The sequence below is a fragment of the Mesorhizobium sp. WSM4823 genome (assembly GCF_055811195.1).
In genome coordinates, this window is sequence record NZ_JBVVQL010000011.1 from 1 (window position 1) to 114,405 (window position 114,405).

General features: G+C 62.6%; 108 protein-coding genes, 1 tRNA gene, 1 other RNA gene and 1 pseudogene (1 of these 111 only partly in view). 46 read left to right on the forward strand and 65 right to left on the reverse strand.

Features of this window, described 5'->3' with window-relative positions:
• Positions 1–147: 147 nt before the first annotated feature.
• From rpsO to lnt, 14 genes are all read right to left on the reverse strand, one after another.
• Entirely contained in the window at positions 148–459 is a 312-nt protein-coding gene (gene rpsO / locus AC0L26_RS23335) for a 30S ribosomal protein S15 (RefSeq protein WP_280953385.1), read from the reverse strand.
• Positions 460–599: 140 nt separating this feature from the next.
• Positions 600–1,583 (reverse strand): magnesium/cobalt transporter CorA, encoded by a 984-nt coding sequence (gene corA / locus AC0L26_RS23340; RefSeq protein ID WP_473634858.1) that lies wholly within the window; start codon positions 1,581–1,583, stop codon positions 600–602.
• Positions 1,584–1,721, reverse strand: a complete 138-nt coding sequence (locus AC0L26_RS23345) for a hypothetical protein (protein ID WP_473634702.1) — start codon at positions 1,719–1,721, stop codon at positions 1,584–1,586.
• A 19-nt stretch (positions 1,722–1,740) separates the two neighbouring features.
• Complete coding sequence (gene truB / locus AC0L26_RS23350; RefSeq protein ID WP_473634703.1) at positions 1,741–2,721, reverse strand: tRNA pseudouridine(55) synthase TruB; 981 nt, start codon at positions 2,719–2,721, stop codon at positions 1,741–1,743.
• On the reverse strand, positions 2,721–3,158 hold the full coding sequence (gene rbfA / locus AC0L26_RS23355; protein ID WP_473634704.1) for a 30S ribosome-binding factor RbfA: 438 nt from the start codon (positions 3,156–3,158) through the stop codon (positions 2,721–2,723). Before rbfA ends, truB begins: the two co-directional genes overlap by 1 nt.
• A gap of 124 nt (positions 3,159–3,282) precedes the next feature.
• Positions 3,283–5,850 (reverse strand): translation initiation factor IF-2, encoded by a 2,568-nt coding sequence (infB, locus tag AC0L26_RS23360; protein ID WP_473634705.1) that lies wholly within the window; start codon positions 5,848–5,850, stop codon positions 3,283–3,285.
• Positions 5,847–6,497, reverse strand: a complete 651-nt coding sequence (locus AC0L26_RS23365) for an RNA-binding protein (RefSeq protein WP_473634706.1) — start codon at positions 6,495–6,497, stop codon at positions 5,847–5,849. The genes infB and AC0L26_RS23365 overlap by 4 nt, the downstream gene beginning before the upstream one ends.
• 38 nt (positions 6,498–6,535) lie before the next feature.
• Positions 6,536–8,131, reverse strand: coding sequence for a transcription termination factor NusA (gene nusA / locus AC0L26_RS23370; protein WP_128243336.1), 1,596 nt, complete (start codon positions 8,129–8,131; stop codon positions 6,536–6,538).
• 50 nt (positions 8,132–8,181) lie between these two features.
• Complete coding sequence (rimP, locus tag AC0L26_RS23375) at positions 8,182–8,826, reverse strand: ribosome maturation factor RimP (protein WP_473634707.1); 645 nt, start codon at positions 8,824–8,826, stop codon at positions 8,182–8,184.
• 15 nt (positions 8,827–8,841) lie between these two features.
• Positions 8,842–9,300, reverse strand: coding sequence for a hypothetical protein (locus AC0L26_RS23380; protein ID WP_473634708.1), 459 nt, complete (start codon positions 9,298–9,300; stop codon positions 8,842–8,844).
• A 55-nt stretch (positions 9,301–9,355) separates the two neighbouring features.
• The gene (gene trmB / locus AC0L26_RS23385) at positions 9,356–10,057 is read right to left on the reverse strand and encodes a tRNA (guanine(46)-N(7))-methyltransferase TrmB (RefSeq protein WP_473634709.1); all 702 of its coding nucleotides are present in this window, start codon (positions 10,055–10,057) and stop codon (positions 9,356–9,358) included.
• 23 nt (positions 10,058–10,080) lie between these two features.
• Positions 10,081–11,370, reverse strand: coding sequence for a methionine adenosyltransferase (gene metK, locus AC0L26_RS23390; protein WP_473634710.1), 1,290 nt, complete (start codon positions 11,368–11,370; stop codon positions 10,081–10,083).
• Between the two features lie 356 nt (positions 11,371–11,726).
• Positions 11,727–12,146, reverse strand: coding sequence for a helix-turn-helix domain-containing protein (locus tag AC0L26_RS23395; RefSeq protein WP_352934465.1), 420 nt, complete (start codon positions 12,144–12,146; stop codon positions 11,727–11,729).
• 134 nt (positions 12,147–12,280) lie between these two features.
• The gene (gene lnt, locus AC0L26_RS23400) at positions 12,281–13,873 is read right to left on the reverse strand and encodes an apolipoprotein N-acyltransferase (protein WP_352934050.1); all 1,593 of its coding nucleotides are present in this window, start codon (positions 13,871–13,873) and stop codon (positions 12,281–12,283) included.
• Positions 13,874–14,081: 208 nt separating this feature from the next.
• Between lnt and AC0L26_RS23405 the strand changes: the two genes are divergently transcribed.
• From AC0L26_RS23405 to AC0L26_RS23420, 4 genes are all read left to right on the forward strand, one after another.
• Positions 14,082–15,212, forward strand: a complete 1,131-nt coding sequence (locus AC0L26_RS23405; RefSeq protein WP_352934051.1) for a TRAP transporter substrate-binding protein — start codon at positions 14,082–14,084, stop codon at positions 15,210–15,212.
• A gap of 70 nt (positions 15,213–15,282) precedes the next feature.
• Entirely contained in the window at positions 15,283–15,930 is a 648-nt protein-coding gene (locus tag AC0L26_RS23410; protein WP_473634711.1) for a TRAP transporter small permease subunit, read from the forward strand.
• Positions 15,927–17,348, forward strand: a complete 1,422-nt coding sequence (locus tag AC0L26_RS23415) for a TRAP transporter large permease (protein WP_473634712.1) — start codon at positions 15,927–15,929, stop codon at positions 17,346–17,348. Before AC0L26_RS23410 ends, AC0L26_RS23415 begins: the two co-directional genes overlap by 4 nt.
• Positions 17,349–17,381: 33 nt before the next feature.
• Positions 17,382–17,549 (forward strand): hypothetical protein, encoded by a 168-nt coding sequence (locus AC0L26_RS23420; RefSeq protein ID WP_473634713.1) that lies wholly within the window; start codon positions 17,382–17,384, stop codon positions 17,547–17,549.
• A 168-nt stretch (positions 17,550–17,717) separates the two neighbouring features.
• Here AC0L26_RS23420 and AC0L26_RS23425 read toward each other — a convergent pair whose 3' ends face one another.
• From AC0L26_RS23425 to AC0L26_RS23500, 16 genes and pseudogenes are all read right to left on the reverse strand, one after another.
• Positions 17,718–18,260 carry an ATP-binding protein gene (locus AC0L26_RS23425; RefSeq protein ID WP_473634714.1) on the reverse strand — a complete coding sequence of 181 codons (543 nt, stop codon included), beginning with the start codon at positions 18,258–18,260 and terminating at the stop codon, positions 17,718–17,720.
• Positions 18,261–18,451: 191 nt separating this feature from the next.
• Positions 18,452–19,282 (reverse strand): alpha/beta fold hydrolase, encoded by an 831-nt coding sequence (locus AC0L26_RS23430; RefSeq protein WP_473634715.1) that lies wholly within the window; start codon positions 19,280–19,282, stop codon positions 18,452–18,454.
• Positions 19,283–19,385: 103 nt separating this feature from the next.
• Positions 19,386–19,571: pseudogene (locus AC0L26_RS23435) on the reverse strand (VOC family protein); the annotation flags it as partial.
• A gap of 33 nt (positions 19,572–19,604) precedes the next feature.
• Positions 19,605–20,678 carry a hemolysin family protein gene (locus AC0L26_RS23440; RefSeq protein WP_473634716.1) on the reverse strand — a complete coding sequence of 358 codons (1,074 nt, stop codon included), beginning with the start codon at positions 20,676–20,678 and terminating at the stop codon, positions 19,605–19,607.
• Between the two features lie 27 nt (positions 20,679–20,705).
• The gene (ybeY, locus tag AC0L26_RS23445) at positions 20,706–21,212 is read right to left on the reverse strand and encodes an rRNA maturation RNase YbeY (RefSeq protein WP_473634717.1); all 507 of its coding nucleotides are present in this window, start codon (positions 21,210–21,212) and stop codon (positions 20,706–20,708) included.
• A gap of 6 nt (positions 21,213–21,218) precedes the next feature.
• A complete protein-coding gene (locus tag AC0L26_RS23450) occupies positions 21,219–22,211 on the reverse strand; it encodes a PhoH family protein (RefSeq protein WP_473634718.1) in 993 nt (330 codons plus the stop codon).
• Positions 22,212–22,293: 82 nt separating this feature from the next.
• Positions 22,294–23,703: a tRNA (N6-isopentenyl adenosine(37)-C2)-methylthiotransferase MiaB gene (miaB, locus tag AC0L26_RS23455; protein WP_473634719.1), complete on the reverse strand. Its 1,410-nt coding sequence runs from the start codon at positions 23,701–23,703 to the stop codon at positions 22,294–22,296.
• Between the two features lie 120 nt (positions 23,704–23,823).
• Positions 23,824–24,624: a lyso-ornithine lipid O-acyltransferase gene (gene olsA, locus AC0L26_RS23460; RefSeq protein ID WP_354489088.1), complete on the reverse strand. Its 801-nt coding sequence runs from the start codon at positions 24,622–24,624 to the stop codon at positions 23,824–23,826.
• A 117-nt stretch (positions 24,625–24,741) separates the two neighbouring features.
• Entirely contained in the window at positions 24,742–25,236 is a 495-nt protein-coding gene (gene rimI / locus AC0L26_RS23465; protein ID WP_352934077.1) for a ribosomal protein S18-alanine N-acetyltransferase, read from the reverse strand.
• Complete coding sequence (tsaB, locus tag AC0L26_RS23470) at positions 25,236–25,928, reverse strand: tRNA (adenosine(37)-N6)-threonylcarbamoyltransferase complex dimerization subunit type 1 TsaB (RefSeq protein ID WP_473634720.1); 693 nt, start codon at positions 25,926–25,928, stop codon at positions 25,236–25,238. Before tsaB ends, rimI begins: the two co-directional genes overlap by 1 nt.
• 157 nt (positions 25,929–26,085) lie before the next feature.
• On the reverse strand, positions 26,086–27,216 hold the full coding sequence (locus AC0L26_RS23475) for a DUF1513 domain-containing protein (RefSeq protein ID WP_473634721.1): 1,131 nt from the start codon (positions 27,214–27,216) through the stop codon (positions 26,086–26,088).
• A gap of 2 nt (positions 27,217–27,218) precedes the next feature.
• Positions 27,219–28,274 carry an imelysin family protein gene (locus AC0L26_RS23480; protein WP_473634859.1) on the reverse strand — a complete coding sequence of 352 codons (1,056 nt, stop codon included), beginning with the start codon at positions 28,272–28,274 and terminating at the stop codon, positions 27,219–27,221.
• 125 nt (positions 28,275–28,399) lie between these two features.
• Entirely contained in the window at positions 28,400–30,007 is a 1,608-nt protein-coding gene (locus tag AC0L26_RS23485) for a di-heme oxidoreductase family protein (RefSeq protein WP_473634722.1), read from the reverse strand.
• Between the two features lie 12 nt (positions 30,008–30,019).
• On the reverse strand, positions 30,020–30,505 hold the full coding sequence (gene bfr / locus AC0L26_RS23490) for a bacterioferritin (protein WP_126037586.1): 486 nt from the start codon (positions 30,503–30,505) through the stop codon (positions 30,020–30,022).
• Positions 30,471–30,782: a (2Fe-2S)-binding protein gene (locus AC0L26_RS23495; protein WP_065005901.1), complete on the reverse strand. Its 312-nt coding sequence runs from the start codon at positions 30,780–30,782 to the stop codon at positions 30,471–30,473. The genes bfr and AC0L26_RS23495 overlap by 35 nt, the downstream gene beginning before the upstream one ends.
• Before the next feature lie 133 nt (positions 30,783–30,915).
• On the reverse strand, positions 30,916–32,205 hold the full coding sequence (locus AC0L26_RS23500; RefSeq protein WP_473634860.1) for an imelysin family protein: 1,290 nt from the start codon (positions 32,203–32,205) through the stop codon (positions 30,916–30,918).
• A 454-nt stretch (positions 32,206–32,659) separates the two neighbouring features.
• Here AC0L26_RS23500 and AC0L26_RS23505 point away from each other — a divergent pair, with 454 nt between their 5' ends.
• Positions 32,660–33,910 carry an NAD(P)/FAD-dependent oxidoreductase gene (locus AC0L26_RS23505; RefSeq protein ID WP_473634723.1) on the forward strand — a complete coding sequence of 417 codons (1,251 nt, stop codon included), beginning with the start codon at positions 32,660–32,662 and terminating at the stop codon, positions 33,908–33,910.
• A gap of 9 nt (positions 33,911–33,919) precedes the next feature.
• On the opposite strand, the gene AC0L26_RS23510 is transcribed toward AC0L26_RS23505, so the two are convergent.
• From AC0L26_RS23510 to ffs, 13 genes are all read right to left on the reverse strand, one after another.
• The gene (locus AC0L26_RS23510; RefSeq protein ID WP_473634724.1) at positions 33,920–35,197 is read right to left on the reverse strand and encodes a 4-aminobutyrate--2-oxoglutarate transaminase; all 1,278 of its coding nucleotides are present in this window, start codon (positions 35,195–35,197) and stop codon (positions 33,920–33,922) included.
• Positions 35,198–35,524: 327 nt separating this feature from the next.
• Positions 35,525–36,274 carry an ABC transporter ATP-binding protein gene (locus tag AC0L26_RS23515; protein WP_473634725.1) on the reverse strand — a complete coding sequence of 250 codons (750 nt, stop codon included), beginning with the start codon at positions 36,272–36,274 and terminating at the stop codon, positions 35,525–35,527.
• Positions 36,271–37,116: an ABC transporter ATP-binding protein gene (locus tag AC0L26_RS23520; protein ID WP_473634726.1), complete on the reverse strand. Its 846-nt coding sequence runs from the start codon at positions 37,114–37,116 to the stop codon at positions 36,271–36,273. Before AC0L26_RS23520 ends, AC0L26_RS23515 begins: the two co-directional genes overlap by 4 nt.
• Positions 37,113–38,033 (reverse strand): nickel transporter permease, encoded by a 921-nt coding sequence (nikC, locus tag AC0L26_RS23525; RefSeq protein WP_352934111.1) that lies wholly within the window; start codon positions 38,031–38,033, stop codon positions 37,113–37,115. The genes AC0L26_RS23520 and nikC overlap by 4 nt, the downstream gene beginning before the upstream one ends.
• A complete protein-coding gene (locus tag AC0L26_RS23530) occupies positions 38,030–39,097 on the reverse strand; it encodes an ABC transporter permease (protein WP_473634727.1) in 1,068 nt (355 codons plus the stop codon). Before AC0L26_RS23530 ends, nikC begins: the two co-directional genes overlap by 4 nt.
• 18 nt (positions 39,098–39,115) lie before the next feature.
• The gene (locus AC0L26_RS23535) at positions 39,116–40,756 is read right to left on the reverse strand and encodes an ABC transporter substrate-binding protein (RefSeq protein ID WP_473634861.1); all 1,641 of its coding nucleotides are present in this window, start codon (positions 40,754–40,756) and stop codon (positions 39,116–39,118) included.
• Positions 40,757–40,972: 216 nt separating this feature from the next.
• The gene (locus AC0L26_RS23540; RefSeq protein WP_473634728.1) at positions 40,973–42,250 is read right to left on the reverse strand and encodes a lytic murein transglycosylase; all 1,278 of its coding nucleotides are present in this window, start codon (positions 42,248–42,250) and stop codon (positions 40,973–40,975) included.
• A gap of 192 nt (positions 42,251–42,442) precedes the next feature.
• Positions 42,443–43,048 (reverse strand): recombination mediator RecR, encoded by a 606-nt coding sequence (gene recR / locus AC0L26_RS23545; protein WP_473634729.1) that lies wholly within the window; start codon positions 43,046–43,048, stop codon positions 42,443–42,445.
• A gap of 169 nt (positions 43,049–43,217) precedes the next feature.
• Positions 43,218–44,141, reverse strand: coding sequence for a cell wall hydrolase (locus tag AC0L26_RS23550; RefSeq protein WP_473634730.1), 924 nt, complete (start codon positions 44,139–44,141; stop codon positions 43,218–43,220).
• Between the two features lie 156 nt (positions 44,142–44,297).
• On the reverse strand, positions 44,298–44,705 hold the full coding sequence (locus AC0L26_RS23555; RefSeq protein ID WP_473634731.1) for a hypothetical protein: 408 nt from the start codon (positions 44,703–44,705) through the stop codon (positions 44,298–44,300).
• 27 nt (positions 44,706–44,732) lie between these two features.
• Positions 44,733–45,056, reverse strand: a complete 324-nt coding sequence (locus AC0L26_RS23560; RefSeq protein WP_473634732.1) for a YbaB/EbfC family nucleoid-associated protein — start codon at positions 45,054–45,056, stop codon at positions 44,733–44,735.
• Positions 45,057–45,082: 26 nt separating this feature from the next.
• Positions 45,083–46,930, reverse strand: coding sequence for a DNA polymerase III subunit gamma/tau (locus AC0L26_RS23565; protein WP_473634733.1), 1,848 nt, complete (start codon positions 46,928–46,930; stop codon positions 45,083–45,085).
• Positions 46,931–47,089: 159 nt separating this feature from the next.
• Positions 47,090–47,186: signal recognition particle sRNA small type (gene ffs, locus AC0L26_RS23570), an RNA gene on the reverse strand.
• A 279-nt stretch (positions 47,187–47,465) separates the two neighbouring features.
• On the opposite strand from ffs, the gene AC0L26_RS23575 reads away from it, so the two are divergent.
• From AC0L26_RS23575 to AC0L26_RS23585, 3 genes are read left to right on the forward strand one after another with little or no spacing between them, the layout of a single operon-like run.
• Positions 47,466–47,885: an HIT family protein gene (locus AC0L26_RS23575; protein ID WP_473634734.1), complete on the forward strand. Its 420-nt coding sequence runs from the start codon at positions 47,466–47,468 to the stop codon at positions 47,883–47,885.
• 36 nt (positions 47,886–47,921) lie between these two features.
• Positions 47,922–48,869, forward strand: coding sequence for an NAD(+) diphosphatase (gene nudC / locus AC0L26_RS23580; RefSeq protein ID WP_473634735.1), 948 nt, complete (start codon positions 47,922–47,924; stop codon positions 48,867–48,869).
• A 13-nt stretch (positions 48,870–48,882) separates the two neighbouring features.
• A complete protein-coding gene (locus AC0L26_RS23585) occupies positions 48,883–49,179 on the forward strand; it encodes a Dabb family protein (RefSeq protein ID WP_473634736.1) in 297 nt (98 codons plus the stop codon).
• Between the two features lie 54 nt (positions 49,180–49,233).
• On the opposite strand, the gene AC0L26_RS23590 is transcribed toward AC0L26_RS23585, so the two are convergent.
• The 3 genes from AC0L26_RS23590 to AC0L26_RS23600 form a co-directional block, all read right to left on the reverse strand.
• Complete coding sequence (locus AC0L26_RS23590; protein WP_473634737.1) at positions 49,234–49,887, reverse strand: glutathione S-transferase family protein; 654 nt, start codon at positions 49,885–49,887, stop codon at positions 49,234–49,236.
• 145 nt (positions 49,888–50,032) lie between these two features.
• A complete protein-coding gene (locus tag AC0L26_RS23595; protein WP_473634738.1) occupies positions 50,033–50,836 on the reverse strand; it encodes an alpha/beta hydrolase in 804 nt (267 codons plus the stop codon).
• 100 nt (positions 50,837–50,936) lie between these two features.
• Complete coding sequence (locus AC0L26_RS23600) at positions 50,937–51,632, reverse strand: DUF4336 domain-containing protein (RefSeq protein ID WP_473634739.1); 696 nt, start codon at positions 51,630–51,632, stop codon at positions 50,937–50,939.
• Positions 51,633–51,685: 53 nt separating this feature from the next.
• On the opposite strand from AC0L26_RS23600, the gene AC0L26_RS23605 reads away from it, so the two are divergent.
• The gene (locus AC0L26_RS23605) at positions 51,686–52,276 is read left to right on the forward strand and encodes a TetR/AcrR family transcriptional regulator (RefSeq protein WP_473634740.1); all 591 of its coding nucleotides are present in this window, start codon (positions 51,686–51,688) and stop codon (positions 52,274–52,276) included.
• A 129-nt stretch (positions 52,277–52,405) separates the two neighbouring features.
• Here the strand turns inward: AC0L26_RS23605 and AC0L26_RS23610 are convergent, their stop codons facing one another.
• Together AC0L26_RS23610 and AC0L26_RS23615 are read right to left on the reverse strand one after the other, a co-directional pair.
• Positions 52,406–53,269 carry a prephenate dehydratase gene (locus AC0L26_RS23610; protein WP_352934148.1) on the reverse strand — a complete coding sequence of 288 codons (864 nt, stop codon included), beginning with the start codon at positions 53,267–53,269 and terminating at the stop codon, positions 52,406–52,408.
• Positions 53,270–53,304: 35 nt separating this feature from the next.
• On the reverse strand, positions 53,305–54,042 hold the full coding sequence (locus AC0L26_RS23615) for a 3-deoxy-manno-octulosonate cytidylyltransferase (protein ID WP_352934150.1): 738 nt from the start codon (positions 54,040–54,042) through the stop codon (positions 53,305–53,307).
• 193 nt (positions 54,043–54,235) lie between these two features.
• Between AC0L26_RS23615 and AC0L26_RS23620 the strand changes: the two genes are divergently transcribed.
• The 7 genes from AC0L26_RS23620 (at position 54,236) to AC0L26_RS23650 (ending at position 63,697) form a co-directional block, all read left to right on the forward strand.
• On the forward strand, positions 54,236–54,931 hold the full coding sequence (locus AC0L26_RS23620; protein WP_473634741.1) for a c-type cytochrome: 696 nt from the start codon (positions 54,236–54,238) through the stop codon (positions 54,929–54,931).
• 157 nt (positions 54,932–55,088) lie between these two features.
• A complete protein-coding gene (locus tag AC0L26_RS23625) occupies positions 55,089–56,963 on the forward strand; it encodes an extracellular solute-binding protein (RefSeq protein WP_473634742.1) in 1,875 nt (624 codons plus the stop codon).
• Positions 56,963–58,831, forward strand: a complete 1,869-nt coding sequence (locus AC0L26_RS23630) for an extracellular solute-binding protein (RefSeq protein ID WP_473634743.1) — start codon at positions 56,963–56,965, stop codon at positions 58,829–58,831. Before AC0L26_RS23625 ends, AC0L26_RS23630 begins: the two co-directional genes overlap by 1 nt.
• Before the next feature lie 30 nt (positions 58,832–58,861).
• Positions 58,862–59,956 carry a microcin C ABC transporter permease YejB gene (locus AC0L26_RS23635; protein WP_473634744.1) on the forward strand — a complete coding sequence of 365 codons (1,095 nt, stop codon included), beginning with the start codon at positions 58,862–58,864 and terminating at the stop codon, positions 59,954–59,956.
• A complete protein-coding gene (locus tag AC0L26_RS23640; RefSeq protein WP_473634745.1) occupies positions 59,956–61,095 on the forward strand; it encodes an ABC transporter permease in 1,140 nt (379 codons plus the stop codon). The genes AC0L26_RS23635 and AC0L26_RS23640 overlap by 1 nt, the downstream gene beginning before the upstream one ends.
• A complete protein-coding gene (locus tag AC0L26_RS23645) occupies positions 61,092–62,723 on the forward strand; it encodes an ABC transporter ATP-binding protein (protein WP_473634746.1) in 1,632 nt (543 codons plus the stop codon). The genes AC0L26_RS23640 and AC0L26_RS23645 overlap by 4 nt, the downstream gene beginning before the upstream one ends.
• A 32-nt stretch (positions 62,724–62,755) precedes the next feature.
• Positions 62,756–63,697: a 2-hydroxyacid dehydrogenase gene (locus tag AC0L26_RS23650; protein WP_473634747.1), complete on the forward strand. Its 942-nt coding sequence runs from the start codon at positions 62,756–62,758 to the stop codon at positions 63,695–63,697.
• Between the two features lie 48 nt (positions 63,698–63,745).
• Here the strand turns inward: AC0L26_RS23650 and AC0L26_RS23655 are convergent, their stop codons facing one another.
• Positions 63,746–64,105 (reverse strand): hypothetical protein, encoded by a 360-nt coding sequence (locus AC0L26_RS23655; RefSeq protein ID WP_473634748.1) that lies wholly within the window; start codon positions 64,103–64,105, stop codon positions 63,746–63,748.
• A 207-nt stretch (positions 64,106–64,312) separates the two neighbouring features.
• Here AC0L26_RS23655 and AC0L26_RS23660 point away from each other — a divergent pair, with 207 nt between their 5' ends.
• Positions 64,313–65,323, forward strand: coding sequence for a ligase-associated DNA damage response exonuclease (locus AC0L26_RS23660; protein ID WP_473634749.1), 1,011 nt, complete (start codon positions 64,313–64,315; stop codon positions 65,321–65,323).
• A gap of 244 nt (positions 65,324–65,567) precedes the next feature.
• Positions 65,568–67,169 carry a cisplatin damage response ATP-dependent DNA ligase gene (locus tag AC0L26_RS23665; protein WP_473634750.1) on the forward strand — a complete coding sequence of 534 codons (1,602 nt, stop codon included), beginning with the start codon at positions 65,568–65,570 and terminating at the stop codon, positions 67,167–67,169.
• Positions 67,170–67,208: 39 nt separating this feature from the next.
• On the opposite strand, the gene AC0L26_RS23670 is transcribed toward AC0L26_RS23665, so the two are convergent.
• Entirely contained in the window at positions 67,209–68,378 is a 1,170-nt protein-coding gene (locus tag AC0L26_RS23670; protein WP_473634751.1) for a hypothetical protein, read from the reverse strand.
• 342 nt (positions 68,379–68,720) lie between these two features.
• Here AC0L26_RS23670 and AC0L26_RS23675 point away from each other — a divergent pair.
• Positions 68,721–68,796: transfer RNA gene (locus AC0L26_RS23675), tRNA-Thr, on the forward strand.
• A gap of 38 nt (positions 68,797–68,834) precedes the next feature.
• Here the strand turns inward: AC0L26_RS23675 and AC0L26_RS23680 are convergent.
• Positions 68,835–68,993: a transposase gene (locus AC0L26_RS23680; protein WP_473634752.1), complete on the reverse strand. Its 159-nt coding sequence runs from the start codon at positions 68,991–68,993 to the stop codon at positions 68,835–68,837.
• A 411-nt stretch (positions 68,994–69,404) separates the two neighbouring features.
• Positions 69,405–70,553 carry an epoxide hydrolase family protein gene (locus tag AC0L26_RS23685; RefSeq protein WP_473634753.1) on the reverse strand — a complete coding sequence of 383 codons (1,149 nt, stop codon included), beginning with the start codon at positions 70,551–70,553 and terminating at the stop codon, positions 69,405–69,407.
• Between the two features lie 377 nt (positions 70,554–70,930).
• Here AC0L26_RS23685 and AC0L26_RS23690 point away from each other — a divergent pair, with 377 nt between their 5' ends.
• The 4 genes from AC0L26_RS23690 (at position 70,931) to AC0L26_RS23705 (ending at position 74,452) form a co-directional block, all read left to right on the forward strand.
• Positions 70,931–71,833 (forward strand): alpha/beta fold hydrolase, encoded by a 903-nt coding sequence (locus tag AC0L26_RS23690; protein ID WP_473634754.1) that lies wholly within the window; start codon positions 70,931–70,933, stop codon positions 71,831–71,833.
• Positions 71,834–71,882: 49 nt separating this feature from the next.
• Entirely contained in the window at positions 71,883–73,151 is a 1,269-nt protein-coding gene (locus tag AC0L26_RS23695; protein WP_473634755.1) for a type III PLP-dependent enzyme domain-containing protein, read from the forward strand.
• A gap of 261 nt (positions 73,152–73,412) precedes the next feature.
• A complete protein-coding gene (locus AC0L26_RS23700) occupies positions 73,413–73,829 on the forward strand; it encodes an SRPBCC family protein (protein WP_473634756.1) in 417 nt (138 codons plus the stop codon).
• A gap of 71 nt (positions 73,830–73,900) precedes the next feature.
• On the forward strand, positions 73,901–74,452 hold the full coding sequence (locus AC0L26_RS23705; protein ID WP_473634757.1) for a YybH family protein: 552 nt from the start codon (positions 73,901–73,903) through the stop codon (positions 74,450–74,452).
• A 233-nt stretch (positions 74,453–74,685) separates the two neighbouring features.
• Here AC0L26_RS23705 and AC0L26_RS23710 read toward each other — a convergent pair whose 3' ends face one another.
• The 3 genes from AC0L26_RS23710 to AC0L26_RS23720 form a co-directional block, all read right to left on the reverse strand.
• On the reverse strand, positions 74,686–75,123 hold the full coding sequence (locus AC0L26_RS23710; protein ID WP_473634759.1) for a VOC family protein: 438 nt from the start codon (positions 75,121–75,123) through the stop codon (positions 74,686–74,688).
• A 4-nt stretch (positions 75,124–75,127) separates the two neighbouring features.
• Positions 75,128–76,234: an alpha/beta fold hydrolase gene (locus tag AC0L26_RS23715; protein ID WP_473634760.1), complete on the reverse strand. Its 1,107-nt coding sequence runs from the start codon at positions 76,232–76,234 to the stop codon at positions 75,128–75,130.
• Between the two features lie 579 nt (positions 76,235–76,813).
• On the reverse strand, positions 76,814–77,941 hold the full coding sequence (locus AC0L26_RS23720; protein WP_473634761.1) for a PQQ-dependent sugar dehydrogenase: 1,128 nt from the start codon (positions 77,939–77,941) through the stop codon (positions 76,814–76,816).
• A gap of 803 nt (positions 77,942–78,744) precedes the next feature.
• Here AC0L26_RS23720 and AC0L26_RS23725 point away from each other — a divergent pair.
• From AC0L26_RS23725 to AC0L26_RS23735, 3 genes are all read left to right on the forward strand, one after another.
• Entirely contained in the window at positions 78,745–78,924 is a 180-nt protein-coding gene (locus AC0L26_RS23725) for a globin domain-containing protein (RefSeq protein WP_473634762.1), read from the forward strand.
• Positions 78,925–78,990: 66 nt separating this feature from the next.
• On the forward strand, positions 78,991–79,317 hold the full coding sequence (locus AC0L26_RS23730) for a hypothetical protein (protein ID WP_126103790.1): 327 nt from the start codon (positions 78,991–78,993) through the stop codon (positions 79,315–79,317).
• Positions 79,318–79,391: 74 nt separating this feature from the next.
• Entirely contained in the window at positions 79,392–79,973 is a 582-nt protein-coding gene (locus AC0L26_RS23735; RefSeq protein WP_473634763.1) for a DUF2380 domain-containing protein, read from the forward strand.
• An 84-nt stretch (positions 79,974–80,057) separates the two neighbouring features.
• Here AC0L26_RS23735 and AC0L26_RS23740 read toward each other — a convergent pair whose 3' ends face one another.
• From AC0L26_RS23740 to AC0L26_RS23760, 5 genes are all read right to left on the reverse strand, one after another.
• On the reverse strand, positions 80,058–81,644 hold the full coding sequence (locus AC0L26_RS23740) for an indolepyruvate oxidoreductase subunit beta family protein (RefSeq protein WP_473634764.1): 1,587 nt from the start codon (positions 81,642–81,644) through the stop codon (positions 80,058–80,060).
• Entirely contained in the window at positions 81,637–83,790 is a 2,154-nt protein-coding gene (locus AC0L26_RS23745) for a thiamine pyrophosphate-dependent enzyme (protein ID WP_473634765.1), read from the reverse strand. Before AC0L26_RS23745 ends, AC0L26_RS23740 begins: the two co-directional genes overlap by 8 nt.
• Positions 83,791–83,834: 44 nt before the next feature.
• Complete coding sequence (locus AC0L26_RS23750) at positions 83,835–84,314, reverse strand: MarR family winged helix-turn-helix transcriptional regulator (RefSeq protein WP_354489160.1); 480 nt, start codon at positions 84,312–84,314, stop codon at positions 83,835–83,837.
• Complete coding sequence (locus AC0L26_RS23755) at positions 84,314–85,885, reverse strand: phytoene desaturase family protein (protein WP_473634766.1); 1,572 nt, start codon at positions 85,883–85,885, stop codon at positions 84,314–84,316. The genes AC0L26_RS23750 and AC0L26_RS23755 overlap by 1 nt, the downstream gene beginning before the upstream one ends.
• Before the next feature lie 313 nt (positions 85,886–86,198).
• On the reverse strand, positions 86,199–86,990 hold the full coding sequence (locus tag AC0L26_RS23760; RefSeq protein WP_473634767.1) for a cyclase family protein: 792 nt from the start codon (positions 86,988–86,990) through the stop codon (positions 86,199–86,201).
• Between the two features lie 124 nt (positions 86,991–87,114).
• Between AC0L26_RS23760 and AC0L26_RS23765 the strand changes: the two genes are divergently transcribed.
• From AC0L26_RS23765 to AC0L26_RS23850, 18 genes are all read left to right on the forward strand, one after another.
• Entirely contained in the window at positions 87,115–88,689 is a 1,575-nt protein-coding gene (locus AC0L26_RS23765) for a phytoene desaturase family protein (RefSeq protein ID WP_473634768.1), read from the forward strand.
• Between the two features lie 94 nt (positions 88,690–88,783).
• A complete protein-coding gene (locus AC0L26_RS23770) occupies positions 88,784–90,310 on the forward strand; it encodes an ABC transporter substrate-binding protein (RefSeq protein ID WP_473634769.1) in 1,527 nt (508 codons plus the stop codon).
• 70 nt (positions 90,311–90,380) lie between these two features.
• Positions 90,381–91,388 carry an ABC transporter permease gene (locus AC0L26_RS23775; protein WP_473634771.1) on the forward strand — a complete coding sequence of 336 codons (1,008 nt, stop codon included), beginning with the start codon at positions 90,381–90,383 and terminating at the stop codon, positions 91,386–91,388.
• The gene (locus tag AC0L26_RS23780; RefSeq protein WP_473634772.1) at positions 91,381–92,244 is read left to right on the forward strand and encodes an ABC transporter permease; all 864 of its coding nucleotides are present in this window, start codon (positions 91,381–91,383) and stop codon (positions 92,242–92,244) included. The genes AC0L26_RS23775 and AC0L26_RS23780 overlap by 8 nt, the downstream gene beginning before the upstream one ends.
• On the forward strand, positions 92,241–93,128 hold the full coding sequence (locus AC0L26_RS23785; protein WP_473634773.1) for an ABC transporter ATP-binding protein: 888 nt from the start codon (positions 92,241–92,243) through the stop codon (positions 93,126–93,128). Before AC0L26_RS23780 ends, AC0L26_RS23785 begins: the two co-directional genes overlap by 4 nt.
• Positions 93,121–93,951 (forward strand): ATP-binding cassette domain-containing protein, encoded by an 831-nt coding sequence (locus AC0L26_RS23790; protein ID WP_473634774.1) that lies wholly within the window; start codon positions 93,121–93,123, stop codon positions 93,949–93,951. The genes AC0L26_RS23785 and AC0L26_RS23790 overlap by 8 nt, the downstream gene beginning before the upstream one ends.
• A gap of 95 nt (positions 93,952–94,046) precedes the next feature.
• Complete coding sequence (locus tag AC0L26_RS23795) at positions 94,047–94,646, forward strand: VOC family protein (RefSeq protein WP_473634775.1); 600 nt, start codon at positions 94,047–94,049, stop codon at positions 94,644–94,646.
• A gap of 146 nt (positions 94,647–94,792) precedes the next feature.
• Positions 94,793–97,087 carry a bifunctional salicylyl-CoA 5-hydroxylase/oxidoreductase gene (locus AC0L26_RS23800; RefSeq protein WP_473634776.1) on the forward strand — a complete coding sequence of 765 codons (2,295 nt, stop codon included), beginning with the start codon at positions 94,793–94,795 and terminating at the stop codon, positions 97,085–97,087.
• Positions 97,084–97,857 (forward strand): SDR family NAD(P)-dependent oxidoreductase, encoded by a 774-nt coding sequence (locus AC0L26_RS23805; protein WP_473634777.1) that lies wholly within the window; start codon positions 97,084–97,086, stop codon positions 97,855–97,857. The genes AC0L26_RS23800 and AC0L26_RS23805 overlap by 4 nt, the downstream gene beginning before the upstream one ends.
• Positions 97,851–98,321 carry a MarR family winged helix-turn-helix transcriptional regulator gene (locus tag AC0L26_RS23810; RefSeq protein ID WP_473634778.1) on the forward strand — a complete coding sequence of 157 codons (471 nt, stop codon included), beginning with the start codon at positions 97,851–97,853 and terminating at the stop codon, positions 98,319–98,321. The genes AC0L26_RS23805 and AC0L26_RS23810 overlap by 7 nt, the downstream gene beginning before the upstream one ends.
• Positions 98,318–99,130, forward strand: a complete 813-nt coding sequence (locus tag AC0L26_RS23815; RefSeq protein WP_473634779.1) for an enoyl-CoA hydratase family protein — start codon at positions 98,318–98,320, stop codon at positions 99,128–99,130. Before AC0L26_RS23810 ends, AC0L26_RS23815 begins: the two co-directional genes overlap by 4 nt.
• Before the next feature lie 209 nt (positions 99,131–99,339).
• Complete coding sequence (locus AC0L26_RS23820) at positions 99,340–100,488, forward strand: acyl-CoA dehydrogenase family protein (protein WP_473634780.1); 1,149 nt, start codon at positions 99,340–99,342, stop codon at positions 100,486–100,488.
• A gap of 79 nt (positions 100,489–100,567) precedes the next feature.
• Complete coding sequence (locus AC0L26_RS23825) at positions 100,568–100,963, forward strand: RidA family protein (protein WP_473634781.1); 396 nt, start codon at positions 100,568–100,570, stop codon at positions 100,961–100,963.
• Positions 100,964–101,144: 181 nt separating this feature from the next.
• Positions 101,145–101,870: a GntR family transcriptional regulator gene (locus AC0L26_RS23830; RefSeq protein WP_473634782.1), complete on the forward strand. Its 726-nt coding sequence runs from the start codon at positions 101,145–101,147 to the stop codon at positions 101,868–101,870.
• Between the two features lie 172 nt (positions 101,871–102,042).
• Positions 102,043–103,182, forward strand: coding sequence for an aminotransferase class V-fold PLP-dependent enzyme (locus AC0L26_RS23835; RefSeq protein ID WP_473634783.1), 1,140 nt, complete (start codon positions 102,043–102,045; stop codon positions 103,180–103,182).
• 99 nt (positions 103,183–103,281) lie between these two features.
• The gene (locus AC0L26_RS23840; protein WP_473634784.1) at positions 103,282–104,079 is read left to right on the forward strand and encodes an ABC transporter substrate-binding protein; all 798 of its coding nucleotides are present in this window, start codon (positions 103,282–103,284) and stop codon (positions 104,077–104,079) included.
• Positions 104,080–104,272: 193 nt separating this feature from the next.
• A complete protein-coding gene (locus tag AC0L26_RS23845; protein WP_354489194.1) occupies positions 104,273–104,947 on the forward strand; it encodes an amino acid ABC transporter permease in 675 nt (224 codons plus the stop codon).
• 65 nt (positions 104,948–105,012) lie between these two features.
• On the forward strand, positions 105,013–106,293 hold the full coding sequence (locus tag AC0L26_RS23850; RefSeq protein WP_473634785.1) for a cysteine desulfurase-like protein: 1,281 nt from the start codon (positions 105,013–105,015) through the stop codon (positions 106,291–106,293).
• Between the two features lie 39 nt (positions 106,294–106,332).
• On the opposite strand, the gene AC0L26_RS23855 is transcribed toward AC0L26_RS23850, so the two are convergent.
• Genes AC0L26_RS23855 through AC0L26_RS23875 form a run of 5 tightly spaced genes read right to left on the reverse strand, consistent with a single transcriptional unit; the run spans position 106,333 to position 111,617 of the window.
• Entirely contained in the window at positions 106,333–107,163 is an 831-nt protein-coding gene (locus tag AC0L26_RS23855; RefSeq protein WP_354489202.1) for a dipeptide ABC transporter ATP-binding protein, read from the reverse strand.
• Complete coding sequence (locus AC0L26_RS23860; protein ID WP_473634786.1) at positions 107,160–108,035, reverse strand: ABC transporter ATP-binding protein; 876 nt, start codon at positions 108,033–108,035, stop codon at positions 107,160–107,162. The genes AC0L26_RS23855 and AC0L26_RS23860 overlap by 4 nt, the downstream gene beginning before the upstream one ends.
• 2 nt (positions 108,036–108,037) lie before the next feature.
• A complete protein-coding gene (locus tag AC0L26_RS23865; RefSeq protein WP_473634787.1) occupies positions 108,038–108,955 on the reverse strand; it encodes an ABC transporter permease subunit in 918 nt (305 codons plus the stop codon).
• 1 nt (position 108,956) lies between these two features.
• Complete coding sequence (locus AC0L26_RS23870) at positions 108,957–109,964, reverse strand: ABC transporter permease subunit (protein WP_354489206.1); 1,008 nt, start codon at positions 109,962–109,964, stop codon at positions 108,957–108,959.
• 60 nt (positions 109,965–110,024) lie between these two features.
• Positions 110,025–111,617 (reverse strand): ABC transporter substrate-binding protein, encoded by a 1,593-nt coding sequence (locus AC0L26_RS23875; protein ID WP_473634788.1) that lies wholly within the window; start codon positions 111,615–111,617, stop codon positions 110,025–110,027.
• Between the two features lie 432 nt (positions 111,618–112,049).
• On the opposite strand from AC0L26_RS23875, the gene AC0L26_RS23880 reads away from it, so the two are divergent.
• Both AC0L26_RS23880 and AC0L26_RS23885 read left to right on the forward strand, forming a co-directional pair.
• Positions 112,050–113,918: a long-chain-fatty-acid--CoA ligase gene (locus tag AC0L26_RS23880; protein WP_473634789.1), complete on the forward strand. Its 1,869-nt coding sequence runs from the start codon at positions 112,050–112,052 to the stop codon at positions 113,916–113,918.
• Positions 113,919–113,926: 8 nt separating this feature from the next.
• On the forward strand, positions 113,927–114,405 hold the 5' portion of the coding sequence (locus AC0L26_RS23885) for a class I SAM-dependent methyltransferase (protein WP_473634790.1). It continues 277 nt past the right edge of the window; 479 of the gene's 756 nt are visible here — the first part of the coding sequence; it begins with the start codon at positions 113,927–113,929; its stop codon lies beyond the right edge, outside the window.

Here is a 114,405-nt window from a genome sequence, read left to right on the forward strand (position 1 = left end):
CCCCCCGCCCAAATACCACCATTCCCCCCCCCCCGCGGCCGGGCCCGGCCCCCCCCCCCCCCCCACCCCCCGCCCCCCCCCCCCCAAAAACCCCCCCCCCCCCCCCCCCCCCGGGGGCCCCCCCCACCCCCCCCCCCGGTCAATTCGTCAACGGCGCAGACCGAGCTTCTCGATCAGCGTCTGATAGCGCGCGTCATCCTTGCGCTTGAGATAGTCAAGCAGGCTGCGGCGCTGGGAGACGAGAGCGAGCAGACCACGGCGGGAATGGTTATCCTTCTTGTGGTCCTTGAAGTGGTCGGTCAGGTTCTTGATGCGCTCGGAAAGGATGGCCACCTGGACTTCCGGAGACCCGGTGTCGCCCTTGGCGGTTGCGAATTCACCCATCAATTCTTTTTTGCGCTCGGCAGTAATCGACATCGTGTTTTTCCTTATCTGTTTGAGGAAACGGGACGCCCTCAGCCGGGATGTCGTCCAGCAGGGGCCGGTACAAGCAACGTGTCATTGCACGATGCTGCGGCGCATATAGTGCAATTCAGGCAAAAACACCAGCCCAATTCACAAGCCGGCTTTTTGATGCACAAACGGAGATTTCCCTTCGGCTATAACCACTTCCTCCATCTGAAGAAAGCGATGAGCCCGAGCGCGATAAGCGCCATGAACACGAGCGCCGCCGGGTAGCCGTACTGGGCCTTCAATTCGGGCATGTTCCACGGCGAGCTTTCGGGGTCGAAATTCATGCCCCAGACGCCGACGAGAAAGGTGAGCGGGATGAAAATTGCCGAAATGATCGTCAGGACGCTGATGACGTCGCTGGTACGCGCCTGACTCAGCGACAGGTGCATCTCGATTAGGCCGGTCAGCATGTCGCGCTGGGTTTCGACCAGTTCGATGAGCCTGAGCGAGTGATCGAGCGTGTCGTTCAGGAAGACCTTGGTTTCAGCCTTCACATAAGGCACATCGTTGCGGATCAGCGTCGCCAGCGCATCGCGCATCGGCCAAAGCACCCCCTTCAGCACGTTGGCGTCGCGCCGCAACTCGTGAAGCCGCCGCATCTGGTGCTTGTCCGCCGCGCGCAGCATCTGGTCCTCGATGCTGTCGACCAATTCGCCGGCAGTCTCGATCGGCGGGAAATAGCTGTCGACGATGGCGTCGATCAGCGCATAGGCGAGATAGTCTGCGCCGCGTGCGCGCAACCGATTGGGCATCGAGCTTTCGATGCGCTTGCGCACGGGATCGAACGGATCGCCTTCGCGTTCCTGGAAGGTGACGACGAAGTTCTTGCCGAAGAAGACGGCGATCTGCTCGTAACGATGCGCGGTGACGTCGTCGATCATCCTGACGACGACAAAGGCATGGTCCTCGAAGAAGTCCACCTTCGGCCGCTGGCCGGTGTTGACGACGTCTTCAAGCGCCAGCGGATGCAAGCTGAAAATCCGGCCGATCTCCTCGATTAGCGGGATGTTGGCGAGACCGGTACAGTCGAGCCAGATGACCGGCCATGTGTCGCAACTGGCTTTGACGTCGTCGATGCTGGCATCTTCGATTGTCTCGAATTTGTCGGGCGACATCAGGGTCAGTCGCAGTTAGCTACGCCTCGCGGCCGGGTCGGCGATCAGCGTGCCCGGCGACGCGCCGACCGGCGGCCGCCGTGCTGTCACCGGCGCCCGCTTCTTGATCGTCTCGGCCTTTGCCATGTGCCCCCTCGGATGTTCGAGTCTCATCGAGACTAGACGACGGGGCTCACCCGGCAAAGACCCGCTTCGGCTTGAACATGCCTTGCTCGATGGCTCCGATGGCGACCAGTTTGCCGCGTGCCGTGGCGCAGGCTTCCTCGGCTTCCACCGGCGCGTCGCGGCCACGAATGATGACCGGATTGCCGAGGCGGATTTTTGTTGCCGCGTCGTCGCTGATCGCGATCTGCGGCAGGCAGTCGAGCGCGGCTGATGTATCGACCAGAAGCGCGTCGATTGCGTCGAAATCGACCGGCAGATCGGGAGCGTCAGATGCACCATCGGCCGTATCCGGATCCTCGTCGCCCCGTTCGCCAAAGCGGGCGGCTTCCAACTCGGCGATGGTGACGAAGTCTTCCTGCGTGAACGGCTCAACCTCGATCCGACGCAATTCGGCGATGTGACCGAAACAGCCGAGGTCGCGGCCCATGTCGCGGGCCAGCGAGCGCACATAGGTGCCCTTGCCGCATTCGACCTCGAAAATGCTGCGATCGGCATTGTGCTCGATTAGGTCGAGACGGCCAATCTCGACTTCCCGCGCCGGGATGTCGACCGTCGCGCCGTCGCGGGCAAGGTCATACGCACGCTCGCCTGCGATCTTGATGGCCGAGAACTGCGGCGGCGTCTGCATGATGACGCCGGTGTATGTCGGCATCAGCAAAAGCACATCGGCTTCTGCCGGACGCTGGTCGGAGCTTTTCGTCACCGGCCCTTCGAGATCATCGGTCGAACGCTCCTCACCCCAGGCAACGGTGAAGCGGTAGACCTTGGCGCCATCCTGGACATAGGGCACGGTCTTAGTCGCTTCACCGAGCGCGATCGGCAGCATGCCGGAAGCGAGCGGGTCGAGCGTGCCGGCATGACCGGCCTTTTCCGCCTGGAACAGCCATTTGATCTTGGAGACGGCTTCGGTCGAACCCATGCCGACGGGCTTGTCCAGCACCAGCCAGCCGGAGATCGGCCGGCCCTTCTTCTTGCCGCGACGCGCCACTATTTTTCGTCCTTGTCGTTGTCTTTATTCTGGTCGTCAATCTGGGCATCTGCGCCGAGATCACGCGCCACCTCTGGCGAGTGAAGCAATTCGTTGATCTTCTGGAAATTGTCGTAGCTGGTGTCGAGCCGGAAACGGAATTCCGGCATGTACTTCATCTGCCGGAGTGCGCCGGAGACGCGGCCGCGGACGAATTTCGCATGCCTGTTGAGCGCCTCGACCACCGCATCGGGATCACTTGCGCCGAGCGGCGAGACGAAGGCCGTGGCGATCTTCAGATCGGGCGACATGCGCACTTCGGAGACCGAAACCACGGCATTCTCGATCAGCGGATCGATGATCTCGCCGCGCTGCAAGGTTTCCGACAGTGCATGGCGCACCTGTTCGCCGACGCGCAGCATGCGCTGGGATGGGCCTGACGTGGTTGAACGGGGCATTTTTCTCTATCCTGAAATCGTGAAGCGCGGGATGGGACCGCGCCGCATGTCTCATATGGTTTGGGCGGCGGTCTTTCGACCACCGCCCGGTCTCAGTAGATGCTCGAACGCAAGATGCTCGAACTCAGAGCGTCCTGGTCACCATCTCGACGCGGAAGCACTCGATGACGTCACCGACGCGCATGTCTTCATAGTTCTGGAAAGCCATGCCGCATTCCTGGCCGCCCGGGACTTCCGCAACTTCGTCTTTAAAGCGCTTCAGAGTCTTCAGCGTGCCTTCGTGGATGACGACGTTGTCGCGGATCAGGCGAACGCCCGCGCCGCGCTCGACCTTGCCTTCGGTGACACGGCAGCCGGCGATCTTGCCGACCTTGGTGATGTCGAAGATCTCGAGGATCTCGGCATTACCGATGAAGGTCTCGCGACGCTCCGGCGAGAGCAGGCCGGAGAGCGCTGCCTTCACGTCATCCACGAGGTTGTAGATGATCGAGTAGTAGCGGATCTCGATGCCTGCCGCCGCGGCAGCCGCGCGCGCCTGCACATTGGCGCGAACGTTGAAGCCGATGATTGCGGCACCCGAGGTTTCCGCCAGCGACACATCGCTTTCGGTGATGCCGCCAGCACCCGCATGGACGATGCGCGCACGAACCTCGTCGGTGCCGAGCTTGTCCAGCGCCGCGTTGATTGCCTCGATCGAGCCCTGCACGTCGCCCTTGATGACCAGCGGGAATTCCTTCAGCCCGCTCGTCTGCAGTTGCGACATCATCTGTTCGAGCGAGCCACGCTGGCCGGCATGCCTGGCCACCGCCTTCTCGCGCGCCAGACGCTGGCGGTACTCGGTGATCTCGCGGGCGCGGGCCTCATTGTTGACCACGGCGAAACGGTCGCCGGCCTGCGGGGTTCCCTGCAGACCGAGCACTTCTACCGGCATCGCCGGAGGCGCTTCCTTGATCTGACCGCCACGGTCATTGACCAGCGCACGCACCCGGCCCCATTCGTTGCCGGCAACCAGGATGTCGCCAGGCATCAGCGTGCCGGTCTGGACCAGAACGGTGGCGACGGGACCGCGGCCCTTGTCGAGCTGGGCTTCGATGACGACGCCCTCGGCGGTACGGTCCGGATTTGCCTTCAGGTCGAGGATTTCGGCCTGCAGCAGGATCGCTTCGAGCAGCTTGTCGAGATTGGTGCCCTTGGTCGCCGACACTTCGACATCCAGCACCTCGCCGCCCATCGATTCGACGAAGACTTCGTGGCGCAACAGTTCCGAGCGCACCTTCTGCGGGTCGGCGTCATGCTTGTCGATCTTGTTGATCGCCACGATGATCGGAACGCCGGCCGCCTTGGCATGGCTGATCGATTCGATCGTCTGCGGCATCACGCTGTCGTCGGCCGCAACCACGAGGATGGCGATATCCGTCGCCTGAGCCCCGCGGGCGCGCATCGCCGTGAAGGCGGCGTGGCCGGGCGTGTCGATGAAGGTGATCTTGTGACCGTTCTTCTCGACCTGGTAGGCGCCGATATGCTGGGTGATGCCGCCGGCCTCGCCGGACACGACATTGGCATTGCGGATGGCATCGAGCAGCGACGTCTTGCCGTGGTCGACATGGCCCATGATGGTCACCACCGGCGGACGCGGCTCGAGATCTTCGGGACGATCGGCGATGTTGAACAGGCCTTCCTCGATGTCGGACTCGGCGACGCGGCGAACCGTGTGGCCGAATTCGGTGGCGACCAGCTCGGCCGTGTCGGCGTCGATGACGTCGCCCGGCTTGAGGATCTGGCCCTGTTTCATGAAGAACTTGACCACATCGACGGCGCGCTCGGACATGCGCTGCGCCAGTTCCTGGATGGTGATGGTTTCGGGCAGTATCACTTCGCGCATGACTTTCTCGCGCGGTTCGTTATGCAGCGCGCGCTTGAATTTCTCCTGGCGCCGACGCATCGACGACAGCGAACGTGCACGCGCATCCTCATCGGAAAGTGCGGCATTCAGCGTCAGCTTGCCGCGGCGGCGATCTTCTTCGCCCTTGGTCGGCTTGGCCGGGCGCGCCACTTCGGGCGTGACCGGACGGCGCACCGGGGCACCGGCGCCGGTCCGCTTCGGCTTGATGTCCTCGTCGTCGGCTGTCGCCAGTTCGGCGGCCAGCGGCGCGCGGCGGCGCGCCTCTTCTTCGGCCCGCCGGCGGGACTCGGCTTCGGCCTGCAGTCGGGCTTCTTCCTCGGCCTGGCGGCGCGCGGATTCCTCGCGCTCGCGACGGCGGCGCTCTTCATCCTCGGCGCGGCGCTTGGCCTCGTCGATGGCGCGCTGGCGATCCTCGACGTCGCGCACCTTCGAACCCTCCAGGGCCCTGCGGCGCGCCTCCATCTCATTGCGCGACAATTCGTTCAGCACCATGCCGCCGCGTTCAACAGGCGGCGGAGGCGGCGGCGCCTTGGGCGCTTCCTGCACGACAGGCGCTGCCGCAACCGGCGGCTTCGGCGTGAAGACAGACACAGGGGCAGCGGCCGGCTCCGGCTTGTCGCCGGGCAGCGAGAACTTGCGCTTCTTGGTCTCGACCACGACCGCCTTAGTGCGGCCATGCGAGAAGCTCTGGCGCACGATGCCCTGTTCCGTACCGGGGCGCTTCAGCGTCAAGGTCTTCTTCGGCGTCACACTCAACGTCTTGTCGTCGCCCGATTTCGTATCGCTCATTCCATATCCTCTGCGGCATCATCTTCGTCAGCAACGGCCGCAAGCATTGCCAGATCGTCCGGGGAACCGCCCCGATACCGGTCGAGCGCAACCATGCGCTTCTGGACCGCCCTGCCCGCGTCTCCCGCGAGAACGGCAGCATGTATCACATTTGTACCCCCCAATGCCAAGCTCAACTCGGCCTCGGAGAAAAGTTTGTAGGCAACGATGGCGGGGCCACCAAGGTGGACGGTTGCCCGTCGCGCCTGGCTGATCTTGCGGACGCCGTCATCTGACGCCTCGGTCGCATGCAACACGAAAAGCGCCAGCCCACCACGCACCGCGCTCTCGACCTTGGTGGCGCCGAGCGCGATCGCGCCTGCCTTGCGGGCAAGACCGAGCATGCCCAGAGCGGATCTGGAAAGCAGCCCGTCGACCATGCCGCCGAGATCGGTCGGCACGGTCACCTGCGCCTTGAAGGCGCGGGCGAACAGGTTTTTCGCTGCCGCCTTGTCGATATGTAGGCGGTCGGCCGTCACCCAGCAACCGCGGCCGGGCAGGTTTTTCTTGATATCCGGAACGACGGCCGAATCCGGGCCGACGACGAAACGGATCAGTTCATCCGGTTCGGCCTGTCTGCGCGTAACGATGCAAGTGCGATCGTTCATCTCGTCCAAGGGCGGGTTGTGTGCGATGCGGTTTCACCTCACGCACCAACGGCTTCGTCAGCCGGCACGTCTTCGGCTGCTAGCTCGTCTTCGGTGATCCAGCCGGCCTTGAGGCGGGCGGCCAGAACCATCTGCTCGGCATCGGCGCGCGACACGCCGTGGCTGGCGAGCACACCGGGGAACACCTTCGTCTCGCCGTCCTTGCGTTCCTTCCAGCCGGTCAGGTCGTCAGCCGCATAGCCGGCGAAATCCTCGATCGTCTTCACGCCGTCCTCGCCGAGCGTCACCATCATGGCGGTGGTCACGCCGGGAATCTCACGCAGCTCGTCCTCGACGCCCAGCGCCTTGCGCTTCTCGTCATGCTCGGCTTCGATCTTCTCCAGGTACTCGCGGGCGCGGGCCTGGATTTCCGAAGCGGTGTCCTCGTCGAAGCCGTCGATCGACGCGATCTCGTCGGCGTCGACATAGGCAACTTCCTCGACGCTGGTGAAGCCTTCGGAGGCCAGCACCTGGCCGACCATCTCGTCGACGTTGAGCGCATCCATGAACAGCGCCGAGCGTTCGACGAACTCCTTCTGGCGGCGCTCGCTCTCTTCCTGCTCGGTCAGGATGTCGATATCCCAGCCGGTGAGCTGCGAGGCAAGCCGGACGTTCTGGCCGCGACGGCCGATGGCCAGCGACAGCTGGTCGTCCGGCACCACGACCTCGATGCGTTCGGCGTCCTCGTCGAGCACGACCTTGGCGACTTCCGCCGGCTGCAGGGCGTTGACGATGAAGGACGCGGCCGAAGGCGACCACGGAATGATGTCGATCTTCTCGCCTTGCAATTCGCCGACCACCGCCTGAACGCGGCTGCCGCGCATACCGACGCAGGCGCCGACCGGATCGATGGAACTGTCACGCGAGATGACGGCGATCTTGGCGCGCGAACCCGGATCACGAGCGACCGACTTGATTTCGATGATGCCGTCGTAGATTTCGGGCACTTCCATGGTGAACAGCTTCGCCATGAACTGCGGATGGGTGCGCGACAGGAAGATCTGCGGGCCGCGCTGCTCGCGGCGCACGTCATAGACATAGGCGCGGACGCGATCGCCATATTTGTAGTTTTCGCGCGGGATCAGCTCGTCGCGACGGATGATCGCCTCGCCGCGGCCGAGATCAACGATGACGTTGCCATATTCGACGCGCTTGACGGTGCCGTTGACGATCTCGCCGATGCGGTCCTTGTACTCGTCATACTGGCGGTCACGCTCGGCCTCGCGCACCTTCTGCACGATGACCTGCTTGGCCGACTGGGCCGCGATGCGGCCGAAATCCATGGGCGGCAGCTGTTCGGCAATGAAGTCGCCGAGCTGCGCGTCGGGATTGCGCTCGCGCGCCGAGGAAATGGCGATCTGCGTCGCATAGTCGTCGACCTTCTCGACCACTTCCATCAGCCGCTGCAGCTTCATCTCGCCGGTGTTCGGATTGATGTCGGCACGGATATTGGTTTCCTGGCCATAGCGCGAGCGCGCAGCCTTTTGGATCGCATCGGCCATGGCGGCGATGACGATCGACTTGTCGATCGACTTTTCACGCGCGACCGCGTCGGCGATCTGCAGCAGTTCAAGCCTGTTGGCGCTTACAACCATCTTTTTTCTCCCGAGCTTGTTGCCGAGCCTTTAGCGCCCCGGCAGCCCAATCACATTTCCTGTTCGGTTTCATCTTCCGCGCCCGCTTCCCCGCCCTCTGGCGTGTCTTCGGGTTCGCCGCGGCGCTTCTTGGCTTCCTTGCGTGCCCTGTTGTCCTTCGACAGTGCATCGCGAATAAGATCGTCGGTCAGGATCAGCCGCGCTTCAGCAATCGCATCATAGGGCACGCGCACTGTCGGCTCCTCGCCATAGGCCGGCTTGTCGCGCTCGATCAGCACGCCGTCTGCGTCGCTCTCGGCGATCTTGCCCTTGAAGCGTTTGCGGTCGGCGACAAGGACCGAGGTTTCCATCTTCACCAGATGGCCCGTCCAGGTTGCAAAATCCGATTTGCGGACCAGCGGCCGGTCGATACCCGGCGACGACACTTCAAGATGATACGCCTTTTCGATCGGATCATCGACATCGAGCGCCGGCGACACTGCCCGGCTGACCTCTTCGCAATCCTCGACGGTCATGGTGCCGTCCTCGCGTTCGGCCATGATCTGCAGCGTCAGCCCGTTCTGGCCCGTCAGATGTACCCTGACGAGGCGGAAGCCGATGGCACGCAGCACCGGCTGCACGATCAGCGCGATGCGCGCATCGATGCCGCTTTCGCGGATGATGCGGTCGTCGCTGTCGGTTGCCGTTGCAGTCATTCGATTCCTGTCGTGTCATTGGTGGTCGGAGGGTAATAAAAAAGAGCGGGACCGGGTGGACCCACTCTTCGCCATACCGACCAAGAATTTGAAGCTGATATAGACGATCGCCGCCGTCGTTTCAAGTCCGCATGCAGGGCAGGGCGAAAGTGCCGGAGGCGACAGCCTTGCACAGGACGCATGGCGGCCCTGCGGCAACGCCCCTGTGACATCAGGCAATACGCGCTTATCTATGTTGCGCTGCACAAATTCAATCACGCATTGCAGCAGGCGAAAGGGCATATCATGACCAACCGCAAGGTTTTCTCGGCCATCGGCGATTTCTTCGCCGTGTTCGGCAGCGCCGTCTCGGCTTCGCAGGCCGTCGAAGCCGGCCGCAAGCCGCGCGCGCACGATCTGCGCAATCTCGGCGTTGATCCGGCCGCCTTCGATAAGATCGGCCGCTTCTAAGACCGGTGACGCAGGCGAGGACATCCTTGGTCCTGGTTGACGGCGAAGCGCGCAATGCGCGCTGATTAACGCAACATACCTATCTTCGGACGAAGGTGAGATACGCCGGCCGGCGGCCTTCACGAATGGCCTTTGCCTCGTAGCGCGTGCCCGGCCAGCCCTCATAGGGCCGATACCAGTCGGCTGCCTCTTCGGCCTGCCACGCAAAGGCACCATGTACCCGGCAGTGCAGCAGCGTCCAGTTCACATAGCTATCGATATCGGAAGCAAAGCGGAATTTTCCGCCTGACTTCAGGACGCGCGCGAAACGGTCGAGATTGACCGGACTGACGAAGCGGCGCTTCCAGTGTTTCTTCTTCGGCCAGGGATCGGGATAGAGCAGGTCGATGCCGTCGAGTGAGGCTTGCGGGAGCCAGTCGAGCAGGCGCGTGGCGTCGTCGTCATAAACCCGAAGATTGGCAAGCGGCCGTTTCACGACCGCCATCATCATCTTGGCCATGCCATTGACGAAAGGCTCGACGCCGACAAAACCGGTCTCAGGAACCGCCGTCGCCCGATGCAGCAGGTGCTCGCCGCCACCGAAACCAATTTCAAGGTGAATGGCACGGACATCGGCGTCGAACAGGCTGCGCAGTTCGTGCGGCGGTCCGGCCGTCAGATCGAGCCGGTAGGTGCTGAAGCCGCTTTCCAATGCCGCCGCCTGCTGCGGTCGGATGGTCTTGCCGCGCCGGCGACCGAAAAACGCTTCGGTCGCGCGGCTTGGCCGATCTTTCGGATCCATGTCTTCGGATCCCGGCGCTGCGGCTAGGCCGCGACTGCTTCGGCTGTCGATTCTGCGAGTGCGTCCTTGAGCGCCTTGGCGAGGTCGGTCTTCTCCCAGGAGAAAGACCCGTCGCGGCCGGCCTTGCGGCCGAAATGGCCGTAGGATGACGTCTTGGCGTAAATCGGCTTGTTGAGATCGAGATGACGGCGGATGCCAGACGGCGACAGGTCCATCACGGTGCGAAGCGCTTGCTCGAGCTTCGCCTCATCGACCTTGCCGGTGCCGTGCAGGTCGACATAGACCGACAGCGGCTGGGCGACGCCAATGGCATAAGAAAGCTGGATGGTGCAGCGATCGGCGAGCTTCGCCGCCACCACGTTCTTGGCGAGGTAGCGCGCCGCATAGGCCGCGGAACGGTCGACCTTAGTGGTGTCCTTGCCGGAAAAAGCACCGCCGCCGTGAGGCGCCGCACCGCCGTAAGTGTCGACGATGATCTTGCGGCCGGTCAGACCGGCATCGCCGTCGGGCCCGCCAATGACAAACTTACCCGTCGGGTTGATGTACCAATTGCAGCTGTCGGCGATCTTCAGCTCGCCCAGCGCCTCGCGGATATAGGGCTCGACGACGTTGCGGACCTTCTTCGAATCCCAGCTGGCGTCGAGATGCTGGGTGGACAAGACAATCTGCGTCACTTCCGCCGCCTTGCCGTCGACATAACGGACGGTGACCTGGCTCTTGGCATCGGGCCCGAGCCGGCCGGCATCGCCGTTGCCCTCATGGCGCGCGGCGGCCAGCAATTCGAGGATCTTGTGGCTGTAGTAAATCGGCGCCGGCATCAGATCCGGTGTCTCGCGGCAGGCATAACCGAACATGATGCCCTGGTCGCCGGCCCCTTCCTCGCCTTGCCGATCGGAGGCATTGTCGACGCCCTGTCCGATATCCGGCGACTGGCCGTGCAGCAGAACCTCGATCTTTGCCGTCTTCCAGTGGAAACCGGCCTGTTCATAGCCGATTTCACGGATCGCCTTGCGAGCGGCCGACTTGAACTTCGCCGGGTTGACGAGCGGATGACCGGCGGCATCTATCAGGATGTTGCCGGCTTTGTCCTTCTTGAGCAGCGTCTCGGGAACGCGCACCTCGCCGGCGATGACGACGCGATTCGTGGTCGCCAGCGTTTCGCAGGCGACGCGAACCTTCCAGGGATCCATGCCGGTCTTTCTTGCCTCGCGATAGACCAGATCGACGATCTCGTCGGAGATGCGATCGCAGACTTTGTCGGGATGGCCCTCGGCAACGGATTCCGAGGTGAATAGATAGTTTTGCCGCGTCACGGGTGTCCCCTCTTGAAAAAATATCGGCAAGCTGCCGATTGGCGCGCCACGTGTTAACGGTGCCGGACGGCGCTCGTCAAGCGGTGCGGCCATTCTGGCATCAAAATCGCGCTATTATCTTGTGCCACTGTGACCGGCGGCAGGATGCCGCCAGCGGGCTAAGCTCCAACATTTTGATGAAAAGGGACTTTGAGTATGGGTATCGAGCAAAATCGATTCCATCTGCGGCCTGGCTGCCGGATCTAAATTCCTTGACACGCGAGATCGCGAGAATTGCGAGCCTGCTAAGACGGGCTCACCATTTTCCGGCTTTTAAACGGCCCGCCAAATCGATCGGCTCAGATCAACCTGCCCAGTCAATCGACTTCGTCGGCGGAAAGGGCCTTCACAAGCTCAATGATCTTGCGGCGTATCTTCACGTCGGCGATTTTGACGAAGGCCCGGTTGAGTTGGAGACCTTCAGGACTGCCGCAGAATTCGACGGCAAAAGCCATCGACGTATCTTCGGCAAATCCACGGTTGCCCACCGCTTCCTGGCCCGGCGCGTCCTCGAAAAAGAAAGCGACAGGCACGCCGAGTATCGAGGCGATTGCCTGCAAACGGCTGGCGCCTACGCGATTGGTCCCCTTCTCGTATTTCTGTATCTGCTGAAACGTTATGCCGAGGTTCTCGCCCAGCTTCTCCTGACTCATTCCCAACATGTTGCGGCGAAGTCTGATGCGACTCCCGACATGGATGTCGATAGGATTCGGCTTCTTCTTGTTCTCTTCTGTCATTTTTTCCTCGCCGAATTTTTCCGGCCTTGTGTTTTTTGCCCAAACAAAGCCGGCGGCCAGTGCCCCAACACAACGACGTACCGACTTCGAGAAATTTTAGGCCGTTACAGTATGAGTTTCTAATGTGTCGACTGTCAATTCACCCGTAGCCTTTGCCTTACATTCGAGGTGAAGGCAGCCAAGGCAAACAGCAACATGATCAGCAGTCCGTTAATGCGTCTTTGGCTGGAAGAAACGACGGCTTGATTGGAAATCGGCACATCGACATCGATGGCTCCGCGTGCGTCGATCGCCAGCGCATCGAGGATCTGCCCGCGCGGATCAACTACAGCGGAGATGCCGTTATTGGCTGCGCGCAACAAGGGCACCCCGTTCTCCACCGCACGAATCTGCGCCTGCCTGAAATGCTGGTATGGACCCGGCGTGTCACCGAACCACGCGTCGTTCGTGACATTCACAATAAGCTCAGCTGACGTAGCGTCAACCGCTACCAGATCGGGAAAGATGACTTCGTAGCAAATGAATGGAAGCGCGCGGATGCCGCCGGGCAGCGCGATGGGGTGCCGCTCATTGCCCGCCGCGTAGGTCATCGGCCCGGCGACGAGCTGTTTGAGCCCGAGGCGGCCAAGCAGGTCGGCAAAAGGCAGATATTCGCCAAAGGGCACCAGATGGACCTTGTCGACGGCGTCAGTGATTTCTCCCTTGTCGTCGATCGCCACCACCGAATTGTAGTACCGCCTGTCGGCGTTCGCCGCCGAGCCGCCCTCTTCCCGGACAACGCCGGCGATCAGCATTTGGCCGTCGCCAAGCATTTCTCCCAGCGCGGCCAGCGCATCGGGACGTTGGGCGAAAAAAAACGGCACGGAGGTTTCCGGCCACAGGATCAATTGCGGCTTGTCATGGCCAGCCTCAGGCGACTTGGCCGAAAGCCCCATCAGTGTGGCGAAGATCCGGTCGGGCACCGAAGCGTCCCATTTCTCGCTGAGATCGACGGCCGGCTGCACGATGCGGACGTCGATTGCGCGGGTTGCGGGCTCGACCTTGGCGGCAAGCCTGATAAAGCCGAAGCCGACATGGACGGCGACGAGAGCGACAAGCAGCGCTGCCCCCAGGCGGACATGCCGGCGCGCCGCAAGAAGAGCCGGCAATGCAAAGACGAAGACCGCCAGCGCGTTCATGCCGATCATGCCGGTCACCGACACGCTCTGCATGAGCAAAGGCACCGGCATCGCTGCGTAGCCGACGGCATTCCAGGGAAAGCCGGTGAACAGAAAATCGCGCAGCCATTCCGCCAGGCCGAAGCCGAAGGCAAGGGCAGCGATGCGGCCGATGTCGTTGCTCCACAGCAGCCGGGCAACCGCGGTCGCGAAGCCGTAGAAAAAGGCGAGCGCCAGCGGAATTCCGACGACGGCGAAGGGAAGTGCCCAGGCGAAACTGTCGGCCTCGACCAGAAGCGCCGAGCCGATCCACCACAGGCCGGCGAGAAAATAACCGAAGCCGAACCACCAGCCGATGGCGAAGGCCGGCCGCAAACGCCGGAACCAGCCGTCGGAGGCTTCGCCGGTCGCGCCGTCGAGGAGCCAGACCAGCAGCGGAAACGAAACGAAACAGACGGCGAAGAAATCGTAAGGCGCCTGGGCAAGAACCGCCAGCGCCCCAGCAAGAAATGCCACAAGCGCGCGGCGCCAGCCCCACAGCAGAATTATCCGGCCGGCCAGGCGCTTCATCAATGCTTCCGAGTCGTGCGAATCACGGAGCAAGATTTATCAGGCCGCAGTCCGCGCTCCAAACGGCCAGCGATTCAGCCGGCGCGCCGGATTGAATTTCGGCGCACGATCCCGAACGGAAGCCCGTTTGCGGCGAAACTGGTTGCGCAAGGGGCGAGTTCGCATATTCTCCTTGTGGGAGAAGATTTTGCAACTATGGGAGGAATAAATGTCCGACAACAAACTCTCGCGTCGTAGGTTCCTGGAAAAGTCCACCGCCATCACGGCCGGTGCGGCCGCAGCGACGACGCTCTCGGCCCCGGCCGTGCTGGCGCAGGCGCCGGTGACCATCAAGATGCAGACCTCCTGGCCCGCGTCGGACATCTGGATGGATTTCGCCCGGCTATACATAGAGCGCGTCGAAAAAATGTCGGGCGGCCGGTTGAAGTTCGAGCTCCTGCCCGCGGGTGCGGTCGTGGGCGCGTTCCAGGTGCTGGATGGCGTCAATGACGGGGTCATCGACGCCGCGCACACCGTCCCCGTCTACTGGTACGGCAAGCACAAGGCCGCGTCGCTATTCGGAACTGGCCCTGTGTTTGGCGGCAGCGCCACCACCATGCTCGCCTGGTTCCACCAGGGCGGCGGCAAAGACCTCTACCGCGAGCTGACGCAGGACATCATGGGGCTCAACGTGGTCGGCTTCTATGGCTTCCCGATGCCTGCGCAGCCGTTCGGCTGGTTCAAGAATCCTGTCACGACCACCTCGGAATTGCAGGGATTCAAGTACCGGACGGTGGGTCTTGCCGCCGATCTCATGCAAAACCTCGGCCTTAGCGTGGCGCAGCTGCCCGGCGGTGAAATCGTGCCCGCCATGGAGCGCGGAGTTATCGACGCTTTCGAATTCAACAATCCGTCATCCGACCTTCGCTTCGGTTCGCAGGACGTCGCCAAGAACTATATCTTGTCGTCCTATCATCAGGCGAGCGAGTCGTTCGAATTCCTGTTCAACAAGGACGTGTTCGACGACCTCGACGACGATTTGAAGGCCATTCTCGAATATGGCGTGGAGGCGGCCAGCACTGCGACCACCGCAGTCGCCCTCGACAACTATTCGGCCGACCTGCAGAAACTGCAGACCGAGCACGGTGTCGCCGTGCACCGCACCTCCAAGGAGATTCTCGACGCACAACTCCAGGCTTGGGACAAGATCATCCCGACGCTGGAGGCGGATGAGTTCATGAAGCGGGTGCTCGACAGCCAGCGCCAATGGGTCGAACGTGTTGTCTATTACGAGCTCATGAATTCAGCCGACCTGACACTGGCATATGAACATCATTTCCCCGGCAAGCTGAAGCTCTAATTCGCGCCTCCGCTTCGGCAGATCCGGCGGTCTTCCCGACCGCCGGATTGTACCTGACGGAACCCTGCACATGCTCCGTTACATTGCATTCGCCGATGAACTTTCGGCATGGTTTGGAAAGGTGTTCGCCTGGAGCGTCGTCATCATGACGCTCGGCGTGAGCTATGAAGTTGTCGTGCGATACCTGTTCAGCGCGCCGACCGCCTGGGCATTCGACCTCAGCTACATGCTCTATGGCACCATGTTCATGATGGCCGGCGCCTACACCCTGTCGCGAGACGGGCATGTGCGCGGCGACTTCATCTACCGTCTGTGGAAGCCGCGCACCCAGGCGGCGGTCGAACTTGTCCTCTACATCATCTTCTTCTTCCCAGGCGTGACGGCGCTGGTTCTGGCCGGATGGAAGTATGCCGCACGCAGTTTCCGCTATCTCGAGGTGAGCTCAAACAGTCCGGCCGGCATTCCGATCTTCCAGTTCAAGGCCGTAATCGTGGCGGCAGGCATCCTGCTCTTCGTGCAGGGGATTGCCCAGGTGTTCCGCTGCGTCGTCTGTCTACGGACCGGAACATGGCCTCGCGCGGCTGAAGACGTGGAAGAGACCGAGAAGGTGCTGATGGAAGCCAAGACGCTCGATGTTCTGCATCACGGTTCGGAAGCAGTCGACCTTCCATTCCTCCACCCCGACAATCAAACCCGCCGCGACGGAGAAGACAGATGAGCGATCCTCAGGTCGCCGTCGCGATGCTGCTCATTCTGCTTCTGGCGATCTTCCTTGGCTTCCCGGTTGCGTTCACTTTGATGGCGCTCGGGGTCGCCTTTGGCTACTATGCTTATTTCGATCCGGGGCGGATGTGGCGCCCCTACCAACGGGCGGTTGAGGATGGTGCCGACGCCTGGACGCTTACGGAGCATTGGATCGGCGGCTTCTTCAACAACCGCATTTTCGATCTGTTCGTGAATCAGACCTATTCCGTGATCTCGAACGACGTGCTGACCGCTATCCCGCTGTTCCTGTTCATGGGCTACATCGTCGAGCGGTCCAATATCATCGAGCGTCTTTTCGGCACCCTCTATATCGCTACCCGGCGCGTTCCTGGCTCCATGGCGGTCGCTGCCCTTATTACCTGCACCCTTTTTGCAACGGCCACAGGCATTGTCGGCGCGGTCGTGACACTCATGGGCTTGCTGGCGTTTCCCGCCATGCTGAAGGCGCGTTATGACGTCAGATATGCCTCGGGAGTGATCTGCGCGGGTGGGACCCTCGGCATCCTCATTCCGCCGTCCATCCTGCTCATCGTCTATGGCGCGACGGCGGGTGTGTCGGTGGTCCGTATGTATGCGGCAGCCCTGTTTCCAGGACTGCTGCTTGCCGGTCTCTATCTGATCTATGTGGTGGCGAAGGCGGTGCTGCAGCCACAGGTGGCGCCGAAGCCGACCAGAGACGAGGTAGGGCACTATTCGGTCGTGCAAATCAGCTGGATGCTGCTGACTTCCTTCGTACCCTTGGCGGTGCTGATCCTCGCGGTGCTCGGTGCTATTCTCTTCGGCTTCGCCACGCCTTCGGAGGCTGCCGCCATCGGCGCGCTCGGCGGCGTCATGCTGGCCGCCGCCTACCGGGCCCTGACATGGCAACGCCTGAAGGAGGCCGTCTATTTGACGGCGCGCACGACCGCGATGGTGTGCTGGCTGTTCGTCGGCTCCGCGACGTTCGCGTCGGTCTTTGCCTATCTGGGAGGCCAGCAACTGATCAGCGATTTCGTCACCGGCCTCGACATGTCGCCGCTGATGTTTCTGATCGTCGCCCAGATCATCATCTTCATCCTGGGCTGGCCGCTGGAATGGACAGAGATTATCGTGATCTTCGTTCCGATCTTCCTGCCGCTGTTGGCGCATTTCCAGATCGATCCGCTGTTTTTCGGCGTGCTCGTCGCAGTCAACCTTCAGACGGCCTTTCTGTCGCCACCCATGGCTATGTCGGCCTACTACCTCAAGGGCATTTCGCCGCCGCATGTCCAGCTTTCGGACATTTTCCGCGGAATGATGCCCTATATGCTGATCGTCATCCTGTGCATGGTCATCATCTACATCTTCCCGCAGATCGTGTACGGGCTGCCCAACCTGATCTACGGGGGCTGAGACGGGGATGCCGCGGCGAGTGGAGGACGACAGATGACCTTGAGCCGCATCCTGGCCATCCTGGCATTTGTTGTTTTCCTGGCGTTTTTCGGCGTCGTGATCCGGTTCGTCCCGCATCCCGATCTGGGCGTTGCAATCGGCATCGGCATCCTCCTCGCGGGCTACGATCTCTGGAGCCAACTGAGGTCTCGCGCGAAGTAATCGCCAGATTGGGGGCGGGGAAGCTGCGTGCTGCAGCGTCGATCAACTAGTGTGACGACGCCGAGAGTCCTGGCTTCCGAGTCGTGAGAGTCGCGGCAGAAGATTTTTCAGGCCGCGTCCACGCTCCAAACGGCCCACCGCCTCAGCCGGCGACCCATTCCAGTGCCCCTATGCCTTCAGCCAGCCGACTTTCCGCAGAATGGTTTCCGCAAGTTCCTGAGGCGCCTTGTCGTCCGTGGGGACGACCAACGCGCCTCCGGCATCTTCGCTCGCCATGCGCCTGGCTTGTCGAAGCGAGCGCTGCACCTGCTCTTGCGCCCCTGACCCAATCTCACGCTGCGCCAGACGCGCCAATATCGTGGGCTCCCTGGCGACCAAACGAACCACCGTGATCCGTGCATCAGGTATGGCAGCAAGAATCCACCGTCGGTCGAAATCAAGGTGTAACATTACGCCTGGCATAATCAGGCGCGAATGCCCGAGGGCGCGGTATGTCGACCAGATAGCGGCCAGGTTGATGCTGCTTACGTCGGTAGTTCCGGGCCAGATCCTCTCAAGATCCTCGGCACTGGGGCGCGGAAATACCCTATCAAGTTCATCCGTCTCGATGACGGCGTGGGCGACTTTCTCTGCGGCGAGTTGAGCGCCCATTTCCCAGCAGAGCGTCGACTTGCCTACACCCGCTGGCCCGGTAATCAACATGATCTGCACGTCGTCTCCATCATCAAAGCCCCAAGCGAAGACGTTTCCGCGAAAAAGGACGTCTGCCTGCGAAGCGCCGTCAAGTTATCGCGGTTTTTGGTGGGAAGCCACGGATCGACGTGACTTGAGCTAGGCCTGCTCGCGCGTTGCAACATCGAAAATGCGAGGGAAAAAATTCTTCGCCCTCCACGTTGAATCCATCAGTCTTCGCCGTCGCGCGATAGAAATTCGTTCAACCGCTCCAGAACGATATCCGGGGCTTCGAGTTGGGGTAAGTGACCGACGCCAGGCAATGTTTCGAACGATGCCTGCGGGATCAGCGCATGAAGCGCTTTGCCTCGCTCCAGCGGGATCCACGGATCGTCCTTGCCCCAGATTATCTTTACCGGACACCTGATATCCCCGAACGCCGGCTCGACTTCGGCGGTATATTTTTCGTCGGCTTGGGCGAATTGCCGATAGAAGCTTCCTCGTCCCTCCTCGGTAAGCCAGGGCTCGACAAGCTTCTCGAAATCTCCGGAATCGATGTCGTTTACGATCGCCCCTTTGATATAGGCCTCCACGACCGCTCTGTGGATATGCGGCGGCAGTCCCAGAAAGGCATTCACATGGCGACCGACATGATCGAAGAACTCCGATCCCCAAGGGCGCATGGCGACGACATTCATCAGAACGTACCGCTCAAACTCGCAGCCATGCAGCAAATGCGCCCGTAGCGTCGTCGCTCCGCCGAAATCATGGGCAACGACCATAGGCTGCTCAAGGTCCCAATGCGCAAGCATCTCGGCGAATATTTCTCCTTGCACATCGAGTGAGGTGCGCTGCTCCGCGGCTTTGTCGGATCGCCCGTATCCGGGCATATCGTACCAATGGACACGATACCGCCTTGCGAGGTCTGGGATGATCCGATGCCATGAGAATGAAGACCACGGCCAGCCGTGAGCCAGCACAAGCGCGGGCCCCCGACCAAATCGACCCGCTGCCACAGCGCCCGCAGACGTTTCCACGGTCTCATCGAGTTTCCACGACATCAGACATTCTCCTAGCACTCAGGACAGCGTCCAGACGAATTGGTGCGCAAACCATACGGTTCGAGACCGCTCCCCACCCGTTGCTGAAATCCAGACCGAGACGCTAACGGTGCCAGCCTTCGATCTGCAGATTGCCCAGCCGCTCAGCCTCCTCGCATGGAACGGAGCGTCGGGTCTCGGAAAAGGTCCAGACGTGACCTTCAGGATCGCGCGCCCTGTACTGCCGTTCACCATAGAACTGGTCGGCACGCTCCTGGACGATCTCGGCTCCCGCCGCCCGCGCATGCTCGCCGATGGATCGTCATCGGGCGAGCGGCGTCTTTCAAACCTGCTCGGCGCGGGCCGCGCGCCGGCGGCGCTCGCTCTTCTGGGTCTCCACGATGCGCACCCGCTTGACGCGGCGCGGGTCGGCGTCGAGCACAAGGAATTCGAAACCAGGTATGGCCTGCACCACTTCACCGCGGGCCGGAACACGGCCAAGCGTGTTGAAGATCATGCCGCCGATCGTGTCGACATATTCGCCATGCTCGCCGGCGGCGAAATCCTCGCCGATCATCTTGGTTACATCCTCGATCTCGGCCTTGCCGTCGACGACAAACACGCCCTCGCCGGTCTGGGTGATCATCGGCTCGTCCTCGTCATGCTCGTCCTCAATGTCGCCGACGACCATCTCGACGATATCTTCGAGCGAGACCAGACCATCGGTGCCACCATACTCGTCGATGACCAGCGCCATCTGGGTGCGCATCGCCTGCATCCGTCCCATGAGATCGGAGGCAAGCATCGACGGCGGCACGAAAAGCACCGGGCGGATCAGGTTCAGGTCGCCGATGGTGCGCGCGAGATCGACCTTGGCAAGATCGAGAAGCGTGGTGGCGGCGGCTTTCCTGGTCGTCCTGCCCCTTTTGACGCGGGCGATCTTGGTGATGTGGGCGAGCACGTCGCGGATGTGGACCATGCCGCGCGGGTCGTCGAGCGTCTCCGAATAGACCGGCATGCGGGAATGGCCGGACTGCTCGAACAGTCCAAGAAGATCGCCGAGGTTGGTCGTGATCTCGACCGCCTCGATGTCGGCGCGCGGCACCATGACGTCCTCGACGCGCACCTCGCGCAGGCGCAGGATGTTGTTGAGCATGGCCCGTTCGCCGGGCGAAAAGGCGCCGGCATCGCTCGCCGTTTCGGCAAGCGCGTCGGCTATTTCCTCACGCAGGCTGGTGCCGTTGCGTTGCCTGAACAGGCCGAGCACGCGATCGAACAGGGAAGGACCGGCAGGCGATGGCTCGCTGGCGAAGCTGCCGGTCGTGGTACTCGGACTAGAGCCCTCTTCCGTCTGTTCGGATGGCTTGGTCGCACTGCCGACGTCTGGGCGGGCGGCAGTCTCTGGTTTGTCGTTCATCGTCGTCCGGTCATTTGATCTTTTTAGTTACGCGTAGGGATCGGGAATGGCAAGCCTCGCAAGCGCTGCGCGTTCAACGGCTTCCATTTCCTCGGCCTCGGCGTCGGTCTCGTGATCGTGGCCCAGCAAATGCAGCAGGCCGTGAATGACGAGATGGGTGATATGGTTGTCGAGAGGCTTGTCTTCCAGTGCGGCCTCCCGCGCGACGGTCTCGGCGGCCAGCACGATGTCGCCCAGCATGGGCGGTAGCGGTCCGCCCTTCGCGAGCGGAAAAGCCGGGAAAGACAGGACGTTGGTCGGTTTGTCCTTGCCGCGCCAGCCGGCGTTGAGGTTGCGGATATGGGCATCGTCAGAAAAGACGATGCTGAGCTCGGAACGCCCGGCAGCGCCGGTTTCGGCAAACGCAGCGGTAACAGCGCGATCGACCAGCCGCGTCAGCGCGGCCTCATCGGGCCAGCTGCCCGCTTCGACTGCTATATCGATGTCGACGGGAACCGGAAGATCCCCGCCTACAAACGTTTTGTCCTCAGCCATAAGGCCTCAGCCTTCGGTGCCCAAGCCCCGGGCCAGCTTGCCGTCGCGGTCGTAGGCCTTGACGATCTCGGCGACCAGCGGATGCCTGACGACGTCGCCTTCGTTGAAGCGCACCGCCACCATGCCGGTGACGCCGTCGAGGATCCTGAGCGCCTCGACCAGACCGGATTTGGTGTTTTGCGGCAGGTCGATCTGGGTCGGATCGCCGGTGACAATCATGCGCGAGTTCTCACCGAGACGGGTCAGGAACATCTTCATCTGCATCGGTGTGGTGTTCTGCGCCTCATCGAGGATCACGGCGGAGTGCGCCAGCGTGCGGCCGCGCATGAAGGCCAGCGGCGCGATCTCGATCACCTCGGCGGCAATCGCCCGCTCGACCTTGTCGGCCGGCATCATCTCGTAAAGCGCGTCGTAAAGTGGCCTGAGATAAGGATCGACCTTCTCCTTCATGTCGCCGGGCAGGAAGCCGAGCCGCTCGCCGGCCTCGACGGCCGGCCGCGACAGCACGATGCGCTCAACCATGCCGCGTTCGAGCAGCATCGCCGCATGCGCCACCGCCAGGAAGGTTTTTCCCGTACCAGCCGGGCCGATGCCGAAGACGAGTTCGGACCGCTCCAGCGCGCGCATATAGGCGTCCTGGTTGAGTGAACGGGCGTAGATCGTCTTCTTGCGCGTCGATATCTGGGCGGCGGACACCTTGCCCTTGCGCTCCAGCGTTGGCAGCGTCAACTGGTCGTCGGCGGCGATCGCCATGCGTACGGCACCGTCGACGTCCGACTGGCCGATGTCAGCGCCTTTCTGGAGAATACCGTAGAGATTATCCAGGGCGCGGCGCGCCTGCTCGGCGGCCGAGGCGGAGCCCTTGATGGTCAGCTGGTTGCCTCGCGAACGGATATCGACGCCAAGCTTCTGCTCGAGCCTGGCCAGATTCTCGTCGAACTGGCCATAAAGGGCGCTGGCAAGCTTGTTGTTGTCGAAAGTCAGAACGATGTGCGCCATATCCGAAGCCCCCGATGGTAGGTTCTGGGGCAGGTTCTTCACTTCCGCAGCGCTCAACCGTCTCTCCTCATCTGCCGAGACCTCAGGCCAATTCGGCGAACAGGCTGTTGTAACCCGTTTTCGTGATTCGTACCTGGATAATCTCACCGATTTCGCCGGAGTTTTCATCAACAATAACCGGCTGCAGCCACGGCGAGCGGCCGACCTTCTGGCCGGCCTGGCGACCCGGCTTCTCGATCAGCGTGTCGATGGTGCTGCCGACCAGGCTCGCGCCGAAATCCTGCTGCTGCTTCAACAGCAGCGCCTGCAGCCGCTGCAGGCGCTCGTCCTTGATGGCTTCCGGCACGTGATCGGCCATTTCTGCGCCCGGAGTGCCAGGGCGGGGTGAATATTTGAACGAGAAGGCCGAGGCATAGTTCACCTGGCGCACCAGCTCCATCGTCGCCTCGAAATCCGCTTCGGTCTCGCCGGGAAAGCCGACGATGAAATCGCCCGAAAGCGCTATATCGCTCCGCGCGGCGCGGATCCGGTCGAGCAGCGTCAGATAGTCCTTTGCCATATGCCTGCGGTTCATCGCCTTCAGGATGCGGTCGGAGCCCGATTGCACAGGTAAGTGCAGATAGGGCATCAGCGCCGGCAAGTCACGGTGGGCGGCGATCAATTCGTCATCCATGTCGCGCGGGTGGCTTGTGGTGTAGCGCAAGCGCGCCAGCCCGGGAATCTCGGCCAACCGGAACAGCAGGCGGCCAAGACCCCATTCCTCGGCGTTTTCGCCCTCGCCATGCCAGGCATTGACGTTCTGGCCAAGCAGCGTCACCTCACGCACGCCGGCTTGCGCCAGCCGCTCGGCCTCGGCCACTATCTGCGCCACCGGCCGCGACACTTCCGAGCCTCTGGTATAGGGCACGACACAGAAGGTGCAGAACTTGTCGCAGCCTTCCTGCACGGTCAGGAATGCGGTGACGCCGCGCTTGATGATCTCGGCGCGTTTCGGCTGCGGCAGATGCTCGAACTTGTCCTCGATGGCGTAGTCGGTCTCGACGATCTTTTCGCCGCCTCGCACCCGTGCCAGCACGTCAGGCAGCCGGTGATAGGTCTGCGGGCCAATGACGAGATCGACGGCCGGCGAGCGGCGGATGATCTCCGCCCCCTCTGCCTGCGCCACGCAGCCGGCGACACCGACCAGCATCTCGCGGCCGGCCCGCGCCCGTTCGGCCTTCATCTCACGAATGCGGCCGAGTTCGGAATAGACCTTTTCGGCGGCTTTCTCGCGGATATGGCAGGTGTTGAGCAGCACCAGATCGGCCTCGCCGATGGCATCCGTCGCCGTATAGCCATCAGCGGCCAGTGCGTCGGTCATACGCTGCGAATCGTAGACGTTCATCTGGCAACCATAGGTCTTGAGGAAGACCTTTCTGGTCGCGGCAGATGGTGCGGCCTCGGCCGCAGTACCGATGTCGTCCGGCTCTATCGTGATCGTGTTCATGTCCATCCGGCGGCTTCTAACGCCTTTTGGTGACAAAAAACAGACGATTCTGCCCTACAGCGCCGCGCGTCCTCTTGGACGCGCCAAGGCCGCTGTAGCACTCTGATTTGGGTCCACCGTTCCGGCTTACCGGCTCGGGCGTGGATCGGCGAGCGCCGCCCGCATCATGTTACGCACCTGGCTTTCCATCAGCCTTGCCGTCTCCTTGCGATTGGAGCCCTTTGAAAAGGCGACCGGCTCGCCGAAATGCACTTCGACGTCGAGCCCGCCTTCCGCCATCAGCACCTTGAGGTGCGGCATCAGATCCTCGTCACCGATCCAGGCGGCAATCGGCCGATGCCTGCGGCCGAGCGGCACGCCGTGCAGGCGCGTGTAGACGATCGCCACCGGCTGAATGAAGACCTGTTCCGCCGCGCCCTCGGAGATCGCCATCGAAGCGGCGCCGAACAGCGTGCTCTTGAACGGCAGGACCATATTGCCGTCGCCGGTCGACCCTTCGGCGAACAGCACCATCGCGTCGCCCTTGGCCATGCGGTTGGCGATCTCGCTCGCCTGGTCCCCCGACGAGCGTTTGCGCTCGCGCTCGATGAAGACGGTGCGCTGCAGCTTCGACAGCATACCGATCAATGGCCACCCTTCCATGTCAGCCCTGGCGATGAACTTCACATCGACCATGGAGCCAAGCACCATGATGTCGGTCCAGGAGATGTGGTTGGACGCAACCAATAGTGGGCGCTGGTTGGACAAGGTCCCCTTGACATGGATGCGCATGCCCAGCGCCCGGATGATGAGCCGGTGCCAGATCTTGAGGATGAACGTTTCCGGCCACCAACCGGTCTTCATCGACAGGATCTGCAACGGCACGAGGATCAACGAGCCGGCGATGACGAGGCCCATCGCCAGGAAAGTCCTGATTTTTCCGATCATGCGGTCCTGGCCCTGCCCCGGTTTCTAGATTGTTTTTGCGCAATTCCGGACGGAAAACCGCTCCACACTTTTCCTGGAATTGCTCTAGAACGACGTGCGTCCACTTTCGGGCCTGCGCTAGCGAAGATCGCGGCGCATGACAAGCGCTCCGGTCGGGCCATGCTCGGGCGACCTGTAATAGTTGGCACGCTTGCCGACCTCGCGGAATCCCAGCCGCCGGTAGAGCGCGATCGCGGCGACATTGGTCTCGTCGACCTCTAGGAAAAGCGCCTCGGCGCGTTGCGCATGCAGTTCGCGCAGCACGGCGTCCATCAGTTGCCAGCCGAGCCCCTGGCGGCGATGGGAGCGCGCCACAGCGACCGTCAGGATCTCGCCTTCGCCGGCAGCCAGGCGCGCCAGCACGAAGCCGACCGGCGGCTTGGCACCCTGTCCGGTTTCGCGCGCGGCATAGCCGAATACCGTGTCCTGCTCGAGCAGTGCGGCGAATTCGCCGTCGGTCCAAGGCCGAACGAAATCCTCGCGGTGCAGCACCGAAACGGCCGGGCTGTCGGCAATCGTCAACGGCTCGAGCGCATAGTCCCTGCGGCGCGGCTGGAAGAAAGGAATGCGCATCAGTTTTTCTTCCTCGCCAGCGTAAAGCCCGCCTGCGGCTTGGCGTCGGCGCCGCGCAAATAAAGCGGCTTTGGCTTTTCGCCTTCGCGCTTCCCACCGGCAATTTGGGTGGCGGCCAGCCTGGCATAGACGGCGATGTCGGCCGTGGCACTAGTCGGACCGATGTCGATGGCGCGCCCGGCCGAGACAGCGATTTGCGTGGCAGCCGTGCCGGCCAGAACCGGAAAGCTGCCCGCCGCAATAGTGGCGGCGTGCGAGAGCGTCGTCACGGCCGGACCATAGCGCAGGACCGACACTTCGTCGTAAAGCGCGGCGTGGATCTCCTCACGGCCGGCGTCGAGCGCGGCCAGCACCGCGCGGCCGGGAAAGGTCTCTTTCGCTTGCGCCGCCAGCGCTTCCAGCGTCGTCACCCCGATCGCCGGGATTCTCAGCGCCAGCGCCAGGCCCCGCGCCGCCGAGACCCCGACGCGCAGTCCGGTGAAGGAGCCCGGCCCGGTGGAGACAGCGATGGCGCCGACGCCGGCATAGTCGGTTCCGGCCGCCTTCAACGCCTCTTCGATCACGGCCATCAAATGCTCGGCATGGCCTTTGCCAAGATCGAGCACCGAGCGGCCGAGCTCCTTCCCGGCCGCTGCGTCGTAGACGCAGGCGGCGCAGAGATTGGCGGCACAGTCGATGGCAAGCAACTTCATGAGACGGCCGGTTGGAGCACCCGCTTGGGCACAGGGTTCGAAAAACAATTTCCCTGTGCCTGCCATGGCTCATCCCCGCAAGGGGATAATGCATAAATCGTTTGACGGCTTCGTTTCGGCCTCGCCTGAAGACGGTAACTTCCAGCGAACGTAACCGTTAGGGAACCGGTGCCGGAAGCGCGTAACCGGCCTGCTCGATGCGCAGCATGTGATTGTCCCAGACATAGTCCGGCTCAGACCGTGTCGCGCCGCCCACTTCGACGATTTCGCCGGTGCCCGTCGTCGCCATGAAGTTCGCCCCATCGGGTGCCACGCCGCAGACCTCGGCCAATGCGCTGGTGGCGACGATCCGGCCGCTGGCCGCATCGATCACGGCAAGCGAGTTGCCCTCCGGCGAGGATACCGCAACCGTGCCGGCGGCGGGGTTGGCGGCGACCGAGCCGATGTAGTTCCGGAAGCCGGAAAGGACGTCCTGCGGCATGTCGAGCAGTTGCAGATCCTTGCCGCGCGCGGCGCGGCCGACCAGCAGCGGACGATCGGTGCCTGGTCCCCTGTACTGGCAGCCGAACCAGACCGTGCCGGATTTATCGGCATCCATGTGACGGATCGAAAGCTGGTGCAACTCCGGCGGCGGTTCGTGCTTTTCGATGAGGTCGCCGGTGAGGCGGTCGACCAGCGCATAGGAAGGCTTCATCGTCGCGATGTTGAGTTCGGCGCGGCCATAGTCCGGATGGGTTTCGATGCCGCCATTGGCGACGGCAATCGTCCTGCCGTCGCCCAGCAGCAGAAGTTCGTGCGAGCCCATGCCGTAGGTTGGGAATTCACCGATGCGCTTGAATTTCGCGCGCGCGTCGTAGATCCCGACCACGCCGGCGGCATTGTCGAAATCGTTCTCGGTGGCGTAAAGCAGCGCACCGTCGGTCGAAAACACGCCGTGGCCGAAAAAATGCCGGCCGCTGACGCTGGCAATGGTCAGCGGCTCATCGCGGCCTGTGTGGTCGAAGACCACGGCGAAGGTGCCGGGTTGCCTGGCAAAGACCACGGAGCGCTTCGACACCGGATCGAAAGTAACGTCGTGACCACGGGCGGGCAGGTCGATGGTGTGCAGGACCTTGCCGGCCTCGGACAGGATGGCCGCGCCATAGCTGCCGTCGCGCTTGACGAAAGCCGTGGCGAAGACGGCGTCCGTGCTAAGCGTCTTCGCCCATGCCGACGGCGCCATCGTGGCTACGAAGCCAATGCCTGCGGCTCTGAGGAAATCACGGCGGTCGATCAGCGGCGTACGCACGCTCAGTCGCCGTCGAGCGACGAGAAGCCGGCGGTCAGGCCGAATTCGGCGGTCAGCCTGGTGCCGATCAGGGTCGTCAGGCTGGATGTCACCAGCGAGAAGTGATCGAGCTTCTGGCGCAGTGCCGGGTCGGCGAGCGCCTTGTCGATCGGACCTCTGATGGCCGCGGCGTCGGCAGCTCCGTTGACAAGCTGGATGTGGATCGATTCCGCCATCCAGCGCGCGTCAGGGGACAGCGCATCGCCAAGCTGCGAGGCCTGAAACAGCGCGTCCATGCCCGAAAGATTGCCGGTCAGCGAACGCGCCGTGTTTTGCGAGCGCCAGTAGATCGCCTGTTTCGGCTTGTCGGCTTGCGGATTGCTGCCCAGAAAGCCCTTCAGGCGCACGTCGTGGACCATTTCCAGCTCGTTGATGAAGACGCCGACCAGTTCGGTCACCGCTTCGGTGCCGTCGCGGTAGAGCGCGTTTTGCGGGCCCGGATTGGCCCAAAGCGCTGCAAAACCGTTTGGCTTGTTCCAGGCGTCGCTGACGTCGGCGGCAATCGCTTCGATGTTGCCGGCAATTGCGGCGCCGTAAGCGCAGCGATAGGGATCGTCCTTGTCGGCGAGCCGCTCGGCGCCATCACCGTAAAGCACGAATTCCAACGCGCCGAGCCCCTGCATGGCGACACTCTTTGTCGCCAGCTGGGCCGGATCGGCAGCGGTCTTATCTTTACCGGCCAGCGCCGCCTGCACCTGTCTCAGGCCGATGCTTTTGCGGTCCGGCCAGAACAGCATGCGCTCCAGCCGGTTGTTCTCGGTTATCGGTCCAATGCGAATGATTTCCACGACCGACCAGGCATCCACGGTGCCGGAGAATTCCGTGCGCGCCGCATCGAGATGATCCTGCGACGGCGCGTCGCAAAGCGCGCGCATTGCCTTGGTCAGACTGTCCGCATGGTCATGCAGGCGTGCATAGGCCGGGCGGACAAAGCCGTCGATCGCCCGCTGTATCACGTCGGAGGCCTTGGCCGCGGCGGACGCCGGCAACGCGGCGGCGAGGATCAGCGGGAGAACCATGGCAAGCGCTAGGCAGGCATTCGTGGGCCGGCCCACGAATGACTGCTTAGATTCTTTTGTTTGTCGCAGGTTCTTGCCGCAAAACCGTGGGACACTTTTGCGGAACCAGCTTAGACGCTCCGACATCACAACGACTCCAGAAATTTGACCAGCGCGTCGCGATCGGCCGCATCGGCGGCGGCAAAGCGGTCGCTCGCCTTCTGCCCCTCGCCGCCATGCCACAGGATCGCCTCGGCCAGGGTGCGCGCGCGCCCGTCATGCAGGAAAAAGCTGTTGCCGTTGACGGTCTCGGTAAGACCGAGGCCCCACAGCGGCGGCGTGCGCCATTCGCTGCCGGTAGCCTCGCCCACCGCCTGCCCGTCGGCGAGCCCGGGCCCCATGTCATGCAGCAGAAAGTCGGAATAGGGCCAGATCAATTGGAAGGCCTGCGCCTTATTGGGGGTGCCGCGACGGGTGACGAATTTCGGCGTATGGCAGGAAATGCAGCCCATGTCGTAGAACAGCTTCTTGCCGGCCAGCACTTCGGGCTTGTCGAGATCGCGCCGCTCCGGCACAGCGAGGTTTTGCGAATAAAAGGTGACGAGATCCATGACCGGCGGCGGCGCCTCGACCGGGCCGAGGCGCTCCTGCACGCCGTTTGGCATGGCAAGACATGCCTTTTCGGCCGCGCTGCAATCGCCCCAGTGGTTCGGCACTTCCGGCGTCGAAATGCCGATGTCGCCGGCGAATGCGTCCGCTGCTTGCTGGCGGATCGATGGGGTCTGCCCCTTCCAGCCGAAGCGGCCGATCGTCGGCTCGCCGCTCTGGCTGTCGCGTACGATGTTGGGCTTGCCGGAAATGCCATCACTATTCCGATCGTCCGGATCGGCATGGGCGAGAATGTCCGCCGGGGCGATCTGCTCGACCAGACCGAGGCCGATCATCGGCGGCGTCAGGCGCGGCGAAAGCGTGGTGCGCGAATCGAGCGGTCCGTTGGCGAGATCATCGACCGAATAGCTCGGCTTGCGCAGCGAAACCACGATGCCGTCCGGCAGCGTGACTTTCTGCTCCTGATAGTCGACACGCATCCTGCCTTCGCCGCGAAGGCCCGGAACGGCCAGGTCCTGCAATTGCGAGCCATAGACCGGATCGGGGAAGTTGAGCACCTTGCGGGCGGCCAGCGTTGCTTTCTCCTCCTCGGTGCTCGCCTGCCGCGCCAGCCGCAGGAACATCGAGGTGGTCGCGCTGTCGCCTTCCGGCGGATGACCGCGACCATCCTTCAGATGGCAATTCTGGCACGCCCGTTCGTTGAACAGCGGACCAAGCCCGTCTGATGCCTGCGTCGAAGAGGGCGATGACACCCAGTTCTTGCGGAAAAGGGCATTGCCGAGCTTGAAGGTGCCCTCTTCCTCGAAGGTGATATTGGCCGAGGATTGCGAGAAAGCGTCCTTGTTGGCATCTTTGCGCGATGTGCCGGCGCCGCCCTGCATCGGCTCGAACTGCTCGGGCTTGGCAAAATCCCTGGTCGGCTTTGTGATGGCAATGACGCGCGCCAGATCCTTCGGCGTCAGATCGGTGCGGCTGGTGGCGAGGCCGGCCGGTTCGGGTGCGCCGGCCAGCGCCGAGGCCGTCAGCGCAACCACTACGGCAAGCGAAAGCCCGCGAAGCCATCTGTGTCGCGGGTTTTGCTGGGACGGCAGGCCGCAATCCTCGGCCCGCCGCAAGCGGCGCAAGAAATCTAAGGGGCGCCGCATTCCCGCATGTCCCTATTCCGCCTCGTCGGCCGATGCGGCGTTGAGCTGGCCATATTTTTCCTCGCCGATCGAGGCGAGCAGGTCGAGTTGCGTCTCGAGGAAGTCGATGTGACCTTCCTCGTCTGACAGCAGATCCTCGAACAGCTTCATCGTCACGTAGTCGCCTGCTTCTTCACAAATCTCGCGCGACCGTTTGTAGGCAGTGCGCGCGTCGTATTCGCCGGCAAGATCGGATTCGAGCACTTCCTTGACATTCTGTCCGATGCGCAGCGGCGCTACCGACTGCAGGTTCGGATGACCCTCAAGGAAGATGATGCGGGCAACAAGCCTGTCGGCATGGTGCATCTCCTCGATCGATTCTGCGCGTTCCTTCTTCGCCAGCTTGGCGTAGCCCCAGTCTTCCAGCAGCCGGAAATGCACCCAGTACTGATTCACTGCTCCAAGTTCCAGAAATAGAGCCTCGTTAAGCCGCTCTATGATCTGCTGTTCGCCTTTCATGGGTTCTGCTCCCGTATTGGACGCGCAGGCCTCTGACGCGATCCAGGTGTGAAACGACATCCACGCCGCTCGCCTCCGAGCGGGCGTGGTAATTTTCGGTTACCCGAATGATCGTTTCGACCACATTTGGGAAGCAGCCGCAACAGCGACCACGTTTCTGCATAGCATGATAGATCTTCGCCGGCACGATAAGTTGCCAGGGATCCTGATCCAGCAGCCCGACGATCGTCTGCTCAATCTCCTTTTCGGTGATGATGTTGCAATGGCAGATCAGCATTATTTGCTCTGTATGGCTGACGGCGCGTGCTCGGCGCCGTGTGGCTTATTTTCTCAATCGAACCGAAAACCGGTTTCCACTTTTCGGTTACGCGGACCTTCGGTTCGAGATCGTGCTCAAGGCCCTTGACGCCTTACTGGAACACCTTGTCTGGCGCATCGAGGCTGTCGGAGCCCTCGAACGCGATGGCATTGAGTTTCAGGGTGCCGACGGCGCGTTCGATCGACTTGGTCTGGTCGACCAGCGCGTCGATCGCCGCCTGCACGGTGGCGTTGCCTTCGGTGTTGCCTTCTCCGATCTGCTGGTCGTAGGCCTCGCCATCAAGCGCCCGTGCCTTGATGGCTTCCATCTTGGCGACGGTAACATCGAGCTTGTCCGACAGTTCCTTGTCGATCGCCGGATCGGCCTCCTTGACCATGTCGGATACCGAGGGGCCTTCGACGACGGTGCCGTCGAGGCGCGTGTAGCTGCCACGATAGGCGGCGCGAATGCCGACGGCGTCGTAAAGATGGGAATCGTAGGTGTTGTCGGAGAAGCAATCATGCTCCTCTTCCGGATCATGCAGCAGCAGGCCGAGCTTCATGCGCTCGCCCGCGAGTTCGCCGTAGGACAGCGAGCCCATGCCGGTGAGGATGGTCGAAATGCCGGCTTTCGGTTCGCCATCGGCAAGGTTCTTGCGGGCGGCGCCGCCTTCCTTCCAGTCATTGACCATGTCCTGCAGATCGGAAACCAGAAGCTCGCTCGCCGACTTCAGGTACTGCGCGCGACGATCGCAATTGCCACCGGTGCAATTGGCGAGATCATAGTCCGTATAGGGCCGTTCGCCGGCGCCCGGGTCGGTGCCGTGCAGGTCCTGGCCCCACAGCAGGAATTCGATGGCGTGATACCCCGTTGCCACATTGGCCTCGATGCCGCCGGCCTCCTGCAGCGTGCCGGAGAGGAATTCCGGAGTAAGATTGGTGGCGTCGATCTTCTTGCCGTCGACCTCGATCGACTTGTTGGCGATCACGTTGGCGGTGTAGAGCGCATTGGCGTCCGACTCGGTGCCGTAGCCGGCGGCGACATAATCGATCAGGCCTTCGTCCAGCGGCCAGGCATTCACCTTGCCTTCCCAATCGTCGACAATGGCGTTGCCGAAGCGGTAGACTTCGGTCTGCTGATAAGGAACGCGCGACGCCCTCCAGGCCTCGCGGGCGGCAGTCAGCGTTTCCACCGAAGGCTTGGCGAGCAGCGCATCGACAGCCTTGTCGAGGGCCTGCGCCGTGGTCAGCGAATCCTCATATTTGGCGAGCGCAATGTCGGAATAGGTCTTGATGACCGCCTTGGCATCGGTCTCCGCTTTGGCAGGCAACACGAATATCGCCGCCGTCAAGGCCGCCGTGGCGCCGATCGCGGCGAGCCTGCCATACCGTGCCGTGATCATCGCTCTCATGATTGTCATCTCCTCGGAATTCAGTGAAATGCCGGCGCCAAAGGCGCGTCGGCAGGCAATCGGCGCCAAGGCAGGTCCATGCCATTGGGCGAGAAACAGGCCGCGGCATAGCGCGGTTTGCGGAAGAAAGACATCGAAATGCCTCCAATCGAAAGGGTTCAAGGCCCAGACATCAAAGGGATGCGCTTGACACGCAAGCTTCCATAAAGCGATGAAGGCACCGGAAGTCAATCAATTTCAGAAAGAAAAGCCAATCGAAACAACAGTTTAGAATTATTCTAAACTGCAAGTGTCAACTTTAGCTGCATGTATTGTGCCGTCATTGAACAGCACTCTTGGCGGACCGCCGTTCCGGGTGCGACTTGCAAAGGCGGTCTTGCGGCGGCGTCAGACAATTGCCACTTGGCGAGACGTCCTAGACTTGGATCAAGGAATTGGGGCTACGATGAAAAACGGTGTGGTCATTGTCGGTGCGGGTCATGCGGGCGTGCAAGCGGCCGCCAGCCTGCGCGAGGACGGTTACGACGGGCCCGTGATCCTGGTCGGCGACGAGAAAGAGCTGCCCTACCACAAGCCGCCGCTGTCGAAGACCTTCATCAAGGATCAAGAGGCCAAACCGCAGCCGCTGCGCGGCGAGGCCTTTTATACCGGCAGCGCGATCGACTACCGGCCGGGCATTCGCATCGATCGCATCGATGCCGGCGGCCGCAGGCTCGAAATATCAGGTGGCATGCTGCCGTTCGACCGGCTCATCCTGGCGACCGGTTCGCGACCGCGCATCCTGTCGCTGCCGTGTTCGGATTTTTCGGGCGTTGTGTCGCTGCGCTCGCTCGCCGACGCGCGCCTGGTCCGCGAATTGAGCGCGCAAAGCGAGGATGTCGTCATCCTCGGCGGCGGCTTTATCGGGCTGGAGATCGCCGCGACGCTCAAAGCGGCCGGCCGCAAGGTCACCGTGGTCGAGGCGGTCGACCGGCTGCTCGGCCGGGCGGTGGCGCCGGTCATCGCGAACCACGTGCGGCAGCGGCTGGAAACAACCGGTGTGCGCATCCTCACCGGCACCACGATCGCGCGGCTGGAAGGCGAGAACGGCCGTGTCTCGGCTGCAATCACCGCATCCAGTGAGCGCCTGCCGGCGCAGATGGTCATCATCGGCATCGGCGTCGTGCCGAATGTCGAACTGGCCGAGGCAGCAGGCATCACGATCGGCAACGGCATCCGCGTCGACCCGCAGATGCGCACGTCGGTGCCTGAAATCCTCGCCATCGGCGATGCCGCTTCCTACCGGCACTGGCTCACCGGCAGCGATGTGCGGCTGGAATCGGTGCAGAATGCGACCGACCAGGCGCGTCTTGCCGCGCGCACCATCCTCGGCCATGCGGACGCCTTTGCGGCGGTGCCATGGTTCTGGTCCGATATCGGCGACATGAAGCTGCAGATGGTCGGCCTGATTTCGGGCGGCGACAACCATGTCGTGCTGGGCGACGTCAACGAGAACAAATTCTCCATCTATCACTATGCTGGAAATCGTCTGCTCGGCATCGAATCGGTCAACCGGCCCGGCGATCATATGCTTGGCCGCAAGATGCTCGGCGCCGGCTTCTCGCCGACGCCGCAGACGGTTGCGACGGGACCGGACGGACTGAAGGCGGCGCTCGCCGCCTTCCAGCTGGAAGAGCCTGTCCGCGCCGCCGAATAGCCGTATCGTTCAGGCGGCGGGAACTTCGCGGATCGAGCTTTCCAGGATATCGAGCGCTTCGTTCATGACGCCGTCCTGGATGGTGATCGGCGCGAGGAAGCGGATGACATTGCCGTAGACGCCGCAAGTGAGCAGGATCAGGCCCTTGTCGAGCGCCTTCAGCCGGACCGCATTGGCGATCTCGGCCGACGGCAAGCCCTTTTTCACATCGTTAAACTCGACCGCGTTCATGAAGCCAGGGCCTCTGATATCGACAATCTCCGGTGCGTCGTCGCGGATCGATTGCAGCCGCTGCTTCAGCCGGTTGCCCAGCGTGTTGGCGCGGTCGCAGAGATTTTCCTCGTCGATGACGTCGAGCACGGCGTGTGCTGCGGCAACGCCGATCGGACTGCCCCCATAGGTGCCGCCAAGCCCGCCGGGGTTCGGCGCATCCATGATCTCGGCGCGGCCGGTGACCGCCGATAGCGGGAAGCCGCCGGCCAGGCTTTTTGCCATGGTGGTAATGTCGGGCGCCACCTCGTGATGATCCATGGCGAACATCTTGCCGGTGCGGGCAAAGCCGGTCTGCACCTCGTCGGCGATCAACAGCATGCCGTGCTGGTCGCAGATCTTGCGCAGCGCCGTCATGAACTCGCGCGGCGCCTCGTAGAAGCCGCCCTCGCCCTGCACCGGCTCGACGATGATGGCGGCGACGCGGGCCGGATCGACATCGGCCTTGAACAGCCGGTCGAGCGCCGCCAGCGAATCGGCGACCGAGACCCCGTGCAGCGCCACCGGGAACGGCGCGTGGAAGACATCCGCCGGCATGGCGCCGAAGCCGACCTTGTAGGGTACGACCTTGCCGGTCAGCGCCATGCCCATGAAGGTGCGGCCATGGAAGCCGCCGGCAAAGGCGATGACCGCCGGCCGGCCGGTGGCGTTGCGGGCGATCTTGATGGCATTCTCCACCGCCTCGGCGCCGGTGGTGACGAAGATCGTCTTCTTGTCGAATTTGCCCGGCAGCATGCCGTTCAGCCGCTCGGCCAGCCTGACATAGCTCTCATATGGCACCACCTGATGGCAGGTATGGGTGAAGCGGTCGAGCTGCGCCTTGACCGCCTCGATCACCTTCGGGTGACGATGGCCGGTGTTAACGACCGCGATACCCGACGAGAAATCGATGTAGCGGCGGCCTTCGACATCCCAGATTTCCGAATTTTCGGCGCGGTCGGCATAGATCTGCGTGGTCATGCCGACGCCGCGCGAAATCGACTGGTTCTTGCGTTCGGAAATGGCTGAATTCTTCATTTTCGCCCCTCGCCGGGCCGGCGCCCGTTCTCGTTTGGATGACTGCTGGGAGTTGTTCTGACCTTATTTCATACATTCCTCAAGTTGGCACCGCCGCCGTGTCATTGGGCCTGTCGCCGTTAATGTCGTGTTCCTTCGCGCCCCCTCTGGCCTGCCGGCCATCTCCCCCACAAGGAGGGAGATTGGCAGCTCCGTCGACGGCACTCCTGCTGCAACGTTCGCGATTAGCGAAATCATCAATGACAGCCAATCTCCCCACCCGTGGGGGAGATGGCCGGCAGGCCAGAGGGGGGCGCGAAGGAATGCGACGTGGACAGCTGTATTGACTCAAGCCGTCCGCACGAACCCCTCACTCGCCCGCAACAGATTGCGCGTATAGTCCTTGGTCACGTGCCGCTTGACAAGGTCGTTCGCGCTCAGATTCTCCACCGCCTCGCCGCTCTGCATGACCATCAGCCGCTCGCACATATGGGTGATGATGGCGAGGTCGTGGCTGACCATCAGGAAGGTCAGCTTGCGCCGCCGCCGAACCTCTTCCAGCAGGTTGAGCACTTCCGCCTGCACCGAAGCATCGAGCGCCGAGGTCGGCTCGTCGAGCAGCAGGATCGAGGGTTCGAGGATCAGGGCACGCGCGATTGCCACGCGCTGGCGCTGACCGCCCGACAATTGATGCGAATAGCGGAAGCGGAAGCCGGTTCCCAGGCCGACCTCGTCGAGCGCCCGCTGGATGCGCTTTTCACTATCGGCAAAGCCGTGGATGGCGAGCGGCTCCTGCAGCAGCCGGTCGACGGTCTGGCGCGGATGCAGCGAGCCGTAAGGGTCCTGGAAGACCATCTGCACCTCGCGATAGAAAGCCTTGTCACGGCGCGCGCCGAGTCTTTTTCCGTTGACGGTGATGCTGCCCGAAGCGGCCGGTGCGAGGCCGGCGATTGCCCTGAGCAGCGTCGATTTGCCGGAGCCGGATTCGCCGACCAGGCCGAAGGATTCGCCTGACAGCACGTCGAGGCTGACGCCCTTCAGCGCGCGAAACCGGTCGAAGATCACCTCCAGCCTGTCGACGGAAAGTGCTGCCGTCATGCCACCCACTCCGGCTTGCGGTCGAGCACCGGCAGCGGGTGGCGGTCGGCGCCGATCTTGGGCATGCAATTGAGCAAGCCGCGTGTATAGGGATGCTGGGCACGGCCGAGTTCCGACGCCTTGAGCTGCTCGATCACCTTGCCGGCATACATGACGATCACCCGGTCGCAGAAGGAGGAAACCAGGCGCAGATCGTGCGAGATGAAGATCAGCCCCATGCCGCGCTCGCTGACCAGCCGGTCGAGGATGCCGAGCACGTCGAGCTGCACGGTGACGTCGAGCGCCGAAGTCGGCTCGTCGGCAATCATCATCTCGGGACCGGCGATCAGCATCATGGCGATCATGGCGCGCTGGCCCATGCCGCCCGAAACCTCGTGCGGATGCAGGTCGAAAACCCGGGCGGGATCGCGGATCTGCACCGCCTCCAGCATGGCGAGCGCGCGGTCGCGGGCTTCGGCCTTGCCGACCTTCTCATGCGTGCGCAGCGTCTCGACGATCTGGCGGCCGATGCTCATCACCGGATCGAGCGAGTATTTCGGATCCTGCAGGATCATGGCGATGCGTTTGCCGCGCAGCGCCCGGCGTTCGCGGGGCGGGGCCGCGAGCAGATCGATGCCGTCGAAGGCAAGTTTGTTGGCGGTGACCTCGGCCTGCGGCGGGGTCAGGCCCATGATGGCGCGGCCGGTCTGCGACTTGCCGGAGCCGGATTCACCAACGATGCCAAGCCGTTCGCGGCGAAGCGAGAAGGAGACGCCGCGTACCGCCTCGATCCGGCCGGTGCGCGTCGGAAAGGTGACGCGCAGATCGTCTACCTCCAGAAGCGTCGTCGTCTTGCCGCTCATTGATCACCACTGCGGGGGTCGAGCGCGTCGCGCAGGCCGTCGCCAAGCAGGTTGAAGCCGAGGCTGACGATGAGGATGGCAAAGCCCGGTGCGCCGGCGACCCACCACTGGTCGAGCACGAAGCGGCGGCCCGACGCGATCATCGCGCCCCATTCCGGCAGCGGCGGCTGCGCGCCGAGCCCGAGGAAGCCGAGACCGGCGGCGGTCAGGATGATGCCGGCCATGTCGAGCGTCACCCTGACGATCAGCGACGAGATGCAGAGCGGCATGATGTGGCGCAGAACGATGCGGAACGGCGAAGCCCCCATCAATTGCACCGCCTTGATGTAATCCGAATTGCGCACGGTCAGCGTCTCGGCACGGGCAATTCGCGCATAAGGCGGCCATGAGGTGATGGCGATGGCGAGCACCGCATTCTCGATGCCGGGGCCAAGTGCGGCGACGAAGGCCAGCGCCAGGATCAGCTTCGGAAAGGCCAGAAAGATGTCGGTGATGCGCATCAGGATCGCATCGATCCAGCCGCCGGCATAGCCGGCGACGGTGCCGACCAGCAGGCCGATAGGGGCGGCGATGACGGCGACGAGAATGACGACGTAGAGCGTCCATCTTGAGCCGAAGATGACGCGCGAAAAGATGTCGCGGCCGAGATCGTCGGTGCCGAACCAGTGCTCGGCACTCGGCGCCAGCAGGCGCGAGCCCTTGAGGTCGCCGAATGTCGGCGAATAGGGAGCCAGCACATTGGCAAGGGCGGCGACCACCAGCAAAGCGATGATGATGAGCAGGCCGAGAAACGCCAGCCGGTTGGCGGAAAAACGTCGCCACGCCACATAGGCGCGGCCGAGCCTTGCCTGCATGCGCGAGGCCGGCCGCTCGCTGAGCAGCCAGTCGCGACGGCTCTGGATCGTCTCAGCGCTCATCGTACCTTGGTCCTTGGATCGAGCACCCGGTAGAGCAGGTCGGACAGGAGGTTGATGCCGATGAAGACCGAGCCGATGACGATGGTGCCGCCGAGCACGGCGTTCATATCAGCGTTCTGCAGGGAATTGGTGATATAGAGGCCGATGCCCGGCCACGAAAACACGGTCTCGGTCAGCACCGAGCCTTCGAGCAGGCCAGCATAGGAAAGCGCAATCACGGTGACCATCGGCACCGCCGCGTTGCGCAGCGCGTGGCCCCAGATGATGCGTGTTTCCGACAGGCCCTTGGCGCGCGCCGCGACGATATATTCCTGGGCAAGCTCGTTCAGCATGAACGAGCGAGTCATCCGGCTGATATAGGCGAGCGAGAAATAGCCAAGCAGCGAGGCCGGCAGGATGATGTGGCGGAAGGCATCGCGAAACACATCCCACTGCCGCTGCCACAGCGCATCCAGAAGATAGAAGCCGGTGATCGGCGTGAAGGTGTATTCGTAGACGATATCGAGGCGGCCCGGAAATGCCACCCATTGCAGCCTGGCATAGAACAGCACGAGGGCCAGCAGTCCCAACCAGAAGATCGGCACGGAATAACCAACCAGGCCGATGATCCGCACGACCTGGTCGATGATGCTGCCGCGCTTGACGGCGGCGAGCACGCCAAGCGGCACGCCGATGAGTGCACCGATCAGCGTTCCCAGCGTTGCCAGTTCGATCGTCGCCGGAAAGGCGCGGCGGATGTCGGTCATCACAGGATTGGTGGTCAGCACCGAGGTGCCGAAATCACCATTCAGGGCGTTCTTCACATAGATGTAGAACTGCTCGATCAGCGGCAGGTCGAGCCCCATCTCGCGGCGTGTGCGCTCGACGACATTGGCCGGCGCCCGGTCGCCGAGCACCGCCAGCACCGGGTCGATCGGGATCACCCGGCCGATGAAGAAGGTCACCGCGAGAAGCCCGAGATAGGTGGTTATCGCGATGACCAGGAAACGGGCGATCGACGACGCGACAGCGACGGCACGGGCGCTACCGTGCCCTGCCGTCGCTTCGCTTTCAACAGTGCTCATGCGGCGCGTCCGCCGGCATCATTCCTTGGAGATCTGGCCGACGAAGTTGGTGTCGAAGCTCGGGCCGAGCGCGAAACCCTTGAGGTTCTTGCGCAGGCCGGCCACTTCCAGCTGCTGGTGAACGATGATGAAAGGGCTGGTCTCGAGGATCTTCTTCTGCAGATCCTGGTACATTGCGGCGCGCTTGGCCGGATCCTTCTCGAGCAGGGCCGCTTCCGTCTCCTTGGTCAAGTCCGGAATGTCCCAGGCGTTGCGCCAGGCAAGCGTCTTGGTCTTGCCTTCATCCGAATTGTCGGGGTTGCTGGCGAAGGTCTGGGCGTTGGAGTTCGGATCGAAATAATCCTGGCCCCACTGGCCGATATAGATGTCGTGGTTGCGGGCGCGGTATTTGGTCAAGGTCTGCTTGCCGTCGCCGGGAATGATCTCCAGCTTGACGCCGGCCTGTCCCAGCGTCTGCTGGAACGATTCCGCCATGCCGGTCACCGGCTGGGTGTTGCGCACGTCCATGGTGACGCTGAAGCCGTCGGCCAAGCCGGCCTTGGCAAGCAGTTCCTTGGCCTTGGCGACGTCGAATTTGAACGGATTCTCGTCCAGCTCGCCAAGTACGCCTTTCGGCAAGAAGCTCTGGTGGATCTCGCCGATGCCCTTGAGAATGGTCGTGCTCAAGGCGTCGTAGTCGACCAGATATTTGAAGGCCTGGCGAACCTCTGGCTTGGCGAGGTTCGGGTTCTTCTGATTGAGGCTGATGTAGTAGACCGTGCCCTTCGGCGCGCTGGTGGTGGTAAGATCGGCATTCTTGGCAATGGCGTCGAGGTCGTTCGGCTCGAGATTGCGGGCGACGTCGATGTCGCCGGCCTCGAGCGCCAGGCGCTGGCCCGAGCTTTCCTTCATGTTGCGATAGATGACGCGGGCAAGCTTGGCTTTTTCGCCGTGATAATTGTCGTTGCGCTCCATGACGACGACTTCGTTGGCCCGCCATTCGCGCAGCTTGAAGGCGCCGGAGCCGGCATAGCCGGTCTTCAGCCAGGCATTGCCGAAGTCGTTGTCGTATTTATAGTCGTCGCTGGGCGTGACCGCGGCGACATGTTCCTTGACCACCTTGGCATCGACGACCGAGGCGACCGTTGCCGAGAGACAGTTCAGGACGAAGCTCGGCGCATAGGCCTTGTCGACGGTGAATTGGAACGTCGTGTCATCGACGGCCTTGGCCTTCTCGGTGACGTTGTCGCCATTGATGCCGAACTGCCCGATGATAAAGGCCGGGCTTTTGTCGAGCTTGATAACGCGCTCGAACGAATAGGCGACGTCGGCCGCGGTGATCGGATTGCCTGACGCAAATTTCAGGCCGGGCTTGAGCTTGAAGGTGTAGACCAGGCTGTCGTCGGAGACAGCCCAGCTTTCAGCGAGGTCGCCTTTGACCTTGGACGTATCGCTGAGATCGAGGCGGACAAGAAGATCGTAGGTGTTGCCCGTGACCTCTGCGGTCGACAGTTCGAAGGCCTCGCCCGGATCCATGGAGATGATGTCGTCGATGGCGAAACCCTCGACCAGCGTGTCGGCGGGCGTGACCGCAAGGGCAGGAGCACCGGCCAGAAGCAGCGCGGACATGGCCGCACCCGTAAGCAGGAAGCGGGTGCGTAGAGCAAGCTTTTCCATCATCATTTTAATTGTTCCCTGTTTTTGTTGACCTGAGTTCCCGGCTCAGGTTGCAGCGTTCTTTGCCTGGCCGAACGACGGCCGCCCCGGACCGTTGTCACGGCAATTTTTGTCCAGTTGGTCCATTACCATATCCGGCGGTTTCCAAGCCGGCAACGAGCATTTGCAACGCGGTTGGTTGGGCCGGGATCGGCTGCCATGGGACGCAGGGGTGATGCGCTACTTCAGCGCAGTGACCAGATCGGCATCGGGAAAACAGGTGGCGGCGCGGCCGTTCTTTGCCTGCCACTTGCCAATCGAGCGGCGCGTCTTGAAACCGGGCAGGCCGTCGGCGCTGCCGACGTCGTAGCCCTCGGCCTCCAGCGCCCGCTGCAGGGCGGCGATGTCCGACCTGTAGAGCCCGCCGACCGCACCCCAACCTCCGGAAAAACTGCTGTCGCCATTCGCAATGCGGTCAGCGCCGTGGCCGATGAAGAGGGCGTAGAGATCGCTGGTATTGTACTGCTTCAGCACGTAGAAATTGGGCGTGACGATAAAGGCCGGACCGCTGCGCCCGGCCGGCATCAAAAGAAAACCTTCGGCCTTCAACTCGCGCGCCGGAAACGGTCTAGCCGTGACACGCTTTATGCCCAGATCAGCCCATTCGGAGATCCTCTTGCCCTGGTCCGGACCTTCGAGCGAGCAGGGAACCGCCTCAGGCACAGTCACCTCGAAACCCCAGCCGCGGCCCTTCACCCAACCATAGTTGACGAGATAGTTGGCGATCGAGGCCAGCGTGTCCGGCACTGAATTCCAGATGTCGGCCCGACCGTCGCCGTCGAAATCGACGGCATGGTTCAGGAACGAACTCGGCATGAACTGCGGCTGGCCGAGCGCCCCTGCCCACGACGATTTCATCGCGCCGACCGGCGCCAGCCCACGCTCGACGATCTCGAGCGCCGCAATAAGCTCAATGCGGAAGAAATCCTTCCTGGTAGCCATGAACGCCTTCGTGCCCAGCACTTCGAAAGCGTCGTAAGGCATTTTCGCCGCGCCGAAGCCGCTCTCGCGGCCCCATATCGCCAACAGCACCTCGCCCGGCACGCCGTAGCGCTTCTCGATCGCGACCAGCGTCCTGGCATTGGCCGCCTTGCGCGTCCGCCCGCCTGATGTGACGGCGCGAACCGTCTTTTCGGCGAAATAGGCGCCGGGCGAACCGAACTCCGCCTGATGCTGCTTCTGCGGAGTCGTCGGCTTTTTGCCGGGCATCACCAGGTCGGGCAGTTTGAGGTTCGGCTTGACGCCGTCGAAGGCGGTATCGAAGATTTTTCTGGAGATGCCTTTGGTGCTGGCTTCGGGCCAGAGGTCATTGCTGAGCCAGGCGCGGAACTGGTCGTCGATTTTTGCAGCGGAAGCGGGGGTGACGAGGATGAGGGCAACGAGGGTTGCAAGGAAAATGACTATGTTCAATCGGAGAGGTTTGCGTTCCTTCCCACCCCCCTCTGTCCTGCCGGACATCTCCCCCGCAAGGGGGGAGATCGGCAGCTTCGATCTCGTCGCCAATCTTGCGACGTTGAAGATTGGCGAAAGCAGAAATGACGGCCAATCTCCCCCCTTGCGGGGGAGATGTCCGGCAGGACAGAGGGGGGTGGGACGGAGTGCAGCCACATCAGGAAGACCGTTCATCACAGATCCCTCCCTCCAACTGCCTCAAAACGCCGTCCGCGAGCGCAGCGCCGCGGCCAGCGTGCCTTCGTCGAGATAGTCGAGTTCGCCGCCGACCGGCACGCCATGCGCCAGCCGCGTCACCTTGATGTCAAAGCCGGATAGCTGGTCGGTAAGATAATGCGCAGTGGTCTGGCCCTCGACCGTGGCGTTGACGGCGAGGATCACCTCCTTGACCTCTCCGCCGGCGACACGGTCGACCAGCGAGCGGATGTTGAGCTGCTCGGGGCCGATGCCGTCGAGCGGCGACAGCGTGCCGCCGAGCACATGGTAGCGGACATTCATGGCGGCCGCCCGCTCCAGCGCCCACAGGTCGGCCACGTCCTCGACGACGATCAGCGTGCCAGCGTCACGGCGCGGGTCGGTGCAGATCATGCAGGGGTCGGACGTGTCGACATTGCCGCAGGTCGAGCAGATGCGCACCTTGTCGACCGCCTCGCTCATGGCGGCGGCAAGTGGCGACAGCAACTGTTCCTTCTTCTTGATGAGGTGAAGCGCGGCTCGCCTGGCCGAACGGGGGCCTAGGCCCGGCACCTTGGCCAGGAGCTGGATCAGGCGTTCGATCTCGGGACCGGCGATTCGCTTCGACATCGCATTGGTTTAGACCATGATCCCGAAAAGTGGAAACCGGTTTCGGAAAAGATCATGGTCAAACAAGAGGATAGAGCCCCATTCCGATTAAATCGGAGTGGATCAGGCTCTATGATTTTTCCGCGCGCTTTGGAACACTGCCGAGCGCAAGACCAGAATGCTGCTGCCGTCAGTATGCTTCCAGCGGCCGGGTCTGGCCGGCGATCATAGCGCCGATGGCGTCGGTGTTCTCTGGCGTCGATTCAAACGCCATTGTCGGCTCGGCCGAGGCGGCCGGAAACGAGGTGACAGACGGGGTGTCGGCCGTGCCGCCGAAACGGGACGCATCCGGCTCTTGCATCGCGACAAGGGTCGCCTTCTGTGGCGTCGCCTTCTCCAGAGTTGCCTTTGCCGGCTGCGATGCGACCGCGGTCACATAGGTTGCATCGGCGGATGTGGCAGCTCTGGCGGTTGTCGCCTTGGTGGCGCGTACCGGTGCAGCGGAGGCGACGAGCGTCGCCGGAGCGGTGGCTGCGGCCGCAGGCGCCCGCGGCGTGGCTTGTGCCACGGCGACCGTGGGCTCGTCGGGCAGCGGCTTCCAGTTGCGGCCGCGCTTCTCATAGAAGGCGTTGCCGCCGGCAACCATGGTGTAGTGCATGTTCTTGTAAGGGAAGCGCAGGCCGGCGGTGTGAAAGAACATGGTGTTCTTCAGCTTGGCCTTGCGCTCGCCCTTGAGCACCGCCTCGGCGGCTTCCTCGACATCGGGCATCGCCTTCGAATTCATCCGCCGCGTCATTACGCCCGGCGCGAACTGCCCGCGCTCGCCGACCACCTGACAGATGGTGTTGCCGTGCTTGCCGGAGCGCAGCCGGTTCATGACCACCGTGCCGACGGCAATCATGCCGTCACGGCTCGACCGGTTGGATTCGAAGAACATCGCGCGCTGGAGGCACTCCTTGTCCTTCGCTGTGTGACTGTAGGGCCGGGACCTGACGGCATCGGTCAGACTGGCGACGGACAGGCCGTGCGAGGTGGTCTGACTACAGGCGGCCAAAAACAGCGGAGAGGTGATGACGCCGAGCAACAACGGCGTCTTCCATCGGGTAGAGATCAACAGATATCCCCTCGTTTCTGCTGCCAGCCCGCCCAGGCTGCGGCAAGAATGAGACACTTTCAGGCAAAAAGATGGCTAAAGGGTTATTAAACGACGAGAGTGGCCAAATAGGCACATCTGGCGGCCAAATCTGGTCGGCAAGTGACGGTACGGGGCCTACCTGCCGGCCGGAACGGCGATCGGTTGCCCTGGTTCGGATTCGTCGAATTCCTCTGAGAACAGGCCGCGCCTCAGGAATAACGTCCGCGCTTCCCGTGCCTGGGGCGCAATCTGCCGAGGCCAGCCGCTCTCGATGAACTCGGCTTTGGTGAAGTCAGGGATCGCCGCGCAGGCAGCCTCCAGCAAATCGGCCAGTTCCAGCACCATCGCGCGTTCGTCCTTCGACAGGACTGACATGCCGGGTTCGACGGACGGGCGATGGAGGAAATCGTCGAAGAGATTGAAATAGCCGTTGATTCCAACGAGATTCACGCCCGCATCGCAGTCGGCCAGGATTTCCAGTATCTCATAGATCCGGTTTCGGAGGCGCTGCTCTATCAACCTGGCTGATGGCTCTTTGCTCATGGCGCCGCTGAAACGCTAAGTTCAGATCTAGAACGGCAGCTTCATTCCCGGCGGTATCGGAAGTCCCGCGGTCAGCGCCTGGGTCTTTTCCTGCATGATCTGCTCGACTTTGGCCCTGGCGTCATTGTGGGCGGCGAGAAGCAGATCCTCCAGGATCTCGACCTCTTCCTCTTTGAACAGCGACGGATCGATCTTCAGCGCCTTCATCTCGAATTTGCCGGTCAGCGTCACGCTGACCAAGCCGCCGCCGGCCTGTCCGGTGGCTTCCAGCGTGGCGATCTCGTCCTGCATGGCCTGGAACTTGGCCTGCATTTCTTTCGCCTTGCCCATCAGGCCGAGAAGATCTTTCATCGCGTGGTCCTCTAGATTGATCTGTATCAGGTTTCGTCGTCGTCTGCCGCCGGCTCGACCGGAACCTCGGCCTCGACCGCATCGGCTTCCGGCGCGTCGGGAATGCGCACATCGATGATCTTGGCGCCTGGAAAACGCGCCAGGATGGCGGCGACGGTCGGGTCGCTCTTGGCATCGAGGAGGGCGTTTTCGCGTTTGGTCGATTCCATCTCGGCCAGCGTCTGGCCGCCCTCTTCCTTCGACAGCGAGACCAGCCAGTTGCGGCCGGTCCAGGCGCGCAATTTGGCGGTCAGATCGTTGAGCAGCATCTTCGGCGCGTCGTCGGTCAGGCTGACGTCGATGCGGCCCGGCTCGATGCGCACCAGGCGTACGCAGCGCTTCACCAGCACCTTGAAGGCCATATCGCGCTGGACATCGGCAAGGGCGATGATATCGGCCAGCGATTTCACCGGCACCGGCGGCGCATCCGCAACCGGCTCCGGCGCCGGAACGAAGGCCGCCGGCATCGGCTCGGGTTCGACCAGCCGCATGGTCTGCGCGCCGCCATTGGCCGCCGGCATCCGCGTCTGCGCCACGGCGCCGGCGCCGCCGCCGTTGCTCGGACCAGCGGGACCAGTATTTGCGGGGCCAGCATTTGCCGGGCCAGAGCTTGCGGGCACGCCATTCGAGCGTGGCGCGCCATTCGGCACCAATGCTGCGCCCTCCAGCGATTTCAGCGCCTCGTCCAAAGTCGGCAGGTCGGCGGCATGCGCCAACCGGATCAGCACCATTTCGGCGGCGCTGACCGGCCGATTGGAGGACTGCACCTCGGGAATGCCTTTCAACAGCATCTGCCAGGTCCGCGACAGCACCCTGACCGACAGCGCCTTGGCGAAGTCGGCGCCGCGCCGCCGCTCGTCCTCGGACAGCGAGGCGTCGTCGAGGGCCGTTGGCACGAAGCGCAGCCGCGTGACAAGATGGTTGAATTCGGCAAGGTCGGTCAGCACCGCGGCCGGATCGGCGCCGGTGTCATACTGGTTGCGGAATTCGGCGAGGGCGGCCGCCACGTCGCCCTTCATCACATGTTCGAACAGGTCGACGATGCGGGCGCGGTCGGCCAGTCCGAGCATGGCGCGCACCGCTTCGGCGCTGACCGAGCCGCTGCCATGGGCGATCGCCTGGTCGAGAATGGACAGCGAATCGCGCGCCGAGCCTTCGGCCGCACGGGCGATCATCACCAGCGCGTCGTCGTCGACCGCAATGCCTTCTTTGCCGGCGATCGAGGAGAGATGCGCAACCAGCGCGCCGGCATCGATACGCCTGAGATCGAAGCGCTGGCAGCGCGACAAGACGGTGATCGGAACTTTTCTGATTTCGGTGGTGGCGAAGATGAATTTGACGTGCGGCGGTGGCTCTTCCAGCGTCTTCAGCAGGCCGTTGAAGGCTTGGGTGGAGAGCATGTGCACTTCGTCGATGATGTAGACCTTGTAGCGCGCCGACACCGGCGCATAACGCACGCGTTCGATGATGTCTCTGATGTCGTCGATGCCGGTATGGGAGGCGGCGTCCATTTCGATGACGTCGACATGGCGGCCTTCCATGATCGCCTGGCAGTGCTCACCCGGAACGGCAAGATCGACCGACGGCTGGTCGACGGTCGATGTTTTGTAGTTCAGGGCCCGCGCCAGTATGCGCGCCGTGGTCGTCTTGCCGACACCGCGCACGCCGGTCAGCATCCAGGCCTGGGCGATGCGGCCGGTGGCGAAGGCGTTGGTGAGGGTGCGGACCATCGGCTCCTGGCCGATCAGTTCGGAGAAATTCGCAGGACGGTATTTGCGCGCCAGAACGCGATAGGCAACCGCCTTTTCCGTTCCCGAATTTCCGGCTTCGCTCATTCGCCCGTAAAGCTCCAAGGGCCGCGCCTGCAGGCGGCCGATTCCTGCGCATAGTTTCGCCCGCAGGGCTTGGCGCCGTCAACGTCGCCAAAAAAAGGCGGGGTCGCCAAAAAAGGCGGGGTCGCCAAAAAAAGGCGGGGTCGCGGGAGAAAGGCGAAGGCGGGAGGCTGGAACAATGACCCGTTCCGGGCTCGTTAGGGCTGCTTCCTTCCGGACCTGACCCGGTTGGCGAGTGGACCGTCCACCACCAACCTCCCGCGCTCCATATCGGCAATTCGGCGATGAAATGCAAGGGCGCAGGATCAATCAGCCGGGATGGCGCCGAAAGCCGACATAATAAACCCGCCTCGGGGGCGGGTCGTCATCGCGGATGATTTGGGGCGGATGATTTGAACGGATCGTTGGCGCAAATCAGCACCATGGGCAAATCAATAGCATAACTGCCGTCACAAAGCAATGATTCGCTTGCGGCTCCCCGGCAGCCGCTCTAGCGTTCACTGGTTAAAAAAACACTGCAAAAGCGAAGGAAACGCCGATGTTGCCGGGCCTCAAGGCCGGATTCACGCTGGATGCTCGTCTGGAGACGGACAGCGAACAGTTGATGTGGCTCGGCCTATGCGAGTTGCGGGTGATGAACGACCGCCGCTGGCCGTGGCTGCTTCTGGTGCCGCAGCGGCCGGGGGTGGAGGAAATCCACGACATGACGCCACTCGACCAGACGATGCTGACCTTCGAGACCAACATGGTGGCGCAGGCACTGAAAAGGGTGACCGGCTGCACCAAGATCAACACCGGCGCGCTCGGCAACATCGTGCGCCAATTGCATGTCCACGTCATCGCGCGCTCGGAAGGCGATCCCGGCTGGCCAGGCCCGGTGTGGGGGCACGGCATGCGCGAGCCTTATCAGCGCGCGGACCTACGCCGGTTTGCGCAACAGATAAAGGCGGCGCTATAAGCCTGTCCCGTGTCCATCCTGAATCCAGAGTCTCCCATGAGCTTCCGCCTGTTTGACGCGCCTTTGCGCGAGCCGAGCCAGTTCGTCGGCTTCGCCGGCAATATGATCGATCGGCAATCCGAAAACCGCGCCGACGATTCCGTCGAAAAGGCGCTCGCCGACCCCTCAGCCAGGCTTTTGCTGATGCAGGGCGGACGCCTCTATCTGAAGCCCATAGGTGACGGCTTCGAACCCTGGTTCGGCGCTGAGGAAAGCCAGCCGCTCCAGGCGTCGCTCGACCATGGCGTCCTGCTCGGTTTTTCCGACAGCGGCCCGGTGCTCGCCGTGCCGGCCGGCATCGATCCCGAACAATTGCCGGAGACGATCAAGGCCATTGATTACCGCTCGGTCTACATGCAGGGGCTGATCGACGAAGCCGCGGCCGGCGCCATGGCGCAAGGAGCCGCGCTGCTCGCCTGGCATGCTAGCCATCGCTTCTGCAGCAAATGCGGCAGCGAAGCCGAGATGCGGGCCGGCGGTTACAAGCGGCTTTGCCCGGCCTGCGCCACTGAGCATTTTCCGCGCACCGATCCGGTGGCGATCATGCTGACGGCGACGCGCGAAAAATGCCTGCTTGGCCGCGGCCGGCATTTCGCGCCGGGCATGTATTCAGCACTTGCCGGCTTCATCGAACCGGGCGAGACGATCGAGGCGGCGGTGCGCCGTGAAACGCTGGAGGAGGCCGGCATCAGGCTTGGTCGGGTCGTCTATCATGCCAGCCAGCCCTGGCCGTTTCCCTATTCGCTGATGATCGGTTGCTTCGGTGAGCCGCTCAATGACGACATCCAGGCCGACCTCAACGAGCTGGAAGACTGCCGCTGGTTCTTTCGCGACGAGGTGCTCTCGATGTTGGCCCGCGAGCACCCGGGTGGCCTGGTCACGCCGCCGAAGGGAGCGATCGCGTATAACCTCATCCGCGCCTGGGCCGACAGCGCGGAAACCTAATAGGGGAGCAACAATGATCCGTCACACAGTGGTGTTCAGGCTGAAGCACAAAGACAGCTCGGCCGAGGAAGCAAAATTCCTCGCTGATGCGAAAAGAATTCTCGTGGCGATACCGGGCGTCGAAAAGTTCGAGCAGCTGCGGCAGGTCAGCCCGAAGAACGATTATCGCTTCGGCTTCTCGATGGAGTTCGCCGACCAGGCCGCCTATTCCCGCTACAACGACCATGCCGACCACGTCGCCTTCGTTCGCGACCGCTGGATCCCCGAGGTCGAGGCATTTCTCGAGATCGACTACGCGCCGCTGGGGTAGGATCACAGTTCAAACATTCCGGACGAGCAAGTTCGGCCCCACAGAGGACCTTTATCAGCCGGCCGGTGACTTACCGGTGAAAACCGCCAGTTGAGCGGCGAAAGCACGCTTATAGGCCGGTCGGGCTTCGCCGCGGGCGACATAGGCGGAGAGATTCGGATATTCGTCCAGCATACCCGATGTTTTCAACCTTAGCAGCACGTGCACCATCATTAGGTCGCCCGCGCTGAACGCACCGTCGAGCCAGTCGGCATCGCCGAGACGACCGGAAAGTTCACCCAGCCGGTCGCGGACACGATCCTCGACAACAGGCAGGCGCTGTTCGTGCCAGGTCTCGTCGCGCTCCAGGAGCACCGCGGTTTGGCGCTCAAGGATCGGCGGCTCCACCGTGTTGAGTGCGGCAAACATCCATGAGATCGCGCGCGCCCGGGCATTCCCATCATCCGGCAACAGGCCCGCATGGCGCTCGGCGATATGGAACACGATCGCCCCAGACTCGAACAGGGCGAGATCGCCTTCCTCATAGGTCGGAATCTGCCCGAAAGGGTGGAGTGCTCGATGCGCGGGTTCGTTCATCGCTTTGAACGAAACATGACGAACCTTGTAGGGCCGGCCGACTTCTTCCAGCGCCCAGCGAACGCGCATGTCACGCGCCAGTCCCCTTCCGCGATCGGGCGACTGTTCAAAGGCGGTGATGGTGGGGGTCATCGGCAGGCTCCGGATGATTGCATGACGCCATCGTGCGTGATGTCGTCGATTGAGATCAGTTTCCTCATCGCGTCGCGTCCCTCTTCGATTGTGGCAAGCAAAGGACGAATGTCGAGCCGGAATTCCGACATCTGGAAGCTGCTCGTCAATCGCGGGTGACCGCTGCAACGGAGGCGCGTAGCGCCTCGGCAAAGTCGGGATGGCCATAGAGGTCGTTATGGCCAGCCGCTATGGCGATGTGGCTGCGCAGATCACGGGCGGCCTCGCGCAGAGCTGCCGAGTGTGCTGCAGGAACGATGGTGTCGTTCTCGGCTATGATGACGGCCGCGGGCATATCGAGGTCGCGCAGCGATTCTGCCGCTTCCATGCGGTGCCGCAGCAGGAGGCGCACCGGCAGCCAGGGATAGTGGTGAGCGGCAAGTTCCTTCAGCGAATCGAAAGGCGTCACCATGACGACGCCGCGCAAGGGCCGAGCCGTCGCCAGATCGGCCGCAACCGCGGCGCCGATGCTAAGGCCGATGGCGACGATGCCGGCTTTGGCATCGGTGGCCGGGCGGTCATAGGCGCGTCTGGCGTCTTCGAACAGGGCGGAGGCCGACGGGCTTCCACTGCTCGGCCCATATCCGCGGTAGTGCAGCGCAGCGACCTCGTGTTCGGGGAATAGCTGGTGCAGCATGAGGGCAAGTGCGTCGGCATTCCAGGCATTGCCGGCGAATCCCAGCAGGAGCGGGCGTGGCTCCGACACTGCCTGCCTTGCCGGCAGGCGTACCAGAACGGCGCGCTCGCCATTCTGCGTCGCCAATTCGACATGGCGGGCCCCGGCCGGCAGATCGGGTCCAAAACCCGCAAGGCCGGCCGGAAAGATCAGCCAGGACTGAAGCATATACGCGACGGCGACAACGACCGCATAAAATCCAGCGGCTGCGAGCGCCAGTTTCAGGAGCCACATCGCAGGAATGTCGCCCGGCGCTTCTCACCTGGCAAGACGCCAGATTCAGGACGCCGGCAGACGTCCGTCGATTGAGCACCTCGGCTTGGGTTGAGGGCCGTCACTGATCGGCCAACCAGCGAAATGCGCGACGGAGAAACGCCTGTCCGTCATCGGTGATTGGGTTGCCGTGGGCTATCAGCACCCTCTTCGTCGGCCATGCCAGAATGCGTTGGAGGGCTTCGCGAGCGGCGCGTCGGTTGGTGAATGCGACGCGAAGTTTCCGAGGCACCGATGGTTCGCTGGCGACCATCAGGTCCAGTCGGGCAATGAGCGCTCGCCAGCCTTTGAACCAATTGGGCGGAAAGTGCTGAAGCAAATCGGCGAAGATCGCTGTACCACTTTGCCGGTGAAAGAAGACGACTTCGGTTGTTATCCTATTTCCCCACATGACCACTAGGTCGATCTCATTCTCCCATGCCGATATCGGGGTATCGCTGAGGTCACCGTCAAACGCGACGTCTTTGCGCTTCTCTCGCAGGCCCGGAGGCGCATAGATCTTGGCCTCGGGATAGGCCCTTTGCCAGTCACCGAGGAATGTGTGGTGAAGGGAATTGGGAGGAACCAGATGGCGCACAGTGCCCAACGCCTCCACCTCGGCGCCAAGTTCCTTCGAAAGCTCTACCGGCGACCACAGGACCAGATCGCCGCCGGACAATCTGATGACAGCCATGCGCGTGGGATAGTGAAACCCCGCCGCGGCCGTCACCGTCGGACCATCAGCGATCCAGATATCGCGACCAAATTCCTCTAGCACCGGAGCACTCCACGCTTATTTACACGTGTGTAAAATTATACTACTGTGTATAAATGGCAACGTTGAAACGCACTGACCGGTCGCGAAGTCTCATCCTCGACGCGGCTGACGAGGCGTTTCGGCAGCTGGGATTTGCCAACACCTCGATAGAGGAGATCGCGACGCGCGCCGGTCTGACCCGCAAGACGGTCTACAATCTCTTCGGCTCGAAGGAGGAAATCGCCCTGCGGCTCATCGCCCGCGTGGAGGCGGAGGACGCTGGCTATCGCGCCCGTATATCAGCAAACGAGGATGTTGTGGCTCTGCTCGAGCTGGTGTTTCTCGACAGCGCCCGCTGGTGCCTCGCCAATCCTTCACTTGCGAGGCTAGCACTCAGCCCTGCCGAGAGGCCGTCGCTCGAGCCGCCGCCCGACCGCCCTTCGTTCCAGCGGATCGTAAGAGATGTTCTGGTTCTCGGCCAGCGGCAGGGGATCATTCGCAAAGACGAAGATCCCAATTTCATGTCGCTGGTTCTGCTCGGGATTTTTGGACAGGCGATGCTAACATCTCTCTCGGCGGGATCGTTCAGCGAGCACGAGATCAGGCACATTGTCCGCATCGTCGTTGAAGGCATCGGCGAGCGATCCTTGCCCGGGTCCCGATGACCGATTTGTCCGCATCGCGACCGTTCGGCTAGGCGCAGCGGAAGCGCAACTCCAATGACCGCATCGAGCCCTATTTCCCTGGCTCGCGTGATATCGGATTTCGGAAAAGACCATGCTCAAACAAGGGAGCTAATCCGCCACCTTCCATTGCTCGCGGGATTCGCTGGCCGGATAGACGCCGAGAATTCGCATTTCGCGCGAGAAGAAGCGCAGCTCGTCAAGCGCCAGCTTCACCAGCGGATCGTCGGGATGGCCCTCGATATCGGCATAGAACAACGTCGCCGTGAAGGCGCCGAGCTGGTAGCTCTCCAGCTTGGTCATGTTGATGCCGTTTGTGGCAAAGCCGCCCATCGCCTTGTAGAGCGCGGCCGGCACGTTGCGGACGCGGAAGATGAACGTCGTCATCATCCTGGCTGCGGCGGAAGGACGTTCGGCCCATTGCTTGTTCTTGGTCAGCACGACGAAGCGGGTGACATTGCTGTCGGTGTCCTCGACATTCTCCTCGATGATGTCGAGCCCATAGAGCGTCGCGGCCAGCGCCGGCGCCAACGCCGCCATGGTGCGATCCTTCACCTCGCCGACCAGCTTGGCGGAACCGGCGGTGTCGCCGGCGACCACCGGCTTCCAGCCGTTCTTGCGGATGTATTTGCGGCACTGGCCGAGCGCATGGATATGGCTGTGCACGGTCTTGATCTCGTCGCGCCTGACGCCCGGCAAGACCATCAGCTGGAAATGGATCGGCAGGAAATATTCGCCGACGATGTGCAGCTTCGATTCCGGCAGGAGATGGTGGATGTCGGCGACGCGGCCGGCGATCGTGTTCTCGATCGGGATCATGGCGAGGTCGGCCTTGCCGGTCTCGACCGCGTTGAAGGCATCCTCGAAGGTCGGACACGGCAACCGCTCCATGTCAGGAAACATGTTGCGGCAGGCGGTGTCCGAATTGGCGCCCGGCTCGCCCTGGAAGGATATTCTATTGGTCTTTTCAGGCATGCCAAATATCTCGTTTGATCAGATATCGGGGTTGATCAAATATCTCGGGTTGAAAGGATGGTTCTGGCGCGTTCGAGGTCGTCCGGCGTGTCGACGCCGAACGGCGCCGACTGCACGATCTCGGCGTCGATGCGCATGCCGGCCTCCAGCGCCCGCAATTGCTCGAGCTTCTCGCGCCGTTCCAGCGGCGACGGCTTCAACGCGACGAAGCGTTCGAGTGCTGAGCGGCGATAGGCATAGAGGCCAATGTGATGATAGAGCGGCCCCTCGCCCCAAGGTGCCGTGGCGCGGGTGAAATAGAGCGCCCGCAGCCGCGTCTCCGACAGTGGCGAGCCGACGATCTTGACGACATTCGGATTGGCCTTTTCCTCGTCGCGGACGATCTCGATGCCGAGCGTGGCGATGTCGACCGCGGCATCCTCGAACGGCTTCAGCGCGGCATTGATGATCTCGGGGTCTATGGTCGGCAGGTCGCCTTGCACATTGACGACCGTTTCGACCTTGTGCCGGGGATCGAGCGTCGCCAGTGCCTCGAAGATGCGGTCGGAGCCCGATTCGTGATCCATCCGCGTCATGACTGCCTCGAAACCGTGCGCGCGTACCGCTTCGGCCACGCTTTGCGTATCGGTGGCGACCACCACCCGGCCAAGCCCGGCCTCGGCGGCGCGGCGCGCGACATGGACGATCATCGGAGCGCCGGCGATATCGGCCAGCGGCTTGCCCGGCAGGCGGGTCGAGGCCATGCGGGCCGGGATGAGGATAAGGGTGGACATCGGGTGATGAAGCGTTCGAAAAAGAGGATTGGAAAAGTGGCAAAAGGTCTCACTGGAAGCGCCCTTATAGGTGTTGCAACGCCAGAGCAAAAGACCTAGTTTCCGCCCGATTTGACCGCCTCGCGGGGTGGTTCACGATTACCGACGGACGGAGTGGACGGATCGGTCCGCCGGAAAAGGGAGCCTGGGGCGTATGGACTCTTTCGAAATCAACAAGCTGATCGGCGGGCTGCTCGGAACCGTGTTCGTCGTGTTCTCGGTCGGCATCGTGTCCGATGCGCTGTTCGCCTCCCCCGCCCCGGAAAAACCCGGCTTCGCCATCGAGGCGACCGAAGAACCTGCCGAGGGCGGCCCGGCAGCCCCTGCGGCAGAAGCCAAGCCGATCGCCGACCTCCTGGCCAATGCCAATGTCGAGGCAGGGGCCGCCGTGTTCAAGAAGTGCCAGGCCTGCCACTCCGGCGAAAAGGGCGGGCCGAACAAGGTCGGCCCCGATCTCTGGGATCTCATCGACCGTCCCGTCGCCGAGCATGCGGGCTTTGCCTATTCGGCCGGCATGAAGGAGTTTTCCAAGGACGGCGCCGAGAAGTGGACCTACGACAATCTCAACCACTTCCTCCTGTCGCCGAAGAAGCTCGTGAAGGGCACGGCGATGGGCTTCGCCGGCCTGCCGAAGGATGAGGACCGCGCCAACGTCATCGCCTATCTGCGCACGCTGTCGGACAGCCCGAAGCCGCTGCCTGCGCCTGGCGCTTCAGCCGATGCGGCTCAGCCCGCCGGGGGTGAGGCCAAACCGGCCGAAGGTGAAGCACCGGCCAAGCCCGCGGAAGGTGAAGCACCGGCCGCTCCCGCGCCAGCCCCTGCTGCTCCCGCACCGGCTCCGGCGCAATAACGCAATTGTCATGGCAACGTCCTAGAAAAGCCGGGTTCAGCCCGGCTTTTTTGTTAGGAAAAACGCATGTGCCGCGACAAAGCCGGCTTGTCGCGGTTTTCATAGGCGTCAAATGATCTAGATTGTCCGCTGACAGCTATCGCAAAGAGGAGAAGGCATGACGGTTGGCCGAACGTTTCTCAGATCGATGCTGGTTGTGGCGGCTTTTGCCGGCGGCCTGCAGGCAGCCTTCGCGGACGAATGGCGCACCACCTCGTCGCTGATCGGCGAATCCAAGTACGGCAACAACTTTCAGCGCTACGATTACGTCAACCCGGATGCGCCGAAGGGTGGCACGCTGAATTCGGTGACGCTCGGCACTTTCGACAGCTTCAATCCGTTCATTGCCCGCGGCACCCCTGCCGCGGGGTTGAATTATCAGGGCGGGCTGCTCTACCAGTCGCTGATGGCGAAGTCCCTTGACGAGGGTAGCACCAATCACCCCGAGATCGCCGAGGCATACAAGCACCCGGATGATTTTTCATCCGCGACCTATCGGCTAGACCCACGTGCCAGATGGCATGATGGCCAGCCGATCACCGTCGATGACGTGATCTGGTCATTCAATTTTCTGAAGGAGGAAAGCCCGCAGTTCAACCACTATTTCGCCAATGTCATCGAAGCGGTTGCTATTTCAGATCGGGAAGTCGAGTTCCGTTTCGACCAGAAAGGCAATCGTGAACTGCCGCAGATCATGGCGGATGTGGTGGTGCTGCCGAAGCACTGGTGGGAGGGCACCGACGCCAACGGCAAGAAGCGCGACATCACAAAGCCAAGCCTCGAAATCCCGCTCGGCTCAGGCCCTTACAAAATCGAGAGCTTCAAACCTGGCTCGGAAATCGTCTGGCGGCGTGTTCCTGATTTTTGGGCAGCCGGCCTCGGCATCAATGTGGGGCGCAACAATTTCGACCGCCAACGGTTTACCTATTTCCTCGACGACAATGCCGCCTGGCAGGCCTTCACCAAAGGCGGCTATCAGGACATTCGCATCGAGAATAGTTCCAAGAAATGGGCAACGGAATATAATTTCCCGGCCTTGAAGGCCGGTGACGTCATCAAGCGAGAATTCAAGGAGACATCCGGGCAGCCGATGCAGGGTTTCGCACTCAACATGCGCCGGCCGCAATTCCAGGATCGTCGCGTGCGCCAGGCACTGACACTGGTCTACAATTTCGAATTCATGAACCGTACCCTTTTTTATGGGCTTAACACCCGTACATCAAGCTATTTCGAGGGTCAGGATCTTGCCTCTTCAGGCTTGCCTACCGGCAAGGAACTGGACATTCTCGAGCAGTATCGGGACAGGCTGCCGGCCGAGGTGTTTACCGACCAGTTCAAGCTGCCTGTCTATGATACGCCTCAGGCGGAGCGGCAACATCTGCGCCAGGCAATCGCGCTGTTTGGCGATGCCGGATGGAAAATTGTCGACGGCAAGATGATCGAATCCAAGACCGGCGCACAATTCCGGATAGAATTCCTCGGCAACGATTCAACGGACGAGATCCTGTCGAATTCCTACATCGCTTCCTTACGCAGGATCGGCATCGATGCTTCGCTGCGCATCGTCGATGCGTCGCAATATATCAACAGGGTCACCAATTTCGACTTCGAGTCGATAACGACACAATTGGCCCAGTCTTCCTCGCCCGGCAACGAGCAGCGCGAGTATTTTGGCTCGAAAGCCGCCGACAGGCCAGGATCGCGAAATGTCATGGGCATCAAGGATCCTATCGTCGATGCGTTGGTGGAGCGTGTCATCTTCGCCACCGACCGCGACGACCTCGTCGCCGCCACCCATGCGCTCGACCGCGTGCTTTTGTGGAATTTCTACGTCGTGCCGCAATTTCATCGCTCGGTCGCCTGGGCCGCTTTCTGGAACAAATTCGGCATTCCAGAAAAGCAGCAAGGCTATTTCGGCGTCGATCCCGAGTCCTGGTGGATCGATGTAGACAAGGAAAAGGCGCTGGCGGCAAAATACAAGAGTGGCAATTGATGGCGGCGCTGCCCCGCCGTGACTTTCTCGCCCTTGGCACAGCAGCCGCCGCCGCCGCGCTGCTGCCCGGCCGGGCCTTCGCCGCCATCCCGACAGGCGTAAAGCTGCACGGTCTGTCGGCCTTCGGCGACCTCAAGTATCCCGCTGACTTCCCGCATTTCGACTATGTGAATATCGACGCGCCCAAGGGCGGCCAGATGAATTTCGCGCCGCCAAACTCCACCCTCAACCAGAGTTTCCTGACCTTCAACACGCTGAATTCCCTGGTGTTGAGGGGGGATTCGCCGCCACGCACCGAACTCTGTTTCGATTCGCTGATGACAAACGCACTCGATGAGCCGGATGCGGTCTATGGCCTGCTGGCAGAGTCCGTTACCTTGACGCCGGACCGCAATGGCTTCCGATTCAGCCTGCGGCCGCAAGCGCGCTTCCATGATGGCTCGCCGCTGACCGCTGAGGACGTCGCCTTCGCCTTGACGCTCTACAAGGACAAGGGCCATCCCAACCTTTCCCAAGCGCTTCGGCATATGACGGAAGCGGTCGCGGTCGATCCGGTTACCGTCGACCTCACCTTCAACGGCAAACAGTCAGCGCAGAATATCCTCGCGATCGTCGCAATGCCGATCGTGTCCAAGGCCTTCTATGCGGTCAACGAATTCGATGCCTCGACGATGACACCGCCGCTCAGTTCCGGCCCATACAAAATAGGGCGCGTGGTTGCCGGGCAGACGGTCGAGTATGAACGGGTCGCCGACTATTGGGGCAGGGATCTGGCTGTGAACCGCGGCCTCTATAATTTCGATCGCATCCGTATCGACTTTTATCTCGATCGCCAGGCAGCGTTTGAAGCCTTGAAAAAGGGGGACACGCATTTTCGCGAGGAATTTACCTCGCGGGTATGGGCGACCGGTTACGACTTCCCGGCGCTGAAGGACGGAAGGGTCGTCAAACGCGAATTTCCCGGCGAGAAAACGCCGTCCATGCAGGCTGTTGCGCTGAACCAGCGTCGGCCGCAATTCCGCGATGTGCGCGTCAGACGGGCGATCGCCAATTGCTTCGATTTCGAATGGACCAAGCGGGTTCTGTTTTACGGCGCTTACGAGCGCTCGCAATCGAACTTCGAGCGGTCGGACTACAAGGCCGAGGGGCCGCCCTCGCCCGAGGAATTAGCCCTGCTGGAGCCGTTCCGAGCCGAGTTGCCGCCGGAAACCTTCGGCGAACCGGTGATGCAGCCGGTCTCCGACGGTTCTGGACACGACCGCAAGCTGCTGCGCGAGGCTTCGAGACTGCTTGCCGAAGCCGGCTGGAAGCGAGCGGGCGAACTCGTCGTCAATCAAAAGGGCGAGCGACTGCGCGTGGAAATGCTGGCTGAGGACGATGGGCTCGTGCGGCTTTTCACCCCCTGGTCCGAGAATATGAGGACGATCGGAATCGACGCTTCGATCCGGCAGGTCGATTCGACGCAATACGAAGCGCGGCAGAGCAATTTCGACTTCGATTTCAACCTGCTCGCATGGTCGATCGGAGCGACGCCGACCGCCGACGGCCTGGAGATCCTCTATGATTCCCGGATGGCGAAAACGCCGGGACAGCGCAACTATCCCGGCACGGAAAGCAAAGCCATCGACGCGCTGATCGAGGCAGCAGGCAAGGCGCAGAGCCGGGTCGAACTTGTCACAGCGCTCAACGCGCTCGATCGGGTCTTGCGCGCGCGGCTAGACTGGATTCCAACATATTATCAGGCGAATCACCGCGTGGCCTATTGGGACATGTTCGGCTTTCCCGAGCAGAAGCCCGCTTTCGGCTTTCCGGTCGAGGCGTTGTGGTGGTTCGACAAGGACAAGGCGGCAAAGATTGGCAAAGCCTGAGATTTTCGCTCACACGAGGCAGAGAGCCTAATGGGCGCCTATATCCTGCGCCGCATCCTGCTGATGATCCCGACCCTGTTCGGCATCATGGCTATCTCCTTCGCCGTCATCCAGTTCGCGCCGGGCGGGCCGGTCGAGCAGGTCATCGCCAGGTTGACCAACCAGGGCGGCAGCGATCGGCTCGGCAGCGGCGGTGGCGACGCGGGCGGCGCCAATTTCGATGCGGCCGGCGACGTCGGCTCGAAATACCGCGGCGCGCAGGGGCTCGATCCCGAATTCATCGCCAAGCTCGAAAAGCAGTTCGGCTTCGACAAGCCTCCGCTCGAACGCTTCGGCATGATGCTGTGGAACTATGCCAGGTTCGATTTCGGCGACAGCTATTTCCGTGACATTTCAGTGATCGATCTGATCCTGGAGAAGATGCCGGTCTCGATCTCGATCGGGCTGTGGATCACGCTCCTGTCCTACCTGATCTCGATCCCGCTCGGCATCCGCAAGGCAGTCAAGGACGGCTCGGCATTCGACGTATGGACCAGCGGCGTCGTCATTGTCGGCTATGCCATTCCGGGCTTCCTGTTCGGCATCTTGCTGATGGTGCTGTTTGCCGGCGGATCGTTCTACGACTGGTTCCCGCTACGCGGCATCACCTCCGACAATTGGGACCAGCTGTCCTGGCCGGCACGGATCGTCGACTATTTCTGGCACATGACCTTGCCGCTGACGGCGCTGGTGCTGTCGGCCTTCGCCACCACGACGCTGCTGACCAAGAATTCGTTCCTTGAGGAAATCCGCAAGCAATATGTGGTGACCGCGCGCGCCAAGGGCCTGTCGGAACGGCAGGTTCTCTACGGACACGTTTTCCGTAACGCCATGCTGATCGTCGTCGCCGGCTTTCCGGGCGCCTTCATCTCGGCCTTCTTTACCGGCTCGCTGTTGATCGAGAACATCTTTTCACTCGATGGCCTCGGCCTGCTCGGTTTCAGGTCGGTGGTCGAGCGCGACTACCCGGTGGTGTTCGCCAATCTCTACATCTTCTCGCTGCTTGGGCTGATTGTCGGGCTCCTGTCCGACCTGATCTATACCTGGGTCGATCCGCGCATCGACTTCGAGCGGAGAGACGTCTGATGGCCGGGGCTGCAGCCGAAGCGACGCCGGAGCGGATCGCCCGGCCCTGGCTGTCGCCGCTCAACCAGCGGCGCCTGCAGAATTTCAGGGCCAACCGGCGCGGGTATTGGTCGCTGTGGATATTCCTCGTGCTTTTCGTGCTGTCGCTGTTTTCCGAATGGATCGCCAACGACAAGCCGGTCATCGTTTCCTACAAGGGCGAGATCCTGTTTCCAGTCCTGGTCGCTTATCCCGAGGAGAAGTTCGGCGGCTTTTATGCGGTCACCGACTATCGCGACCCGGTTATCCAGGACGAGATCAATGCCCATGGCTGGATGATCTGGCCGCCGGTCCGCTACTCCTACCGGACCGTCAACAACGCCATCCCCGAGGCGGCGCCCACCAAGCCGTCCTGGCTCTATGACGTCAAGACACGCTGCAACCAGTATCCGCAAGGTGCGGCCGACCCCAATTGCGTCGTCGGCAACTGGAACTGGCTGGGTACCGACGACCAGGCCCGCGACGTGCTGGCCCGCGTCATCTACGGCTTCAGGGTCTCGGTGCTGTTCGGCCTGATCCTCACCGCCGGCTCGGCGCTGATCGGCGTGACGGCCGGCGCATTGCAAGGTTATTTCGGCGGCTGGACCGACCTTCTGTTCCAGCGCTTCATAGAAATCTGGTCGGCGATCCCGGTGCTCTACCTCTTGCTGATCGTCGCCGCCATTCTGCCGCCCGGCTTCTTCATCCTGCTCGGGCTGATGCTGCTGTTCTCCTGGGTGGCGCTGGTCGGCGTGGTCCGAGCCGAGTTCCTGCGTGCCCGCAACTTCGAATATGTCAATGCGGCGCGCGCGCTCGGGGTGTCCAACGGCACCATCATGTTCCGGCATCTGTTGCCAAACGCCATGGTGGCGACACTGACCTTCCTGCCCTTCCTGCTCAGCGGCTCGATCTCGACGCTGACCTCGCTCGACTACCTTGGCTTTGGCCTGCCGCCCGGCTCGGCTTCGCTGGGCGAACTGCTGAAGCAGGCGCAGCGTAACCTCAACGCGCCATGGCTGGGCATTTCCGGCTTCGTCGTCATCTCGCTGATGCTGTCGCTGCTGGTCTTCGTCGGCGAAGCGACCCGCGACGCCTTCGATCCGCGCAAGACGTTCAGATGAGCCAAGCCCCTATCCTTTCCGTCCGCGATCTCAGCGTCGCCTTCGTGCAAGAAGGCCGCCAATCGATGGCGGTCGACCACATTTCCTTCGATATCGCCAAGGGCGAGACGGTGGCGCTGGTCGGCGAATCCGGCTCCGGCAAATCCGTCACGGCGCTGTCGGTGCTGAAGCTTCTGCCCTATCCGGCCGCCAGCCATCCGTCGGGAAAAATCCTGTTCCAGGGCGCCGACCTGCTCTCCACCGACGAGAAGGAATTGCGCCGCGTGCGCGGCAACAAGATCACCATGATCTTCCAGGAGCCAATGACCTCGCTCAACCCGCTGCACACGATCGAGCAGCAGATCGTCGAGGTGCTGACGCTGCACCAGGGACTGGGCGATCGCCAAGCCAAGGCGCGCACACTGGAGCTGCTCAACGAGGTCGGCATCCGCGAGCCGGAGAAGCGGCTCGACGCCTATCCGCACCAGCTTTCCGGCGGCCAGCGCCAGCGCGTCATGATCGCCATGGCGCTGGCCAATGAGCCGGAACTGCTGATCGCCGACGAGCCGACGACGGCACTCGACGTCACCGTGCAGGCGCAGATCCTCGAACTGCTTGCGGAGCTGAAGAGCCGCAAAGGCATGTCGATGCTGTTCATCACCCACGATCTCGGCATCGTCAGGAAGATCGCCGACCGGGTCTGCGTGATGACCAAAGGCAAGATCGTCGAGACCGGACCGACGAAAGATATCTTCGCCAACCCGCAGCACGCCTATACCAGGCATCTGCTGGCCGCCGAACCGAAGGGCAAGCCGCCCGCCGCCAACGCTGCCGCCATGCCTGTGATGACGGGCCAGGACATAAAAGTCTGGTTTCCGATCAAGAAGGGCTTTTTCCGGCGCACCATCGACAATGTGAAGGCGGTCGACGGCATCGACGTCACCGTGCGCGCCGGCCAGACGCTCGGCGTCGTCGGCGAATCCGGCTCGGGCAAGACGACGCTCGGCCTGGCGCTGGCCAGGATGATCTCGTCAACCGGGACCATCCGGTTCAACGGGCGCAACATCAATGAACTGACCTTCAATGCCATGCGGCCGCTGCGGCGCGAACTGCAGATCGTTTTTCAGGATCCGTTCGGGTCGTTGAGCCCGCGCATGTCGGTCTCGGAGATCATCGAGGAAGGGCTGAAGATCCACGAGCCGAACCTGCCGCCCGGCCAGCGCGACAAACGCATCGTCGATGTGCTGGGCGAAGTCGGACTCGATCCCGCGACGCGCAACCGCTATCCGCACGAATTTTCCGGCGGCCAACGCCAGCGCATAGCCATCGCCCGCGCCATGGTGCTCAACCCGCGCTTCGTGATGCTGGACGAGCCGACCTCGGCGCTCGACATGAGCGTGCAGGCGCAGGTGGTCGACCTTCTGCGCAGCTTGCAGGCGAAGCACGACCTCGCCTATCTGTTCATCAGCCACGATCTGAAGGTCATCCGCGCGCTTGCCAACGACGTCATCGTCATGCGCAATGGCAGGATCGTCGAGGCCGGCCCATCCGAACAGATTTTCGAACGGCCGCAGACCGACTATACCAGGGCGCTGATCTCCGCCGCGTTCAGGATCGAAACGGCGCCGGTCGGTATCGTCAGCGAGTGACAGGTCCGCCGAAATAGGAAAAAGAATCCGCAATGGAAAAAGGCCGTATCCTGCTTGCCCTCACCGGTATCCATCCACGCCGCTGGCGCGAACTCTTGTCGGCCGAACGCGAGGTGGTGCTCGAGCCGCAAGGCCCCAGCGATCCCTCGATCACCTATGCTGTGGTGTGGAAGCAGCGGCCGAACCTCCTGTCGTCACTGCCCAATCTGCGCGCAATCTTTTCGATCGGCGCCGGCGTCGACCACATCTTCGCCGATCCTACTTTGCCCGATATGCCGATCGTGAAGGTCGTCGCGGACAACCTCACCCAGCACATGACCGAATATGTCGTCTGGCGGGTGCTCGATCACCATCGCCAGGGTATGCTCTATCGGTCGCAGCAGAAAAGGAAAATCTGGCACGAACCGTCGCAGCGGCCGGCCGAAGACATCTCCGTCGGCATCATGGGGCTCGGCACGCTTGGCCGCGCGGCGGCGTCGGTGCTTTTGTCGCTCGGCTTTGCGGTCAATGGCTGGTCGCGCAGCGAGCGGCCGATGGAAGGTGTTTCGACCTATGCGGGCGAGGCCGGGTTGATCCCGTTCCTCAACGCCACCGACATTCTGGTGGTGCTTTTGCCGCTCACCCCGCAGACGCAAGGCATCATCAATTACGGCGTGCTGAAGGAGTTGAGGAAACGCAACGGCCTTGGTGGTTCGGTGCTGATCAATGCCGGGCGCGGCCGCCTGCAGAAGGATGCCGACATCGTGCGCGCGCTGGACGGCGGCACGCTGAAGGAGGCGAGCCTCGACGTGTTCGAGGTCGAGCCGCTGCCGAAGACCAGCCCGCTGTGGAGCCACCCGAAAGTGTTCGTGACGCCGCATGCGGCGGCGACCTCCGATCCCGTTCATCTGGTGCCGATCATGCTGCGCCAGATGGCCGCCTTCGAGCGCGGCGAGAAGCTTGAGAACCTGGTGGACCGCGACGCAGGGTATTAGAGCGCTGCCGAACGGCCGGCAGTCGGAAAAATCCACTGCACCGAGGTATTAACCCGGCAGCCCAAGCGTGGTCTGCTTGGCTGGCTTGCCACATTCGCGGCGGGTGATCGACCGGTTCATCGCATCGATCCGGCCGCTTGCCTGTTCGACCTCACGCTGGGTCTTGGAACGGACGTCCGGCGTGAACGGGCCGAGGCCCACCCCCGGATCGGAGAAGGATGGCTTGGCATCCTGCGGGAGGCGGTATTGCTGCGCCAGCCGGTTTCGTTGCGCCAGCAACTGGTCGCAAGGCACGCTGTCATATTGTAGCGAAGATTGGACATTCTCATCCTGTCGCTCGGCAATCGAAGCGCCGGCGCAGCCGGCCATTGCCAGGCAAGATGCCAAGACCACCAAGTTCCAACGCATGGAACATCCTCCGTTTCGATGTCCCGCCCTTTCGGGCACGCGAATCGGGCTTTTTCGCAGCCGCCGCCACGCGTGGCGCAGGCGACACGAAAAAGAGCGCCGGACGAGGCCTGAAAAACGGAGGCTCGCCGGCAGTTGCCTGTAGGCCGAGTCAGCAGTCACTTGCAACAGGCTTCCCGCGCCGGAATTTGCAACTATCTCTAGGCCATGCGCGCCAGCGACCTCCTCCATCCCCGGCCCGAGGGCCTCTATTGCCCACCCGGCGATTTCTTTATCGACCCGGTGCGGCCGGTCAACCGGGCGCTGATCACGCACGGCCATTCCGATCATGCCCGTTCCGGCCACCGCTCCGTGCTGGCCACACAACAGACGATTGACATCATGGGGCTGCGCTACGGCGAGGGTTTTGCCGGCACGACGCAAGCGGCAGCGCTCGGCGAGACGATTGCGCTGAACGGCGTCACTGTCACCTTCCATCCGGCCGGCCATGTGCTCGGCTCGGCGCAGATCGAGGTCGTGCACCAGGGCACATGCATCGTCGCGTCGGGCGACTACAAGCGCCAGAAGGATGCGACCTGCGCAGCATTCGAGCCGATCAGATGCGACGTGTTCATCACCGAGGCGACCTTTGGCCTGCCGGTGTTCCGCCATCCGCCCGATACCGAAGAGATCGCCCGCCTGCTGAAATCGACCGCGCAGTTTGCCGAACGCGCGCATCTGGTCGGCGCCTATGCGCTCGGCAAGGCGCAGCGCGTGATGCGGTTGCTGCGCGATGCCGGCTACGACAGGCCGATCTACATCCATGGCGCGCTGGCCAAGCTCAGCGACTATTACCAAAGCCAGGGCATCGACCTCGGGACGCTGGAGCCGGCGACCGTCGAGAGCGGCGGCAGGGACGATTTTGCCGGCGCCATTGTCGTCGGACCGCCCTCAGCCTTCGCCGACCGCTGGGCGCGACGCTTTCCCGATCCGATCTCTTGCTTTGCATCAGGCTGGATGCGCATCCGCCAGCGCGCCAAACAGGGCGGCGTCGAGCTGCCGTTGATCATTTCCGACCATGCCGACTGGGACGAGCTGACCGCCACGATCAAGGAGACCGGCGCCGGGGAAATCTGGGTGACGCATGGCCGCGAGGAGGCCCTGGTGCGCTGGTGCGAACTCGAAGGCATCGCAGCGCGGCCGCTGCATCTGGTCGGTTATGAGGACGAGGGCGATTGATGGCAATTATTGATCCATCAAACGCCGGCGCCGCGATCCTTCACACCCCCCTCTGGCCTGCCGGCCATCTCCCCCGCAAGGGGGGAGATCGGCAGCTTCGACGCCGTCTTCATTCCTCCGACTTTGGAGATTGGCGAAACCAGTGGCGACATCCGATCTCCCCCCTTGCGGGGGAGATGGCCGGCAGGCCAGAGGGGGGTGGCGTGGAGCGCAAACTCTCCCGATTGGCCGAGCGTATCTCACCATGAACCGCTTCGCCGAACTCCTCGACCGCCTCGTCCTGACGCCGTCGCGCAATGGCAAGCTGACGCTGCTGACCGATTATTTCCGCGGCGTCGAGGATCCGGATCGCGGGCTGGCGCTGGCTGCGATCACCGGTGACCTCACCATCGCAGCCGTCAAGCCGGCGATGCTGCGCACACTGGTCATCGAGCGCATGGACCCGGTGCTGTTCGGCTATTCCTACGATTATGTCGGCGATCTCGCCGAGACCGTGTCGCTGGTCTGGCCGCAATCGTCCGAGACCGTCCCGAACCATTCGCCGACGCTTGCCGAGGTCGTGGCAAAGCTGCAGGCGGCGAGCCGTTCCGACGGACCGCAGGTGCTGGCGAGGCTGCTCGACAGCGCCAGCATCTCGGCGCGCTTCGCCATCATCAAGCTGGTCACCGGCGGCCTGCGCATCGGCGTCTCGGCGCGGTTGGCCAAGCAGGCGCTGGCCGATCTCGGCAAGGTCGACATCGCCGAGATCGAGGAGCTCTGGCACGGACTGGTGCCGCCCTATGCCGAGCTGTTCGCCTGGCTGGAGGGCAAGGCCGAGAAACCTGAGAAAACGGCGCTGGCGCTGTTCCGGCCGGTGATGCTGTCGAACCCAATTGGTGACAGCGACCTCGAGAAGCTCGACCCCGCCGACTACGCAGCCGAGTGGAAATGGGACGGCATCCGCGTCCAGGCCGTATCGGAAGGTGGCATTCGCCGGCTTTATTCGCGGACCGGCGACGACGTCTCCGGGGCTTTTCCGGATCTCGCCGAGGCAATGGACTTTTCCGCCACTCTCGACGGCGAGCTTCTGGTCGGCGATCCCCGGCAGGCGACAGGCACGTTCTCGGACCTGCAGCAGCGGCTGAACCGCAAGAGCGTGACACCGAAGATCCAGCAGCAATATCCGGCGTTCATGCGCTGCTACGACGTGCTTCAGATCGGCGACGAGGATTTGCGCACGCTCTCCTTCCGCGAGCGGCGCGGCCGCCTCGAAGGCTTCGTGACGAGCCTCGATCCGAGCCGCTTCGATCTTTCGCCGCTGGTGGAATTCACCGACTGGCAGGCGCTGGAGGAATTGCGCCGCAAGCCGCTGCATCCGGTCATCGAAGGCGTGATGTTGAAGCGTTGGGATTCGCCCTATCTCACCGGCCGGCCGAAAGGCCCATGGTTCAAATGGAAGCGCGATCCGCACACGGTCGACGCCGTGCTTATGTATGCTCAGCGCGGCCACGGCAAGCGTTCGAGCTTTTATTCCGATTACACGTTCGGCGTCTGGTCCGGGCCGGAAGGGTCGGAGGAACTGGTGCCGGTGGGCAAAGCTTATTTCGGCTTCACCGACGAGGAGCTGCGGCAAATCGACAAATATGTCCGCGACAACACGATCGAGCGCTTCGGCCCGGTCCGCTCGGTGCGAGCCGACCGCAAACAAGGCCTCGTGCTGGAGGTGGCGTTCGAAGGGCTCAACCGCTCGACGCGGCACAAATCCGGCGTCGCCATGCGCTTTCCGCGCATTTCCCGGCTGCGCTGGGACAAGCCGGCGGCCGAAGCCGACCGCATCGAGACGCTGCAGGCGCTGCTCGACCGTTAGAGCGATGTGCGTCCAATTGGGCGCACGATGCGTTGAGGCTCAAGGAACGACCGAGACGCGTATCTCGTAAATGTCGACCGACTTGCCCTGCTTGTCGAAGTCGGAATTGATGGCGATGGTGCCGGCAGCGCCCGGACGCTTGTCGGGAAACCGCACGTCGAACAGATATTCATTATGCTCGTGGCCGACGGCGTAGCGCTTGCGGCCGCAGTCGCCGAGTTCGCCGAAATTGCAGTCGACGGAGATCTGCGTCTCCTTGCCTTCCTCGGAACGGGCGATGATGTCGAACACGGCGTGCTTGCCGGCGAGTTTTTCCAACACACCCTGCCCGACATCGAAGCTGATGGCCGAACCGGAGGCGCCCGACCGTATGCGCAGGAAGGAACCGCTGTCGTCCTCCATGACTTCGGCCTTGGCATCCGAAGGCGCGCTGACAAGCGCCGGGTCGCTCGGCGTAAACACATTGATCCAATCGCGATTCTCGTCCGGTGCGCCGGGGGTCAGCGGCGAGGCCGTATCGCTTGGCGGCGTGAAATCATCGTCCTCCACCGTCGGCGGCGTTTGCGGCGGAGCCGTGTCGAGTTCTGCCGCCGACTTGAACACGCCGGTCTGCGCAGCGAAATAGACGCCGATGCCGGCAGCGGCGAGCAGCGTCACGCCGAGGAAGATCGCTGTAAGGGGCAGGCGGCGGCCCCTCACTCGCCTGTCGTCGCGGTCGGGCATCACCTCCGCGTCGCCGTCTCCGGTCGATGGAGATGACATGTCGATCTCCGGCGCACCGGAAATAACCGCTTCGGGCATGATATCGGGAACGACCGGCAGGACGCGCGACCGCGGCGCGTCGGATACAGGCGGCTTTAGTGGACTGTCGACGACGATCTCAGGCGACGGTGAAGGTTCGGCATCGGCATCGACAGTCGGTTCGGCTGCACCTTCAGCCGGCCGCTCCACTGCCGATGCCGCGGCGTCATCATCCGTCGCCGGGACGACGTCGGGAACCGCCGGCAGGAACTCTGATTCGATTTCTGTGATCTTGGCCTGCACCGCCTTGCGGCGCTTGATGGCGACTTCCACCGTCACGCCCGGGTTGGCCTGCAGGGCGCGGTCCAGTGCAGCGAAGGCCGATCTATAGACCCTCTCGCGAAACGTCCGGTCTTCGGCATTGCCTTTCTCGAAGGCATTCCGGATCGCTTTTTCGATCGCGTCCAAACGGGACCCCTCTGCACGTACGGTCACATTGTCATGATCGTTAGCCGTAGGCGACCAATCAATCAACGGGCCAGCGGCCGCAAACTGCGTTGGCGATGCGTCCAAGGCCCATTTCGGCGGTTTTCGGTAAAGAAATCAACATTTTTCACCGATTTTCCCGTCACGGCGCCAAGGCGGCACTGCGCAACCTGCCGGTGTGGCATTGCGCGAGCGCATGGCGCGATCAGCGCGGCGGCCTTAATGCGCCCAGCGGGCTCCGTACACGAATTGCCAAGTCCCATCTTGAATTCGCGCCCGGTTGCGTCTATCACCCAGCGCATCTTGGAGGCCCCGGCTTCCTGGGCCGCTTTAGCTCAGTTGGTAGAGCACATCATTCGTAATGATGGGGTCAGGTGTTCGAGTCACCTAAGCGGCACCAAATTTTCTTAGGAAAATCAAAGGTCTATCTCCAACCAGCTAGGCGATTGAGTTGGAGACATCGCTTTCCTCCCAAAGCCGGATCAGCGCCCGGCCTACATCATAGCGCCGCGACAGCGCGTGAACCGACGTTCCCGACACATATTCCTCAACAAGCTGACGCTTGAAGGCGATGTTGTAGCTGCGATACTTGGCCATGGTTCTCTCTTCGAAAACCAGACGGGTAAATTCCTCAACACAACCTGTCCACCGTCAGGGGCGCACTCCAAATCCGGGGTCAGAATTTCGAATCTCTTCGGGCGCGCCAACAATCTCGCCAGCTTAGCCGAATTGCACCGTCTCAAATCAGCAAACTGAAACGGCTTTTTGAAACGGTTTCGAATTTCGCCATCGTTCTATCTAAGGTCATTACTTGGGCCGCTGCTTTCATTCCAACGGATGCTCCTCGCAAAGGTTCCGGGCGAGCTTGCGGAGCGAAAACCCTTTTTCTCTCGGGAGATTCTGAATGCTGACCGGTTGGTCGAGATAGGCTTGTTGCGGCGACGTCGAGCCTGCAGGGCACGCCACGGCGACTGGTCTTGTCTTATGTTGGAAGTACAGCGGACAGGCTTAGCTGGTATCGTTGATCCTACGTGCCCAGGCGCGCAAATCGGTGACGAACGCCTTCGGCTGCTCGGTGGGTGGGAAGTGGCCGCCGCGCGGCTGCTCGCTCCAGTGAACTAGATTGCAGGCGCGCTCGACAAGGGAGCGTGGCGGGGCCGGGTGCCGTGGATCGGGCCAAGAGGCGTAGCCCGTGGGCACCTCTATCCGGCGGCCCTTGGGCAGCACCTTGCTCTTCTCTCTTTCCGAGGCGGTATAGATCCACGTCGATGTCGCAAACGTGTCGGTCATGACATAGAGCATGATGCTCGTGATCAACCGGTCGCGACCAAACACCTCGAAGATCGATTGTCCGCGCAGATCCGTCCAATCGTGAAAGCGCTCGAGGATCCAGGCGGCTTGGGCCACGGGACTGTCATGCATCGCATAGGCGAGCGACTGCACTCTGGTGGATTGAAGGTGTGAATATGCGCCAAGCCGCTTCTCGTGCTCGGCAAAGTCTTGCATCCAACGCCGCTCAGCTTCGTCTCGCGGCGCGTCCTCGGGGACGGCACCGAGATAGTCCATGTGCAGACCGCGGAGCGAACGGGCGTTGTCCAGCGCCATCCAAGGGCCGATCACCACACCCCAGTCGGTCCCGTGGAGGAAGTAGCGCTCATACCCCAGAACGTCGTGCATCAGCGCGCCGAACAATGCACCGACGCGGCGCGGGCCTATCGGCCGTTTAGGCTTGGCGGAGAAGCCGTAGCCCGGCAGCGACGGAATGACGAGATCGAACGCGTCCTCGGCACGTCCGCCGCTACGCGAGGGAAACGCCAAGGCTTCCACTGCGGGCCAGAACTCGTAGATCGAGCCCGGCCAACCGTGGATCAGGAGCAGCGGGCGTTTGCCGTCAGCCTCACCGCGCAGATGGACGAAATGGAGCCTCAGCCCGCCAATCTCCGTCGTGAACTGCGGAAAACGGTTGAGGTCTCCGAGCGTCGCGTCAACATCGTAGCGGTCGGCCCAATAGGCGCAGAGTTCGCGCAGGGTTTGGACGTCACAGCCGTAGGACCATCCGGCATCGTCGGGCTGGTCCGGCAGGCAATACGACCGCACCTGCGCCCTTAATGCATCAACGGCTTCATCCGACCACTCCACCGTGAATGGTGTCATCATCTTCGCCTCGTTTCCTTTTCTGCCGCGCCTCCATGGTGTTCCTCTCAACCGGCTGGAGAGTTGGAGGAATGCCCATGGTCTCTCCTTCGGGGCTGAGTAACCTTCGCGTTTTGGATCAATCGAGATCGTGTCCTTGACCGTCGCATGCCGTGTTCTCAGTAATGACCATTGCGCTATTGCTCCTGAGCAGACTGGAAGATGTCTCGACGGATATAGGCAAGGTCCAGGAACCACCATCTCCCCCGGCCGTTATCCGGGGACCTGCGAGCTTAATCGCGTGGCCAACATGATGCGGGGGCTGCCCCGATAAAGACCAGCTTTGCCGCTCCATTCACTACACTCTGAAACTCGTGCAGGACGAATTTGGTTTCAGCCTCATGACGAAATACATCACAACGCCGCATCTCAATCTCGCCTATGAAGAGGCAGGTAATCCGCAGGGAAAGCCAATTGTGCTGGTCCATGGCTGGCCGGACGACGTGCGCTGCTGGGACAAGATCACACCTGAGCTTAGCAAACTTGGCTATCGAGTACTCGCTCCTTACTTGCGTGGCTGCAGCCCCACGACCTTCCGTTCAGGGGAGACGATGAGAAGCGGAGCCATTGCGGCACTGGGTCAGGACCTGGCGGATTTCATCGACGGCCTCGATCTCCGCGACGTTCTCGTGGTGGGCTATGACTGGGGCGCCCGAGCCGGCTACGTCGTCGGTGCGCTGTTTTCCGAGCGCTTGCAGGGGCTCCTCGCGATGTCCGCCGGCTACGCCACGTCAAAACCCATCCGCGATATGTCCTACGATCTGGCGAAGGCTTATTGGTACGAATGGCTGGTGGCGACCAAACAGGGCCGCGAGGCGATAGACAAGGACAGGCGTCGTCTGTGCCGCTATCTTTGGCAGACGTGGTCACCCGGCTGGACGTTTGAAGATGCCGAGTTCGAGATTACAGCCGCGTCTTGGGAGAACGGCGACTGGGCGTCGATCAGCATTCACGCCTACCTGCAGCGTTGGGGAGAGACCGCGGGCGCGCCGGAACATGAGCAGCTCGAAAAACAGCTGCTTGAAAATCCGCCTATTCGAGTTCCGACGCTGATGCTGCATGGCGCCAATGATGCTGACAATTTTCCCGAGACCTCCGAGGGCAAGGAGCAATTCTTTCTCAGTTCTTATGAAAGACGCGTCTTGCCGGACGTAGGACATTTCATCCCGCGGGAAGCACCGAATGAGGTGCTGACTGCCATTCGACAATTATCGTCGGATACGGCGGCAAGCGATGTCAGGTGAAGCTAAGATAACGGCTTTGGGCTCGGCACCAACTGGTAGGCTGACGAGTTTGGAGAAAGGCCTGCCTGGTCCGGGCCACGATGCGCTCGACCTTTCATCCATCGCACGAGCCGGCTGGAATCTCCTGCGGGGCGACATTCCGCTGCCCGCATGCACGCTCAGCCGGAAGGCGCTTGAGCACAATAGCAAGCGGATGCTCCGCTTTCTCAAAGCCTTTGCTCCCAACGTCGTTCTTTGCCCGCACGGTAAGACAACGATGGCCCCGCAGCTTTTTCGTCGGCAGCTTGACGACGGCTGCTGGGGAATCAGTCTTGCGACCTTTCACCAGGTCCGCGCCGCGCGGCGCCTTGGATTCGATCGCATCTTCTATGCGAACGAGCTCGTCGGCGTTCAGGAGATCGCCTTTATTCTCCAGGAGCTCGGTGCGGATCCCGCGTTTGATTTCTATTGTCTTGTCGATTCGATCGATGGCGTCGAACTGCTGCGTCAAGCCGCTGCCGAAAGGCCGCCGGGCCGCCCGGTCCAGGTGCTCGTCGAAGGAGGGTTTTCCGGCGGCCGCTGCGGGATTCGAACGGTTGAATCAGCCCTAGACGTCGCGCGGGCGGTTCGGTCGAGCTCTCCTCACCTTCGGCTTGTCGGCCTGGAAGGGTACGAAGGCGTGTTGCAAACAAGATCAATGGAAGAGCGGCAAAACGCCGTGCCCGCATTCCTTGATACGCTCGTCGAGATGATCCGCGCCTGCGATGCGGATGGGCTCTTCAGCGAGCGCGATAGTATCATGTTCAGCGCCGGCGGCAGTTCCTTTTACGACTTGGTTGCCGACGTGTCCCGCCAGCTCAACCTCAGCAAACCGTTGCAAGTCGTCATCCGGAGTGGATGCTATCTGACACATGATTCCGGGCTTTATCGGCAGTTGTTCGAGGATCTGAGGCACCGGAGCGATCTTGCCCAGACGATGGATCTCTCTTTCGTGCCGGCGCTTGAGGTCTGGTGCTACGTGCTGTCGGTTCCCGAACCGGATCGTATTGTCCTTGGCGCGGGGCAACGCGACTTTGGCCACGATGCCGGCCAGCCGGTCCTGATGAAGACGGCCTCAGACCGTGACGGCCTGCGGACGCTGCCTTCTGATTCATATGAAGTCGCAATCATCAACGATCAACATACAACGGTCAAAGCCCCTGCCGATCATGGTTTGAAAGTCGGCGATATGGTCGCGCTGAGCCCGTCACATCCATGCACGACCTTCGACAAATGGCGCCTGATCTATGAAGTTGACGAAAACTATAATGCCATCGGAGCAGTTGAGACCTACTTCTGAGACCGCGTGGGGTACACGCTGATTGCCTGTGCGGTCCATAGCCAGCGGCAGCTTCGTCTTCAGCATCGATCTGATATACGGTTCGACAGAGACGCCGCTTAGGAACGTCGAGTAGACTGCGGCGCAGCATGGACGAAACCTGAAGTTCGAGCCGCCTCAGATGGGAACGGTCATTCATCTGCAGCGTTGGGTATCACAAGGCGTGCCGCTTCGGCGCTGCCCGGCAGGTTTATGTATCATCGATCGCAGGGAAGAACCGCAATGGTCGAAGTGATGGAGACCGCCCGTCTTAAGCTCAATGCCGATGCCGCTTGGCGACGGATCGGCGATTTCGGCGTAGTCGGCGACTGGCATCCCATGCTGGCGAAAGTCGAGAGCGAAGGCAATGCGCCAGGCGCGCTGCGACATGTCGAAACGAGCCAAGGCGGCAAGCAGATCGAGCGGTTGGAGGACTACGATCCCAATCGGCACATCTATCACTACAGCATGCAGGAGACGGCGCTGCCGGTCCGCAACTACAGAGCCGAATTTCGGATCGATGACGCCGCCGATGGCGAGAGCATCGTCACCTGGTCTGCGCATTTCGACATCGCGTCTGGCAATCCGCAGCAAGGCGTCGACATGATCCGGCAGTTCGTCAAAGCCGGGACCGACGCCTTGGCCGAGCAGTACGGCTAGGCTGTTCGAACCCTGATCATGCACCCGTCGGAAGGAACGCGCGACTCCACTGAGCACGGACACGCCGCTGCGTGCGTGAGGCGATGACGGAGCCGTCGCCGCGCTGCCGGCGGCGAGGCGATGACGGAGCCGTCGCCGCGCTGCCGGCGGCGGCCGCCCTTTCGGGAAAGGAAGACGCAATGGCTTCAGAACAGTCCGAGATCAAAGCACTTTTAGAGAGTCGACAAGAAGCATGTCGGGCAAAGGACATCGATCGGCTTATGTCGCTTTATTCCCCCAAGATCGTCTATTTCGACGTTGTGCCGCCTCTCCAAGGCTTCATCGGATCCGACGCCGTCCGGGCCAATTTCCTGCGGTGGTTTGATGAATATGAAGGCCCCATCGGCCTGGAAACCAGCGACCTGGACATTGCGGTGAGCGGGGATGTCGCGTTTGCCCATATGCTTCACCTCGACAAGGGAAACATTCACTTGCCGGAGGCCGGGCTTAGGGAAATGTGGGTACGTTCGACCGTTTGCTGCCAGTGGTCGGATCAGGGATGGCTGATCACGCATGAACATATCTCATGGCCCTTTGAGTTCAACAAAGAGGGTGGGAATGTGGTTATGAACCTTAGCCCCTGACATCGTCTGGTTCATCGAGGCCGAAGTGCGGCCCTGCTGCTTTGGTCTGTCATTACAGCCCGCGCAAAAGAGTTATCCTCGGAGTGTCGGAGTCGGTGACCGCCTCAAAACGGAGGCGTTGCTGGCGATCGCGATCTCAGCAATAGTTTGGGACGCCGGACGTTCAACGCTAGGTGGATGCCTTCATGCCGCGCGACGGCAGATCGATGGGACAGGTGTTTCGCCGGTACTCGTCATGATTGCCCCTGAAGGTCAGGATCGTGCTGTGCGAAGATGCCGCGGTGCTTCTCTATGAATTCAACGAGATGGCCATCGGGATCGCGGACAAAGACGGTACCGATGCCGAAGTCCAGCGGCTGGTCGAGTGATGTGATCGGGCGGTGCTCGCGCTGCGTCACATCCGATTGGAAAGGCGTGCACCCATGCGCAAGCAGCAGCGCAACCACGTCCTCCAGCCGTGTTACCTCGAGCGCAACATGACCCGCCGGATCCCGAACCTCGGCGGTTGCGATGGTCGACCGCATCAGATGTATGGGGCAGCCCTGGCCAAGACCAAGCCAATTGTCCTTCTCCGGATGTGGCGTGAGCCCCAGCACAGGCACATAGAAGCCCCGCGCCCGCTCAAGATCGGCGACACGAAGGCTGACGTGGTTGATGCCGTGGAAGCGCATGGTCTTACGGAGTGGGCCTGGGCAGGAACTCGAGCAGCTGGCGGGTCAGAAATTCAGGGTTCTCGTCAGGCAACCAATGTCCTGTCTCGGGCGCGACGCCGCCACGAACGTTGTCCGCTAACTCGCGCGCCATCGAAAGCTCGATCATGCCGTTGCTCTTGTCGCCGGCAAGGGCGAGCACCGCCATCGGCAGTTTTCTCTTCATAAATCCGGCAAACTGTTGCTCGTCTTGAGGAAACGCACGATAGAGCTCGAAGCCTGCCCGCAAGCCGCCGGGAGCCGCATAGGCCCGAGCATAGATGGCAATGTCCTCGTCGGCGATGGAGCGGTAGGCGCGGTGAAGGTAGAAGCTGCGGATGAAGTCGTATTCATGCCCCGCAACTAGGGCCTCGGCTACATCGCGCTGCTGGAACAGCCCGAAGTGCCACAGTTCGGGATCGGGCTTGTGTTTGGCCTCGTTCCAGACAGTCGAGGCCGGCACCGGCACGTCGAGCATCGTTAGCGTCGCGACATCATCTGACCACTGGGCAGCATATGCATACGCGACCATCACGCCGATGTCGCGGCCGACCAAGTTGACCTTCGCAGCGCCGAACTGCTGCACTAGCGCCCGAATATCTGCCGCCATGGTCGCCTTGTCATAACCACCCTGCGGCTTATCCGAGTCTCCGGCGCCCCGATAGTCGATGGCAACGACTCGATATCCCGCTCGGGTGAGCGGCGGCATGATCCAACGCCAAGTATACCATGTCTGAGGCCAGCCATGCAGCAGGACCACAAGCGGTCCCTTCTCGGGTCCTCCGATGACATAGTGGAGCCGCACTCCATTCGCCATCGAGTAGCGATGCTCGAACTGTTCCATGAAACCTTCGGGCAGACCGGCACGGGTCGATGCCAACGCCGATGGATTCGCGGTCTCTACAACCTGTTGCGCATTCGCGGGCAATGCTGCCGCGATCGCGATCGTAACAATAATGAAGACCGCGCGTCGCAATCGAGAAATGAAGATCGAATATCGCATGCCAGCCTCTTTTAAAGATATCGTACAGGTAACTGCGGTGGCGTTGCTGGGTTCCAGCATGGAGGGAAACGGGTCGTTTTTGCCCGTCATTGGGGCCCTCGCGCGGACCTTGACGCAGATAGCTTTGGCCAAGCCTGGGGCTGCGGCCGGGCCGATGGGGCGTACCGCCGCCGACCTCGCCCTTGCCCTTTGCCTTGGGTGTTCTGGCAGACCCCGAGGGTTGCAACGCCGCGGGCTATAGGCTGGAATTGTCGCCGCCTCGGCATGATCGTCTCGCGAGCTATCGTGTGCTCGTCTTGACCCGGCACCCGACGGCCACCGCTGACGACGAAATCATCACCGCTATTGACGAACGGCCGCAAAGCTCGAACGGGCCGGCGCCGCCGTCTCTCGAGGCAGCGACCTCCTACCGTCCCTGGCTGACAGTCAGGCTCTCGTCGAAAAGTTCGCGTGGACCTACAAGACCGGTATGGAGCCCAACGCGCCCGAACTCAAAGGAACGGTCAAGGACTATTACGACTGCCTCATCGCTCAGGAGCTTCTCAGGCGGAAGTGGGACACCCTCTTCAAGTTCTTCGATGTTTGTGATCGCGCCATGCTACTCGTCGGTCGCCTTTCCGTATTTCGCCGAGCATGATCCCTGGAAATTGTCTGACGCGCCGCTTGGGATCACTGCGATGTTGCCGGCGACAGTCGCAATATTCTTCCCGCTCGTTCATCGGTCAACGCCATGACCGCGCCGTCGGGAGCCTGCACCACGTCTCGGATACGCCTACCGAGGGCGAGGACTTCTTCGCCTGCGACCTTCTCGCCGTCGATCCTGACGCGGACGATGCCTTTCGCCGACAGTCCGCCGATCAAGAGGTCGCCTCGCCAATCGGCAAACATGCCGCCGGTGTAGAAAGTCATGCCGGAAGGCGAGATGACAGGCGTCCAGCTATGGACGGAGCCGGCAAACTCCGGCCGAGTGGACGGATCGGGGATGCGTTCGCCTGAATAGTGCCGGCCCCAGCTGACGACGGGCCAGCCGTAATTCCTGCCTGCTTCAGGAATGTTCAGCTCGTCGCCGCCGCGCGGTCCCATTTCCGCCGTCCAGAGCACGCCGGTTTGGGGATGGATCGCTGCGCTTTGCACGTTGCGATGGCCGTAGGACCATATCTCGTCGGCGCCGTCCTTGCCGACGAAGGGATTGTCGCCAGGTACCGAACCATCGGGATTGATGCGGACGACCGTTCCGAGATGATTGTTCACGTCCTGCGCCTGTCGCGCCTTGCCGCGCTCGCCGAGCGTGACGAAGAGCTTGCCATCCGGCGCGAATACCAGGCGGGAACCGTAGTGGTGCCGGCTGGAGACGGCCGGTTCCTGCCGGAAGATCACTTCGAAGTTCGAAAGCGCGCGCCCGTTCTCGTCGAGACGTCCACGGCCGACGGACGTGGCCGCGCCGCCGCGGCGTTCCTCCGAGTATGAGAGATAAACCGTCCGGTTGCTGGCGAAATCGGGATCGAGCGCCACATCCAGCAGGCCGCCTTGTCCGCTGGCGAGGACGTTCGGCACACCGTCGATCGGATCGGAAACGGCCCCGTCGGTCGAGACCAGCCGCAGGCGGCCCGGACGCTCGGTGACCAGCAACGCGCCGTCGGGCAGGTAGGTCGCGCCCCAGGGATGTTCGAGCCCTTCGGCAAAGGTCTCGACCGCAACGCGGCCTGTTTCGCTCTCTACGCTCTTGGAACGGTCCTGCGCGATCGCGAGCGTACCGAAGGCAAGAAGGAAAGACGAAGCAATGAGTATCCGCAGCATGATTTCTCCATCCGAACGGGTATAGGGGAGGAGCGCCGGCTCCCTGAGATAATGACCGACTATCGATGCGGTTCCCAAGCTGGCGCGCCTCTCAGCTAATGAGCACGTCATTGCCGACGAGCCCGGCGCACGTGTCCTCCGTCGTCGGCCGGCCTGGACCACCGCTGAAGGCCTGGTGTTGTGGAACTTCCTTCGTGGTTGGCGATGTTTTCCGAGCGGTTGTCGCGCTGTCCTCCTGTTCCCAGGGATGCGGATCTGCCGGGGGGCGCCTGACCTGGCACAGGGAGCCGACTTGGTACTGAGCATCCGCGTTTCGGGGTTCCTCGAACAGTAGCCGCGACGTTTTGGCGGACGCCGTTTCGGACTGGGGCGCAACTCAATTGAGGTGACGGAGCCCCGCGGCGCCTCCATACCAAACCGAATCTGAAGACAAATGCGCGCAAATGAAAACCAACTGAGACACAACTGAAACACATCGACGCGCGGGCGACATGCACGCGAAACGCTTTGCCGGGATGTTCCGAGCCTCGCCAGGCCAGCAGCGCAGGAGCGTCGCCGATGACACCCGACCAGATCAGACTTGTCCAGGACAGTTTTCGCGAGGTCGTGGCGCTACGCGTCGCTGCCGCCGCGCTGTTCTATGAACGCCTGTTCGCGATCGACGCGGATCTTCGCGCGCTGTTTCCGACGACAGACATGACCAAGCAAGGCGCCAAGCTGATGGCGAGCCTGGGCTTCGTCGTGCACGGACTAGACCGGCCGACACCATTCTCCCAACGGTGCGCGTGCTTGCCAGGCGTCACGTGGCCTACGGCGTCAAGGAGCATCATTACCCAATCGTCGGGCAAGCGCTCATCGAGACGTTGGCGGCCGGTCTCGGCGAGGCTTTTACGCCGGCTGTCCGCGACGCTTGGGAGGCTGCCTACGGGTTGCTCGCAAGTGTGATGATCGCGGCTGTCCGCGAGGATCAGCTCGCAGCGTGATTTTTATTGGATGCAGCCGAAGGCGACCATCCACCCGAATGACAATTCTAAATGGAGAGAAATACGATGTTCAGATACACAGCTCTTGCAGCGCTATGCGTTGCGGCAAGTTCCGCTTCTGCCGGCGAACTGACGGCCCGCCAGGGTGGGACCGTCGATCTCGGCAATTTTCACGGCGTCGTCTACTACACGGAGGCCGATGACGGCTACCGGGTGGTCACCACGATGGCGGCAGGCGAAGAAAACCTGCCCGTGCGCTTCGTCGCGACCCTGACAGAGGGCCAGGCGATGGTGATCTCGGTCCCGGGCGAATTGGCAAAACCCGGCCAGACACTTGAAATCTCGCGTGCCAAAGGCAAGCTCGTCGTCGCGAAGGTGGAATCCACCCAGTAACGGGTGGAAGTTGACGTTGCGACGCAACCGGCTAGTCTTGCGCCTCTCTCCGCGTCCAACAACGCGAAGGGACAATGGGCACTGCCATTGGAACGGCTATCGTCCCGACCTCGGAGAACGAGATGCTCAAGGTGCAATGCGCGGACGTTCTATTTCGGCTTTTTGAGTGCGGACAATTTCTCCTCACCCTAATCGGCGCCGGTGTGCTTGCGTCGGCCGCCTTTGCCGATGCCGTCAAGCCACTAGCCCTCGCCGTCGCGGATTTCGAGTTCAGGGATACGTCAGGCGAGGTCAGGGACCAGACCGCCGAACACGAAGCGCGGCTGAAGGCCTTTGGCGTTGCGTTGCGGGATGGTCTTTCGGGGAAGATCAACCTCGTCGCGCTGCCCTGCCAGACGGAAAAGTGCACCATCAGGGATCCCGGCCTGGTCGATCTCTCGAAGCAGGCACGAACAGCCCGCGCGAGATATCTCCTGATCGGCCAGATGCACAAGATGAGCACGCTGGTCGGCTGGGTGAAGTTTGCAGTGCTGGATCTGAACGACAACAAACCTGTCTGCGATCGATACCTGACCTACCGGGGGGATACCGGCGAAGCGTGGCGCCGAGCAGCAGAGTTCACGGCGCGTGACATCGAGAAGCACTGCATTCCGTAGGGTATCCACAGAAAGTCCGGCGACCGAAAGGGTCGCCGGCGTCGAGTGTTCGACCTGCGCAAGCAGTACCAGTTATTTTCACGATCAGTTCGGTGAACCCGGGCCATCGCCCAGCGACGCCACAGTCTTCAGCGCACCGTCGAGCATGTCGCCCTTCTCGTCCTTCAACGCCATCTCGCGCAGGCGCCTGATCCAGTCGGCGGCGTCCGAGCGGCCCTCGAGCAGGTCGAGCGCCGACAGTACGCGGTCGAATTTCGACTGGGCGCGGACATGGGTGTCGCTGTAGCCCTTGATCAGCCGGCGGCAGTTGAGGATTTCCGTGCCAAGCGCGTAGTCTCCCGGGACATGGCCGAGCGCCAGTGCGTACCAGCGCTCGAGATGCGCGGTCTCGACCTTGTGGCGCAGCAGGCGGCGGCGCCAGCGGCGCAGGCCGCCGATGAACCACAGCGCGGCGAAGCCGGCGAAGCTGTCGGTCCGGATGCGCCGGCCATGATTGATGCGGCGGTCGAGAAAGGCGGCCAGCTTCGGCCGCGCCTCGATGTAGCTGCCCAGCCCCGCCGGCAGCGTGCCGCAGAATTCCTCGATGCGCGGATGGAAATATTCGGTCACCTGCAGGATCGAGCCGTCCTTGACGCCGACCTCGCGACGCACGCGCTTGTCGCGCGTCGAGCGCGTCTTCAGGTCGGCGACGCGGATCATATCGTCGTAGCACATGGCGTTGGCCAGATGCTTTGCCGCTGCGATCGACAACGCGTAGTCATGCTCGGCGCTGTCCACGGCGACGGCCCGATCGAGCCGGTCGAGATACTCGCCGCCATACGCGATGTCCTGATAGTCGACGACCTTTTTCAGACCGCGAAGCGCCATGTCGCGCAGGGGAAGCGGCAGTGCACCGACGCGCGACGCAAGGTCCTGCCAGCCCTTCAGCAGGCTTTCCGGGCCGCTAACCTTTGCCGCCGAGCCGGTTTCGGCAGCTTTCGGCCCTGCGATCTTGTCGCCCAGAGGTGGCGCGTTCGTAATGCCACGGGCGCGATCAAAGGACGCGCCGAAGGCGGCGAGGCTGGCGTTCACGCCGCGGCCGCCGGCACTGACCGCCTGCTCATAGCTCTCGCGCGTGAACGGCAAGGCATCGGAACCCGCTAGTGCGCCGAGCAGGCTGGCCGAGATCATCGAGCCATTGTCGGCGGCGATCTTCTCCATGTCGAAGGCGATGAAGCGCTTGGCCGCGGCTTCCGCTGTCGCATGCACCTTTGGCGACGAAGCGCGGCCGTCACCGGGTTCGATCTTTTCCGACACCGCGGCGATGCGGTGCGACGAGGCGATCAGCGTCGTGCGCTCGGGCGTAACGAAGCCGCGGATGATGGCGCGGCCGGCTTCCATCAGTTCCGCCGCGATCAGGATGTCGACGTCGCCCTGCGATGGCGACAGCGCGAAGACCGGCAGCCGGCCGGTGTCGCGACACATCTCGACATAGTAGATGGTAGCGCCGGTGCGCTGGGCGACGCCGGCGACCGAGGTCGATTGCGCGACATAGCCATTGCGCTCGGCGACGTCGGTGATCCAGTCGGCCAGCACGCCGCCGCCCTGGCCGCCGACCGCCAGCACGGCAAGCTTGATGACGCGCTCATCTTCGGGAGCGCCGGCTTTCGAGCGCGGGACGGCGTCAAGCATCGGCGAATGTCAGGCGCCGGCTTTCGCGACGCCGCTGCAAGAGGCTGATCGTGGCGCGACGCGCAGCTTCCAGGAAACGGTCCCAGCGGCTGGGATTGTGCACCACGTCGGCGCGGTAGAAGGACGGGCACAGCACCGCCGCATCGGCGACCTCGCCGCAATTGCCGCAGCCGACGCAGCTCTGGTCGATATGCGCCACCGGATCGTCGCGCAGCGGATCGTCCAGCGATTTCACCGACAGCGACGGGCAGCCGGACAACCGCATGCAAGCATGGTCGCCGGTGCAGATATCCTCGTCGACACCGAATTTCGGCTTCAGGACGCGCTCGCCGCCCTTGATCGCCTTGTCGACCAGCGGCTTCTCGCGGCGCTGCCGGTTGAGCATGCATTCGGACGAGGCGACGATGACTTTCGGGCCTTTCTCGTCCGTCGTCAGCGCCTCGCGCAGCGTGTCCTGCATCTTGGTCACATCATAGGTGCGGTCGATGTGGCGCAGCCATTTGACGCCCATGCCTTTCACCGCCTCGGTGATCGGATGCTTGGTCGATTTCGTCTTGTTGCCGGCGCGCGATGAAAGGATGTCCTGCCCTCCCGTCGCCGCCGAATAGAAGTTGTCGACGATGACGATGACGCCGTCATTCTTGTTGAACACGGCATTGCCGACCGACGAGGTCAGGCCGTTGTGCCAGAAGCCGCCGTCGCCGACGAAGGAGATCGAGCGGCGCTTGGCATCGGGCGAATTGAACGCCGAAGCCGAGGCCGGCCCCAGCCCGTAGCCCATGGTGGTGGCGCCGAGCTCGAAGGGCGGCATGATCGAGAACAGATGGCAGCCGATGTCGGAGGCGATGTGGTGCTTGCCCAACTCTTGTTCGACCAGCTTTGTGGCGGCGAAGATCGGCCGTTCCGGACAGCCGACGCAGAAGCCGGGCGGACGACCCGGAACGACGTTGATCAGGTCGGCGGTATCGAGCCCGTCGCCGATCTTGTTCGGCGCGCGGACCTCGCTCGGCAGCAAATGCGGAATGGTGGCGCGCAAGAACGATCCGATGCCGTCGAGCATGACCTGGCCGGTGTATTCGCCGGCCATCGGCAGATGTTCCTTGCCGACCAGTTTGGTGCCACGCCCGGCCTTGTGCAGCATCGCGGCAAAAGCCTGCTCGATGTAGTTGGGCTGGCCTTCCTCGACGACGAGCACGGCGTCCTTTCCCTCGCAGAAGGACAGGAACTCGTCATCGATCAAGGGATAGACGGCATTCAGTACATAAAGCGGCACGTCTGTCGCCCCGTAAGTGTCGGCGAGGCCGAGCCGCTGCAGCGCGCGGATGACCGAATTGTACATGCCGCCCTGCATGACGATGCCGACCGAGCCGTGCTCGGGGCCGAAGAATTCGTTGATCTTGTTGTCGCGGATGAAATCCACGGCAGCCGGCCAGCGTTTCTGCACCTTCTCCTTCTCGTGCAGGAACGAAGCGGGCGGCAGCACGATGCGGCCGGTATCGCGGCGCGGCGCGTCGAGCGCATCGGCCACCGTCATCGCCGGCCGCTTGTTGTCCTTGGCGATGAAATGACCATGGACATGGCAACAGCGGATGCGGACCTGCAGCATGACAGGCGTGTTGGAAACCTCCGACAGTTCGAAGCCGTCCTCTACCGCCTTGACGATCGACGGCAGGTTCGGGCGGGGATCGAGCAGCCAGACCTGGCTCTTCATGGCGAAGGCGTGGCTGCGCTCCTGCATGATCGAGGAGCCTTCGCCGTAATCCTCGCCGACGATGATCAGCGCGCCGCCGGTAACGCCACCCGAGGCGAGGTTGGCCAGCGCGTCCGACGCGACATTGGTGCCGACGGTCGACTTGAAGGTCGCCGCACCGCGGATCGGATAATGCACCGATGCCGCCAGCATGGCGGTGGCGGTCGCTTCCGAGGCGCTCGCCTCGAAATGCACGCCGAGCTCGCCCAGAATGTCCTGCGCGTCGGCGAGCACGTCCATCAGATGGCTGATCGGCGCACCTTGATAGCCGCCGACATAGCCGACGCCGCATTGCAGCAGCGCCTTGGTGATGGCGAGAATGCCTTCGCCGGAAAACTCCTCACCGGCGCCGAGCCTGAGCTTTTCGACTTCTTTGGCAAAAGACCGTTCGGCCATTTTGGGCTCCTTCCGTTACCGCCGGCATCCGGCAGCGCGTAAGATCAAATGTCGTGCTTGCGAATGTTCTTCAGCATCTTCTGCAGCGTGGCGATCAACGCCGCATATTCGGCATCGTCGATGTCGTCGAACATCGCCTCGAACGCGTCATGCATGGCCGGCCACGCGCGCGCGAACTCGGCGCGGCCATCGTCGGTCAGGAACACGTGGCGGATGCGGCTGTCGGTGACCCCCTGCTCGCGCCGCACAAACCCTTGCCCCTCCAGCGTGTCGAGCGTGCGGCTCAAGGTCGACTGCTCGATGACAGTATAGACCGAGAGGTCGTTGACGGTGACGCCGTCGGTGACCGACAGGACGGCCAGTGTCCGGACCTGCGGAATGGTCAGGCCCTGCTTGCGGAAATCGTCGCGCAAGGTGGCGTTGTAGCGGCCCATGATGCGGTTCATCAGATAGGGCGCGAATTGCTGCAGGCCGATCTGGCCCAAAGTCGAGATGCGCTGGCGTTTTTCAACCTTCTGTTCCATCACAGCCTCCCCGCCAGCAGGAAGCCGGAGCCGCCGCCAAGCCCGGCGCCGGGGTGAGTGGAGGCGCCGATATGGTAGAGGCCCTTGATCCCGGTGGCGTGATTACGGCTCGTCTTGAACGGCCGCCACAGGAACGACTGGTCGATGGTCGAGGAGCCGCCATAGGGATCGCCGCCGACCAGATTGATGTTCATCGCTTCCAGATCGGCCGGCGAATAGGCGCGGCGTGCAATCACGCTGTCCTTGAACCCGTCGATATGGTTGGCGAGGATCGCTTCGGCGCGATCGGCGTAGGCCTCACGGAGCGCGTCGGTCCAGCGGCCGTCGGTCGGCGTCTGCAATTTGCCGGCCGCATCGCCCTTGATATGGCGGGGCGCCTCGGGCAGTTGCAGCCACAGGATCGCCTTGCCGTCGGGACAGCGCGACGGATCGAGCGCGTGCGGCTGACCAACGCAGATGGTCGGCACCTCCGGCAGCAGGCCGCGCACTGCCTCGTTGCAGGCTTTCGACACACCGTCGAGTCCGGGCGTCAGGTGCAGCAGCGCGACTTTGTCCAGGCCGTCGCCGCGCCAGGCGGGCGGCTTGTCCAGGGCATAATGGATCTGGAAATTGCCTTTGCCGTAGCGGTATTTTTGCGTTGCCTCGACGTTGGCCTTCGGGGCCGCGTCGCCGAGCAGCCGCTCGTAGAGCTGGGTCGGTGTGACCGAGCAGATGACGCTCTTCTTCGCGGTGACCGTTTCGCCCGAAGCCAGCCGCACGCCGGTGGCTCGGCCTCCGCTCTGGATGATGGAAGCAACGTCCCCGCCAGTCCGGATCACGCCGCCGCGCTCCTTGATCAGCGCTTCGAAGGCGGACAGCAGATTCCTGGCGCCGCCCTTGACGATCGGCGCGCCGGCGGCTTCCAGCGCAAAGGCGATCACCTTGGCGATCTGGCCGGAGAACGCGTCTTCAGGCCCCAGGCCGGCATGCAGCACCCAGGGCGCCCACAGCGCGCGGATGGTTTCAGACTGATAGGTGCTTTCCAGCCAGCTGCGCGCCGGCACCAGCGCTTCGCCGAGGAAGGCGGCAAGATTGCGCGGGCTTCGCCGCCATGCTTCGCCGGCGAGCAGCTTGGTCGTGGGATAGGACCACAGGCTGCCGCCGAGCAGCCCGAACAGCAGGCCGGCATTGCGCTCGATCTCACCGACATCGCTGGCGTGCCGGTCGCCGTCGCCTGCGGCAAGGGCATTGGCAGACGCGACATTGGCGGCGCGGTCGGTACGCAGGACGGTATGGCTGCCGTCCGGGCGCAGCACGCCGGTCGGCGTGCCGGTGTTGCAGAATTCCAGGCCGTGCCGCGCCAGGTCCTTGCCCAGCGCCGCATAGGCCGGCGAGGTGATGAACAGGACGAAGGTCGTCGCCATCACGTCATGGATGAAGCCGGGCGCGGTGATCTCCTCGGTGCGCATGCAGCCGCCGATGCGGTCGTTGCGCTCGAGCACCAGCACCTTCGCCCCCTTGCCGCCGAGCATCGCCGCGCAGACCAGCGCGTTGATGCCGCTGCCGACGATGATGTGATCGGGCGCGTTCATTGATGCTTGCTCGCTGGGGGCAGGAGGTGGAATTCAATTGCGCGGGTTGGCGTTCCTTCGCGCCCCCCTCTGTCCTGCCGGACATCTCCCCCTCTAGTGGGGAGATTGGCGGTTCCGGCGCGCCGCTCATTCCCACGGCGTTGAAGATTGGCGAAAGCGGAAGCGACGGCCGATCTCCCCCCTGGAGGGGGAGATGTCCGGCAGGACAGAGGGGGGCGTCGTAGAGCGCCAGCGTTGTAACGCTGCCGCTCCCAACCCGTCACTACAGCGTTACCTGCGACCATGATCTTCTCCCGAAGACCGCCACCTCGTCCTAATGCCTTGGCACCAGCGCCAGGGCGCGGATCGGGCTGCCGGTGCCGTGCTCGATCTTGAGCGGTGCGGCGATCAGGATCGCGCCTTTCGGCGGCAGCTGGTCGAGGTTGCAGAGGCTGGCGAGGCCGTAGCGGTTGGCCTTGTGCATCAGGCTGTGCGCCGGGAAAGGCGGCTCCATTCCCCCTGCCTTGCCGGCATCGGTGCCGATTGTCTCGCTGCCCCAGCCCTTGATGTCCTTGCTGATCAGAAACTGGATGGCCTCGGCCGTCGGGCCGGGCGTGTGCGGCCCGGTCTCGTCGGCATTGAGGAATTCGGCTTCCGAGCCGTTGCGCTTGTACCAGTCGGTGCGCATCACCACCCATTCGCCGGCATTGATAGCGCCATGCTCGGCTTCCCACGCCTTGATGTGGTCGACGGTGAGCAGGAAGTCATGGTCGGCAGCGGCTTGGCTGGAGCAGTCGATGACATTGACCGGCCCGACGAAGTTCTGTGCCGGGATGGTGTCGGTGGCGCCGTCCGGATAATCCTTGCCGGTGATCCAGTGCTGCGGCGCGTCGAAATGCGTGCCCGAATGCTCGCCGAGTTTCAGCCAGTTCCAAGCCCACCACGGTCCGTTCTTGTCATAGGCGGAGATGGCGTGGATCTCGACCTTCGGCGTGTCGACGGCGAGTTCCGGCGGCAGCTTGATCAGCGGCGTGTTCGGCCCAAGCGGGGCCGTCAGGTCGACCACCTGAATGGCGCCTGAAAGAAGCTGGCCGGCGACCTCGCCGAGGAGTTTTTGCGTGTCCATGGTCTCTGTTCCCTCTTTCTTGGATGGCTCTGAAGGCTCGTTGCGGCCCTTAATATCCTACTAGACGAAAACATATGCATCTGCAATTATCTTTAAGCATAAAGGAAATGGGGTTGGGTGGGGTGTGAGCGAGTTTGACGCCATATTCGTCGGGGCAGGCCACAACAGTCTGGCATGCGCCGCGCATCTGGCGCTCAAGGGTTGGAAAACCGGGATTTTTGAGCGCGGCGCAACAATTGGTGGCGCCGTCCAGACCCGTGAATACACGCTGCCCGGCTTCCGGCACGATTTCGGTGCGATGAATCTGAGCCTGTTCGCCGGCTCGGCCTTTCACAAGAAATATGCAAATGAATTGAAAAGCCACGGGCTGGAATTTGCGCCGGTCGCCGATTGCTTTGCCAGTGCGTTCCCCGACGGTCGCTGGTTCGGCGTCAGCAACGACCTGGAAAAGACCGCATCGCGCATGGCAGCTTTTTCCTCAGCCGACGCCGCCACATGGCGGCGGCTGGTTGACGCCTTCCCTGGAGAAGCCGAGCATCTGTTCCGGCTGCTGGGGGCACCGATGAGCGGCCGGGCGCTGGCCGGCACCGCCTGGAACCTGTGGCGCAAGAAGGGTTTCGCCGGCGCGCTCGATACCGGCCGGTTGCTGCTTTCCTCACCCCGCGCGTGGCTCGATGAGAATTTCGAGTCGCCGCATGTCAAGGCGACGCTGGCCACCTGGGGCATGCATCTCGATTTCGCCCCCGACATCGCTGGCGGCGCTGTGTTCCCCTATCTGGAATCGATGGCCAACCAGTGTTTCGGCATGGTGCTCGGCAAGGGCGGCGCCGACACCATCATCCGCGCGCTGTCGGGCATGGTCACCGCTGCCGGTGGCAAGATTATCACCGGGGCTGAGGTGGCTGAGATCACGGTTTCCGCCGGCAAGGCGACCGGCGTGCGGCTTGCCTCCGGCGAGACCCATACCGCCACAAAGGCTGTCATCGCAGGCGTGGCGCCCAAGGCGCTGCCCGGCGGACTGCTGCCTGATGGTTCCGGCGACGCCGGCTTCGACACGGCGATGAAAAAATTCCGCCATGCGCCGGGCACGATGATGATCCATCTGGCGCTTGACGATCTGCCGGATTGGCGCGCCGGCGCCGATCTCAGGCAATTCGCCTATGTGCATCTGTCGCCATCACTCGACGCCATGTCGCGTACTTACCAGCAGGCAATGTCCGGCATGCTGCCGGACGAGCCGGTGCTGGTCGTCGGCCAGCCGACTGCGGTCGATCCGTCGCGGGCTCCGGAAGGCAAGCATGTTCTGTGGGTGCAGGTGCGCATGCTGCCCGCCGAAATCCTTGGCGATGCGGCGGGCAAGATCGCGCCGGCCCACTGGGACAACGTCAAGGAGCGCTATGCCGAGCGCGTTCTCGACATCATCGAGACCTATGCGCCCGGCCTTCGCCGGAAGATCCTCGGCCGCGCCGTGTTCTCGCCCCTCGATCTCGAACGCGAGAACCCCAACCTCGTCGGCGGCGACCAGGTCTGCGGCAGCCACCATTTGGCGCAGAATTTCCTGTTTCGCCCGGCGCGCGGTTATGCCGGGTGGAACACGCCAGTCGGGAATTTGCATCTCACAGGGGCTGCAACATGGCCAGGCGCCGGCACCGGTGCGGCCTCGGGCTATATGCTCGCCCAACAGCTTGGCGGGAGGTAGAATTCAAAGGAGAGGCAATGCGCGGTTGCCCAAGGATCCTGAACCCACTGAACGACAACGACACCGCGCACAGAAAACCAACAGGGGAACGACCATGACAATCAACAGACGAGAATTGCTCGGATATGGCGCAGCAGCACTTGGCGCCACCGTCATCGGCCTGCCGCAAATGGCCAAGGCAGCCGGCGAACTGACCATCGCCTACAACGTCAACCTGCCGTCCTGGGACCCGACCACCGGGCCTTCGGCAGTCAACCCGACGATCCAGGGCCTTTACCAGTCCGTGTTCGACCAGTTCATTCCGCAGAGGCCGGACCTTTCCTTCGCGCCGGGCCTGCTGACCGAATGGGGATGGAACGAGGATCGCACCAAGATCATGATGACGGTGCGCGAGGGCGTGACGTGGCATGACGGCTCGCCGTTCACGGCCGAGGACGTAGTCTGGTCGCTGCAGCGGGCGGGCGACGAAAAGACAGGGAATCCGATCCAGTTCGTCTGGAAGAACGTCAACAATTTCAAGATCGACGGCAACAAAATCACCGGAGACGTCGTGCAGTTCGACCCGGTTTATTTCAAGTGGATGTCGTTCCTCACCGGCTACATCATGCCGAAGGCCTACTACGAGAAGGTCGGTGCCGAGGGCTTCGAGAAAGCCCCGATCGGCACCGGCCCCTATATGGTCGACAAATTCGAGCGCAACGCCTTCTTGCGACTCAAGGCCAACCCGAATTACTGGGGCGACAAGCCGGCCTTCGAGAATGTGACGATCAAGTTCGTCACCGATGCGGCGAGCCGCGTTGCCGAAATCGAGTCCGGTTCTTCGCAGGTGACGCTTGAAATTCCCTATGAGGAATATGACCGCCTGATCGCCAAGGACGGGCTTGCCGGCTCGTGTAAGAATGTTTCCGACATCGGCATGATCTTCTTCAACGACATCGACGTGATGCTGGACAAGAACGTCCGCCAGGCCGCCGTCATGGCGATCGACAAGAAGCTGCTGGTCGACCGGCTGCTGCGCGGCTACGGCCTACCCATCGACACGCTGGAAACACCGGAATACGCGGCCTACGATCCGTCGATCAAGGTCGAGCACAATCCGGAAAAAGCTAAGGAATTGCTGGCCGCGTCCGGTTATTCGCCGGAAAAGCCGGTCAAGTTCACGATTCAGACGACCAAGGGCTTCAAACCCAAGGATTACGAGATGGTCCAGGCGATCGTCGGCATGTGGCGCAAGGTCGGTATCGAGGCGACGATCGAGGTCTATGAGATCGCCAAACATTACGAGCTGCGCGCCGCCGACAAGCTGGCGCCGGCCGCCTTCTACAATTGGGGCAACGCCATTGGCGATCCGACGACATCGACCGGCTTTGCCACCTATGGCCCGAGCCCGCATTCGGTGTGGGACAGCCAGGATCTGATCGACATGATCAACCCGCTGTGGGGCGAGAAGGACGAGGCCAAGCGCCTCGCCGGCTGGAAGGCTGTCGACAAATACATCGCCGAGCAGGCCTATGTGTTGCCGCTGATCCAGTATGCGCAGCCGATCGTGCATGCCAAGGGCGTCAATGTGGTGCAGCATATATCCGGCGCGCTGTTGCCGGCGCTGATGACCCCGGCCTGAGATCGGTCCGGGATTGCCGCGCGCCGTCCGCAACGACGGCGCGCATTTTCCGCCAGGCATACAGGCGACCATGTTGCTGCAAAGATTCCTGATCCGTCTTTTGACGATGGCGATCACGCTGTTCGGCGTCGCCGTCGTGGTCTTTGTCGTCATTCGCGTCGCACCCGGCGACCCGATCGCGATGATGCTACCGCCCGGCGCGACCGACGCCGACATTGCGCGGCTGCGCGCGCTCTATGGGCTCGACAAGACCATCGTCGAGCAGTTCTTCATCTGGCTGTCCGGCGTCGTCAGGGGCGATTTCGGCACCTCGATCTCGCTCAGGCAAGATGTGCTGGGGCTGGTCTTCAACCGGCTGCCAGCGACACTGGAGCTGGCCATCACAGCGCTGCTGATGGCGCTGGCGATCGGCGGCATGACAGCGATCCTTGGCGCTCGCGAGCGCGGCACCGCGGTCGAGGTCGGCATCGACATCGCCAGCGGTGCAGCGCTTTCCATTCCCGACTTTTTGTGGGGCCTGGTTCTGATCCTCTTGTTCGGCGTGCTGGTGCCTGTCTTCGACATTTCCGGCCGGGTTTCGCCGCAGCTCGACCTGCCCTTCATCACCCAGTTCTACCTGCTCGAGAGCATCGTGCGGCTGCGCTTCGACCTGACCAAGGACCTGCTCGGGCACATGCTGATGCCGGCCGTGGCGCTGGCGCTGCCGCTGGCCGCGATCATCTCGCAGCTGTTGAAACAATCGCTGAAGGAAGTGCTCGACCTCGACTACGTCGTGCTGGCGCGGGTGAAGGGCTTTTCGGAAACGCAGGTCATTTTGCGCGAGGCGCTGAAGAACGCCGCGCTGCCGACGCTCACCTTGGTCGGCGTGCAGTTCACCTTCCTGATCGGCGGCACGGTCATCGTCGAACGGCTGTTTTCCTATGAGGGCCTCGGCAATATGGCGATCGATGCCGTCATCAACCGCGACCTGCCGCTGATCCAGGGCATCGTACTGGTCTTCGCGCTGCTGTTCGTGCTGATCAACCTGACTGTCGACATGATGTATGCGCTGCTCAATCCGAGGCTGCGTCATGGATGAGGCTCGCATTTCAAGACCCCGCACTTCAAGACATGGCTCGGGCGCAAGGCTGTGGCTTTCTGGCGGTTGGCTGCTGCTAGCCTTGCTTGCCGCGATCTTCGCGCCGCTGGTAGCGCCACAGGACCCGCTGGCGCAGGATCTGATGTTTGAACGCCTGCCGCCGTTCTGGATAAGCGGTTCGGAACCGGGCTTCTGGCTTGGCACCGACAGCCTCGGCCGCGATCTCCTGTCGCGGCTGATCTTCGGCGCACGCATCGCCTTCATCGTCGCCTTCGCCGCGGCCATTGCCGCCTGCCTGGTCGGCTCGACGCTCGGGCTTGTCGCCGGCTATTTCGGCGGTTGGGCCGACCGCATCATCTCGCGCATCGTCGATGTCTGGATGGCGTTTCCGCCGGTGCTGTTCGCCATCCTTTTGGTCGCCGTGCTTGGCACCGGCCTGAGCTCGGTCATCATCGCCATCGCCGTCATCGACTGGACGCGCTTCTGCCGGGTGATCCGCGCCGAAACGATGGGCCAGTCGTGCATGGATTATGTTGAAAACGCCCGCATCGCCGGCTACGGCCGCATCGGCATCATGCTGCGCGAGGTGCTGCCCAATGTGGTGCCGTCGATCGTCGCGCTGCTGTCGCTCGAAATGGGCATTGCCGTCATCGTCGAGGCAATCCTGTCCTTCGTCAATCTGTCGATCTCGACTGACGATCCGACCTGGGGCGGCATCATCGCCGAGGGCCGCCTGTCGATCCATCAGGCCTGGTGGGTGCTGGTGTTCCCGCTGGTCACGCTGATCCTGACCGTGCTGTCGTTCAGCCAGTTCGGTGAGGCGTTGAAGACCCGTTTCGATCCGGTGCTGCGATGAGCGCGGCGAAACCCTGCCTCGACATAAGCGGCTTGAGCGCCGTGCTGGCCAACGGCCAACGCGTGCTACGCTCGGTCTCGCTCTCGGTTCAACCTGGCGAAGTCCGCGCGCTGGTCGGCGAGAGCGGCGCCGGCAAGACGATGATCGGCAAGGCGGTACTCGGCGTACTGCCGCCCAGCGTGCGCATCGTCGAAGGCGATATGCTGCTCGAAGGCGAAGATCTCGGCCGGCTTCAGCCCAAGGCAAGGCGCACGCTGATCGGCGCCCGCACCGCACTGATCCCGCAGGATCCGCTGACCGCGCTAAACCCGTCGCGCCGCATCGGTCCGCAGATGACCGATCGGCTGGTGCGCATCCTCGGCTGGAGTGGCGACAAGGCCGATCGGCGCACTCGGCAGTTGCTGGACGAGGTGCAGATCCGCGACCCGGACCGCGTCCTCAAATGCTATCCTCACGAACTTTCCGGCGGCATGCGCCAGCGCGTGCTGATCGCCGCCGCCTTCGCCGCTGAGCCCCGGCTGATCGTCGCCGACGAGCCGACGACGGCGCTCGACGTAACGGTTCAAAAGCAAATCCTGCGGCTGATCGCGCAATTGCAGCGCGAGCACGGCACGGCGATCCTGTTCGTCACCCATGATCTCGGCGTCGTCGCCAAGATCAGCCAGAAAGTGTCGGTGCTCTATACCGGCAAGGTGGTGGAGGAGGCCGAGACGGCGGCGCTGTTTGCGGCTCCGCAGCACCCCTACACGCGAGCGTTGATGGCGGCGACACCGCGCTACACCGATCCGTTCGCCTCGCTGAAACCGGTGGACGACGCCGTTTTGGCCGGACTGGCCTCTGAGATCGCCGCCGCCGACCAGGCCTGGAGACGGCCACATGGCTGAGCCGCTGTTTTCCGTGCGCGGGCTGAAGGTCGCGCTGCCTGATATGACCCGTAAGCCGCTGATCGGCCGGGCGCCGATGGTGGAGATCCTGAAAGGGCTGGATTTCGACCTGCCAAGGGGATCGGTGACCGGCATCGTCGGCGAATCAGGATCGGGCAAATCGACGCTCGGCCGCGCTTTGGTGCGCCTGTTGGAGCCGAGCGCCGGCAGCATCACATTCGACGGGCGCGACATCACGCATTTGCCGGAGGCCGAACTGCGGCCGCTGCGCCGCAATCTGCAGATGATCTTTCAGGATCCGATGTCGTCGCTCAATCCGCGCCGCACCATCTTCAGCATCATCGCCGCGCCACTTAAGCAAAACGGCTTTGGCGACAATCTCAAGGGGCGTGTCGCGGAGGCCTTGCAGCGCGTCGGCCTGCCGCAAAGCTTCGCCAGCCGCTACCGTCACCAACTGTCGGGCGGCCAGCGCCAGCGCGTCGGCATTGCGCGTGCGCTGGCGCTGTCGCCGAAATTTGTGCTGGCCGACGAGATCGTCTCCGGCCTTGATGTGTCGACCCAGGCGCAGATCCTGACGCTGCTGGAAAAGCTGGCCGCCGAAATGGGCCTGACGGTCGCCTTTATTAGCCACGATCTGTCGGTGATCCGGCGGCTTTGCCGGCAAGTGATCGTCATGCGCGAAGGCGCGATCGTCGAAGCCAGCGCCACCGACGCCTTGTTCGAGAAGCCGCAGCAGGCCTACACGCGCGACCTGATATCAGCCATTCCGCTGCCCGAGATCGACGAAGGCTGGCTGTTGCCCGCGGCTAAAGCGCCGGCATGAAGCATCATTCGCAGCAAATCTCATTCGCACGTCGAAGAGCGGGCCTCGGGCGTGCGCCGGCAAGTCACCCACGTCCCGCGAGAAGGATGACTGACATGAGGAATGCAATCCGAAACGCAACGCTTGCGACCACCGTCCTGGCCGGCATCGGCACCGCGTCCGCCGGCTCCATCCCCGGCATGCGCGGGCACGATCACACCGGGGTTACGGTGCCCGACATGAAGCAGGCGGTCGACTTTTTCACCGAGGTCGTCGGCTGCAAGAAAGCGATGTCCTTCGGCCCGTTCGCCGACGACAAGGGCACGTTCATGCAGGATCTGCTGGGCGTCGACCCCAAGGCGGTGATCGAGGAGATCACCCTGGTCCGCTGCGGCCACGGATCGAATATCGAGCTGTTCAAATACACCGCGCCCGACCAGAAAGACCTGCAGGCCCGCAACAGCGATATTGGCGGCTTCCATATTGCCTTCTATGTCGACGATATCGCTGCGGCGAAAGCCTATCTCGATGAAAAGGACGTCAAGACGCGGATGGGGCCGCTGCCGGTTACCGAAGGGCCGGCGGCCGGCCAGACTATTCTCTATTTCCAGGCGCCCTGGGGCCTGCAGCTGGAAGCGATCAGCTATCCCAACGGCATGGCCTATGAAAAGGACGCAGAGACGGTGCTGTGGAGCCCGAAAACCCCGGAGAAATGATCCGGTATGCGCGTGCTTGCGGGCCTGACCGCAGGCACGCCATAGGACATCCGAGGCGAGTCGTTTCAATTATGAAACTTCAAGCTTGAAATAATTTGCCTCAAGCGCGATACTAGGCGCAGAAAAGCGAAGAGGAGATCGCACACATGAAGGTTGCGGTTCTCGGCGGCGGACCAGCCGGCCTCTACTTTGCCATTTCGATGAAGCTCAGGGATGCCGCGCACGAGGTGACGGTGTTCGAGCGCAACCGTGCCGACGACACATTCGGCTGGGGTGTCGTGCTGTCGGCCGAAACGCTCGACAATCTGACCAAGAACGATCCGGTCAGCGCCGTCTGGATCAAAAAACATTTCGCCTATTGGGACGATATCGCCGTCATCCATGACGGGGTGCGCACGGTTTCGACCGGCCACGGCTTTTGCGGCATCGGCCGCAAGCGGCTGCTTACCCTGCTGCAGCGTCGGGCGCGAGAGCTCGGCGTCAAGCTGGCCTTCGAAACCGATATCGCCGATCCCAAGCCCTATATGGAGAGCCACGATCTGGTGGTCGCCGCCGACGGGCTGAATTCGAAGGCACGGGGCGCTTTCGTCGACGTGTTCAAGCCCGATATAGACACACGCAAGTGCAAGTTCGTCTGGCTCGGCACGCAGCAGAAATTCGATGACGCCTTCACCTTCATCTTCGAGAAGACTAGGCATGGCTGGGTGTGGGCGCATGCCTACCAGTTCGACAAGGACACCGCGACGTTCATTGTCGAATGCAGTGAGCAGACCTGGGAGCGTTTCGGCTTCGGCGCGATGTCGCAGCAGGAATCGATCGCGGTGTGCGAACGGATCTTCGCCAGGCATCTCGGCGGCCACGCGCTGATGACCAATGCCAACCATATCAGAGGGTCGGCCTGGATCAATTTCCCGCGCGTGCTGTGCGAGCGCTGGTCCTACGAGAATCTGGCGCTGATGGGCGATGCGGCGGCATCAGCGCATTTCTCGATCGGCTCCGGCACCAAGCTGGCGCTGGAAAGTGCGGTGGCGCTGGCCGACTATGTCGATTCAGAGCCCGATCTCGAAGCCGCGTTCCGCAAATATGAAGATGCGCGGCGCACCGAAGTGCTGAAGCTGCAGTCGGCGGCGCGCAATTCGCTCGAATGGTTCGAGGAGGTCGAGCGCTATCTCGGCCTCGATCCGGTGCAATTCAATTATTCGCTGTTGACCCGCTCGCAGCGCATCAGCCACGAGAATTTGCGGCTGCGTGATGCCGAGTGGCTGGCCGGCGCCGAAGAGTGGTTTCAGCGCCAGGCCGGCGCCGGCGGCAACAGTCTTCGTCGCGCGCCGATGTTCGCACCGTTCCGGCTGCGCGATATGGCGCTGCAGAACCGCATCGTCGTCTCGCCGATGGCGCAGTACAAGGCGGTCGATGGCTGTCCGACCGACTGGCATTTCGCCCATTATGCCGAACGGGCCAAGGGCGGCGCCGGCCTCGTTTACATCGAGATGACCTGCGTCAGCTCGGAAGGCCGCATCACGCCGGGCTGCCCAGGTTTCTACGCACCCGAACATGAGGTCGCCTGGAAGCGGCTCGTCGATTTCGTCCATGCCGAGACCGAGGCGAAGATCTGCGCGCAGATCGGCCATTCCGGCGCCAAGGGCTCGACCCGGCTCGGCTGGCAAGGAACCGACGTGCCGCTGACATCAGGCAATTGGCCTGTGATGGCGGCGTCGGTGGTGGCATGGTCGCCTGAGAACCAGCTGCCGAAGGCAATGGACCGCGCCGACATGGATCTGGTGCGCGACCAGTTCGTCGCTTCCGCTGAGATGGCGGCGCGCTGCGGCTTCGACATGCTGGAGATCCATGCTGCGCACGGCTATCTCCTGTCCTCCTTCATCACGCCGCTGACCAACCGGCGCACGGACGCCTATGGCGGCTCGCTCGAAAACCGTATGCGCTATCCGCTGGAGGTCTTCCATGCCGTGCGCGCCGCCTGGCCGGCGGAAAAACCAATTTCAATGCGCATCTCGGCCAACGACTGGGTCGGCATCGAAGGCGTGACGCCGGCCGATGCGGTCGAGATCGCACGGCTGCTGCATGAGGCCGGCGTCGACATCTGCGACGTGTCGGCCGGCCAGACTTCGGCCGAGGCAAGGCCGGTATATGGCCGCATGTTCCAGACGCCGTTTTCCGATCGCATCCGCAACGAGGTCGGCATGGCGACCATGGCGGTCGGCAACATCTATGAACCGGACCACGTCAATTCGATCCTGATGGCTGGCCGCGCCGATCTGGTCGCGATGGCAAGACCGCATCTCGCCGACCCCTACTGGACGTTGCACGCGGCCGTCACGCTAGGCGACCGCGGCGTCAAATGGCCGGATCCCTATCTGCCGGGCCGTGACCAGATCTACCGGCTGGCCGAACGCGACGCGGCAGCGGGGCTGAAAGTATGAGCGGCGCCGCGACGATGACAGGACGGCATGCGCTGGTCACCGGCGGCGGCTCCGGTGTCGGCCGCGCCATCGCGCTGGCGCTGGCCGGCGCGGGGGTCGACGTCACCATCTGCGGCCGTCGCGAGGCTGCACTTGCCGAAGTTGCCGGGGAAAGCGACCGTATTTTCGGCATCGCTGCCGATGTCACCAATGAGGCGGCGATGGCGTCCCTTTACAGTCAGGCCGAGGCTGAGCGCGGGCCGATCGATATCGTCGTCGCCAATGCCGGCATGTCCGGCAGCGCGCCGGCACAGCGGACGTCGCTCGCGGACTGGCAGCGCACGCTCGATGTCAACCTGACCGGCGCATTCCTGACGGTGAAGCCGGCGCTGACCGGCATGGCCGCGCGGAAGACAGGCAGGATCGTCTTCGTTGCTTCGACGGCCGGCCTGAAGGGCTATCCCTATGTCGCCGCTTACGTGGCGGCCAAGCATGGCGTCGTCGGGCTGATGCGGGCGCTGGCGGTCGAGACCGCCAAATCCGGGGTGACCGTCAATGCCGTCTGCCCTGGCTTCGTCGAAACCGAGATGCTGGAAGTGTCCATCCAACGCATCGTCGAAAAGACCGGCCGCTCGGCCGAAGAAGCAAGGACGAGCCTTGCCTCGACCAACCCGCAAGGCCGCTTCATCCAGCCCGAAGAAGTTGCAGCCGCGGTGCTGTGGCTGTGCGGCGATGCGGCCCAATCGATCACCGGGCAGACGATCTCGATCTCGGGAGGCGAGACATGGTAGCCGGTCCCCTGCCCGCGCCATCCGGACCCGGCAAGGATCGCCTGCGCCTGTGGGTTCGGCTGCTGCGTGCCTCGCGCAGCATCGAGGCCGAGTTGCGCGAGCGCCTGCGGCAGGAGTTCAACACGACGCTGCCGCGCTTCGACGTGATGGCCGCACTCTACCGCGCGCCGGAAGGCATGCTGATGAGCGACCTGTCGCGCTTCCTGCTGGTGTCCAACGGCAATGTGACTGGGATCGTCGACCGGCTGGTTTCGGAAGGGCTGGTTGCCCGCGCCCGGCGCAATGGCGACCGCCGCACCTCGATGGTGCGGCTGACGGAGGAAGGTTCGAAGGCTTTCGCCGTGATCGCCGCCGCGCATGAGAACTGGATCGGCGAGCTGCTCGGCAATGTCAGCGAGGACGAGGCGCGCCGGCTGACCGGCATGCTGAACTCCTTCCGCAGCAACTGGGAGGGACGGGAATGACAAAGATGGCCGGCCGCAAGCCGAAGCATTTCCTCTGGCAGGTCGAAGGCAAGATCGCGACAATCCGGCTCGACCGGCCCGAGCGCAAGAACCCGCTGACCTTCGAAAGCTATGCCGAGCTGCGCGATATCTTTCGTGACCTCGTCTATGCCGAAGATGTCGATGCGGTGGTGTTCCTGCCCAATGGCGGTAATTTCTGCTCCGGCGGCGATGTTCACGACATCATTGGTCCGCTGGTCAAGATGGACATGAAGGCGTTGCTCGCCTTCACCCGGATGACCGGCGATTTCGTCAAAGCAATGCTGAATTGCGGCAAGCCGATCATTGCGGCGGTCGACGGCGTGGCGGTGGGCGCCGGCGCCATCATCGCCATGGCGTCCGACATCCGCATCGCGACACCCGAGGCCAAGACGGCATTCCTGTTCACCCGCGTCGGCCTTGCCGGCTGCGACATGGGCGCCTGCGCGATCCTGCCGCGCATCCTCGGCCAGGGCCGCGCCGCCGAGCTGCTTTACACCGGTAGGACGATGAGCGCTGAGGAAGGTGAGCGCTGGGGGTTCTACAACCGGCTGGTCGATGCGGCGGCACTCGAGGCCGATGCGCTTGAGCTGGCCGCGCGCATCGTGTCCGGCCCGACCTTCGCGCACGGCATCACCAAGACGCAGCTGAGCCAGGAATGGTCGATGGGCCTCGACCAGGCGATCGAGGCCGAAGCGCAGGCGCAGGCGATCTGCATGCAGACCGGAGATTTCAAGCGGGCTTATGAGGCTTTCGTCGCCAAGGAAAAGCCGGTGTTCGAGGGGAACTAGCATGAACGGTTTTCGCCCAGGCACCCCCCTCTGGCCTGCCGGCCATCTCCCCCGCAAGGGGGGAGATCAGCTGATCGCAGCGCTTTCGCCAATCACCAACATCACAGAAAGGGCGGCAAGGTTGAAGCCGCCAATCTCCCCCCTTGCGGGGGAGATGTCCGGCAGGACAGAGGGGGGTGGGAAGGATCGAGGCGCGGGAGGGGATACGCATGCCTGACCGGTCCTTCCTCAATTGGCCGTTCTTCGAGGAGCGCCATCGCGAGCTGGCCGAACAGCTGGACGCCTGGTGCAAAAAAAACCTGCCGGTCGCGCATGACGATGTCGATGCCGCCTGCCGCGAGTTGGTGGCGAAGCTCGGCAAGGACGGGTGGCTGAAACCAACGGCGCTCGACACGGAAAACCCTGGGCCGCTCGACGTGCGCGCACTTTGCATCACGCGTGAGACATTGGCCCGGCATGACGGGCTGGCCGACTTCGCCTTCGCCATGCAGGGGCTCGGCACCGGCGCGCTCAGCCTGTTCGGCACGCCGGAGCAGCACCGCTGGCTCGCGAAGACCCGCGCCGGCAAGGCGATTTCCGCTTTCGCGCTGTCGGAGCCGCGCTCCGGATCTGATGTCGCCAATATGGAGATGACGGCGACGCGTGACGGCGACGACTATGTGTTGTCAGGTGAAAAGACCTGGATCTCCAATGGCGGCATTGCCGATCTCTACATCGTTTTCGCCCGCACCGGCGAAGCGCCCGGCGCCAAGGGGCTTTCCGCCTTCATCGTGCCGGCAGACACCAACGGGCTCGCCATCGCCGAGCGGCTGGAAGTGATCGCGCCGCATCCTCTCGCCCGCCTGTCTTTCGACAATGTCCACATTCCGGCCTCGGCATTGATCGGCCGGCCAGGCGATGGTTTCCGCATCGCCATGTCGGTACTCGACGTGTTCCGCTCGACCGTCGGTGCGGCGGCACTCGGCTTTGCCCGGCGCGCGCTGGATGAGAGCATCGGCAGAGTGGCCGAGCGCAAACTGTTCGGTGCTGCAATGGCCGAGCTGCAGATGGTGCAGGGCCACATCGCCGACATGGCGCTGGATGTCGATGCCGCCGCCTTGCTGGTCTACCGCGCCGCCTGGACCAAGGATATGGGCGCCGCCCGTGTCACCCGTGAAGCGGCGATGGCCAAGCTGTTCGCCACCGACAAGGCGCAGGAGGTAATCGACAAGGCCGTGCAGCTGCATGGTGGCGACGGCGTCCGCAAGGGCCACATCATCGAAAGCCTGTATCGAGAAATCCGTGCGCTGCGCATCTATGAGGGCGCATCCGACGTGCAGAAGGTGGTCATTGCCAGGCAAGTGATGGGTGCGGCCTGAGGCCGAGCTGGCGACAAAAAATTGCGGATTGGTTCGATTTTGAACATTGCGACCGGATTTGAGTATCGGGAGGCTTGATATGCACACCATCCTGCAGCCGGAAGGCTGGGCGAAACCTGTCGGCTACGCCAATGGCGTCGCCGCGCGCGGGCAGCTGATCTTCATCGGCGGCCAGGTCGGCTGGACCGGGCAAGGCCAATTCGAAACCGATGATTTCGTCGGCCAGGTGCGTCAGACGCTAGCCAACATCGTCGCCGTGCTCGCCGAGGCCGGCGCCAGGCCTGAGCATATCACGTCGATGACCTGGTACTTTACCGACAAGGCCGAGTACCTGGCCAACCTCAAAGGGATCGGCGAGGCCTATCGTGAGGTCATCGGCCGGCATTTTCCGGCCATGGCCGCGATGCAGGTGATGGCGTTGGTCGAGAATCGCGCCAAGGTCGAAATCCAGGCGACAGCGGTGATCCCCGACTGATTGCACTGCAGGGGCAGCAATCCCTTCGATGGCGAAGCACATCAAGGCTCATGGGCGTTGACGGCCTGACGCTTGGCTGGACACGGGTTTTGTGATCAGATGATCACGCCTTGCTTCGGCTGGGCGGTCACGCGTGCCACTTGCACATAGCTTCTGTCGAAACCCAAGGAAACCAAAAACCGTGGCTCTGGGATTTGAACCTGTATCGGGACGCGTGACCGTCCAGGACGGCGTCTACCAGCAGCTTCGGCATGCCTTGATGGTCGGCAGCTTCGATCCGGCACAGGTGCTGACCATTGCCTCGCTGGCCGAAGCCTTCGGCACTTCGAACATGCCGGTGCGCGAGGCCTTGCGGCGGCTGGCCGCCGAGAATGCGCTGGAGATATCGCAGAACGGCTCGGCCTGCGTGCCGGTCGTCACCCGCGCGCGGCTCGACGACCTCTGCCGGGCACGTGTCGCCGTGGAAGGTCTGGCGGCCGAACTGGGGGCGCCGCGCCTGACTGCTTCCGAGATCGCCACATTGCAGCAGATCACGGCCGACCAGCAGGCGATCGGGCGCAACGGCAGCATCTACGAGCTGATCGCCAAGAACCAGCAGTTCCATTTCACCATCTACCGCGCCTCCGGCTCCGACGTGCTGTTCCAACTGATCGAGACGCTGTGGCTGCGCTTCGGCCCCTATATGCGGCTGCTGTCCAACCATGTCGCGCCTTTGATGCACGCCGGCACCATGGAGCCGTCCGGGCGGCACACGGCGATCATCGCGGCACTGAAGGATCGCGATTTTCCTCGTGCCCGCGAAGAAGTGGTTGCAGACATCCAGACGACGCAGGAGACGCTGCGCGCGATCTGCCCCGACGTGCCGGAACCCAGGCCGGTCGAGTTTGCTGGATTCGGCAAGGCCTAGTGAAGCTCGGCTCGGGTCGAACGCCAAATCGACGCCGGAATGTGTCGATACGCGACCGCTCGCGGTCGGAGGAAAATTGCCCCGATTTTCCCGATTCAACCGCATTTCGTCGCAGGCATGATTGATCCCTGTTCCGTTTTGTGATCACATGATCACAGGGAGCAAAAACGTAGTGTCTGGTTACTTTCTATACCATTCGATCGGGACGTTTCCCGGCAAGGCGGAGTGCATGGCTGCCGCCCTGTCGGAATTCTCGGGCGTCTGGTCGGCGGAAGATGACGGCCAGTGGCCGGCCGCCCTTGCCGCGCGACAGCGCTTCATCGATGCCTGGAGTTCGCTCATCGATGCCTCACAGGGTACGCTGACCACCGCCGAGAACGTCACGTCAGCGCTCTACAGCTTGATCGGCGCGCTGCCGTCCGAGCGCCTGGCGGGAAAGCGCCTGCTGGTCGCGGCCGACTGTTTTCCGAGCCTGCACTTCCTGCTCGCCGGTCTGGCCGAGCGCTTCGACTTCACCCTCGACACCGTGCCGCTGCGGCCGGGCGAAAATTGGGTGCGCGACGAGGATTTCATCGCCCGCTGGCGGGACGATGTCGGCCTGGCCTTGCTGACCTTCGTCACCTCGACGGCATCGCACCGCTGCGACGTGGCGCGGCTTGCCGCGCAAGGCCGCAAGATGGGCAGCATTGTCGGTGTCGACATCACCCAAGGCGTCGGCGTAACGCCCTTCTCGATTGCGAAGACGCCGGTCGATTTCGTCGTCTCGACCTCATTGAAATGGCTGTGCGGCGCGTCAGGTGCAGGCATCCTGCAGGTGACGCCCGACCTTCTGACAACATGCCGGCCGGAACTTCGCGGCTGGTTCAGCCAGCCAAACCCGTTTTCGTGGGATCTCGACAGTTTCACATATGCCGACGATGCGCGCCGGTTCGACCATGGAACGCCAGCCATCCTGGCCAGTGTCGCATCGCTGCCCGGCCTCGAATGGGTCGCCGAGACCGGCATCGATGCGATCCGCGCTCAGAACGCCGGCATGGCCGAGCGCATTGTCGCCTGTGCGCTGGACAATGGCTGGACGGTCCGCTCGCCGCTCGATCCAGATCAGCGCGGCGGCAGCGTCATGCTGACCTTGCCGCAAGGCATCGACCCGGTGAAAACAGTGTCGACGCTGCGCAGTGAGCGACTTTACTGCGACGCCCGCGGCGCGACGCTGAGGCTGTCGCCGGGCATGGTCACATCAGACGACGCGGTGGATGCACTGCTGGAGCGCCTGCAACAATTGATCGGCGCGCAGCAACGCCGCGCATCCTGATTCAGGCGCCGCCTCGCCTGCAGTGTCCGGAAATAGGGCGCTGGAAGGGGCGGAAGTGGAAAAGCGCCACAGGGAGTGGCCGAACCAGAGGGAACAAAAATGAGCTTCACTCGTCGCAACCTGCTTCTTCTCGCTGCCGCCATCGGCATCGCCGCCGCACCGGCCGGCGCCTATGCCGCAGACGTGCTGAACGTCGGCGCCTATCCGACCAATCCGCCTTTTGAATACAAGAACGAAAGCGGCACTTTCGAAGGTTTCGAAGTCGACATCGTCAACGAAGCGGCAAAGCGCATCGGCATGATCACGGAAATCGCCGATCTCGGATTTCAGGCGCTGTTCGCCGCTACCACGTCGAAGCGCATCGACGTCGCCATCTCGTCGATCACGATCAACCCGGAGCGGCTGAAGTCGCAGGCTTTCACGCAACCCTATTATGATTCCGACATGGGCATCGCCGCAAAGGCCGATAGCCCGATCAAGTCCGAGGCCGACCTCAAGGGTAAGATCATCGGCGTGCTGTCCGGCTCGACGGGTGAAGCCTGGACCAAGCAACACCAGGAAGCTGGCGGGTTCAGCGAGGTAAAGGGTTACGACACGCAGCAGAATTTACTGCTCGACCTTAGCGCCGGGCGCGTCGACGCGGCGGTCAGCGACGTCCCGGGCCTTGAATACTCCTTCACCAGGATGAAGGATCTCGCCGTAAAAGCGCGTATCAAGACCGGCGAGCAGTATGGCCTGATGATGGCCAAGGACCACCCGTTGCTCGGCAAGCTGAACGACGCACTGACCGCGATGAAGAAGGACGGCACGCTGGCCGCGATCCACAAGAAGTGGTTCGGCAGCGACGCGCCCGCCGATTCTTCGACGGTCAAGGAAATGCCGATGCCGAAGGCCTAAGCGGCAACTGATGCCGGGATCGTGCCGGCTTTCTACGCCGGCACAATTTCATGGCAACGCCGCGCGTCCCCCTGGACGCGCAACAGACGTCGCAGCCCTTCTTCCACGTATGATCCGCTCCAAGTCGATTTCGGCGTTTCGGAGTCATGCTTTAGCGTCGCGGGACGCCAAAATCTTTCCGGGAATGCTCCCCATGTCGCTGCTCGAGACCTTCTTCAACGCCGATGTCATGATCTCTAGCCTGCCGGCGTTGCTGCGTGGCTTTCTGAACACGCTGCTGCTCGGGCTGTTGAGCATCGGCATCGGTATCCCCGTCGGCCTGGCGATCAGTCTGATGCGGCTCTACGCGCCAAAGCCGCTGCGGCTGCTGGCGGTCGGCTATATCGATATTTTCCGGGCGATGCCGGTGCTGGTCGTGCTGATCCTGATCTACTACGCGCTGCCGTTTCTCGGCATCCGCCTGTCGTCCTGGACCTCCGCGGTGACCGCATTCGCCATCATCATGGCGGCCTATTCGGCCGAGGTGTTCCGCTCCGGCATAGAAAGCATCCCACGCGGCCAGTTCGAGGCGGCGCAGGCACTCGGCCTGCCGTTTTTACTGACCTTGCGCAAGGTGGTGCTGCCGCAGGCGATCCGCGTGGTCATTCCGCCGATGACCAGCAACTGCGTTTCGATGTTCAAGGACACATCGCTCGCCTCCACCGTGGCTCTGCCCGAATTGCTGAAGGAAGCGACCAACGCGCAGTCGCTCTACGCCAACCCGTCGCCGCTGATTGGTGCGGCGCTGGTCTATCTCCTCTTTCTCTGGCCGATGGTCCGCCTCGTCAGCCTGCTGGAACGCCGTTTCAAAACGGAAAAGACCCGCTGACGTCGCCAGTTTCTCATCTGTCAATTTTCGCTTCCCATCTGTCAGGCACTTCGCAGGAGACTATCTTGAACAAGCATCAGACCCCCAGTGCGAGCGACGTCTCCGCAGCCTTCCCGGTCGACAAGATCCGCGCCATGTTTCCAGCCTTACAGCAGGCCGGCGACTTCATCTTCATGGACAATGCCGCCGGCGCGCAGATCCCGCAAAGCGTGCTCGATGCGGTCAGCAACCATCTGGTCGCGCATAATGTGCAGCGCGGCGGCCGCTACGGCCGCAGCGTCGCCGTCGATCAAGCGATCGCCGACGCGCGTGAAAGCGTGGCGCTGCTGATCAATGCCTACAGTCCTTCGGAAATCTGTTTCGGCATGAACGCCACTTCGTTCATCCGCCTCGTCAGTCTCGGCATCGGCCAGATGCTTCAGGAACGGGACGAGATCGTCATCACCGACATGGACCATGACGCCAACATCGCGACCTGGCTGGCGCTGGCGCCCGCTGGCGCCAAGTTCAAATGGTGGCGGATGCGCGAGGACGGCAATCTCCATGTCGATGATTTGCGCCCGCTGATCTCCGACCGCACCCGGCTTGTCGCCTGCACGGTCACGGCGCATTCGATCTGCTCGATCGTCGATGTTGCTGCAGTGGCCGACATCGCGCATGCGGCCGGCGCCGAGGTGTTCCTCGACTGCGTGCATTACGGGCCGCACGGGCTGATCGACGTGCAGGCCTGGGATTGCGACTATCTGGTCTGCTCCGGCTACAAAAATTTCTCGCCGCATATGGGCTTCCTGTGGGGCCACTTCGAGACGTTGAAGCGGCTGCCGACCTTCCGTGAGGATTTCATCCCCGACGAGCCACCCTACAAGGTCGAGGCCGGCACATTCATCTACGAGAACGTCTCCGGCATGGATGCCGCCGTGCGCTATCTCGAATCGATCGGCCGCAACTTCGCCCCAGCGAACAACCGGTCGCGGCGCGACAACCTCGTCGCCGGCATGAATGCCATCCGCGACTATGAGCTGGTGCTGGCGCGCGAAATGCTCGCCGTGTTCAAGGATTGCGGCGCGACGATCTATGGCGTCGCCGACGAAGTCCGCCTCAACGAGCGCGTGCCGACCTTCTGCTTCAACATCGGCACGCTGTCACCCCAGCGGATCGTCGAAGAGATGGCCGAGATGCAGATCGGCATCCGCGACGGCCATATGTACGCGCCACGGCTGATGAAGCGCCTCAACCTCTCGATGGACAGCGGCGCCATCCGCGCCTCGCTGGTGCATTACAACACGATTGAGGAGGTCCGGCGCTTCGGCGAGGCGTTGCGCACCGTCATCGCCAGGCTGTCCTGATCGGGGTCGAAATACGCTTGCCTGGGTGCCGCGGTCGCGTCAGGCGGCCTTCTTCTTCGCCAGCCTCGCCTTGATGCTGGCGACGTCGGCGCGCGGCGTCGCCGCGAACAGCGTCTTGGTGTAGCTGTGTTTGGGGTCGGCAAAGACCTCGTCGCGCGAGCCGTATTCGACCGCCTCGCCGTAATACATGACCATCACGTCGTCGGCGATGTAGCGCACCACTGACAGGTCGTGGCTGATGAAGACATAGGTCAGCTTGAACTCGTCCTGCAGGTCGGCGAGCAGGTTGAGCACCTGCGCCTGCACCGACAGATCGAGCGCCGAAACCGGTTCGTCAAGCACCAAAAGGCTCGGATTGAGCATCAGCGCACGGGCAATGGCGATGCGCTGGCGCTGGCCGCCCGAGAACATGTGCGGGTAGCGGTTGTAATGCTCCGGCCCGAGACCGACCTTTTTCAGCATCCTCATGGCCAGGTCGCGCCGTTCGTTGGCCGGCGTGTCGGTGTTGATGAGCAGCGGCTCGCCGAGCACGTCGCCGATCTTCTGGCGCGGATTGAGCGACCCGTAAGGGTTCTGGAAGACGATCTGCACCTTGCGGCGCATTTCCTTCGACAGCCCATCCTTGGCGATGTCGACCTTGTTGCCGTCGATGAAGAGCTCACCTGCTGTCGCCGGATCAATCAGCGTGATGATGCGGGCGAGGGTCGACTTTCCGCAGCCGCTTTCGCCGACGATGGCCAGCGTCTTGCCCTTGTCGACGCTGAACGAGACGCCTTTGACCGCGTGGACCGTGCGCGAGGGACGAAAAAGGCCGCCGCCGACATGATAGTCGCGCACGATGTTCTTGCCTTCGAGAACCGTCACGCTCATGAGACGGCTCCCGTTGCAGACCCGGTTCCCGCAGCAGAGGGGGCCGGCTCGAACAACATGTCGGAAATGGTCGGCAGCCGGTCGCCGACGACGTTTTCCGGCAGCGCCGACAGCAGCGCGCGCGTGTAGTTGCTCTTCGGCTGCTCGAACAGCGACAGAACGTCGGCCTCTTCCATCTTGCGGCCCTTGTACTGGACGATGACGCGGTCGGCGGTCTCGGCCACCACGCCCATATTGTGGGTGATCATGATCAGGCCCATGCCGTATTTGGCCTGCAGGCCAACCAAGAGGTCAAGAATCTGCTTCTGGATGGTGACGTCGAGCGCGGTGGTCGGCTCATCGGCGATCAACAGCTTCGGATTGCAGGCGATGGCGATGGCGATCATGACCCGCTGGCACTGGCCGCCCGACATCTGGTGCGGGAACGAATTCAGCCGCTCTTCCGGATCGGCAATGCCGACCAGCTTCATCAGTTCGATGGCGCGGGCCCGGCGCTGGGCGCGGTCCATGCCCATATGGAAGCGCAGCACCTCCTCGATCTGGAAGCCGGCGGTGAAGCACGGATTGAGGCTGGCGATCGGCTCCTGGAAGATCATCGAGATGTCTTTGCCGACGATCTTGCGGCGCTCGGACGGGCTGAGCTCAAGCAGGTCGATACCGTCGAAGGCCATGCGGTCGGCCTTCACCGTCGCCGTATTCGGCAAAAGCCCCATCACCGCCAGCATCGCCACCGATTTGCCGGAGCCGGATTCACCGACGATCGCCAACACCTCGCGCGGCTCGATCGACAGGTCGATGCCTTGCACCGCCATGAACGGTCCGGCGGCGGTATCGAAAGAGACCGTAAGGTTCTTGATTTCGAGAAGAGGCATGGTCACGACCTCTTCAGCTTGGGGTCGAAGGCGTCGCGCAGGCCATCGCCGATCAGGTTGATGGCAAGCACGGTGATGAGGATGGCAAGGCCGGGGAAGGTCACCACCCAAGGCGCGCGCAGGATGAATTCGCGTGCCGTGGCCAGCATCGTGCCCCACTCCGGTGTCGGCGGCTGCGCGCCGACGCCGAGGAAGCCGAGAGCCGCAGCCTCGAGAATGGCGTTGGAGAAGGACAGCGTCGCCTGCACGATCAGCGGCGCCACGCAGTTCGGCAAGATCGTCCTCACCATCAACCTGAGATGACTTGCACCGGCCACTTTGGCGGAGATCACATATTCGCGGTTCTTTTCCGCCATCACGGCCGCGCGCGTGAGCCGCGCGAAGTGCGGCTGCAGCACCAGCGCGATCGCCAGCATGGCGTTGAACAGGCCGGGTCCGAGGATCGCCACCAGAACCAGCGCAAGGAGCAGCGAGGGGAAGGCCAGGATGATATCCATGATGCGCATGATCAGCGTATCGACCCAGCCGCGGAAATAGCCGGCGAGGACGCCGAGGATGATGCCGCTGGTCAGCGAGAAAACCACGACGACCAAACCGATGAACAGCGAGAACCGCGCCCCGAAAATCAGCCGCGAAAGCATGTCGCGGCCAACTGCGTCGGTGCCCAGAAGGAACATCGATTTGCCGCCCTCCTGCCAGACCGGCGGCGTCAGCAGCGCATCGCGAAACTGTTCGTCAGGCGAATGCGGCGCGACCAGCGGCGCGAAAATCGCGATCAGCACCAGAGCCAAGAACACGACCAGGCCGATGACGGCGCCGGTGTTCATCGAGTAGTAATGCCAGAACTCGGTGAAGGCGCGTTGCCGACCGCCGGTCGGGATCGACGCGGCGGTGGCTTCTGCCGTAGTTTGGTCGGTCATCTCACTGCACCCGGATACGTGGGTTGATGACGGCATAGAGCACGTCGACGATCAGGTTCACCGCCATGACAATCAGGGCGATGATCAGCAAGCCGCTCTGGACGACAACATAGTCGCGCTTGGCGATCGCGTCGATCATCCACTTGCCGATACCCGGCCAGGAAAAGATCGTTTCGGTCAGAATGGCGCCGGCCATCAGAGTGCCGACCTGCAGGCCGATGGTGGTGACAACGGGGATCAGCGCGTTGCGGAAGGCGTGGAGCCCGATGACGCGGCGCGGCGCCAGGCCCTTGGCACGGGCAGTGCGGACATAATCCTCGCCCAGAACCTCCAGCATCGCCGAACGCGTCTGGCGCGCTATGACGGCGAGCGGAATCGTCGCCAGCACGATCGCCGGCAAGACCAGATGACTGGCGGCGGACCTGAAGGCGCCGCTTTTGCCGGAGATCAGGCTGTCGATCAGCATGAAGCCCGTCGTCGGCTTGAAGAAGTATTGGAGGCCGATGCGACCGGAGACCGGCGTCCAGCCGAGATAGCCGGAGAAAAAGATGATGAGCAGCAGCCCCCACCAGAAGATCGGCATCGAATAGCCGGTCAACGCCACGCCCATCGTCGCCTGGTCGAACCATGATCCGCGCTTGACCGCTGCGAAGATGCCGGCGGGAATACCGACGAGTACGGCGATGATCAACGCGATCGTCGCCAGTTCCAGCGTGGCCGGGAACAGCGCCTGGAATTCACCGAGCACCGGCCGCTTGGTGGCGATCGATATGCCGAAGTCGCCGGTCAGGACCCTGCCGATATATTCGAGATACTGGATGACATAGGGCCTGTTATAGCCAAACCGCTCGATAAGCTCTGCGTAGCGTTCGGGGCTGACGCCGCGCTCGCCGGCCAGGGCCAGGATCGGGTCGCCCGGCAGAAGCCGGACGAAAGCGAACGCCGCCAGCGATATGCCGAATACGGTCGGGATGATTAGGGCGAGCTTGTGGAGGAGATAGCGGAGCATCTTACTTCATAGAACGGCGGCGCCGGAAGTCCAGCGCCGCCGTCCAATTTTCTCGTTGACTTATTCGGTGACGTCGACGCCGTCAAACCGATGAATGCCGAGCGGATCCATGACGAAGCCCGAAACTTTCTTGTTCATCGGCATGAAGACCTTGGAATGGGCGATCGTCAGCCACGGGGCCTCACGCTTGAACACGACCTGAGCTTCCTCGTAGATCTTGGTGCGCTCGGCGACATCAGTTGTCGCCTTGCCCTTCTGCAACAGGCCTTCGAACTCCTGGTTGCACCAGATCGCATAGTTGGACTGGCCGATGGCATCGCAGCCGAGCAGGAACAGGAAGTTGTCCGGATCGCCATTGTCACCGGTCCAGCCGAGCTGGAAGGCGCCGTCGCGTTCCTTGGCCTTGCCGCGTTCGCGATACTCGGTCCATTCGTAGCTGACGATCTCGGCCTTCACGCCGATCTTGGCGTAGTCGGCCTGGATAAGTTCCGCGACTCTTTGGGCGTTCGGATTGTACGGGCGGCTGACGGGCATGGCCCAGATCTTCATCGAAAGATCCGTGACGCCGGCGTCGGCCAGCATCTTCTTGGCCGCGTCCGGATCGTACGGATCGTCCTTGATGTCCTTGTTGTAGGACCACATCGTCGGCGGGATCGGGTTGATGGCCGCCTGGCCAGCGCCCTGATAGACCGCATCGAGAATAGCCTGCTTGTTGACGGCCATGTTGAGGGCCTTGCGGACCTCGACCTTGTCGAAGGGCGGCTGCGTGGTGTTGTAGGCCATGTAGCCGATATTCAGGCCTTCCTGCTCGTCGACCTTGAGGTTTGGGTCGGCCTGCAGGCCGGCGATGTCTGCCGGCGCCGGGTACGACATGATATCGCACTCGCCTGCCTTCAGCTTCTGGGCGCGCACGGCCGGATCGGTCGTGATGGCGAAGATCAGATCGTCGATCTTCTGACGGCCGCCATAATAGCCGTCCCATGCCGCATATCGCACGACCGCATCGACCTGGTAGTCGACGAACTGGAACGGACCGGTGCCGATCGGCTTCTGGGTGAATTGCTGCCTGGTGCCGGCCTTGTCGAGCTGGTCGGCATATTCCTTGGAGACGATAGAAGCGAAATCCATGCCGAGGTCCGGCAGGAAGGCGACTTCAGGCTTGTTCAGCACGAATTTCACCGTCAGGTCGTCAACCTTGATGATTTCCTTGAGAAGATCCGGGAAGCCCATGCCGGTGAAATATTCCCAGCCGGTGCCTTCGAGATAGCTGTACCACGGGTTTTCCTTCTTCCACTGGCGCTCGAAGGAGAAGATCACGTCGTCGGCGTTGAGATCACGCGTCGGCGTGAAGTAGTCGGTGGTCTGGAACTTCACGCCCGGCCGAAGCTTGAACGTGTATTCGAGACCGTCGTCGGAAACCGTCCAGCTCTCGGCGAGGCCGGGCATGATGGTGGTCTTGCCGTGTTCGAACTCGACAAGGCGCGAATAGATGGTGCGCGACGACGCGTCGAAGTCGTTGCCACCGCTCCACGGCGACGGATCGAAGCCGGCCGGCGACGCCTCCGAGCAGTAGACCAATTGCTTAGCATTGGCCACGCCGCCGAGGACGCTTGCGGCCAGCAACGCGGCCGCAAAAGTCAGTTTCTTTTTCATGGAGGACTCCCTGATGTTCTTCCAAGCCCCTCTATCAGGCTCGCGAAGCGCGCATATAAGCACCGTTTCCCCGGCTTTGGAACACCCAGCTTGCCTACCCCATGGGAAGCAGAATTTAATTCTGCATACGCCCGATAAAAGAGAAAGAAATGTCGAGTCTTGCCGATCACGGTATTGTTAACGACTGCATTTTTTTATTATCTTCAACGCGCCCGGTGGTCGAAGACGGTGACCTTCGGCCCATCATAGGCGCGGAAGATTTTCTTTCCCGTCTTGCCGCAGGGGCAGACTTGCACGGCTGCCGATAGTCGCAATACATAGATGGCGTGCTGGATTTCCTTGACGCCGGCAGCAGCGGAGGGGCGTCTCTGTCACTCGGAGACGACGCGGCAGGCAAGCAGAGACAATAAGAACGACCCGAGGGAGGGACAGGTGGCAAAAGCACCAAGGACGACGGCAACGGCGAAAGCGAACGCCAAAACCACCGCAAAAGCGACTGGCACCGACAAGCCAAAATCGCCGCCCGCCAAAGCCGTTGCCGCGGCCAAGCCGAAAGCGTCATCGACAACGGCTTCATCGGCGTCGAAGCCGGGGCCGGCCAGGAGATCGCCGAATGCGCCTGCCGCCGGATTGCCGGAAAAGCCTTGGCTCAAAAGCTACCCGAAAGTCGTTCCGGCCGAGATAAGCGCCCTGCCCTTCGGCTCCATCGGCGATCTGCTCGCCGACGTCTGCAAGCAGTTCGCCGGCCGGCCGGCCTTCACTTGCATGGGCAAGACCATCACCTATGCGGAAGTCGAGCGGCAATCGGCCGCCTTCGGCGCCTATTTGCAATCGAAGGGACTGCAGAAAGGCGCGCGCGTGGCGATAATGATGCCGAACGTGCTGCAATATCCTGTGGCGATGATGGCAGTGCTGCGCGCCGGCTATATCGTGGTCAATATCAACCCGCTCTACACGCCGCGCGAGCTGGAACATCAGCTCAAGGATTCCGGCGCCCAAGCCATCGTCATTCTCGAGAATTTCGCCAACACCTTGCAGGCGGTGATCGCCAAGACGGCGGTCAAGCATGTCGTGGTCGCGGCGATGGGCGACATGCTTGGCGGCCTGAAAGGGACGATCGTCAATTTCGTCGTTCGCCGCGTCAAGAAGATGGTGCCGGCCTGGTCGCTGCCGGGCCATGTCAAGTTCAACGCGGCGTTGAAGGCAGGCGCCGGCATGAATTTTAAGCCCGTGAAGGTCGCTGCCGACGATATCGCCTTCCTGCAATATACCGGCGGCACCACCGGCATCTCGAAGGGCGCAGTGCTGCTGCACAGCAACGTGCTGGCCAATGTCGCGCAGAACGCGCTCTGGATCGAAGATGCCTACACGATCAAGCCGAAGCCGGCCCATCTCAACCTCATCTGCGCGCTGCCGCTCTATCATATCTTCGCGCTGACGGTGAACGCGTTGATGGGCATGCAGATGGGCGGCCGGAACATACTCATTCCCAATCCGCGCGATATTCCCAACTTCGTCAAGGAACTCGGGAAATACCCGATCCACATTTTTCCGGGCCTCAACACGCTGTTCAACGCGCTGCTCAACAATGAGGATTTCCGTAAGCTCGACTTCAAGCCGCTGATCCTGACGCTGGGTGGCGGCATGGCGGTGCAGAAGGGTGTCGCCGAACGCTGGAAGACGCTCACCGGCTGCCCGATCACCGAGGGATACGGGCTTTCGGAAACGTCACCCGTGGCTACCGCCAACACATTCAGCGATGGCAACTTCACCGGCACGATCGGCCTGCCGCTGCCGTCCACCGAGATCGCCATCCGCGATGACGACGGCAACGATCTGCCGCTTGGCGAAGTCGGCGAGATCTGCATCCGCGGACCGCAAGTGATGGCCGGTTATTGGAACCGGCCGGACGAGACCGCCAAGGTGATGACCAAGGATGGTTTCTTCAAGTCGGGCGACATGGGCTTCATGGACGAGCGCGGCTACACCAAGGTCGTCGACCGCAAGAAGGACATGATCCTCGTGTCCGGCTTCAACGTCTATCCGAACGAGCTTGAGGAGGTCGTGGCTCTCCATCCGGGCGTGCTTGAAGTGGCGGCGATCGGCGTGCCGGACGAGCATTCGGGCGAAGTGCCGAAGCTGTTCGTCGTCAAGAAGGATCCGTTGCTGACCGCCGAGATACTGACTGTGTATTGCCGCGAGAACCTGACCGGCTACAAGCGGCCAAAATACATCGAGTTCCGGACCGAACTGCCGAAGACGCCGGTGGGCAAGATCCTGCGGCGGGCGCTACGAGGATAGGTATAGACTTGGGCGATTGCCTTCCTGTAGACGACGCGGCGGGTACGTTTTCCCTTCCCGATCCGCTGACATTCATCAAGGCGAACATGCGGATCGTCCCTGTTCCCGCACTTCCAGAAATCCGGCTTTACGCAGCCCGCCCAACGAGTGGTCTGTGGCGGCTCACGCATCCACATGGACGAGGAGCCGAGCCGGACGAAGACGGAACTGAATCTGACGAGGACGAGCCTGAGCCTCAGCCACCTTACTGGGCCTACGCCTGGGCCGGCGGCGCGGTGCTTGCCCGCTACATCCTCGATCGGCCGGAGTCCGTGTCCGGGCGTCGCGTGCTCGACCTCGGCGCCGGTTCGGGCATCGTCGGCATCGCCGCGGCAAAGGCCGGAGCGAGCGAAGTGATCGCGGCCGAGATCGACCGTAACGGTATCGCCGCGCTCAGCCTCAATGCGGCGGCAAATGGCGTTACGATCACGGTCGTCGGCGAGGACAT

Coding starts and splice junctions, on each gene's coding strand:
- AC0L26_RS23875 (WP_473634788.1), bottom strand. CDS start 111,617: ATGAAAAAGAAACTGACTTTTGCGGCCGCGTTGCTGGCCGCAAGCGTC.
- AC0L26_RS23740 (WP_473634764.1), bottom strand. CDS start 81,644: ATGCTTGACGCCGTCCCGCGCTCGAAAGCCGGCGCTCCCGAAGATGAG.
- AC0L26_RS23770 (WP_473634769.1), top strand. CDS start 88,784: ATGACAATCAACAGACGAGAATTGCTCGGATATGGCGCAGCAGCACTT.
- AC0L26_RS23440 (WP_473634716.1), bottom strand. CDS start 20,678: ATGAACGACAAACCAGAGACTGCCGCCCGCCCAGACGTCGGCAGTGCG.
- AC0L26_RS23535 (WP_473634861.1), bottom strand. CDS start 40,756: ATGATGGAAAAGCTTGCTCTACGCACCCGCTTCCTGCTTACGGGTGCG.
- nusA (WP_128243336.1), bottom strand. CDS start 8,131: ATGGTTGTAAGCGCCAACAGGCTTGAACTGCTGCAGATCGCCGACGCG.
- AC0L26_RS23415 (WP_473634712.1), top strand. CDS start 15,927: ATGAGCGATCCTCAGGTCGCCGTCGCGATGCTGCTCATTCTGCTTCTG.
- AC0L26_RS23730 (WP_126103790.1), top strand. CDS start 78,991: ATGTTCAGATACACAGCTCTTGCAGCGCTATGCGTTGCGGCAAGTTCC.
- AC0L26_RS23750 (WP_354489160.1), bottom strand. CDS start 84,314: ATGGAACAGAAGGTTGAAAAACGCCAGCGCATCTCGACTTTGGGCCAG.
- AC0L26_RS23825 (WP_473634781.1), top strand. CDS start 100,568: ATGCACACCATCCTGCAGCCGGAAGGCTGGGCGAAACCTGTCGGCTAC.
- lnt (WP_352934050.1), bottom strand. CDS start 13,873: ATGAAGCGCCTGGCCGGCCGGATAATTCTGCTGTGGGGCTGGCGCCGC.
- AC0L26_RS23840 (WP_473634784.1), top strand. CDS start 103,282: ATGAGCTTCACTCGTCGCAACCTGCTTCTTCTCGCTGCCGCCATCGGC.
- AC0L26_RS23665 (WP_473634750.1), top strand. CDS start 65,568: ATGAACCGCTTCGCCGAACTCCTCGACCGCCTCGTCCTGACGCCGTCG.
- AC0L26_RS23610 (WP_352934148.1), bottom strand. CDS start 53,269: ATGCCTGAAAAGACCAATAGAATATCCTTCCAGGGCGAGCCGGGCGCC.
- AC0L26_RS23655 (WP_473634748.1), bottom strand. CDS start 64,105: ATGCGTTGGAACTTGGTGGTCTTGGCATCTTGCCTGGCAATGGCCGGC.
- recR (WP_473634729.1), bottom strand. CDS start 43,048: ATGTCGAAGCGAATCGCCGGTCCCGAGATCGAACGCCTGATCCAGCTC.
- AC0L26_RS23735 (WP_473634763.1), top strand. CDS start 79,392: ATGGGCACTGCCATTGGAACGGCTATCGTCCCGACCTCGGAGAACGAG.
- rimI (WP_352934077.1), bottom strand. CDS start 25,236: ATGCGCATTCCTTTCTTCCAGCCGCGCCGCAGGGACTATGCGCTCGAG.
- AC0L26_RS23635 (WP_473634744.1), top strand. CDS start 58,862: ATGGGCGCCTATATCCTGCGCCGCATCCTGCTGATGATCCCGACCCTG.
- miaB (WP_473634719.1), bottom strand. CDS start 23,703: ATGGACATGAACACGATCACGATAGAGCCGGACGACATCGGTACTGCG.
- AC0L26_RS23615 (WP_352934150.1), bottom strand. CDS start 54,042: ATGTCCACCCTTATCCTCATCCCGGCCCGCATGGCCTCGACCCGCCTG.
- AC0L26_RS23630 (WP_473634743.1), top strand. CDS start 56,963: ATGGCGGCGCTGCCCCGCCGTGACTTTCTCGCCCTTGGCACAGCAGCC.
- AC0L26_RS23800 (WP_473634776.1), top strand. CDS start 94,793: ATGAAGGTTGCGGTTCTCGGCGGCGGACCAGCCGGCCTCTACTTTGCC.
- AC0L26_RS23650 (WP_473634747.1), top strand. CDS start 62,756: ATGGAAAAAGGCCGTATCCTGCTTGCCCTCACCGGTATCCATCCACGC.
- AC0L26_RS23715 (WP_473634760.1), bottom strand. CDS start 76,234: ATGACGGGCAAAAACGACCCGTTTCCCTCCATGCTGGAACCCAGCAAC.
- AC0L26_RS23590 (WP_473634737.1), bottom strand. CDS start 49,887: ATGACCCCCACCATCACCGCCTTTGAACAGTCGCCCGATCGCGGAAGG.
- AC0L26_RS23640 (WP_473634745.1), top strand. CDS start 59,956: ATGGCCGGGGCTGCAGCCGAAGCGACGCCGGAGCGGATCGCCCGGCCC.
- AC0L26_RS23605 (WP_473634740.1), top strand. CDS start 51,686: ATGGCAACGTTGAAACGCACTGACCGGTCGCGAAGTCTCATCCTCGAC.
- AC0L26_RS23870 (WP_354489206.1), bottom strand. CDS start 109,964: ATGCTCCGCTATCTCCTCCACAAGCTCGCCCTAATCATCCCGACCGTA.
- AC0L26_RS23380 (WP_473634708.1), bottom strand. CDS start 9,300: ATGTCCTCGCCTGCGTCACCGGTCTTAGAAGCGGCCGATCTTATCGAA.
- rimP (WP_473634707.1), bottom strand. CDS start 8,826: ATGACTGCAACGGCAACCGACAGCGACGACCGCATCATCCGCGAAAGC.
- infB (WP_473634705.1), bottom strand. CDS start 5,850: ATGAGCGATACGAAATCGGGCGACGACAAGACGTTGAGTGTGACGCCG.
- AC0L26_RS23450 (WP_473634718.1), bottom strand. CDS start 22,211: ATGGCGCACATCGTTCTGACTTTCGACAACAACAAGCTTGCCAGCGCC.
- ybeY (WP_473634717.1), bottom strand. CDS start 21,212: ATGGCTGAGGACAAAACGTTTGTAGGCGGGGATCTTCCGGTTCCCGTC.
- AC0L26_RS23645 (WP_473634746.1), top strand. CDS start 61,092: ATGAGCCAAGCCCCTATCCTTTCCGTCCGCGATCTCAGCGTCGCCTTC.
- AC0L26_RS23820 (WP_473634780.1), top strand. CDS start 99,340: ATGCCTGACCGGTCCTTCCTCAATTGGCCGTTCTTCGAGGAGCGCCAT.
- AC0L26_RS23595 (WP_473634738.1), bottom strand. CDS start 50,836: ATGTGGCTCCTGAAACTGGCGCTCGCAGCCGCTGGATTTTATGCGGTC.
- AC0L26_RS23680 (WP_473634752.1), bottom strand. CDS start 68,993: ATGGCCAAGTATCGCAGCTACAACATCGCCTTCAAGCGTCAGCTTGTT.
- AC0L26_RS23805 (WP_473634777.1), top strand. CDS start 97,084: ATGAGCGGCGCCGCGACGATGACAGGACGGCATGCGCTGGTCACCGGC.
- AC0L26_RS23530 (WP_473634727.1), bottom strand. CDS start 39,097: ATGAGCACTGTTGAAAGCGAAGCGACGGCAGGGCACGGTAGCGCCCGT.
- tsaB (WP_473634720.1), bottom strand. CDS start 25,928: ATGAAGTTGCTTGCCATCGACTGTGCCGCCAATCTCTGCGCCGCCTGC.
- AC0L26_RS23410 (WP_473634711.1), top strand. CDS start 15,283: ATGCTCCGTTACATTGCATTCGCCGATGAACTTTCGGCATGGTTTGGA.
- AC0L26_RS23485 (WP_473634722.1), bottom strand. CDS start 30,007: ATGCGGCGCCCCTTAGATTTCTTGCGCCGCTTGCGGCGGGCCGAGGAT.
- AC0L26_RS23790 (WP_473634774.1), top strand. CDS start 93,121: ATGGCTGAGCCGCTGTTTTCCGTGCGCGGGCTGAAGGTCGCGCTGCCT.
- AC0L26_RS23855 (WP_354489202.1), bottom strand. CDS start 107,163: ATGAGCGTGACGGTTCTCGAAGGCAAGAACATCGTGCGCGACTATCAT.
- AC0L26_RS23555 (WP_473634731.1), bottom strand. CDS start 44,705: ATGAGCAAAGAGCCATCAGCCAGGTTGATAGAGCAGCGCCTCCGAAAC.
- AC0L26_RS23365 (WP_473634706.1), bottom strand. CDS start 6,497: ATGAACGATCGCACTTGCATCGTTACGCGCAGACAGGCCGAACCGGAT.
- AC0L26_RS23505 (WP_473634723.1), top strand. CDS start 32,660: ATGAAAAACGGTGTGGTCATTGTCGGTGCGGGTCATGCGGGCGTGCAA.
- AC0L26_RS23710 (WP_473634759.1), bottom strand. CDS start 75,123: ATGCGCTTCCACGGCATCAACCACGTCAGCCTTCGTGTCGCCGATCTT.
- olsA (WP_354489088.1), bottom strand. CDS start 24,624: ATGATCGGAAAAATCAGGACTTTCCTGGCGATGGGCCTCGTCATCGCC.
- AC0L26_RS23575 (WP_473634734.1), top strand. CDS start 47,466: ATGTTGCCGGGCCTCAAGGCCGGATTCACGCTGGATGCTCGTCTGGAG.
- AC0L26_RS23860 (WP_473634786.1), bottom strand. CDS start 108,035: ATGCCTCTTCTCGAAATCAAGAACCTTACGGTCTCTTTCGATACCGCC.
- AC0L26_RS23780 (WP_473634772.1), top strand. CDS start 91,381: ATGGATGAGGCTCGCATTTCAAGACCCCGCACTTCAAGACATGGCTCG.
- rbfA (WP_473634704.1), bottom strand. CDS start 3,158: ATGCCCCGTTCAACCACGTCAGGCCCATCCCAGCGCATGCTGCGCGTC.
- AC0L26_RS23760 (WP_473634767.1), bottom strand. CDS start 86,990: ATGGACACGCAAAAACTCCTCGGCGAGGTCGCCGGCCAGCTTCTTTCA.
- AC0L26_RS23420 (WP_473634713.1), top strand. CDS start 17,382: ATGACCTTGAGCCGCATCCTGGCCATCCTGGCATTTGTTGTTTTCCTG.
- AC0L26_RS23685 (WP_473634753.1), bottom strand. CDS start 70,553: ATGATGACACCATTCACGGTGGAGTGGTCGGATGAAGCCGTTGATGCA.
- AC0L26_RS23690 (WP_473634754.1), top strand. CDS start 70,931: ATGACGAAATACATCACAACGCCGCATCTCAATCTCGCCTATGAAGAG.
- AC0L26_RS23585 (WP_473634736.1), top strand. CDS start 48,883: ATGATCCGTCACACAGTGGTGTTCAGGCTGAAGCACAAAGACAGCTCG.
- AC0L26_RS23720 (WP_473634761.1), bottom strand. CDS start 77,941: ATGCTGCGGATACTCATTGCTTCGTCTTTCCTTCTTGCCTTCGGTACG.
- AC0L26_RS23405 (WP_352934051.1), top strand. CDS start 14,082: ATGTCCGACAACAAACTCTCGCGTCGTAGGTTCCTGGAAAAGTCCACC.
- AC0L26_RS23845 (WP_354489194.1), top strand. CDS start 104,273: ATGTCGCTGCTCGAGACCTTCTTCAACGCCGATGTCATGATCTCTAGC.
- AC0L26_RS23810 (WP_473634778.1), top strand. CDS start 97,851: ATGGTAGCCGGTCCCCTGCCCGCGCCATCCGGACCCGGCAAGGATCGC.
- AC0L26_RS23865 (WP_473634787.1), bottom strand. CDS start 108,955: ATGACCGACCAAACTACGGCAGAAGCCACCGCCGCGTCGATCCCGACC.
- AC0L26_RS23815 (WP_473634779.1), top strand. CDS start 98,318: ATGACAAAGATGGCCGGCCGCAAGCCGAAGCATTTCCTCTGGCAGGTC.
- AC0L26_RS23620 (WP_473634741.1), top strand. CDS start 54,236: ATGGACTCTTTCGAAATCAACAAGCTGATCGGCGGGCTGCTCGGAACC.
- AC0L26_RS23515 (WP_473634725.1), bottom strand. CDS start 36,274: ATGACGGCAGCACTTTCCGTCGACAGGCTGGAGGTGATCTTCGACCGG.
- AC0L26_RS23540 (WP_473634728.1), bottom strand. CDS start 42,250: ATGTCCGGCAGGACAGAGGGGGGTGGGAAGGAACGCAAACCTCTCCGA.
- AC0L26_RS23480 (WP_473634859.1), bottom strand. CDS start 28,274: ATGGTTCTCCCGCTGATCCTCGCCGCCGCGTTGCCGGCGTCCGCCGCG.
- AC0L26_RS23510 (WP_473634724.1), bottom strand. CDS start 35,197: ATGAAGAATTCAGCCATTTCCGAACGCAAGAACCAGTCGATTTCGCGC.
- AC0L26_RS23745 (WP_473634765.1), bottom strand. CDS start 83,790: ATGGCCGAACGGTCTTTTGCCAAAGAAGTCGAAAAGCTCAGGCTCGGC.
- AC0L26_RS23775 (WP_473634771.1), top strand. CDS start 90,381: ATGTTGCTGCAAAGATTCCTGATCCGTCTTTTGACGATGGCGATCACG.
- AC0L26_RS23345 (WP_473634702.1), bottom strand. CDS start 1,721: ATGAGACTCGAACATCCGAGGGGGCACATGGCAAAGGCCGAGACGATC.
- nudC (WP_473634735.1), top strand. CDS start 47,922: ATGAGCTTCCGCCTGTTTGACGCGCCTTTGCGCGAGCCGAGCCAGTTC.
- AC0L26_RS23625 (WP_473634742.1), top strand. CDS start 55,089: ATGACGGTTGGCCGAACGTTTCTCAGATCGATGCTGGTTGTGGCGGCT.
- AC0L26_RS23700 (WP_473634756.1), top strand. CDS start 73,413: ATGGTCGAAGTGATGGAGACCGCCCGTCTTAAGCTCAATGCCGATGCC.
- trmB (WP_473634709.1), bottom strand. CDS start 10,057: ATGGATCCGAAAGATCGGCCAAGCCGCGCGACCGAAGCGTTTTTCGGT.
- AC0L26_RS23495 (WP_065005901.1), bottom strand. CDS start 30,782: ATGCTGATCTGCCATTGCAACATCATCACCGAAAAGGAGATTGAGCAG.
- AC0L26_RS23565 (WP_473634733.1), bottom strand. CDS start 46,930: ATGAGCGAAGCCGGAAATTCGGGAACGGAAAAGGCGGTTGCCTATCGC.
- AC0L26_RS23520 (WP_473634726.1), bottom strand. CDS start 37,116: ATGAGCGGCAAGACGACGACGCTTCTGGAGGTAGACGATCTGCGCGTC.
- bfr (WP_126037586.1), bottom strand. CDS start 30,505: ATGAAAGGCGAACAGCAGATCATAGAGCGGCTTAACGAGGCTCTATTT.
- AC0L26_RS23660 (WP_473634749.1), top strand. CDS start 64,313: ATGCGCGCCAGCGACCTCCTCCATCCCCGGCCCGAGGGCCTCTATTGC.
- AC0L26_RS23395 (WP_352934465.1), bottom strand. CDS start 12,146: ATGACAGAAGAGAACAAGAAGAAGCCGAATCCTATCGACATCCATGTC.
- AC0L26_RS23755 (WP_473634766.1), bottom strand. CDS start 85,885: ATGAACGCGCCCGATCACATCATCGTCGGCAGCGGCATCAACGCGCTG.
- nikC (WP_352934111.1), bottom strand. CDS start 38,033: ATGAGCGCTGAGACGATCCAGAGCCGTCGCGACTGGCTGCTCAGCGAG.
- AC0L26_RS23795 (WP_473634775.1), top strand. CDS start 94,047: ATGAGGAATGCAATCCGAAACGCAACGCTTGCGACCACCGTCCTGGCC.
- AC0L26_RS23430 (WP_473634715.1), bottom strand. CDS start 19,282: ATGTCGTGGAAACTCGATGAGACCGTGGAAACGTCTGCGGGCGCTGTG.
- AC0L26_RS23500 (WP_473634860.1), bottom strand. CDS start 32,205: ATGATCACGGCACGGTATGGCAGGCTCGCCGCGATCGGCGCCACGGCG.
- AC0L26_RS23785 (WP_473634773.1), top strand. CDS start 92,241: ATGAGCGCGGCGAAACCCTGCCTCGACATAAGCGGCTTGAGCGCCGTG.
- AC0L26_RS23560 (WP_473634732.1), bottom strand. CDS start 45,056: ATGAAAGATCTTCTCGGCCTGATGGGCAAGGCGAAAGAAATGCAGGCC.